Origin of the sequence: Microtetraspora sp. NBRC 16547, from assembly GCF_030268965.1 — a bacterium.
In the GTDB taxonomy this organism is placed as follows: domain Bacteria; phylum Actinomycetota; class Actinomycetes; order Streptosporangiales; family Streptosporangiaceae; genus Microtetraspora.
The window spans coordinates 398,328-513,670 of record NZ_BSSE01000002.1 but is presented as its reverse complement, the minus strand read 5'-3'; the positions used below and the strand labels follow the sequence as shown (position 1 = coordinate 513,670).

The window sequence follows — 115,343 nt, the reverse complement described above, 5'->3', positions numbered from 1 at the left end:
CCCCGCCACCCGCGGCGGGGACGGGCTGCGGCGGCTCGCTGAACCGGGCCCGCAGGCCCAGCGTCTCCAGCGCCCGGCGCAGGGGAGCGGCCCCGAGCCGGTCGGCCGTCTCCAGCGCCCGGGACCACTCGGTCCGGGCCGCCTCGCGGTCGCCCGCGTCGAGCAGCGACTCGGCGAGCCTCCAGCGGGACCGCGCATCCTCGTAGACGAACCCGAACCCGAAGGCGTCCGCGGCCCGCCGCCACAACTCCGGCTCCGCCGTGCCCCGGGTGCGGTGCCATTCGGCCTCGGCCCGCAGCAGCCAGGCGGCGCCCTCGGGGCCCAGCTCCAGGCGGGGCCCGTATGGGCCGTTCGCGGCGGCCCAGCGCGCCCGTTCGATCAGGTCGTCGGCGCGCTCCCGGGCGTCGTGCGGCGACGCGCCCTCCGCCAGCGCCCACAGCCCTGTCGCGCAGATCCGGATGAGTCCCGGATCGAAGGGGTCGCACGTGTCCACCGCCGCTGACACGTGGCAGAGGGCGGTCTTCGGGTCGCCGCGCCAGAGGGCCTGTTCGGCGGCCAGCCCGCGCGCCATGTAGATCACCAGGCTGTCGGCCTGGCCGTCGCGCTCGTCCGCCTTCCAGAACGGCCGGAGCCACGCGAGCCGCTCGTCGGCCGCGTCGCTGCCCCGCCCGACCTCGATGAAGAGCGCGAACGACGACAGGTGCGCCTCGGTGGGCATGCCGACGCGCACGCCGAACCCGGACGCGATCAGCTCGGCCGTGTCCCAGTCGCCGGACGCGTAGTGGATGAGGAACTGGAGGAACCGCAGGTCCGTGCCGTAAGCGCTCCAGGTGAGGCCGGTGCGCGCGGCCAGCTCGATGCCCGCGCCCGCCGTACGTGCGGCGGTGTCCAGCTCTCCGTGCTCGTACCGCACGCGGGCCTGGTGGAAGGTGGCGCGCAGGTCGATGCTGAGGTCGCCCGACCGCGTCGCGGTGGCGAGGTCGAGCAGCTCCTCCACGCGTTCGACCGTGCCCGTCGCCTCCTCCATGATGGCCAGCGTGATCAGGGCGCTCACCTCGGCGTCCCGCGCCCCGACCGTCCGGGCGGCGTCGAGCGCCCGGTTCGCCAGATCCGTCACGGCGGCGCCCGACGTGGTGAACATGGCCCGGGCGTACGTGGCGAGCGCGCGGGCGAGCAACGGGGTCGGCTCGCCGGGCGGCAGCACGTCGACGGCGGTGCGCGCCGCTTCCACCATGCCGACGCCGAGGTCCGAGTCGGTGAGGTGGTAGGCGATCCGCTCGTTGAGCTCGGAGATCAGGAGCGGATCGTCGAGCACCGGAGACAACCGCCGCAGCTGGGCCACCGCGCGGCGGTAGTCCCCGGAGTCCGCGGCCGCCGCCGCGCTGGACAGGGCGATGCGGACGGCGGTCGTGCCGGTGAGCCGCTCCGCGTCGGTCACGTGCTCCCAGATCTCGAGCGCCCGGTCGAAGTGGCGGTGCGCCTCGGCGGGCGCGCCCACATCCGTCGCGATCCGGCCCGCCTCGACCGAGGCCCTCAGCGCTCCCGGCAGGTCGTGGCCGGCGTGGTAGTGGTGGGCCAGTTCGGCCGCGGAGGCGCCGCGCGCGGCGAGCAGCCGGGCGAAGGTCCCGTGCAGCCGGGTCCGCTCGCCGGGAAGCAGGTCGTCGTAGACGGCCTCCTGGAGCAGCGCGTGCCGGAACGCGTACCCGTCCCTGCTCGTGGTCAGCAGACCGCGCGAGACGATCTCGCGCAGCGCGTCCTCGAGGGGGATCTCCCCGAGATCGGTGGCGTCCCCGAGAATGTCGTGATCGACGCTGTGCCCCGCCACCGCGGCCACCCGCATGACGTGGCGCGCCTGGTCGGGCAGCGCCTCCACCCGGGAGAGTAGGAGGTCAGACAGCGTGCCCGGCACCCCGTCGCACATCGCGGCCGCGGCGAGCAGCTCCTCGGCGAAGAAGGGGTTGCCGCCGGCCCGCTCGACCACCCCGCCGATCAGATCGACCCCGCCGCCGATCGCACGGTGGCTTGTGTCGATGGTCGCGAGGTAGTGGGCCAGATCGTCGTTCCCGAGCGGAGGCAGCTCGATCGCGTTCACCAGCGGCAGCCGCTGCAGCTCGGCGAGGACCGGACGCAGCGGATGCCTCCGATGCAGGTCGTCGGTGCGGTAGGTGCCGACGAGGGTGACCCGCTCCCGCTGCAGCATCCGGGTGAGGAAGACCAGCAGGTCACGGGTCGAGCGGTCGGCCCAGTGCAGGTCCTCGAACACGAACAGCACCGGGCGGCTCTCCGCCAGCTCCGCCAGGAGGCCCAGCACCGAGCCGAACAGCTGCTGCTGGGCGAGCGCCCCCGTCGCCGCGCCGGCCGTACCCGGATCCGCGCCGGGCAGCAGCCGCCGCAGTGCCGGCCAGGCGGTCAGCGCGTCGCCGGCCGGTGTGCCGCCCTCCGCTGCCCCGCGCAGCGCGTCCACGAGCGGGAGGTACGGCAGGGCGTCGCCGAGCTCGGCGCACTGTCCGACGAGGACGGTGAACCCGCGCTCCTCGGCCAGGTCCCGGACCTCGTTGACCAGGCGCGTCTTGCCGATCCCCGCGTCGCCGCCCACGAGCGCGACCCCGGCCAGGCCGCCCTCGGCCGCGTCAAGCACGCGCAGCAGAAGATCGAGCTCACCCGACCGGCCGATCAGCGCGGTTCGCGCGGTTTTCGGACGCACGCCGTGAGTATGCCACGCGGCTCGGACATAGCCGCTGTACTCGGGATCTTCCACACAGGCCGGGTATCCCATGCGTCGGGCGGGCGAGGGCGTCGTCCGTCCAGGGTCGTCCCTCGTATCCCGGACCCTCGGCCCCGATCGGCGCGTACGTGTGGAACACAGGCTGACCTGCGGTTACGGGTGGACGGGACGCGAGGACGCGGTTTTGTCGGCGGGGCTGGCTACTGTGCGGCGCGTGATCGAAAGGTGGAGCCGCGATCAGGTGCTGGCACTGGCACCCGACGCGGCGTCGCAGAAGGCCGCCACGGGCGTGAGCTCGCCCGGGAAGTGGTCCGCCCTCGGGGTGACCCCTGAGGTGCTCTGGGGCGAGTGCAAGGGAAGCGGGTCGAAGCCGTACCGCGCCTGCGTCGACCTGTCGGAGCCGGCGTACCGGTGCAGTTGCCCGAGCAGGAAGTTTCCCTGCAAGCACTCGCTCGGCCTGCTGCTGCTCTGGTCGGCCGACGGGGTGCCCGCCGCGGAGGAGCCCGCGGACTGGGTCGCCGAGTGGCTGGACCAGCGCAGGGACCGCGCGCTGAAGCAGGCGTCCCGGCTGACCGCGGCCCAGGAGGCGGCGGTTCGGGAGACCGCGGCCCAGCGGGGGGCGCCTGCCGGGACTGCGGGTCCGGACGGCCGGGCGCACGGCGATGACGGGGACGGCGCGGCCGGATCCGGCGGACCGGGGGGATCGGGCCGGCCGGATCGGCGCGCCCAGCAACGGGAGCAGCGGGTCACCGCGGGGTTGTCCGAGTTGGAGAGGTGGCTGGCCGACCAGATCGCGCAGGGCGTCGCCGGTGCCCGGCAGACCGGCCCGGCCGACTGGGACGCGATCGCCAAGCGCATGGTCGACGCGCAGGCGCCCGGAGTCGCGGGGATGTTCACCCGGCTGTCCGGCGTGCTGCGCGAGGAGGAGTGGCCGGGCCGCCTTCTCGGGGAGTACGCGCTGGTTCACCTGCTCGCCGTCGCGCACCGCCGTACGGCCGAGCTGCCTTCCGCTCTCGGCGACGTGGTCCGATCCCGGATCGGGTTCCCTCTGGCGAGGGAGACGGTTCTCGCGTCGCCCGCGGTCCGGGACCGGTGGGACGTGATCGGCAGCCGGGACGAGGAGCAGGACCGGCTGATCGCCCGCCGGGTCTGGCTGCGCGGCAGGGAGACCGGCCGGGCCGCGCTCGTGCTGTCGTTCGCCCCCGTGGGACAGGCCCTGGACGCGTCCCTGGTCAGCGGAACCACGGTGGACGCCGATCTGGCGTTCTATCCGGGGTCCGCCCCGCTCCGGGCGCTGGTAGCCCGGCGGCACGGTGCCGTCCAGGCGGGACCGCCGCCCGGCCTGAGCGCCGCCCGGATACCCGGCCTGCTGGCGGGCGTGCTGGCCGGTGATCCATGGACCGAGTCATGGCCCGTGGTGCTGTCCGGGGTCGTCCCGGCGAACGACGGCGGCTGGCTCCTCGCGGATCCCGGCCCCCTGGACTCCGGGCCCCTGGACTCCGGGCCCCTGGACTCCGGGCCCGACCTCGTCCCCGAGGTGAGCGGGCTGCGGCTCGATTCGTCGATCGGCACGCCGTGGCGGCTGCTCGCGGTGTCGGGCGGCCACCCGGTCACCGTCGCCTGCGAGTGGACGCCACGCGGATTGCGGCCGCTGACGACATGGGATGAGGAAGGCAAGGTGGTGGTGCTGTGACCACGACCCGTCATGACCGCGACTCCGCGACGGGGACCGCGGAGTGGGAGGACCTGGTGTCCGCCGCGCTGGTCGGCACCGACCGGAGGCCGTTGCCCGGCGGCCCGTCCGTCGCGCCTCCGGTCGATCTTCTGGAGCAGGCGGCCGTGCGGGTGATACGCGCGCGGGCGGGACAGCGGCCGCATAGGGGCCGGCCGCTGCCACCCGCCCCGCCCGAGACCAGGCCTCTCGTGGGCCGCGGTGCGGGCGACCGGCTGGCCCGGATCCTCGCCGGGGAGCAGGGACGCCTGCTGGCGGAGTGGCTGGAGATCGCGGCGGGGAGCGGCGTGCGGGTTCCGGCGCGGCTCGTCCCGAGGCTCCTCGACCTGGGGGCGCGGGACCAGTCGATCCGGGCGCACCTGGGCGTGCTGGCCGGGACGCGCGGCCGGTGGCTCGCCGGGCTCAACCCCGCCTGGTCCTACCTCCAGGAGGAGCCGACCGACGGGCACGCGGGGTCCGCGGACGTGTGGGAGTTCGGCACGAGCGGGGACCGCCGGGCGTTCCTGGCCGCGCTGCGCGCGACCGATCCGGCGGCGGCCAGGGAACTGCTCGTCGCGGGATGGGGCAAGGAGACGCCGGAGGACCGCGCGGCGTTCACGCAGATCCTCGCCGAGGGGCTGACGATGGCCGACGAGCCGTTCCTTGAGGACGCGCTCGACGACCGTCGCCGCGAGGTGCGGCAGGCCGCCGCCGACCTCCTCACCCGGCTGCCGGAGTCGCGGCTCGGGACGCGGATGGCCGGGCGCGCGGCACGGCTGCTCACACGGGACGGCGACCGGCTCCGCGCCACGGCGCCGCAGGCGTGCGACAGCACGATGGAGCGCGACGGGGTCCGGGCCAGGCCGCCCAGCGGGACCGGGAACCGAGGCTGGTGGCTGCAGCAGGTCATCGCCCACACGCCGCTCTCGTTCTGGACCGGGCATCTCGGCCGCTCTCCGGCGGAGATCACCGCCATGGAGGTCGGCGACTGGGCCAGGGAGGTCCGCATGGGCTGGACCCGCGCGGCGATCCTCCAGCGTGACGTCCTCTGGGCGCGGGCGCTGATCGAGGTCGAGCCGCTGACCGACCTGCTCGCGATCCTTCCCCCGGCCGAGCAGTCCCGCATGGCGGCGGAGTTCGTCCGCCGCCACCCCGTCGACGGGCAGATGATCATGATGCTCGGCGGCATTCCCCGGCCGTGGGGCGTGCCGCTGGCCAAGGCCGTACTGGAGAAGATCGCCGCCACCTCGACGGCCCAGCCGTGGAACGCGAGCGAGCTGGCGCGGCTCGCCGGGGAGCGGTTCGATCCCTCGGCGTACGAGCAGGTGGCGCGGCTGCGGGACCTTCCCGAGGTTCACGAGGTGTCCGCCACGCTCCGGTTCCGCTACGACATGGCCAGAGAGCTGGCCGCGGACGGGACCACAGAAACACGCGCGGACACACGCGCGGGCGGGCTCGCGGGTGGATCCGCGGCCGGGCTCGCGGAGAGACGGACAGACGACGGACATGGCACCGCCGCCACGGAGACCGGCGGGCCGCTAGACGAGGAGGACAAGTGACGGTTCTGCGTCCGCACGCGGAAGATCAGTACGCGGACGAGCTGGCGGTCCTGGCCAAGGACGACGACCGGCCGCGGCCGCCCGGCTGGCGGCTCTCACCGTGGGCGGTCACCACGTACCTGCTGGGCGACCCCCACCATCCCGGGGGCGTCATCACGCCGAAGTACATCGGCCCGAGAAGGATCGTCGAGGTCGCGGTCGCCACTTTGGCCACCGACAGGGCGCTGCTGCTGCTCGGGGTCCCCGGCACGGCGAAGACGTGGCTGTCGGAGCACCTCGCCGCCGCGATCAGCGGTGACTCGACCCTCCTGGTGCAGGGCACGGCCGGCACCGCGGAGGAGGCCGTCCGTTACGGCTGGAACTACGCCCGGCTGCTGTCGGAGGGGCCGTCCCGGCAGGCGCTGACCCCGAGCCCCGTCATGCGGGCGATGGCCGAGGGGCGGCTGGCCCGCGTCGAGGAGCTCACCCGCATGCCGTCCGACGTCCAGGACGCGCTGATCACCGTTCTCTCGGAGAAGACGCTCCCGATCCCGGAGTTGAACGAGGAGGTCCAGGCGGCCAAGGGCTTCAACGTCATCGCGACCGCCAACGACCGGGACCGCGGGGTCAACGAGCTGTCCAGCGCCCTGCGCAGGCGCTTCAACACGGTCGTGCTGCCCGTGCCCGCGAGCGCGGAGGAGGAGGTCGACATCGTCTCCCGCCGGGTCGCCCAACTGGGCCGCTCGCTGGAACTGCCCGAGACGCCGGCCGGTCTGGAGGAGATCCGCCGGGTCGTCACGGTGTTCCGCGAGCTGCGCTCCGGAGTGACCTCCGACGGCCGGACCAAGGTCAAGTCGCCGAGCGGCACCCTCAGCACGGCCGAGGCGATCTCGGTGGTGACCAGCGGCATCGCACTCGCCGCGCACTTCGGAGACGGAGTGCTGCGCCCCTCCGACGTGGCGGCGGGGATCGTCGGCGCGGTCGTCCAGGACCCCGTGTCGGACCGGGTGGTCTGGCAGGAATACTTGGAGGCCGTCGTGCGCGAGCGCGAGGACTGGCGCGACTTCTACCGGGCCTGCCGCGATGCGAGCTGATCTCATCCCCGCGGTGGGTGGGGCAGCCGGTGACGTGACCGGACAGCGGGCCGGGGAGAGGGCCGGGCGGAGGGCCGGGCAGTCGGGACGGCGGGTGATCGGGTGACGACCACGATCCTGGGCGTCCGGCACCACGGTCCGGGGTCCGCCCGGGCGGTGCGTTCCACTCTGGAGCGGTTGAAGCCGGACATCGTGCTCATCGAGGGGCCGCCGGAGGCGGACGCGCTGGTGCCGCTCGCCGCGGAACCGGACATGGAGCCGCCCGTCGCACTGCTCGCCCACGTGCCGGGTGATCCGTCCAAGGCCGCGTTCTGGCCGTTCGCCGTGTTCTCGCCCGAGTGGCAGGCGATCCGCTACGCGGCCGATGCCGGCGTCGAGGTGCGGTTCTGCGACCTGCCGGCGGCGCACGCCCTCGCGCTCGGCGGAGGCCGGAGCCGCGAAGCGGAGCCGACCGTCCACGTCGATCCGATCGGCGCGCTGGCGGAGGCGGCGGGTTACGACGACCCGGAGCGGTGGTGGGAGGACGCGGTCGAGCACCGGATCGAGCACGGGACGGACGGCGAGGCCGGGCACGGCTCGGTGTTCGAGGCCATCGCCGAGGCGATGGCCGCCGTCCGCGAGGGGCACACGCCGGACCCGCACGAGGCACGCCGCGAGGCGTACATGCGCAGGACGCTCCGGCAGGCGGTCAAGGACGGCTTCGGGAACATCGCCGTCGTGTGCGGCGCCTGGCACGTTCCCGCGCTCGCGACGCTTCCCAAGGCCGCCGACGACAACCGGCTGCTCAAGGGAATGCCCAAGGTCAAGGTCGAGATGACCTGGGTGCCGTGGACGCACGGGCGGCTCGCCGCGTGGAGCGGATACGGCGCGGGCGTCACCTCTCCGGGGTGGTACCACCATCTCTTCACCGCGCCGGACCGGCCGATCGAGCGATGGCTGGCGCGGGCCGCGGCGGTGCTCCGCCAGGAGGACCTGCCCGTCTCCTCCGCCCACGTCATCGAGGCCGTACGGCTCGCGCACGGCCTCGCCACGCTGCGGGACCGGCCGCTGGCCGGTCTGAGCGAGGTCGGCGAGGCGGTCCGCGCGGTCCTCTGCGAGGGAGACGAACTGCCCGCAGACCTGGTCCACCGCCGCATGGTGGTGGGGGAGCGGCTCGGTCATGTGCCCGATTCGACCCCGATGGTGCCGTTGCAGCGGCACCTGCGGGAGGAGCAGCGGCGCGTGAAGCTCAAGCCCGAGGCGCTCGAGCGGGACCACGACCTCGACCTGCGCAGGACGCTCGACCTCGACCGCAGCAGGTTGCTGCACCGGCTCCGGCTCATCGGGGTCCCGTGGGGCACGCCGCGCGAGACCAGGGGCAAGGGCACGTTCAAGGAGTCCTGGACGCTGGAGTGGCGCCCCGAGTTCGACGTGAGCCTGATCGAGGCCGCGGTCTGGGGGATCACCGTCGAGGCGGCGGCCACCGCCCGGGTGTGCGAGCTGGCCGGGAAGAGCGCCCTGGTTAACGCCTTCGGGGTTCACGGCGCGCCGGACCGAGCGGCCGGTGACGGGACGGCCGGAGATGGGACGGCCGGCGATCGGACCGCGGACCACACGCTCGATCAGGTGGTGGATCAGGCGGACGGCGCCCCGGAGGTGTCGCTCGCGGAGCTGACCACCCTGGTCGAGAAGTGTCTTCTCGCCGACCTGCCGGACGCCCTGCCGTACGTGCTGCGGGCGATCGGGGACCGGGCGGCGCTGGACAGCGACGTCGGGCACCTGATGGCGGCGCTTCCCGCGCTGGTACGGGCCCAGCGGTACGGCGATGTCCGGGGCACGCCCTCGGCCGGGCTGGCCGCGATCGTGGACTCGCTGCTGACCCGTGTCTGCGCCGGCCTCCCGATCGCGGTGACCGGCCTGGACGAGGATCCGGCCCGGCAGCTGGTGGCTCAGATCGACGCGGTCCATTCCGCGGTGGCCCTGCTGCATGACGTGCCGAGAGGAGACGGGCACCGTCACGACGGGCACGAGGCGAGGCATGGTGCTGGACACGAGGCGAGGCAGGGTGCTGGACACGAGGCGGGGCAGGGTGCTGGACACGAGGCGGGGCAGGGTGCTGGACACGAGGCGGGGCACGACGCCGCGCGTGAGGCCGGATACGAGACCGGGCGGGATTCGCCGCGCGACCGCTGGCTCGCGACATTGCGAAGCCTCGCGAACAGGAGCGACCTGCCCGGGGTGATCGAGGGCCGCCTCGTGCGCATCCTGTTCGACGCGCAGTTGGCGGACGATGTCCAGATCCGCATGTCACGGGCGATGTCGCTCGGCCATCCGCCCGCCCGGGCCGCCGCGTGGATCGAGGGCTTCCTGTCTGGGGGAGGGCTGCTGCTGGTCCACGACTCGCGGCTCCTCGCGGCCGTGGACGGCTGGCTGACCGGCCTGTCCCCGGAGGCGTTCGTGGACGTGCTCCCGCTGCTGCGACGCACGTTCGGCGCCTTCGCCGCGCCGGAACGCCGCTCGATCGGCGAGCGGGTGAGAGCCGGTGCGTCCGACGTCCGCGGCTCCGGCGGCCGAACCGGCGACGGAACCGGCGACGGGGCGGATCTCGACGACGAGCGGGCGGCGCCGGCCGTCCGGACCGTGCTGGAAATCCTGGGGAGGCTGTGATGGAGGAGCGGTTGCGCCGCTGGCGGCTGGTTCTCGGCGGTGGCGCCGACGGCACCGGTTGTGCGCTCGGCGGCGCGGACGCCGGCATGGACGCGGCGCTGGGCGCGCTCTACGACGCGGGTCCTGGCACCGGACGCGGTGACGGCGGGCAGCGCGGCGCGGGCCTCGGCGCGTCCGCGCCCAAGGTGGCCCGCTGGCTGGGAGATATCCGCGCCTACTTCCCCTCGACGGTCGTCCAGGTGATGCAGAAGGACGCGATCGAGCGGCTCAACCTGAGCCGGCTCCTGCTGGAGCCCGAGATGCTGGAGGCGATCGAGCCCGACGTCCACCTGGTCGGAACGCTGCTCTCGCTGAACCGGGTCATGCCGGAGAGGGCGCGCGAGTCGGCCCGCGCCGTGGTCCGCAAGGTCGTCGCCGAGCTGGAGGCCAAGCTCGCGCAGCGGACCAGGGCGGCCGTCACCGGGGCGCTCGACCGCTCGGCCAGGACGCACCGGCCGCGGCGGGTCGCCGACATCGACTGGGACCGCACCATCCGGGCGAACCTGAAGAACTACCTGCCCGAGCGGAACACGGTCGTGCCGTCCCGTCTGGTGGGCTACGCCCGTAGGCAGCAGGCCGTCCAGCGGGAGGTCGTGCTGTGCATCGACCAGAGCGGGTCGATGGCGGCGTCGGTCGTCTACTCCAGCGTCTTCGGCGCGGTCCTGGCGTCGATGCGGTCGCTGCGGACCAGCCTCGTGGTGTTCGACACCGCGGTCGTCGATCTCACCGACCAGCTCCACGACCCGGTGGAACTGCTGTTCGGCACCCAGCTCGGCGGCGGCACGGACATCAACCGGGCGATCGCCTACGGCCAGGGGCTGATCACCCGGCCGACGGATTCGATCTTCATCCTGATCAGTGACCTCTACGAGGGCGGCGTCCGCGAGGAGATGCTCCGCCGGGTGGCCGCGATGACGGCCGCCGGGGTGCAGGTGATCGTGCTGCTGGCCCTCTCGGACGAGGGTGCCCCGTCCTACGACCACGACAACGCGGCGGCGCTCGCGGCGCTCGGGGTTCCAGCGTTCGCCTGCACGCCGGACGCGTTCCCCGGCTTGATGGCGGCCGCGATCGAGCGCCGGGACATCACGCAGTGGGTCGAGCGCAACATCTCCGTCGAACGCAATACGACCTAGGTCCAATGGCCGATTACGGACACGATGTGGTGATCTGTAACGTCCGTAGCGTGAATTCGGTAATGACGGCACCGCCGGTTTTCTCGCAGCGTTATCGGGCCTTGGGCGTCGGCATGGTCGCCATCATGGTGCTGATCGCGTTCGAGTACCTCGCGGTCGCCACGGCGATGCCCGTCGTCGCCGAACGGCTCCACGGGATGTCCCTGTACGGCCTCGCCTTCAACGCGAGCCTGGTCGCGAGCGTGATCGCGACCCTGGTGGGCGGGAGGTGGAGCGACACGCGCGGCCCGGTGGCGCCGCTGTGGACCGGCCTCGCCGGCTTCATCGGCGGCCTGCTCCTTGCCGGCACCGCGCACACCATGGACGTCTTCGTCGCGGGGCGGTTCCTCCAGGGGCTCGGTGGCGGCCTTTTCTCGGTCGCGATGTACGTGCTGATCGACAAGGTGTATCCCCCCGAGCTGCATCCGAAGGTGTTCTCGCTGCTCTCGGCGGCGTGGGTGGTCCCCTCGCTGGTCGGACCGGCGATCACCGGCCTGGTGGTGGAGCACGCCGGCTGGCGTTGGGTGTTCCTCGGTGTTCCGCTGCTCGCCACCCCCGCCGCCGCCTTCCTGTGGCGCGGGCTCGCGGATCATCGCCGGTCGGCGCGGCCCGAGGCCTCCGAGTCCGCGTCCGAGAGCCTGCCCACGCCCCCGGCCGCTTCCCGCGGGTTCGCGACGAAGCTGGCGTGGGGTGTCGTGGTGGCCACCGGAGCGGCGCTCATGCAGTACGGCAGCGGGGCCGGGGTCGTCCCGCTGCTGGTCGCCGGGCTGATCGTGCTCGCGATCGCGCTGCCCCGGCTGCTGCCCAAGGGGACGCTGCGGGCCGCCCGCGGCGTCCCGGCCGTCGTCGCCCTCCGCGGCCTGGCCGCGGGCGCGTTCTTCGCGGCCGAGGTTTTCGTGCCGCTCCTGCTGCACAGCGAGCGCGGCCTGAGCCCCTCGCAGGCCGGTCTCGCCCTCACCGGCGGCGCGCTCTTCTGGTCGACCGGATCGTGGATCCAGGGGCGCAGGCCGCACAACCGCGCGCTGATCCTGCGGACGGGCACCTCCCTGATCGCGACGGCGATCCTGCTGACCGCGCTGACGGTGTTCCCGTCCGTTCCGGTGCTCGTCGGGTTCTTCGGGTGGTGCGTGGGCGGGCTGGGCATGGGCCTGACCTACCCGACGCTCTCCGTTCTGATCCTGGAGTTGTCGGCTCCCGCCGAGAAGGGCGCCAACAGCGCCTCGCTCGCCATCGGCGAGTCGATCTACTCCGTCGTCGCCGTCGCGGTCACCGGGGCGATCTCCGCCGCCCTGGCGCGGTCGGCGGCCAGCTATCTGCTGTGCTTCGGCCTGCTCGCCCTTATGGCCGGCACCGCGGCCCTCGTCTCCGGACGTTTTGAGCACCGCCGCGCAGCGGGCACCATGGAGGTCTAACGGAGGAGGGTGTCACTTGCCGCGTGTCCGGGAGCTCGAACTCTTCAGGCTGACCCTGCCCTACGGCAGGCGGCCAGAGAGCGTCCTGGTGAGGATCACCGACTACGGCGGGATGGTCGGCTGGGGCGAGGCCGTCCTGCCACCGGCGGGGCGGCCCGGCGAGCGGCGCGACGAGCAGGAGCACGGGCACGAGAAGCTGTGGGCCTCCCTTGAGGAGTCCCTCCCCGCCGCGTTGCTCGGGGTGGACTGGGAGCACCCCTCCGAGCTGGGGCGGATTCCCGGAGGCTCGGCCGCCGACATGGCGTGCTGGGACCTGTGGGCCCGGATGAAGGGCGTCCCGCTGTCCCACGCCCTCGGCGGCAACCGCACCTCCCTCATGGCGACCGTTCGGCTGGGCGCGGAGCGCTCGCTCGAGAGCATGGTGGCCCGGGTGAACCGGCATGTCTGCGCCGGATACGCGCACGTGACGATGGACGTCCACCCCGGATGGGATGTCGAGCCGCTGCGCGCGGTCCGCGCCGCGTACCCCGGCCTGGCGATCGCCGTGGACGGGCACGGCGCGTACACGGAGATCTCCCAACTCGAAGCCCTTGACGCCTACGGCCTCGTGGCGATCGAGCGGCCGCTCACCGACCTGGTGGTGAGCGCCGAGCTCCAGGATCGGATCTCGGCGGCCGTCGTGGTCGAGGCGCGCTCGATCGAGGCGCTGGACGAAGCCGTCGCCGCGCGCGCGGGCCGGGCGCTGCTGCTGCGTCCCGCGCGGTTCGGCTCGCTGTCCGCCGTACGGCTCGCGCACGACACGGCCGTGGCCGCCGGATGGGACGTCACCTGCGCGGGCGGGCTCGGGGTCGGCCTGGCGCGGGCGGCCACGGTGGCGGTGGCGAGCCTGCCCGGGTGCACCCTGCCGAGCGACGTCGCGGAGCCGCCGCGCAGCGCCCAGATCGTCACGCCGCCGGTCGGCGCGTCCGGGGGGGTCGTCGCGGTGCCGCTCACCCAGCCGGGGCTCGGGCACACGATCGACGAGGAGAAGGTCCGCCGCATGGCCAAGGACACCTTCCGCGTCTGAGGGGTTCGCTTGTTTCGCCCGCACAGTGTGGTGCGGGAGGGGCAGGCCGCCGTCACGAAGCCCAGGGAAGGGAAACGCCCAGGTCGTGTGCCCGCCGTAGCGGGCAGACGCGTCGTAGGCGTGCCGCAGGTAGTGCCCGGGGAAGTTCCGGCCAAGTTGCAAAGAGGCTTTGCAAAGAGCGTTTGCGAGCGATACGGTGCTCTTGTGGATCTCGTCCCAGAGGAGATAACCGATGTCGAAGCGCTGAAGCTCCTGGCGCATCCCATGCGACAGCGGATCGAGCGGCAGTTGCGCAACGGTCCGGCCAATTCCGCGACTCTCGCCCGAGCACTGGGCGAGAGCACCGGCCTGACCAGTTATCACCTGCGCCAGATGGCGAAGCACGGCTTCATCGAAGAGGTGCCCGAGCTGTCGAGGGGACGGGAACGCTGGTGGCGCCAGGTGCCCGCTGATCGCAGGATCCCGCCCTACAGCCGGCAGACGCCGGAGATGCGGGTGGCGGTCGAGGAGATGAACCGGCTCGACTTCGCCGAGGAACTCGAACAGTTCAGCCGCTTCCAGCTCGAACGCGACGACCTCGGGGAATGGGCGGACGCCCTGGCATGGTCGCGCTCGGCGATGCGCCTCACCGTCGACGAACTCAAAGAGTTCCTCGAGGAGTACGTGAAACTGCTCTACCGCTACAAAAGGCCGGACGAGGCGACGCCGCCCGGAGCGCGCGTCGTGCTCGCCCGGATGCTCGCGTTCCCCGCCCCCACATCCGCCGACGACGGCGAATGATCTGGGCCGCCGGGTGGCAGCCCGACGGCCCAGAGACGAAATCCGCATCACCACGCCCCGCGAAGGGCGTGTCTTCACGTGCACAGATTTCCCATAGAAAGGAGAGCACCTCGTGCTGCTCTCACGCAAACGCTGGACGTGGTCGCTGTTGCCCGTCCTGCTCGCGATCGCCTTGTGCGCCGTACCCGTGCCCGCACACGCACACGCCGACGCGCTGGTCACCAGCGATGTCACCTTCACCGGGGACGGCGGCGTGACCTTGCACGGGACGGTCGTGGCGCCGAAGACGGCGAGAGGCCGCAGGCCCGGCATCGTCATGGTGCACGGCGCCGGGCCGGTCACCCGGGAGGAATACCGGGACGAGGCCGAGGCCTACGCCAAGCGGGGCATTGTGACCCTGATATACGACAAGCGCACCGTCGGCTACTCCACGCTGCGGCGGAACTACGAGACGCTCGCAGGTGACGCGCTCGCGGCGGTGCGCACACTGCGGGCCCGCGCCGACGTGAACCCGGCGATGGTCGGCATCTGGGGACTGTCCGAGGGGGCGTGGGTGGCGCCGATCGCGGCCGCCCGATCGTCGGACGTGACCTTCCTCATCGTCGCCGGAGCGGTCGGAACGACGCCCGCCAGGCAGCAGGCATGGGCGTACGGCGAGCGGCTCCGGCACGCGGGCGTGCACGGGTCGCTGACGCTCATGCTGCAGGAGCGCGCCATCAGGTTCGGGATCGGGAGCGGCCTGTTCGGCGAAGAGGACCGCGACCCCATGCGGAGCTGGGAAAACGTCCACCAGCCGGTTCTTGCGCTGTGGGGAACTTTCGACCGGGAAGCGATGCCGGCTGAGAGCTCCCAGATCATCCGGCAGGGCCTGGAACGCGGCGGCAACACCCACTACACCATCCACTTCGTCGCCGGAGCCCGCCACAACCTCAACCGCACGTTCGACGACGGCTTCGACCGTCCCGACAGCCTCGCGGCCGACTATGCCAAATTCGAGGCCGCCTGGATCACGAGCCTGAGCGACGGTCCACCGGAGGCCGTCGCGGATCAGCCGCCGTCCCAGGATCAGCTGAGCCGTCCCGTGGACGGACCGTTCGCCTGGTACGAGTCGCCCTGGCTGCAGCTCGCGGCCTTCACGATCTTGCTGGGCGCCTCCCTCGGCTACGCGCTGGCGGCGATCATCAGGCGGCTGCGGCGACGCCGCGGCGCGCCTCCAGCCTCACGACCGGCTCGCTGGCTCGTCATCGCCATCACGGCCTCCACGCTCGGCTTCCTCGGCTACTTCTGCGTCCTGGTGCTCACCGGCGCCTATCTGATCGGGCCCGTGGTCCTCGGCCGCTCTCTGCCCTGGCTGGTGCTTCAGCTTCTCGCCGTGGCCGTGGTCGCCGCAGCGGCCGCCACGGTCGTCGCCACCTGGCGCCACCGCCGCGAGCTGTCCCCCGGAAACCGGATACGGCTGGGCATGGTCCTGGCCGCGGCCGCGGTGTTCGTGCCGTGGGCGGCCTACTGGGGCGTGCTCCTTCCCTGAGAACCGGTGGGGCCCCTCAAGATCGTGATAGCGGGTTTGCGGACCGCGACGACGCGGCCGCGCGCGATCTGGCCGAGAGACCGGCCCCTGAGACCGAGCCCGAGACGGGCCTGAAGCAGGGCGGTCAGACGGCGGTGCATCCTTGGCCGATCGGGCTCGGCGCGCCCGGAGTGGCCAGCGCGTGCCTGGCACCCCGCCGCTTGGGAGCGGAGGACTTCGCGATCGCGTTCGCGGTGAGGAGCCGGATCTGCGCCCAGTCGGGGACGCTCGTGCTGATCAGCGGCGGCATGAACTGCACGCTGGTGACGCGGGCGTTCTTGGCCTCCACGGCCAGTGGCACGATCTCCTCCAGCATCGACCGCGGGATGTCGGTGCGGAGGATCTTGCGGGTGGCCGCGGCGATCTTGGTGAACCGGGCGAGCACGGTCGCGGGATCCATCTGATTGAGCAGCGCGCTGAACACGCACCGCTGGCGGCGCATCCGGGTGAAGTCGTCGCTGTTGGTGCGGGACCGCGCGAACCACAGCGCGTCGGCTCCGTTCAGCTTGCGGGTGCCCGCCTTGATCAGGCCCTCGTCGTACTTTCCGTACACGATGTCGCTGTCCACCGTGAGGACGAGGCCGCCCAGAGCGTCGACGATCTTGGCGAAGCCCCAGATGTTGACCAGCGTGTACCAGTCGATCCGGATGCCGAGGATGTAGCCGACCGTCTCCTTCAGCGTCTCGGCCCCCATGTGCCGGCGCCCGCCGAAGAGCTCGGGGTGGTCCTCGGCGTACTGCCAGACGCCGAACAGGAGGTCGTCCCGCCAGCCGGGGCGGTACTCCGGGAGCGTGAACCCGGTGGGAAAGCGGCGCGCCATGGGACTGCCCGGCGGGAACGGGACGTGCTCCAGGTTCCTCGGCAGGCCGAGCAGCACCGTGTTGCCGGTGTGGACGTCCACGCTGGCGACGTTCAGGCTGTCGGTCCGCATCCCGGTCCTGTCGTTGCCCCAGTCGCCTCCCAGCAGCAGCACGTTGATCCGGTCCCGGCCGCCCCACGGATCGCTGGCGGCGAGCCGCCCGCCCGGGACCACGGGGGCCAGGGGGCCGGCCGACGCGGCGAACACCTTGTCGATGGTCCGCTCGGACTCCGCCACGTACTGCGCGGCGACCGCGAAGGGGAGCGCGACGGCGACCGACAGCCCACCGGCGATCAGCCCGGTGACCACCTGCGCGGCCCTCGGGAGGCCCTGCGGTCGCAGCACCACGAACGAGTGGATCACCAGCGCGAACCAGAGGACGCCCGCGAGCGCGGTGGCCGTCATGATCAGGCCGAGCCAGTTGAGCGCCCGGCCGGCCAGGTGGGCGTCCGCGTTCAGCGCGACCAGACCCAGGGCGACCAAGATCACCCCGTACGCGCCGAGCAGCGCAAATCCGGTGCGCCGCCATCCGGCGCGGAGATGCGCGGCGCCCGGCAGCACGACGGACAGCGCCGTCCAGCCGATCAGCGCCGCCGCGCCGACGGGCTTTCGCGCGTGTACCGGCTCGCAGTCAGATATCGGACGAGCGAAGGGCACGTACTCACCCCAAGGAACGTATCCGCACAGAACTGAATAGAGTTCGGCTCATGGCTTTCGACGAGATCGAGAACCGCGCGGTCAGGAATGTGGCCGTGATCACACTGGCCCGGAGAGGCCCGTACCGCACCGGTGCCCCCGCGAGCCGTGGCGAGTTGATACTGGTATTTGACCTGGTCAATGCCCATCGCGCCTGTCCAGACCAGGCCCCTTACCGGTCGGGGCAGGTGGGTTTGCGACCCGAGAGGGTCGGCGTCCCATCCCGGCCGGTTCACCCTCTGGAGCTGCCGTGATCGCCGTCCCCGACATCCTCGGAGCCGGCTACGAGGCCGTCGTCCTGCCGATGGGCCGCGACGCCGAGGGCGAGGTCGTCGCCACGCTCGTACGGCGCCGCGTGGCCGGGTCCCGGCGGGCCATCCTCTACATCCACGGCTTCACCGACTACTTCTTCCAGACCCACGTGGCCGACCACTACATCGCCCAGGGCGTCAGCTTCTACGCCCTGGACCTGCGCAAGTACGGCCGGTCCCTGCTGGAGCACCAGACGAGGGGCCTGATCGGCAGCGTCACCGAGCACTTCCCCGAGATCGACGAGGCCGTCCGGATCATCCGTGCGGACCACGACGAGCTCACGATCAGCGCGCACTCGACCGGCGGCCTCATCGCGGCCCTGTGGGCCGACCGCGTGCGTGGCCGGGGGCTCGTGGACGCCCTCGTCCTCAACAGCCCCTTCCTCGACCTCAACGTGCCCGCCCTGGTCAGGGGGGCCGCCGACGTGCTCGGGGGCGTCCTGGCCCGGCTGCCCGCGACGGCCGTCCTGCCCCTCGGCATCGCCACCGCGTACGGCGCGAGCCTGCACCGCGACCACAGCGGGGAGTGGGAGTACGACCTGGAGTGGAAGCCGCTGGCGGGCTTCCCGGTGCACGCGGTGTGGCTGGCGGCGATCCGCCGGGCGCACCGGCGACTGCACGCCGGCCTCCGGGTCGACGTCCCCGTGCTGGTGCTGTGCTCGGACCGCAGCCTGCGGGTGCGGGACTTCGTCCCCGAGGCGCACGCGGCCGACGTGGTCCTCGACGCCGAGCACATCGCCCGGTGGTCGACCAGGATCGGGCCGCACGTGACCTGCGTGCGGATCCCGGGCGGGATGCACGATCTGCTGCTGTCGGCCGAGCCGGTGCGCAAGCAGGTGCTCGCCGAGATCGACCGCTGGCTGGCCTACGTCCGCCCCGATCCGCGGCCGGACCGGGACCCCACCTAGTCGTCCGTTGATCGCTGGGGGGCGGGATCCCCGCCCCCCATACCGTGGCCCGTCGCCGTCAACCGTGCGGCCGACCACGTTCTCAGGCGATACGGCGGCCTTCCTTGATCACCGCGGTGATCCGTGAGGAGTTGATGACGACGTCCAGGTCGGCGCGCGGGTCGGCGGGCAGCAGCAGCAGGTCGGCGTACGCTCCCTCGGCCACTGTGCCGATCTTCGACTCCATGCCGACGAGGCGGGCCGCGACGCTGGTGGCGCTGCGCAGGATGGTGTCGGCGTCGACCCCGACGTCGCGCATGTAGCCCAGCTCGTCGGCGCTGCGCCCGAACGGCGTCATCGGTTCGGCGAAGCAGTCGGAGCCCATCGCGACGCGTACGCCGTGCCGTACGGCGGTGGCGAGGCTCTCCTCGGCCTTCGCCAGCAGCCGCTTGGCGTCGTCACGCTGGTCGGCGGTGATTTCGGGGCCGCTCCACCGGGCGTAGCGCTGCAGCACCGACAGCGTGCTGACCAGCGTGACGTCCCGCTCCCGCATCGCCTCGCATACGTCGTTGTCAAGCTGGAAGCCGTGCTCGATCGCGTCGACACCGGCCTCGACGGCGGCGTACGTCGCGGCCAGAGACTCGCAGTGAGCGCCAACTGGCAGGTCGATGGCGTGCGCCTCCTCCACGATCGCGGCCAGCTCGTCCGGGCCGAAGTGCATGTGCTCGGGGCTGTCGCGTTCGGACAGGACTCCGCCGCTGGCCCAGACCTTCACCCAGCGTCCGCCCTCGCGGGACACGGTCCGTACGGCCTTGCGCAGGTTGTTCGGGCCGTCCACGACCAGCGCCATGAACGGCTGCTCCCGCACCCAGGACACCGGTAGCGTGTGACAGTCGCCGTGCCCGCCGGTGCGAGACAGGCCGAGGTAGGCGGGCACCACACGGGGGCCCTCGATCTCGCCGGCGTCGATGACCTGCCGCAGGCTGGGACCGAGCGGGCCGCCGGCCTCGCGTACGGTGGTGAAGCCGGAACGAAGGATCTTGCCAATGTCGGCGACGGAACGCAGCGCGTTGGGCAGGCGCGGGTCCACCACCCAGTGCACCGGGTGCGGGGTGCGGGCGCCCCACAGGTGGACGTGGGAGTCGATCATGCCGGGCATGACCCAGCCGCCCTGGCCGTCCAGGACGCCGGGAACGTCGGGAGACAGCGGGCCGATCGCGGAGACGCGGCCGCCGAACACGCTGACTCCGGTGTCACGGACAACGTGGCCGTCACCGGTCCAGATATTGACGTTGGCGATGCCGTTGATGGCGCTCATGATTTCGGGGGTTCTCCTTACAGGCTCAGAGTCCGGCGCAGACCGGTGCCGGCCACGGGCACGCCGTCGCGCAGAACCAGGGTGATCTTGTCGGCGCCGACCACGGTGTTCAGGTCGTCCAAGGGGCTGGTGCGGCCGGTGACGATCAGGTCGGCGATCTTGCCGACGGTGACGCTGCCGAGCTGCTTCTCCTTGCCCATCACCTTGGCACCGTTGATCGTGGCCGCCTCCAGGCACGCGACGGCGGGCAGTCCGGCCTCGTGCAGCGCGAGCAGTTCCTCGGCGTTGGCGCCGAACGGGGTGAGCGGTTCGGCGAAACTGTCGGAGCCGATCGCCACCGTCACTCCGCTGCGGTAGGCGAGCAGCGCGCTGGCGTGGACCGACGGCAGGAGCTCGCGGGCCAGGTCGACCTGAGCCTGGGTAATCTCCGGTCCGTCCCAGCGCAGGTAGCGATGGAGCAACGCCATGGTGCTGACGACGGGCACCTGCCGCTTGGCCATCAGCAGGCACGTCTCCTCGTCGAGAATGAATCCATGCTCGATTACGTCGACGCCGGCGAGCACGCACGCCTTGATCGCGCTCGGGAACTCCACGTGCGCGCCGACCGTCATGCCCAGCGCGTGCGCCTCGCGACAGATGACCTCGAGCTCCTCGACGCTGAAGTGCAGGTGCTCGGGGGAGTCGTTGTCCGACAGGGCGATGGCGCCGCTGGCCCAGATCTTCACCCACTCGCCGCCGTCGCGGGCCGCGGCCCGCACCGCGGTACGTACCTCGTCGGCGCCGTCGGCGATCCTGGCCATGTATGGCTGCTCGGTGACCCAGGAGATCGGCAGGCTGTGGCAGTCGCCGTGCCCGCCGGTGCGGGAGATGCCGAGGTGGGCCGGGAAGACGCGAGGACCGGTGATCTCTCCTTCGTTGATCGCGTCGCGCAGGCCAGGCCCGAGCGGGCCGCCGGCCTCGCGGACAGTGGTGAACCCGGCTTCGAGGATCCTGCGCAGGTCGCCCACGGCCCGGAACCACGACAGCGGCGACTGCCCGACCACCCAGTGCACGGGGTTGGAGGAGCGAGCGCCCCACGAGTGCATATGGCTGTCGATCATGCCGGGTATTACCCAGCGGCCGTCGCAGTCGATCACGGTCTCGGCTGCGCCGCCCGTGCCCGCGGGCACGATGTCGGCGATCAGTCCGCCTTCCACCAGGATGTCGGCGCCGTCGAGGGGTTCCGGAAGGTCGGGCGACCACAGGACGGCATTGGTCAGTTTGGTCTGAGCAGTCAAGGATGGCTCCGTTCGGTCGTGGGTGTCTCTTCGGGTACGGCACTGCCATGTCTGGGATTCCAGGTCATCCAGGCGGGCTCGCCGGGGCGCCAGTCGGCGGGGTCGTCCACCGGCTGCGCCACCGCGCCCTCGGCGCCGTCCGGCAGGCGGATGGCGATCCGGCGCGTGTTGCCGAGGTAGGTCACGTCGGTGATCTCGACCGGGACGGCGTTCGCACCGGGGGGCGCGTCACCGTCGCGCCTGGCCAGGGCGAGCGACTCCGGGCGGAGCACCAGAGCGATCCGGTCGTGCGCGCCTGGTGCGGCCTCCTTGGGCATCTCCAGGCGGATCCCGCCGTAGGTGACGCTCCCCTCGCCGCTCGGCACGCATTCGCGCAGGACGGTGGACTCGCCCAGGAAGCGGGCCACGAACAGCGAATTCGGAGTGCGGTACAGCTCCGCGGGCGTGCCCACCTGACGCAGCCGCCCCCCGTCGAAGAGGGCGATGCGGTCGGCCATTGACAGGGCTTCGTCCTGATCGTGCGTCACGCAGACGAAGGTGATGCCGAGCTCCCTGTGCAAGCGCTTGAGTTCGCGCTGCAACCACTCGCGCAACTGCCGGTCCAACGCGCCGAGCGGCTCGTCGAGCAGCAGTACGCGCGGCCGGTAGACCAGCGCTCTGGCCAGGGCGACCCGCTGCTGCTGGCCTCCGGACAGCTCGGCGGGTCTGCGGCCCTCCAGGCCCTCCAGCCGTACCAGTTCCAGGGCCTGCTGGACGAGGCGGTCCGTTTCCGCACGGCCGACTCCACGACGGCGCAGCGGGTAGGCGATGTTCCGCGCCACCGTCATGTGCGGGAACAGGGCGTAGTGCTGGAAAACGAAGCCCAGGTCACGGCGGTTGGCGGGCAAGGCGGCGACGTCGACTCCGTCGACCAGGACGCGGCCCGAGGTGATCGGGGTGAACCCCGCGATCATGTTCAGCGTGGTGGTCTTGCCCGAGCCGCTGGGCCCGAGGAAGGCGACGAACTCGCCCGCCTCCACCTCCAGGGTCACCTCGTCCACGGCGGCGTTCTTCTGGCCGCCGAAGCGTTTGACGAGCCGGTCGAGCCGCAGCGATGCGCCTCGCGCTTCCATTGGGGTCACGGGACACTCACCTTCTTGAGCTTCTTGCTGCGGATCAGCGACGGGAGCAGGAGCACCGCGGTGGTGACCGCGAGGATGAGCGTGGCGGCTGCCGCGATGGTGGGGTCGACGTCGACGGTGATGCTGTCGTACATCTGCACCGGGAGCGTCCGAAGCAGCGGGGTCTGCAGGTACAGGGCGATGACCACGTCGTCCAGCGAGATCACGAACGCGAACACCGCGCCGCTCACGATGCCGCGCGCCAGCAGTGGCAGGGTCACCGTTCGGAACCGGGTCCACGGGCCCGCGCCCAGGCTGGACGCGGCCAGATCGAGTGACCGGTCGTAGTCGCTCAGCGCGGCGCGCACGGTGACCACCACGTACGGCATCGCCAGCATGGTGTGCGCGGCGACGAAGCCGGCCATCGTGCCGTTGAGCTGCCAGCGCAGGTAGACCGCGAGAACCGCGACCGCGGTGACGATCTGCGGCATGATCAACGGGCTGAGCAGCAGTCCGCTGAGCAAGGCGGCCGCCCGGCCGCGCAGCCGGGCCAGACCGTAGGCGGCGGCCGTTCCAAGCGCGGTCGCCGTCACAGTGGTTAGCAGGGCCACCCGCAGCGAGGCCGACAGCGCATCACGCCAGCGGGGGTTGGTGAAGAACTCCTCGTACCAACGCAGCGACCAGCTCTTCGGCGGCATCACGAAGGATGCCTCCCCCGCGAAGCTCAGCGGCACGACCACCAGCGTCGGCGCGAGCAGCAGCAGCGCGGTGGCCGCGGCCCACACCCACAGCCAGGTCGCCGGGCGATTGATGTCACGTTCCATCCGACCGCTCATCGGGCCCCGCCGAACATGTCGCCCAGCCGGACCATCCTGGTCGCCGCCGCGAGCACGACTGCGGTGGCCACCAGCATGAGCACGGCCATCGCCCCGGCCGCGGGGAAGTCACGCAGTTGCTCGACCTTGATTCCGATGAGCTGCGCGATCAGCGCGTTCTGCGGTGAGCCGAGCAGCACCGGGGTGACGTAGAAACCAAGCGCCACGACGAACACCAGCGACAGCCCGGCGACCACGCCCGGCATCGACAGCGGCAGGACGACCGTGCGGAAGGTGGTGGCCGGTCCCGCGCCCAGACTCCTGGCCGCGGTCACCAGCCGTCTGTCGATGCCCTGCATCGTGCTGTAGAGCGGCAGCACCATGAACGGCAGCAGCACCTGGACCATGCCGATCACGACACCGGGGAGGGTGCCGACGAGTGTCACATCGTGCAGCCCGAACTGTTCGAGCAGCCAACTGATCGGACCACCGCGCTGCAACAGGACGACCCAGGCGAAGGTACGGGCCATCAAGCTCAGCCAGAACGGCAGCAACGCGAGCGCCACGAGCACGGCGCGGACCCGCGGTCCGGTCGTGGTCATCAGATACGCGTAGGGGTAGGCGATGATCAGTGTGACGACGCTGACCAGGGCGGACACCCACAGCGTGCGGGCCAGGACGCCGAGCGTGACCCCGTCGCCGAGCAGGTCGCCGTACTGGGCGAGGCCGAGGGAGGGCTCGGTGAAACTACGCCAGATCAGGGAGATCGCCGGATAGAGGAAGAACACGGCGAGCGCCAGCAGCGCTGGCGCGAGCAGCCCGAGCGCCGGATCCGGCCGGAGCCGGTCGGGGAGTCTCATGACGTGGTCCAGGCCGTCCATTGGGTGACCGCCTGCTGCTGATTCTCAGCCCACCACACGGCGTCCTGTGACACCGACTGCTCGGAGATCGTGGGACTGGTGACGTTGTAGGCCGCGTACACCTGGTCGAGCTTGGGGTCGGCGGCGGAGTTGACCGGCGCGTAGGCGATGTTCTCCGCCAGCTTGGCCTGCGTCTCCGGGGTGAGCAGGCTACGGATGGCCGACTGGGCCTCCTTCACGTGCGCGCTGCCTTTGGGGATGACCACCGAGGCCCAGCTGAACAGGTTCTGCTTCCACACGGGGGCGTACGGAGCGCCGTTCTTCACGGCCTCGGCGGCCCGGCCCGACCAGACGAGCGCCATGTCCGCCTGCTTGGCCTCCAACTGCTGCTGGCTGACCGAAGAGGTCTTCCACAGGTTCACCTTGCCCTTGAGCGCGTCCCACTTCTTCAGCGCCCGCGGGATGTCCAGCGGATACAGTGCAGACGGTTCCACACCGTCGGCCAGCAGTCCGACTTCCAGGGGCCCGGCCGTGACGTTGGCGGGGGCCGCGCGGGTGCCGGGGAACTTCGCCAGGTCGAAGAAGTCGGCGAAGGACGTGGGCGGGTTGGCACCGTACTTGTCCTTGTTGTAGGCAAGCAGCAGGGAGTATCCCCATATCGGGAGCGCGCAGTCGCTCACGGTGCCCTTGGGCAGCTTGTCGACGTCGATGCCGGTGTGATCGAGCTTGACCACGGACTTGCCGCATTCCTGGATCGGGTAGAAGGGTTCGGTGTCCACCAGGTCCCAGGTGACCTTCCCGGCTTCGACCATGGTGGCGAGCTTGGCGTAGTCGGTCGGCGAGTCCTGGGAGACCGTGACGCCTTCGGTCTTGCCCCAGGGCTCCAGCCACTGCTTGACCATCACGTCCTGGGTGACGCCGCCGTACGCGACGAACGTCAGCGACTTGCCGTCGCCGGCGGAGTCGGATCCGCACGCGGCCAGGGTCGTCAGGCCGAGAATGCCCGCCACCGCCGCGGCCAGGGATCGATGTGCCCGCATGATGCCTCCAGCTCCGGAACTGCGAAGTTCCGGTCCGTTGCTTGGCCCTTGTTCGGGGATGAGGGTATTCATCCCAATAGATTGCATGCAAGCATGCACGCAATTTTGTTACAGTGTGGAGACAGCCTGGCAAAAGGCAGAATGATCAATGTCCCCGAGCCGTCATGGCACGGCGACACGACCAGCGACACGAGGAGCACTGTGGCCCGCGCGTACTCAATGGATCGTCGTGCCGTCCAGCGTGAGCAGACTCGCAGCAGGCTGATCGGAGCCGTGCACGCGCTGATCATCGAGCGCCGGTCCACGGCGGTGCAGATGGCGGAGATAGCGGAACGTGCGGAGGTCTCCATCCGCACCGCCTACAACCACTTCGCCTCCACAGGGGAGCTACTCGGCGCCGCGATGGCGACCATCACCGAAGAGTTCGCGCAGTTGCAGCCGGACGCCGTCGACACCTCCGACACCCCACCGCGAGAGGCCTTCCGGCGGCTGATCCGCGACTGGTACAACCTGTTCGCCGTCGATGCGGACAAGCTCGACGCGATGCTGGCCATCCACGACTCCGAGGAGCTCGGCGCGTCTCTCATCGAGGCGCGCAACCTGCGGATCGACCGCATCACCGCGATCCTCGACCGGGCGGATGAGCAGGGTCTGTTGCGCGTTCCGCTACGCGATGCGGTCGCACTCACCTACTGCGCCACCGGGTTCGCGTCCTGGTCCGCGCTGGTGCCGCAGTTCGGGCTGGACCAGGACCACGCCATCGACCTGATGATGGAGAGCCTGCTGCGCACGCTGTTCAGTGACGACGCTCGCGGGTGAGCTCCGCGGGGGTGAGCTTCACCGATCCGCAAGCTGCGGCGCACGCGGCCTCCCCGGTACACCGCTGCGCGGCCCGGAGAGCATGGACGCATACGGCGGCTGGCTCGGGACGGCGGTCGACCTGGGCGCTGGCACCAGGCCTAGATCGCTCCCACACCATCTCCCGAACGCGAACTTCATGGCACAATGCGCTTGCCTGATCACTTCCAGTGAGGCAAGCTGGTCACGTCGCGCCCCTGGGAGTGCGGAAGTGAGGCCGGGACTACCGAGGGATATCGGGTGCCCGGCCTTCGCGTTGTCACCTCATTCCAGGCAGATCACCCGGATCTGGTCGGCAAGCACCTCGAAATATCCTGGTTGCCCGTCAAGCCACCAGGTCGTGGCGCCGACCACGGCATCCGCCGTCCACAACAGCGGCTTGTCATAGGGCGATGCCCAGCTCACTTCCATGGTCAGCGATACGCGGAGCGATCGGCGCAGGCTGGTCAGAAGGCTTCTGTCGAGCGGGTCTTCGGTGTAGCGGCTCTCCAGGACCACCTTCGCGATGCCCTTCGCGTCGAGTTCGAAGAGTAGGCGTTCAAGGCACAGCCGTCTTGCTCGCTCATGCCGGATGTTTCGGCCTGACGGCGGGGCGTCAGAGCTGGCGAGTCGCACGATTTTGCCGACGAATTTCAGGCGCAGGACACTAGGACTGCAGCATTCGTCCGGCGGTCACGGGGTCACCAGGGGAATGCGAACAGCCCGAAGTAGGCGGCGGTGAGCAACAGCAGGCCGGTGCCGCCGAGCACGCAGGCCAGCGTGAACGACTGCCAGCGGGTGGGCTCCCACCCGTCGCGCAGGGCGCCGATCACCGCCGCCGTCATGGCGACCTCCTGCGCGAGCATCAGCACCGCCAGCAGCCGTACGACCAGCCACCCGGACTGCACGGCCGGCCAGGCCCCGGCCTGGTTCACCGAGAACAGCACGATCAGGATGATGAACGCGAGGGCCGCGGCCAGCATGCCGAGCCCGGTCCAGGCCATCCGCCTGACCCTGCGCCGGATCCCGGACCACGCCTGCGCGTTGGCCGCGAGCCTCAGGTCGCGGCCGCGGAGCCGGACGACCATCTCGGTGACCGGGGCGGAGACATAGCCGACGGCGGCCAGGCAGATCGTGAGCCACAGGAAGGTGGTGCCGCCGTACCAGGGGGCCGCGGGGACGTCGGTGGCCTGGAACCGCTGGACCGGCGTCGCGCCCGCGATCGGCGGCCCCTGCCCGGCCGTGCCCGGCAGACCCTTGATCCAGTTCGCGAGGGTCGGCAGGTAGTCGGAGACGAACTGCCCGCCGTTGATCCGCATCGCGTGGTCGGCCCCGGCGAGGAACCGGATCGTGTAGTCGCCGTTGCCGCCGGCGGCGAGCGCCGAGGTCAGGGTCCGGGTGCTCTCGACGAACGGGATCGACGGATCCATGGTGCCGTACAGCGCGAGGACGGGCTGGGTGATCTTCGTCAGCGACGGGACGCCGTCGTAGCGCAGGAAGTCGAAGCCCACGCCGCCCATCGCGCGGGTCAGCAGGTCGCGCGCCCCCGTCGGGGCGTGCAGCCGCAGCAGCTGCTCGTTCAGCGCCCAGGCGACCTGCCGGAGGGGCGAGACGTTCGGCGAGGACACCAGCACGACGTACCGCACGTCGGCGCTGCGCGCCGCCGCTATCGGCACCACCCAGCCCCCTTCGCTGACGCCCCACAGGCCGGTACGCGCCGGATCCACGTCGGGCCTGGCCCGCAGGAGCTCGATCATCCGCAGCGCGTCGTCGGCCAGCAGCCCGAAGTCGCGGTCGCGGAAGGAGTACCCCACGGTGCGCTTGTCGTAGGCGACGGTCACGACGCCCCGTTCGGCGAGCCACTTCGCCTGCGAGGTGAACTCGGTACCCGTGCCCGAACCCGAACCCTGCACGAACACCATCGCCGGATGCCGTCCCGGGGAGAGGGGCGCCCGGATCGTGGCCCTCAGATCCTCTCCTCGCGCGTGGACCGTGACCCGCTCGGTCGAGAAGCCGCTCTCGACCGGCACCGTACGGGACTCCGCGGCCGGCTGGGCCGGAAGCGAGTGGAACTCCTCGGACGCGGGCAGTGGAGCCGGGTCGAACGACGGGGGCGAGAGCACGTATCCGACCATGGCGAGCGCGACTGCCACGACGGTGGCCGTTGCGGCCAGCGTGCCTCGGCCGATGTTCATGAGACGGCTCCCCGAGTGACGAATCCTGTACTCCGCCGCGCCCTGCTCTTTACCTTTGCCCACTGATCGGCGGGTTAAGTCATTACGTGAAACTTGAGATGCGGAGGAGGACGCATTTGTCAGGGGGACCTGTTAACTTCCTGCGACATGCGGGTCTTGCACACCTCCGACTGGCACCTGGGCCGTTCGTTCCATCGAGAGAGCCTCTTGGCCGCTCAGGGAGCGTTCGTCGACCATCTCGTGGAGACCGTCCGGGCCGAGCGGGTGGACGTCGTGGTCGTCGCGGGCGACGTCTACGACCGCGCGCTGCCGCCGGTGGACGCGGTCGCGCTCTTCGACGACGCCCTGCGCCGGCTGGCCGCGCTGGGCGCGCACTCCGTGCTGATCAGCGGCAACCACGACTCCGCCGTGCGGCTCGGGTTCGGCGCCGACCTGATGGAGCGGGTGCACCTGCGCACGGACCCGGCCCGCGCTTGGGAGCCGGTCGTGATCGACGACACCGCGTTCTACGGCATCCCGTACCTCGAGCCCGAGTTGGTCAGGGAGCCGTGGGAGCTCCCGGAGCGCAGCCACAGCGCGGCGATCGGCCACGCCATGACCGCGATCAGGACGGACGCCGCGGCGCGCGGCGGGCGCTCCGTCGTGCTGGCCCACGCCTTCGTCACCGGGGGAGAGGCCAGTGACAGCGAGCGCGACATCACCGTCGGCGGGGTCGCGCACGTGCCGCTGAGCGCCTTCGACGGCGTGGACTATGCCGCGCTCGGCCACCTGCACGGGCGGCAGACCATGAGCGAGACCGTCCGCTACTCCGGATCGCCGCTCGCCTATTCGTTCTCGGAGGCCGACCATGTCAAGGGGTGCTGGCTCGTCGATCTCGGCCCGGGGCCCGGCGGCGTACGAGCCGAGTTCGTGCCCGCCCCTGTGCCCCGGAGGCTCGGCCGGCTGCGCGGCCGCATCGACGACCTGCTGACCGCGGAGAGGTACGCCGACCGCGCCGACCACTGGCTGCATGTGACGTTGACCGACCCGGTGCGGCCCAAGGAGGCCATGGAGCGGCTGCGCGGCCGCTTCCCCCACACGCTGGCGCTGGCCTTCGAACCGGACGGTACGGCCGGCGCGCCCGTGGCTCCGCGGCGGATCGCCGGTCGCGCCGAGATCGAGGTCGCGCTCGACTTCGTCCGGGACGTGCGCGGCGAGCCCGCCGACGACGGGGAGAGACGGCTGCTGGAGCGGGCCGTGGAAGAGTGCCGGATCAAGGAGGTCTCATGAGGCTGCACCGGCTGAGGCTGACCGCCTTCGGCTCCTTCCCCGGCACGGAGGAGATCGACTTCGACGCACTCGGCGAGGCCGGGCTGTTCCTCATCCACGGCCCGACCGGCGCGGGCAAGACCACGGTGCTCGACGCCGTCTGCTACGCGCTGTACGGCCGGGTGCCCGGGCAGCGCGACAGCGCCCGCACCCTGCGCTGCGACCACGCCCCCGCCGGGCGGGGCCCCGCGGTGACGCTGGAGGCCACGATCAGGAACCGCCGATTCCGGATCACGAGGTCACCCGCCTGGATGCGGCCCAAGCTCCGCGGCACCGGCCTGGTGGAGGAGAAGGCCAAGGCCCTCGTCGAGGAGCTGGACGCGGCGACCGGCGCGTGGACGGCCCGCAGCACGCGCAGCGACGAGGCTGGCCACCTGATCGGCGAGCTCGTCGGGATGAACGCCGACCAGTTCTGGCAGGTCGCGATGCTCCCCCAAGGGGACTTCGCCCGCTTCCTGCGCGCGGACGGCGACGACCGTCGCAAGCTCCTGGAGCGGCTGTTCTCGGTGAAGGTCTACACCGAGGTCGAGAAGTGGCTCGCCGAGCACCGCACCCGGACCGGCCGCGCGCAGCAGGAGCTGCGCCAGGAGGTCGACTCCGTCGTGAACCGGATGCGCGGCGCCGCCGGTCCCGGCCTGGCGGAGACGCCCCTCGAGCCTGAGACGCCCCTCGAGCCTGAGACGCCCCTCGAGCCCGAGTCGCTCCCCGATCCGGCGGAGGACCCGCTCGGCTGGTCCGCCGCAGTGCTCGCGGCCGCCGCCGACGTGGTCGCGAAGGGCGGCGAGGAGCACGCGACGGCCGCCGCCGCGCTGGCGTCCGCCCGTTCCCGCCTGGACGACGGCCGGGCGCTGGCCGACCGGCGGCGACGCCACGCCTCCGCGCTGGCCCGCCGTGAGGAGCTGGCGCTGGCCGCGGACGAGCGGTCCGATCTGGAGGCCATGCTCGACGAGGCAGCCAGGGCCGACCGTGTGCTGCCGCTGATCCGCCAGGCCGGTCAGCGGGTCGAGACGGCTGCCAAGGCGCGGCGGCTGGCCGTGGACGCCGTGGCCAGGGCGCTGCCGATCATCGGTGCCCCGGTCGACGGGGCCTGGCCCGACGTGGCCGCGCTGCGCGAGCGGGAGCGGGAGCGGCGTGACGAGGTCGCCCGCCTGGAGCAGCTTCGCCCCGAGGAGTCCCGGCTGACACAGGTCAGTGCGGAACTCGGCCTGGCCGGCGAGCGGCTGGCCGAGCTGGCGGGGCTGCGGGCCGATCTCGGCGAGCGTCTCGCCACGCTGCCCGGGGAGCTGGCCCTGGCCGAGGAGCGGCTGGAGGCCGCGCGGCTGGCCGCCGCCGCCGTCGCCGGTCTCCAGGCCGCCTGTGACGGCGCCGACCGCGACCTCGCGGCGGTGCGCCGCCGCGACGCCCTCGCCGCCGAGCTGGCCTCCGCCACGGAGGCGCGGGCCGCCGCCCTCGCGGCGCTGCCCGACACCCCCGACCTCCGGCCGGTACGGCTCACGCCGCCGGACGGCGACACCGGCCGCGTCCTGGCGGAGTTGGAGCGGGCCTGGCGGGACGAGCTGGCCAGGCTGGAGCTGCTGGCGGGGGAGGAGGAGCGGCTGGCCGACGTCACAGACCGGCTGGCCGGGGTGCGCGCCGACATCGTGGAGGCGGCGGAGCGGGAGGCGGCCGCGCTCGCGGGTCTCGCGTCCCTGCCGGCGGCGCTCGAGGAGGCGGACGAGCGGCTGGCGCGGGCCCGTGCCGCCGCCGCGCGGATCCCGGCGCTCGAGGCCGCCGTCGGCGCGGCCCGCGACCGGCGCGCCGCCGCCGCCCAGCGTGACGCGCTGACCGCCGAGCTGGCGGAGGCGGAGCGGGAGCGGCTGGCGGCGGTGGACCACGCGCAGGACGCGCGCGACCGGCTCCAGGGCGTGCGGTCGGCCCGCATCGAGGGCATGGCCGCCGAGCTGGCCCGGTCACTCGTTCCCGGAGAGCCGTGCGCGGTGTGCGGTTCCGCCGAGCATCCGGCACCCGCCGCTCCGTCGTCGGCGGCGCCGACGGCCGACGACGAGCAGGCGGCGCAGGACGCTTTCGAGACCGCCAGGCAGGGCCGGGAGGCCGCGGAGAGCCGGGTCGCCGCGCTGGCCTCCCGGCTGGACGAGGTCACCCGGCGGGCGGAGGACCTCTCCCAGGAGGACGCGGAGGCACGCCTCGCCGCCGCCGAATCCGATCTCGCCGGGGCACGGGACGCCGCGGCCGGGGAGCCAGACGCCGCCGCCGAGGCCGAGCGGCTCACCGCGGAGTCGGAGGCGCTGCGTGACCAGGCCGACGAGGCGGGCCGCGCGCTGGCCGGGCACCGGACGGGTGAGGCCGAGCTCCTGGCCGAGCGCGGCCGCCTCACCGGCCGCCTCGCCGCCGCCCGGGGAGAGGACGCCGACGTCCGGGCCAGACACGCCAGGTTCGCGGCGGGGGCGCGGCTGCTCACCGCCGCCGCCGAGGCCGTCGCCCTGGCCGCCGAGACGCGGGCCGCGTACGACCAGGCGCGGGCCGCCGTCGCGGAGCTGACCGTTCCGACCGAAGCCGAGGCGGCGCCCGGCGATGCCGCGCCGACCCAGGATGCCGCGCCGACCCAGGATGCCGGGCCGACCGGCGATGTCGCGCCGGCCGACGACGCCAGGCCTACCGGGCCGACCGGCGACACGGAACCGACCGAGCACGCGATGGTCGCGGTCCTCGCGGAGGCGGAACGCGCCCTGCGGGAGGCGTGCGATGCGGCGGAGGGCGAGCCCGGCCTCCTGGCGGAGGTGCGAAGACTGGCCGCCGAGCTCGCCGAGGCCGAGGAGCGTTCGCGATCCCTGGAGCTGGACGCCGCCGAGACCCGGACCCGGCGCGCGCAGCTCGCCGGGGAGGAGGGCAGGCTGGCCGTGCTGCTCGACGAGGCGCGCGGCGGCGACGCCTCCCTGGAGGCCAGGCTGGAACGGCTCGCGGCGGACGCCGCGCTGCTCTGCGATGCCGCTGAGGCGGTGCACGCGTCGGAGAGCGCCGAGAGCGAGAGCGCGGCGGCCCGCTCGGCGGCGGCCGGAGCCGCCGCCGAGGCCGGGTTCGCGACGCTGGACGACGCCCGCGCGGCGGTGCGCGCCGAGGCCGAGCGCGAGGAGATGGCCGAGCGGCTGCGGCGGTTCGCCGCCGAGGAGGCCGCCGTGGAGGCGCAGCTCGCCGATCCGGAGCTGGTCGCGGCGGCGGCCGTGCCCGAGCCGGATCTGGCGGCGCTGGAGGCGGAGCACGAGCGGGCGGAGCGGGAGGCCTCGGATCGGACCTCGGCCCGAGACCATGTCAGGAGCCGGCTGGAGCAGCTCACCGGGCTCGCCGCCGAGCTGGAGGACGCGCACGGGCGCTACGGCCCGGCGGCCGAGCGGCACCGCCTCGCCCGCCGGCTGGCCGAACTCGCGGGCGGGACCTCGACGGACAACCCGTTCAGCATCCGGCTCTCGGCCTACGTGCTGGGGGAGCGGCTCCGCCAGGTCGTGGACGCCGCGAACGAGCGGCTCGACCGGATGTCCGGCGGGCGCTACCTGCTCCGGCACGACCAGAAGAAGGCGGCGGGCGACCGGGGCAGATCCGGCGGCGGGCTGGGGCTGCGGGTCCTCGACGGCTGGACCGGCGTGGATCGCGACCCCGCGACCCTCTCCGGCGGCGAGAGCTTCATCACCTCGTTGGCGCTGGCTCTCGGCCTGGCGGACGTGGTCACGGCCGAGGCCGGCGGTCCCGAGATCGGCAGCCTGTTCGTGGACGAGGGGTTCGGCACGCTCGACGAGGACACGCTCGACGACGTCCTGGACATCCTCGACGGTCTGCGCGAGGGAGGCCGGGCCGTCGGCATCGTCAGCCACGTGGCCGAGCTGCGGACCCGCATCCCCGCCCAGATCCGGGTGCGCAAGGGCCGGGGCGGCTCGACGCTCTCCCTGGCCTGACCCGACGTCGCCTGGCAGTGAGGATGTAGGCGAACGTTTCCCGGTGGGGTCTGGCTCATCATCTGACAGCGACCTCGCCTGACCTGGGTCAGCCTGGCCTGGGTCGGCCTGGCCTGGGTCGGCCTGGCCTGGGTCGGCCTGGCCTGGCCCTGAGCTGGCCTGATCTTCGCTGGTCTGACCCGGTGCTCCGGGCGATCAGACGGTGTCGTCGACGTGGAGGGCCTGCAGGGCCAGCCAGGCGATGACCCGGTCCTCGGTGACGGCGACCGACAGCCCGGTGAGCTCCTCGACGCGTCCCATCCGCTGGCGGAGGGTGTGCCGATGGATGCCGAGCTGCGATGACGCCGCCTCCCAGTTGTTGTTCTCGCCGAGGAAGACCCGCAGCGACCGGAGCAGGATCCGGGTGGAGTCGTTCTCCAAGAGCGGCAGCAGCGGCGAGGTGAGCGCGGTGCGCGCGGCGGGGTCGAGATGCTGGAGGATCAGCCGCTGGGTCGGCAGGCCGGCGAACTCGACGACCGGCCGGGCGTCCGCGACCGCCACTTCCAGCGCCTGCTCCGCCTGGCGGCGGCTGAGCAGGGACGCGGACGGCGGCTGGGCCGTACCGACGCCGCATCGGGCCGGAACGCCCTCGCGCTCGACCGCCTCGCACACCCGCGCGGTCCACCGCCCCAGCTCGTCCTCGGGCAGGAGCACCGTGACCATGGAGGACTCGGAGCTGACGAGCGGCGGCACGTCCAGTTCCGCGCACCACTCCAGGACGTTCTCCTCCAGCGGGACGGCACGCGACCGGGAGCGCAGGAGCGCGACGGCGATGTTCCCGGCGAGGAGGTTCCACCGGGCCGAGACCCGCTGGATGAGCGCGGGGTCACCGGACATCAGCGCGTCCACGGCGTCGGCCCGGGCGAGCCCCCAGGTGTCGCCGCCGCTCAGCGGGTTGAGCGCGAGGTCGAGCAGCAGGGCCGCGTGCTGGGCCAGCTCCCTGGTGAGGCTGATCCGGTCCGGGCGGGGAGCCACCACCAGGTGGGCGCGGGGACGCACCGGGTCGCCGACGCCGTACACGGTCAGGCCAGGATGCCGGATGCGGGAGCGCTGGCCGAGCGCGGCGGCACGGGCGTCGTCCAGGTGCACCCGCGCCGCGCCGACCGCCGCGTGCGTCTTCCCGTGCCGGTCCATCAGCACCGCCCAGCTGTCGATCCTGGCGGCGAGGGTGGCGACGATGCCCTCCGGCCCGGCGCTGCGGGCCACCCTGGTCATGCTGGAGACGCCCTCCGCGATCAGCCGCGACTCCGCGGCCCCGGTCCGGAGCAGGTCGCCGTTGAGTTGGTAGGTGATGTCCTGGAAGGCCACGCCGGAGGGGATCTCCAGCACCGCCATGCCGTGCGCGGCGGCTCCGGCCACCAGCGCCTCCGGCACGGACGGGTGCCGGAGCCCGACGCCGAACCCGAGGGCGGCGACCCCGGCCTCGGCCAGTCTCGCGGTGTACGCGGTGAGCGCCTCCGGCGTGGCCATCCGGTCGAGCTGGAGGCCCAGGGTGAGGAGCATCTCACCGCCGCGCAGCCACGGCGTGGGGTCGGCCAGCTCCGAGATGTGCGTCCACCGGATGGGGCGGTCCAGCCCGGCGGATCCGGTCGGGACGCGCAATCGGAACCGCTGCGCGACATCGCCCACTGTCTCCAGCACGGCGCACTCCTTCTCTGCTCCTCTTCGGCTGTTCCGCGAATCGCCTCCGCCGCGCCGCCTGCCGGGCCGCCCGCCGGGACGCAGGCCGGCCGAACCTGCCGGGCCGTACACGGATCAACGCTGGGTCACCGTGACACGAGGCCGGGCGCGGGGGGAAATATCGGATCGGCGTCCTCGGCACAGGTCGATGGACATTTGGCTACATGCGGGAAGAAAGCACGCAAACCTACCCTTAACCCCGTTCCAGTAACACCGGGTGACGGCTGCGCTGTTCCCCGGCCGAGCGGAAGGGGCGGTATGCGCGCCGCGGTTTTCGAGTCACCCGACAAGCCCGTCAGGGTCGAGCAGGTCGAACTGGCTCCGCCGGGACCCGGTGAGGTCCGGGTCAAGATCGCCGCAGCCGGGGTCTGCGGATCCGACCTGCACGTACGCCGCGGGGAGTGGGACGTGCCGCTGCCGCTCGTCATGGGCCACGAGGGCTCGGGTGTCGTCACCGCGCTCGGGCCGGGCGTGACCAGCCTCGCCGAGGGCGACCACGTCGTCCTCTCCTGGGTCGCCCCCTGCGGCCAGTGCCGCTACTGCCGCGCCGGGCACGAGGCCCGCTGCCAGGTCGCCGCCACCGTCGTCGCCCCGGGCGGCGTGCTCCAGGACGGCACCAGCCGGCTCAGCCGGGGCGGCGAGTCGGTGTACCACTACCTGGGCGTGTCGTCGTTCGCGGAAGAGGCCGTGGTGCCCGCCTCCGGCGCGATCAAGATCCGCGAGGACGCGCCGCTCGACACCGTGGCCCTCGTCGGCTGCGCCGTGGCCACCGGGGTCGGCGCGGTGACGAACACCGCCGCCGTCCTGCCCGGCAGCACGGTCGCGGTCATCGGCTGCGGCGGCGTCGGGCTGTCCGTCGTCCAGGGAGCCAAGCTCGCCGGGGCCGAGCGGATCATCGCGATCGACACCCGTCCGGAGAAGACCGCCCTCGCGGTGACGCTCGGCGCCACCGACCAGATCTCCGGCGCCGGGGTCGACGTGACCGAGGCGCTCCGCGACCTGCTGCCCGACGGCGTCGACTACGCCTTCGACGCGGTGGGACACCAGGCCACGCTCGAATCGGCCATCCAGATCCTCGGCCTGGGCGGCGCGGCCGTCGCGGTCGGGCTGCCGCCCCAGGGGACCCTCGCCCGGTTCGATCCCCTCGTTCTCGCCGAGGCCGACCAGCGGATCCTCGGCTCGAACTACGGCAGCGTCCGCCCGGCGATCGACATCCCCGCACTGGTCGACCGCTACATGGACGGCCACCTCCAGCTCGACCAGCTCGTCAGCCGCCGGACCTCCCTCGACGAGGCCGGTCCCGCCCTCGACGCCCTGGCCAGCGGCGAGGCGCTGCGCACCCTACTGATCCCCTAAGGAACTCCCCAATGACCCAGACCAGCGCCCGCCCCTCGTCGGCTGATCACGGGCTACGGCGAGGGGCGATGTCGGGCGGCGAGGTCGTCGCCCAGGCCATCGCCAACATCGCCCCCAGCGCCGTCATCGCGTTCTCCGTGGCCGGGATCTTCGCCAGCGCCGGGAACGCCTCGTGGCTGTCGTTCGCCCTCGCCACGATCGTGATCCTCGCGGTGGGCTACTGCATCTCCCAGTTCGCCAAGCGCCGCGCCTCGGCCGGCTCCCTTTACAATTACGCGGCCCAGGGCCTCGGCCCCCTCGGCGCGTACGTCACCGGCATCACGCTGATCATCGGCTGCTTCGGCATCGCCTCCGGCTCCCTCGGCGGCGCCGTCTACCACTTCAACGCCTTCCTGTCCTCCATCGGGCTGACGATCGAGAACACGGCGTGGAACGTCTTCCTCGCGCTGGTGATCGGCGGGCTGGCCATCCTGTTCACCGTGTGGGGCATCCGGATGTCCGCGCGGATCTCGCTGATCCTCGAGGTCATCTCCATCGCCATCATCACGATCATGCTGGTGATCGTGCTGGTCGCCGGCGACGGCCCCGTCTTCGACGCCGACCAGTTCTCGCTCAGCGGCGCGACCCCGCACGGCATCGCGGTCGGCATGGTGCTGGCCATCCTCGGCTTCGTCGGCTTCTCCAGCTCCGACGCGCTCGGCCGTGAGGCGCGCAACCCGTTCAAGGCGATCCCGCGGGCGATCATGTGGAGCGCGGCCGGCGTCGGCGTGCTGTACATCTTCGCGTCCTACGTCCAGGTGTCCGGCTACCGGGTGCTCGGCGACCTCGGCGCGAGCGGCAACCCCCTCGACGAGCTGGCGGTCGCCGCCGGCATGCCCGGCTGGTTCCGCCCGGTGGTCAGCCTCGGCATCACGGCCTCGTTCTTCGCCGTGGTGGTCGCGCCGGTCAACGTGCTCGGGCGCATCGCCTTCGTGATGGGCAAGGAGGGCGTGCTGCCCGCCTCGCTCGGCCGTACGCACCGGACTCAGCAGACCCCGCACCGCGCCATCCTCGCGATCGCGCCGCTCGCGGTGCTGCTGACCGCGACGCTCTACGCCCTCAATGTGGACGGCATGGAGATCACCGTGCTCGTCGACACGTACGGCACCTTCGGCTACATGGTGGCCTACGCCGTGGTCGCGCTCGCCGCGCCGATCTTCCTGCGCCGCGAGGGTGTGAGGGCCTCGCTGATCTGGCCGTGCGTGGCGATCTCGGTGATCGGCATGGCGTACGTCTTCTACGTCAACGTCGTGCCGTGGCCCGCCTGGCCGCTGAACTTCGTGATCTGCGCGTTCCTGGTCACCTTCGCCGTGGCGCTCGGGTGGTACGGCTATCTCAGGGCGGTGCGGCCCTCGGTGGCGCAGACGATCGGCACCACCGAGACCGACTTCGCGGAAATGTCCTGACGCCTCCGCGGCGGGGCTACGTCCCGGCGGCGACGCCGCCGGGACCCGCCGGTGACGCGGCTCGCGGGCGGGCGACCCAGTCCGCGAGCATGCGCACCCTCTCGGCGTGCCGGTCGTGCCCCACGATGACCGGCGGCTCGTTGTACGGCATGGCGTCCGAGGAGCGGCGCAGCTTCACGTACTGCCCGCAGGCGTCGATGGCGTAGGGCTCCATGTCGTCCTGCAGGGCGCCGATGACCGTGATGCCGTGCATCTCGCCGATCTTGCGGAACAGCGCCACGGCCTCCCTGCGGTGCTCCTTGCCGAGGTTGCGGCCGAGCTCGTCGAGGACCAGCGTCAGGTGGCCGCCTCCCGAGGACGCGATCGCGGCGGCGCAGACGAGCTTGACCGCCTTCTCGTCCATGAGCGCCGTGTTCGCCCGCCGGTTGTAGGGCACGAACCCCTGGCCGTCACCCCGCCGCCACTTGGGCACGACCCGCCACGACCAGCGCTGCTCGGGATCGGCGGGCGCGGCGGGCACCGGGAAGTCCAGCGTCGCGCCGTAGCCGCCGTATCCCACGTCGAGCTTCTCGAACTCCTCGGCGACCCGGGCCAGGCGGGCCCTGATCGCCTCGGTGAGCGCCGCCCGGTGCACGGCCGTGGACTGCGCCGCGTCCTCCGCGCCGCGGTTCGCCGTCTCCAGGTCGCGCCGGCGTGAGGAGAGCTGGGTCTCGATCTGCTGGCGGCGGTGGCGTTCGTACTCCTCCTGGCCGCGGAGATAGGAGCCGAGAGCGGCGCACACCGCGGGGAACGTGGCCAGCTCCTCGGCCGACCGGCCGCTCCGCCGCTCGTTGACGAGGAAGGCCAGCTCCTCCGGCATCTCGTCGCCCGTCTCCGCGGAGTCGCCGAACCCGCCGCGCAGGGCCGCGTCGAGATGCCGCTCGGCGCCGCGCCACCACTCGTCGGCGGTCAGCGGCTCCTCCGCCGCGAGCCACCCGCGCGCCTCCTCGACCGTGCCGCACCACTCCTCGGTGAGTCCGCCGAGGTCGAGTGCCCGCCGCTCGGCGGTCGTCCGGGCGGCCTGCTCCCGGGCCCGGTCGCGATCCGCCTCGAACCGCGCCCGGCGGCCCTCCAACCGCTCGATCTCCATGTCGCGGGTGCGCGCCCTGAAGTCGAGGGCGCTCACGCTCTCCTCCGACGCGTCGAGCGCCGGTGCCAGCTTGTCGGCCGCCGCGTGCAGCCCGGTCAGCAGCTCCCGCTGAGCCTCCAGGCGGGTACGGACGTCCTCCAGGCGGACCGCCGCCCGGGCGCCGTCGGCCCGCCGGACCGCCTCGGCCATCTCGGCCTCCGCCTGCCGCACCACTTCGGCGGCCCGATCCTGCGCGTCGCGGGCCCGGTTCAGGCGCTGCTCGGCGGCCTTGACCCGGGCCTCCCGCCCGGTCACCGCGCTCTCGAAGGCGCCGACGACCGTGACACCCGTGGAGCTGACCAGCACGGATCCCGGCAGGTCGGCGAGCGCCTTCGCCGCCGCGGCCAGGTCGGCGCCGTCCACGATCACCGCGTGCTCGTGCGGCCAGGCCCTGGTCGCGACCAGCTCAGCCGCGGGACCACCGGCGGACGCGTCCCGTGCCTGCTCGGCGACGTCGACCGCGTCCAGCAGGCTGGCGGCGGCGACGCCCCGCCCGGCCAGGGCCGCGAGCTGGGCGGCCGCGGGACCGTTCTCCGCGTCGTCGAGGGCCGCCCGCGCCGTCTCGGCCTCGCTGTCGGCCACACCCAGCGCCTTGAGCGCCTCGTCCACCCGGGCGCGCGCGGCGGCCTTCTCACGCTCGGCGGTGGCCACGTCCCGCCCGTCGGCCTGCCGCCGCAGGTCTTCGAGCGCGGGCGTCTGGGACCGCAGCCCGTCGACGGTGCTCTGGGCCACCGCCCGGTCGGCCTCCAACTTGGCCGCCCGCGCCTGGATCTGAGCCAGCTCGCGCCGGGCGGAGGCGAGGGCGCGGTCGAGCGAGTCGTCCTTCAGGGCGGCGATCTCCTCGCGCAGCGTGGCGATCGCGTCCGACGCCGACTCCGCGGCCTCTTCGCACGTGGCGAGTTCCGCGTCGAGCTCCTCGTCCCGGGCGGCGGCGTCGACCAGCCGCCGGGCCAGCCTCCCGCGCCAGCAGCGCAGCGCGCTCGCGAGCTGGACGCGCGCCTGGTCGCGCCGGTCGAAGGCGGCGAGCAGCGCCTGCGACTCGGTCTCGAACTCGTGCAGCCGGTCGGCCGCCTCCGCCGCCCTGACCCGCTTGGCGTGCTCGTCCCGCCTGGCTTCGCGCTCCTGGTCCAGCTCGGCGTCGAGGCCGGTCAGCGCCGCGATCGCCTCGAAGATCCGCTCGGGGGAGATCTCGTTGAGCGGCTGGGAGAGCAGGTTTGTGGCGACCTTGCTCCGGACCGACGTGGAAAGGAACGACACGCACCGGACGCGGTCGCCGTACAGGACCCGGGTGAGGTCGCGGGCCACGACATCACGGCGCCCGGCGCTGCGCGGGAGCTGGGCCCACACCTCGTCAGACCGGGTGACGCGGTCGGCCTCCGAAGCGCCTCCGGCCAGGCGCACGCCCTCCGTCCACCTGATCTCCAGGTATGGCGCCTCGCGGTTGACCCGCAGCCACACGGTCATCGGCAGGCCGGCCGACGGCACGTCGAACACGCCGACGATGTAGCCATGGTCGGCACTGGCCCACTGCTGGTCGCCGTGCGCGGCGAGCTCGGCGTTGAACAGCAGCTCGGAGACGGCCTTGGCCCCGGACGCGAACCGCCACTGCTCGTCGCCGAGCAGCGCGGTGATCGCCGCGATGAACGACGACTTGCCCGCGCCGTTGGAGTCCTTGGGACCCGCGCCGGCGACCACGATCAGCGTCCCCGGCACGGTCGGCACCGGATGCGTCGACAGCCGGGAGATGTTGATCGCCTGCACGGCGACCAGCACCCGGTCCCCGACGACGTTCTCGGTCTGCGTCAAGCCGCTGCTTCCTTTCCTCGCTCGTCTTTCCCGGGCTCGTCTTTCCCAGGCCCGTCTTTCCCGGTCACGCTCGCCGCGATCTGATCGCGGTGGCGAGCGGCGTCTGCGGTCCGGCCGCCAGGATCAGCTCCTCCTGGAGACGGCGGCGGGCCGCCGCCGTGAGCCGGTGGAACTGCGGGCCGGGAACGTACCCGCCTGGCGCCTCCTCCGAGACGGCCTTGACCTGGGTCAGCAGGCCCACCTGGCGCAGCGTCCGCAGCGCGGACTCCAGCTCGCCGATCGGCAGCAGGGTGCGGCGGCGCAGCTCCTCCACCGCCACGGGGTACGGCGAGAGCCAGGTGTCCTCGGACAGCAACCCATCGGCCCGGGGGATGGCGACCGAGTGGACCAGCACCAGCGTGAGGACCGCCCGCTCGCCCTCCGTCAGCCCCGGCCTCGCGCCCGCCGTCCTTCTGGAGGCGCCGATGAGCCGGGCGGCCACGGCGTCGTCGTACCCGGAGATCCACGTGTCGCGGCGTTGGATCAGGGTCCGACCGCGCCGCGCCAGCATCTCCGCGAGCGTACGGCGCAGCGCGGGATCGCGCAGGGCGGCGAATCTGGCCTCGTGGACCGGCTCGGCCGCGTGCTCGACCGCCATGAGGGCCGCCACCAGCTCGGCCCTTCGGCGTTCGTCATAGGGGGAGAGCAGCCCGTCGAAATCCGGGCTCGTCTCGTCGCGCCCGGCGCTCACCGGCCGGTGGTCGGAAGGCCCTGTGACGGAAGGCGCTGCGACGGAAGACGCTGTGACGGAAGACGCTGTGTCAGAAAGCACCGGGCCGGAAGTCGCTGTCTCAGAAGGTGCCAAGTCGGAAGGCGCCGGGTCGCCGGATCCGGACTCCTCCAACGAAAGCGTCGCGGGGCCGTCCGCGGGCTGCGGGCCGGGCAGGCGGCGCACCAGCTCGCGCAGGACGGCGTGCGACTCCGGCGGCCAGGTCGCGCACCGGGGGCCGAGCCGCACGACGTCGCCGGACCTGATGATCCACCCGGTGTCGGCCAGGCGGCGCAGCGCGCCCACGGCCCAGCTGCGCGTCATGTCGTCGCCCCGCCCGGTCAGCGCGCGATAGCAGGCGAGCACGTCGGAGATCGACGCGGGTGCGCCCGGCCACGGCTCGGCGGCCAGGTCCGTCCAGCACGCCCGCAGGCAGGCCGCGAGCACCCGGCGGGTCTCTCCGGAGCGTTCCACCGGGACGGGTGCCAGGCCGTACTCGTCGAGGACGGACGGTGTCACGCCGTCCGGCCAGACGGGGAGCGCGACCACCGGCGTGCGCGTGGATGCGGCCCCTGGCCCGGCCGCGCCTTCGCCTGCGACCGGCGTGGCGTCGCCGCCGGAGAGCCGGACGAAACCGGGAGGGGCGGGCTCGGCGAGCCGCAGTGCGAGCGGCCCGTGCGCCCGGGCCCGCGCGTGCTCCAGCGCGGCCGCGCCGCCCGGGTCGACCTCGGCACCGGGGTTCTTGGTATTGGGGTTCTCGGTGCCGGGGGTCTCGATGCCGGGGTTCTGGGTGCCGGGGTTCTGGGTGCCGGGAATCTCAGCCATCGGTCGTCACCCGTTCGAGCGTGCCGTCGGACCGCCAGCTCGGATGGCCGCCGGGGTCGGCGCTGAGGGCGTCGGACCAGCACAGCCGGTAGGGCAGCTCTGGACGCAGATCCGCGGACGCGAGGTCGGCGAGCACGCGGCGCATGGAGGCCCAGTCACCGGTCAGCACCTCGGCCAGCGCCACTGCCGCTCGGCCGCCGAGCGCGGACTCCGCCACCGCGGTGAGCCGGTCGAGCCCGGCCACGCCTCCGTCCGCGTAATCGACCGGCCCAGTGTCCGGGAGCGGCGAGCGCGGGGGAGCGGGCCGGACCGGCGCCGGGCGCGGGGCCTCGTCCACCGCCGTGGCGATGGCGGCGGGATCGTGCCAGGGCGCGGGCGCGTCGAAGACGAAGCCGTCGAGCACGGCCGCCAGCCGCTCCTTCGACGCGGTCTGGGCGAATGTGCGCCACGTCTCGGCGGGCAGCAGGGTCAGGTTGCGGGTCGTCCCCGCGGAGTCGGCGAGCCGTCCGGCGGCGCGGCGCGAGGCGTCGCTGTAGGCGTAGATCGCGGCCCGCAGCTCGGTGCAGGTGCGGTCAAGGCCGGGCCACCTGCGCAGGATCGTCCCGTGCAGGCTCTGCGCCCGCCGCGCGATCTCCTCGGTGCCCCAGAGCTTGGGCGCCTGCTCGCGCAGCTCCTCGATCGTCCCGTTGGTCAAGGTGATCAGTTCGAGGGCCCACAGCCGGAACGCGCGGGCGAGGTTCCCCGCGGACTGGCGGGCCTCTTCCATGGTCGTGCTCGGGTCGGCGACGTTGAGATCCTCCAGCGCGAGCAGGCGGTGCATCTCGGACTGGCCGCCGTCGTCCATCATCCGGCGGATGAACATCAGCCCGACGACGCTGGTGAACGACGCCCGGTAACGCAGCTGGTTGGGCTTGGGGAAGACCTCGCGGATCGCGCCGAGTCCCCTCAGCACGCGCAGCCGGTTCTCGAACTGGTCGGTGGGGTGGGTCCGGCAGGCGTGCCGCATCTGCTCATGGGTGAGCCACTCCTCGCCCGCCTCGGCGAACGCGTCGAACAGCGTCTCGGCGATGTCGACCAGGGCGGGATCGTCCACGACCGCGCCGCTGTCCCGCGCGAGCGCGGCGAACATCCGCCGGTACGTCGCGAGCACGGCCTCATCGGTGAGGGCGGCGTCCAGCGTCTCGGGCAACGCCTCCGGGCCGGGATCACGCCGGGTCTCCCGGCGTGCGTCCCGCTGTGAGTCCCGCTGCGGCGCGGGTCGTCTCCCTGGTGAGATCTGCTGAGGCACGCGCTATACCGTACGGCTTGCCGGCGACAATCCCGGCCATGATCCCGTGGCTGGAGCTCAGGCTGAGCCGAAGGCGGCGGGCAGGAGGGCGGGCAGGTCGACCAGCAGCCAGGCTCCTGCGGCCAGCGCGGCGGCGGAGACCAGCAGGAAGAGCACAACCCAGAACGTGCCCGGTATCCGGGTCAGCCGGGCCAACTGGTCGGCGTCTGAGTCGGGCGCCTGGCCGCGCCGGCGCTTGCTCTGCAGTTCGACGATCGGCCGTACGCCGCCGAGCAGGAGGAACCAGACCGCGGCGTAGGCGACGACCGCCTGGACCTCCGGCTTGGTGAAGGACGAGATCGCGAAGACGGCCCCGCCCGTGACGAGCAGCGAGACCGCGCCGAAAATGTTCCGGATCATCAGCAGCATGCAGGCGAGCAGCGCGAGCACGCTCCACAGCAGCAGCGTGATGTGGCCGGCCGAAGTCAGCCAGGCCGCGCCGAACCCGAGCAGCGACGGCGCCACGTAGCCGGAGCCCGCCGTGACGATCATGCCGAGGCCGCGCGGGTTCCCCCTGGTGAGGGTCACCCCCGAGGTGTCGGAGTGCAGCCGGATGCCGTGGAGCCTGCGCCTGGTCAGCACGGCCGCGAGCGCGTGACCGCCCTCGTGCGCGATGGTGATCAGGCCGCGCGCCAGGTGCCACGACGGGGGATAGGCGACGGCGGCGAGCGCGGCGAGCCCGGCCAGGACGATCAGCCACGTCGGCGGCGCGTCCTGCGTCGCGATCAGATGGTTCCAGAGTGCTTTCAGGGGGGCCACCTCCGGGAGACAGCGTACGGCCAGGGAGATCGACGCGATGTAAACCCACCGCGGCCTTGTGATCGCCCGGCCGCCGCCGGAGGCGTCGCGAGGCGTCGCGAGGCGGCCCGGCAGAGCGGGGGCAGACACCTCGGGGTGCCGGCGTGCCGTGAAAAGGTTCTACGGTCTATGTGTGGCTGAGCGTCGAATGCGCGGTTTGCGGGGACTCGTCCGAACGAAGCGGGATGCCGCTCCCGAGGAGTCGATGGACCCGCTGTCCGGTGACGCCTCCACCGCCGCGTGGCCGGCGCGGGGCAGCGTCGTCGACAACGCCATCTACGAGGACGGCAAGCGGGTCGACTCGCCGGTGTCACTGGCCGACGCGATCGCCTCCCTGCGTTCCAGGCCCGGAGCGATGGCGTGGATAGGGCTCTACCGCCCGGGTGAGGAGGAGCTGACCGCCGCCGCCCAGGAGTTCGGGCTGCACGACCTCGCGGTCGAGGACGCCATCGTCGCCCACCAGCGGCCGAAGGCGGACCGCTACGACGACACGCTCTTCGTCGTGCTCCGCGCCGCGCAGTATCTCGACAAGGCGGAGAAGGTCGCCTTCGGCGAGCTGCACGTCTTCGTCGGCCCCGACTTCGTCCTCACCGTACGGCACAGCGAAGCGCCCGACCTGTCGAAGGTGCGCGGCCGGATGGAGTCCGACCCCGACCTGCTCCGCCAGGGGCCACAGGCCGTGCTGTACGCGATCCTCGACGCGGTGGTGGACGGCTACGCGCCCGTCGTCGCGGGGCTGCAGAACGACATCGACGAGATCGAGGTGCAGGTCTTCGGTGGCGACCCGGCGGCGCCCCGGCGAATCTACGCGCTGTCCCGCGAGGTGATCGAGTTCCAGCGGGCGACCAAGCCGCTGGTCGCCATGCTCGACGGTTTCATCGTCCACGCGCCCAAGTACGGCGTGGACGAGGAGCTCCAGCGATACCTGCGCGACGTCGCCGACCACGCCATCACGGTCACCGAGCGCGTCGCCGGGTTCCGCGAGATGCTCCAGGACATCCTCATCGTCAACTCGACCCTGGTCAGCCAGGCCCAGAACGAGGAGATGACCAAGCTCACCGCGGCCAGCATCGCGCAGGGCAACGAGGTCAAGAAGATCTCCTCCTGGGCGGCCATCCTGTTCGCGCCCACGCTGGTCGGCACGATCTACGGCATGAACTTCGACCACATGCCCGAGTTGCACTGGCTGTTCGGTTACCCGTTCGCGGTGGCCCTGATGGCCATGGTCTGCGTCACCCTCTACCTGGTCTTCAAGCGCCGCGACTGGCTCTGAGCCGGGCCGTCCGCCGCCTCCGGAAGCCTTGCTGTGCCGGCCAGGCCGACGATCGGCAGGTGGCCGAGACGAAGCCGAGACGAAGACGCGACGGCCCGGGGCGTCACCGCCCCGGGCCGCCGTGTCATTCCGAATCCCGGATCTTCAGCGCCCGGACGTCAGCGTTAGACGTTCGAGCGCTCGGACGTCAGCGCTTGACCCGGACCCAGTCCCAGGCGCTGGAGGAACCGTCGGCCTTGTTGTTGCCGGCGAAGACGACCTTCCAGTAACCGGACTTCGTCGCCTTGGTCTTGGTCCAGAACTTGCCGGAACCGTTGGTCCAGGTGCTCTTCACGTACTTCCAGGAGCCGTACTTCGTCTTGAACCACACGGTCACCTTCTGGTGGCCGTATCCGGTCCAGCCGCCGTCCCACGCCTGCAGCTTGCCCTTGAAGGAGAGGTACTTGCCGTACTTCACCGGCTCGGGGTAGGCGTCGAACGAGATCACGCGAGTGTCCAGCGAAACCGGGGGCTTCGGCTGCGGCCGGACCACGTCCACGTGGTCGTCCGCGTACGATCCCCGCAGGCCCGCGGCGCCGGCGTACTCCGCGCGCCACCAGCCCGACGCGTTCGCGGTGACGTCGGCGGCGAACCTGCCGTCACGGCCGGTCCAGGCCGAGGTCACGTATCGCCACGAGTAGGAGCCGTCCGCCTTGAACAGCAGGTTGACCTTGGCGTCCTTGACCGGGTCCCAGATGTTCCAGGCGCCCGCCTCGACCTTGCCGCGCAGGCGCAGCGTGCCGCCCGCGTTCACCGGATCGGGGGAGGCGTCGAACGAGACGCGGGAGGTCTGGGCCCGCTGCCTGACGTCGACGCGGTCGCTGTCGCTGACCGTTCCCTCGGTCTGGGTGGAGCCGGCGTACTCGGCCCGCCACCAGCCGGACCTGTCCACGTTCTGCTGGACGCGGAACCGGCCCTGGTCGTCGGTCGTGACCGTCCTGACCGCGCCGTAGGAGCCGTCGACCGGCTTGAAGGAGATCTGCACGGGCTGCCTGCCGTAGCCCTTCCAGCCGCCGTTCTCCTTGTAGGTCAGGGCGCCGCTCAGCCAGACCCGGCCGCCGCTGTCGACGACGTCGGGAGAGGCGGAGAAGTCGAGGTTCGTGATCCGGTGGACCGCGAACCCCTTGGTCGACTCGGCGGTGGCGCCGTCCTTGGTCGCCGTGGCGACCAGCTTCCACGCGCCAGGCTCGTCGGAGAACTTGAACGTGTAGTTCGCGGTGTAGCTGGGGCCGCCGCTCACGGTCAGGGGGACGTTCTTGCCGTTGGGGTCCACGAGCGTGGCCGAGCCCGTGCCTTCGCCGACGCTGAAGCCGAACGTCGCCGTCCTGCCTCCGCCGTCGCTCACGACGACGGGATCGGGGGACGCCTGGAGTGCGGTGGGTGCCGCCGGTGCCGTGGTCGCGCCGGCCGGCGCGGCGACGAACGCCACGCCACCCAGCGCCAACGCCGCGGCGACGGCGCTGATGCGTTTCAACATCTCGGGTGATCCATCCTTCCCCGGTGGAGTCGAACGCGGCTTGAGGGTGCCACGTCTTTCTTTACCAGTAGACGGTCAAACCCTGTCCATGGTTGAGTAATGGAGCGAGTCGTTATCGTTTGGTGTTGTTCGGGGGATTCCGACAACAAGACGTCAACATAGTCACCACTGTTGCGGACGGCGCGGGCATCCTGGCGACATAATCGGCCTGTGGCCCGCGACACTGTTGAGACGCATTTCATCGAGGCTGTGGGCGCCCTGAGCGCCGGACCTTCCAAAGACCCCGCCCTGCCCGTACGGCCGGGCACGACTCTGACGGGCAGACGGTGCAGGGAGCTGTTCGAGATCCAGCTCGGCAGCCGCCTCCTGGACGTCGCCGCGCGGGTCCTGCGCGAGCGAAATGAGGGCTTCTACACGATCGGCTCGTCCGGGCACGAGGGGAACGCGGCCGTCGCCGCGGCGCTCCGCCCGACCGACCCGGCGCTGCTGCACTACCGCTCGGGCGCCTTCTATCTCGAACGCTCCGCCCAGGCGGGACGGCTGACCGAGGAGGGCCTGCGCGACGTGCTCCTCGGGCTCAGCGCCTCCACGGAGGAGCCCATCGCCGGAGGCAGGCACAAGGTCTTCGGCCACCCGGACCTCGCGGTGATCCCGCAGACGTCCACGATCGCGAGCCACCTGCCCCGGGCGGTCGGCGTCGGGTTCGCGATCGACCGCGCACCCGCTCTCGGAGCCCCGTCGAGGTGGCCCGCCGACGCGATCGCCGTCTGCAGCTTCGGCGACGCCACGGTCAACCACGCGTCGGCGCTGAGCGGGCTCAACACCGCCGCCTACGCCAGGTTCCGCGGCCTCCAGCTCCCCGTGCTGTTCGTGTGCGAGGACAACGGCCTGGGGATCAGCGTGCGGACCCCGCAGGGCTGGGTCGAGGCGGCCAAGCACCCCCTGCTGACGTACTTCCAGGCCGACGGGTGCGACCTCGCGGACATCCACGACGTGGCCCGTGCCGCCGCCGACCACGTGCGCTCCACCCGCGCCCCGGCGTTCCTGCACATGCGCACGGTCCGCCTGATGGGTCACGCCGGCTCCGACGTCGAGATCGCCTACCGGACCCGCAAGGAGATCGCCGCCGACCTGGAGCGCGACCCCCTCCTCGGGACGGCGCGGCTGCTCGTGGAGGGCGGTCTCGCTGAGCCGGACGAGTTGATCGCGCGTTACGAGGCGGAGCGCGAGCACGTCCTCAAGCTGGCGATGGAGTGCACCCGGCGGCCCCGCCTCACGTCGGCGCACGAGGTGATGGCCCCGCTCGCCCCCGCCACGCCAAGGCGGGTGGCCGCGGAGGCCGCCAGGGCCGCCGCCTCCGCCGTACGCGAGCGGGTCTTCGGCGCGCTGCCCGAGCAGGAGGGCGGGCTCACGCTCGCCCAGGCGATCAACCGGACGCTCGCCGACGAGATGGCCCTGGACCCCGGCGTCCTGCTGTTCGGCGAGGACGTCGCCAGGAAGGGTGGCGTCTACGGCGTCAGCCGCGGCCTGCTGCGGAAGTTCGGTGCCGAGCGGGTCTTCGACACGCTGCTGGACGAACAGTCCATCCTCGGGCTGGCCCTTGGCTCCGGCGTCTCGGGGCTGCTCCCGGTCCCGGAGATCCAGTACCTCGCCTACCTCCACAACGCGCTGGACCAGATCCGCGGCGAGGCGTCGTCGCTGCAGTTCTTCTCGCGGGGGGCGTTCCGCAACCCGATGGTCGTCCGCGTCCCGGGATACGCCTACCAGAAGGGCTTCGGCGGCCACTTCCACAACGACAACTCGGTCGCCGCGCTGCGCGACATCCCCGGCGTGGTCGTGGCCTCGCCCGCGCGGCCGGACGACGCCGCGTCCATGCTGCGCACCTGCCTCGCCGCCGCGCGGGCCGACGGCCGGGTGTGCGTCTTCCTCGAACCCATCGCGCTCTACCACACCCGCGACCTGTTCGACGAGGGCGACGGCGGCTGGCTCGCGCCGTACGCGCCGCCGACCCGCTGGGCGGAGACGCACGTCCCGATCGGCCGGGCCCGCTCCTACGGCGACGGCCGCGACCTGACCATCGTCACCTTCGGCAACGGCGTGCGGATGAGCCTGCGGGCGGCGGTCAGACTCACCGCCGAGGAGATGAGCTGCCGGGTGCTCGACCTGCGCTGGCTGTCCCCGCTCCCGGTCGATGACCTGCTCCGCGCCGCCGAGCTGACCGGCAAGGTGCTGATCGCCGACGAGACCCGGCGCAGCGGCGGCGTGTCCGAGAGCGTCATCACCGCGCTGATCGAGGGCGGGTTCACCGGGCAGATCGCGCGGGTCACCTCGCAGGACAGCTTCATCCCGCTGGGCGCGGCGGCCGACACGGTGCTGATGTCCGAGAGCGACATCGAGCAGGCCGCCCGCAAGCTCCTCGCCTGACCGGCGTCACCCCAGCACGGCCAGGGAGGCGACGGCCATGCCGCGCAGCAGCGGGGCCATGGCGTCCGGCGGCAGCTCGCCCGCGCTGCGCGGGGTGGAGTTGAGCAGCCCGAAGACAGCGTGGGTGGCGGCGCGCAGCCGGGCCGGAGGGCAGGTGGGGTAGAGCTCGCTGAGCACCGTCACCCACTCCTCGACGTAGAGCCGCTGGAGGCGGCGGATCCGGCGGCGGGCCGACTCGGGCACGTTGTCCAGCTCCCGCTCGTGGACCCGGATGAGCGCCGGATTGGTCAGCGCGAAGTCGATGTGACCGCGGAGCAACGCGTCCAGTGCGGCCGTGGCGTACGCGCTCTCGGGGGGACCGTCTCCGGCGGGGCCGTCCGGTGGAGAGGGGGCGGACGTGGTGACCAGGCGGGCGCCCTGCTCGCGCAGCCGTTCGCTGATGTCGATCAGGATCTCGCTGAGCAGGGCCTCCTTGCCGCTGAAGTGGCGGTAGATCGCGGGGCCCGAGACGCCGACGGCGGAGCCGATGTCCTCGATGGACACCCCGTGGAACCCGCGCGCCGCGAAAAGTTCGGCCGCCGCCCGGAGTATCTCGGCGCGCCTGTTGCGGGTAGGGGTACGGGGAGCCGTCACGAGACGCAATGGTAGACGAGCCGGTTAATGATGACTAACATCCGGGGGTGATGTTAGTGGGCATTAACTCGCCGGAGGTGGTCGGCATGGAGCCGAACCCGTGGCCGGTGCTGCGGAGCGCCTGTGATCCGGGCGGCGAGCCGTACAAGCGCAACGCGGAGGCGGGCGAGCGGCTCGCCGCCGAGTTGCGGCAACGGCTGGCCGTCGCCGCGGAGGGCGGACCGCCGCGCGCCAGGGAGCGACACGTGGCCCGGGGCAAGCTGCTGCCCAGAGACCGGGTGGACGCGCTGCTCGACCCGGGCGGCAGGTTCCTCGAACTGTCGCCGCTCGCGGCCGACGGCCTCTACGACGGGCAGGCGCCCGCCGCGGGCATCATCACCGGCATCGGGCGGGTGTCCGGCCGCGAGGTGGTCGTCGTCGCCAACGACGCGACGGTGAAGGGCGGGACGTACTACCCCGTCACCGTCAAGAAGCACCTGCGGGCCCAGGAGGTCGCCCTCGACAACCACCTGCCGTGCGTCTACCTCGTCGACTCGGGCGGCGCCTTCCTCCCGAAGCAGGACGAGGTGTTCCCCGACCGCGAGCACTTCGGGCGGATCTTCTACAACCAGGCCACCATGTCCGCGCGCGGCATCGCGCAGATCGCGGCCGTCCTCGGGTCCTGCACGGCGGGTGGCGCGTACGTCCCGGCGATGAGCGACGAGGCAGTGATCGTCAGGAACCAGGGCACGATCTTCCTGGGCGGGCCGCCGCTGGTGAAGGCCGCGACCGGTGAGACCGTCACCGCGGAAGAGCTCGGAGGCGGCGAGGTCCACGCCAGGACCAGCGGCGTGACCGACCACCTCGCCGAGGACGACGCCCACGCGCTGCGCATCGTCCGCGACATCGTCGCCACGCTGCCGCCGCGCACGGCCAGGTCCTGGGAGACCGCCCCCGCCGAGCCGCCCGCCTGCGACCCCCGGGAGCTGTACGGCATCGTCCCGCAGGACACGCGGACGCCGTACGACGTGCGGGAGGTCGTCGCGCGGATCGTGGACGGCAGCCGGTTCCTCGAGTTCAAGGCGGAGTACGGCTCCACGCTGGTCACGGGGTTCGCCCGCATCCACGGGCATCCCGTGGGGATCGTCGCGAACAACGGCGTCCTGTTCTCCGAGTCGGCGCTGAAGGGCGCGCACTTCATCGAGCTCTGCGACCGCAGGTCGATCCCGCTCGTGTTCCTGCAGAACATCAGCGGCTTCATGGTCGGCCGGGCGTACGAGGCGGGCGGCATCGCCAAGCACGGCGCGAAGATGGTCACCGCCGTCGCCTGCGCGCGGGTGCCGAAGTTCACCGTGATCATCGGCGGGTCGTTCGGCGCGGGCAACTACGCCATGGCCGGGCGGGCGTACTCGCCGCGCTTCCTGTGGATGTGGCCGAACGCCCGCATCTCTGTCATGGGCGGCGAACAGGCGGCGAACGTGCTCTCGACCGTGGGAGACGCCGACCAGGACGCGATCCGCGCCCAGTACGAGCGCCAGGGGAACCCCTACTACTCCACCGCCAGGCTCTGGGACGACGGGGTGATCGACCCGGTCGACACCCGCACGGTCCTCGGCCTGGCCCTGTCCGCGGCGGCGGGGGCCCCGCTCGACCCCGTCGGCTACGGCGTCTTCCGGATGTGAGCCGCGTGATCGTGAAGAGCTCGGGTGATTCGGGTGATCGTGAAGAGATCGTGAAGAGGAGGTGACGGGGTGTTCGGGTCCGTGCTGATCGCCAACCGCGGTGAGATCGCGGTCAGGATCATCCGCACGCTGAGGGCGATGGGCGTCCGTCCGGTCGCCGTGCACAGCGACGCGGACCGGGCCGCCCGGCACGTGCGTGAGGCCGACCTGGCGGTAAGGCTGCCGGGCGGCTACCTCGACGTCGAGGGGGTGATCGCCGCCGCGCTCCAGACGGGCGCGGAGGCCGTCCACCCGGGGTACGGGTTCCTCGCGGAGAGCGCCGCGTTCGCCCGGCGGTGCGCGGAGGCCGGCCTGGTGTTCATCGGGCCGCCGCCGACCGCGATCGAGGCGATGGGCGACAAGATCCGGGCGAAGGCCACCGTCGCGGCGGCGGGCGTGCCCGTGGTCCCCGGAGGAGCGGAGCCCGCCGACGACCTGGCCGAGGCGGCCCACGCGATCGGTTTCCCCGTGCTGATCAAGCCGTCGGCCGGCGGTGGCGGCAAGGGCATGGTCCTGGTGCGGTCCGCGGCCGAGCTGCCCGAGGCGATCGCGTCGGCCCGTCGTACGGCGCTCGCCGCGTTCGGGGACGGCACGCTGCTCGTCGAGAGGTTCGTCGCGAACCCCCGGCACATCGAGATCCAGATCATGGCCGACGCGCACGGGAACGTCGTCCACCTGGGCGAGCGCGAGTGCAGCCTCCAGCGGCGGCACCAGAAGATCATTGAGGAGGCCCCCTCGCCGCTGCTCGACCCCGTGACCCGGGCGCGGATGGGCGCGGCGGCCGTGGACGCCGCGCGGGCCGTCGGCTACGTCGGCGCGGGCACGGTGGAGTTCATCGTCCAGGGCACGGAGTCCGGGAGCGGCCCGGGTGACACGGGGCTGCCGAACACGGGGCTGCCGAACACGGGGCCGGCGAACGCAGGGCCGGGTGAGGCGGGGCCGCCGTACCACTTCATGGAGATGAACACGCGGCTCCAGGTCGAGCACCCGGTGACCGAGATGGTGACCGGGCTCGACCTCGTCGAGCTGCAGGTCCGGGTCGCCGCGGGAGAGCTCCTGCCGTTCGGCCAGGAGGACGTGCGCCTGGACGGCCACGCCGTCGAGGCCCGCGTGTACGCGGAGGACCCGGCGCGGGGCTTCCTGCCCTCCGGAGGCCGGGTGCTGGCGCTGCGCGAGCCCCGCGAGGGCCGGGCCGTACGCGTGGACTCGGGCCTGGCCGAGGGCATGGTCGTGGGCGGCGACTACGACCCGATGCTGTCGAAGGTCGTCGCCTGGGCGCCCGACCGGCCCGGCGCGCTGCGCGCCCTCGACCACGCGCTGGCGTCCACGGCGATCCTCGGGGTGACGACCAACATCGGCTTCCTCCGGGGGCTGGTCGCCCGGCCCGAGGTCGTCGCCGGGAGGCTGGACACGGGCCTGGTCGAGCGCCTGCTCCAGGACGAGGGGCCCGAGGGCTGCCTGGCCGCCGAGCCCTTGCCGTTGGACGCCCTGGTGGCCGCCGCGCTGGTCTTCCGTTCAGGTCAGGGGTCAGGTCTCGGGGCGGGCGATCCCTGGGACGTCCCGGACGGCTGGCGGATCGGTGAGCGGGCGTGGACCGGCTACCGGCTGGAGTCGCGGGGCGCGGTCGTCGACGTCCGGGTGCGTGGCCTGGCCGATGACGCCGAGGCGGAAGTTAGCGGTCATTCACTTCGGGCCGCGCTGACGCGCCCGGCGGAGGGCGAGATCGCGATCGACCTCGACGGCGTGACCCGGCGGTACGTCACGGCCTGGGACGGCACGGGCCGGGACGGCGGCGTCCTCTGGCTCGGACGCGACGGCATGGCCTGGCCGATCGTCCGGCACGAGCTGGGCGACCCCGGCGACCGCACGCGCGGCGCCGGAGGGGCCGACGGCGTGGTCCGCAGCCCGATGCCCGGCACCGTGCTCGTGGTCAAGGCGGCGGCGGGCGACCGGGTGCGCGCGGGCCAGCCGCTCGTCGTGGTCGAGGCGATGAAGATGGAGCACTCGGTGCCGGCCCCGGTGGACGGCGTCGTCACCGAGCTTTCGGTCAGGATCGGCCAGGCCGTCGAGCTCGACGGCGTCCTGGCTCGGGTGGAACCCGATGGGAGCACGCCATGACGGCGGGATCGGCGCGAAGAGCCCCGGGAAGCGGCGCAGAAAGAGGCGCAGGAAGAGACGCGGCGGGATACGGGACGTACGCCCTGGACGGGCTGCCCGCCCGGGTCGCCGTCCATGAGGTGGGCCCGCGGGACGGGCTGCAGAACGAGGCGACGATCGTCCCGGTCGAGGTCAAGGCGGAGTTCGTCGCCCGGCTCGCCCGTGCGGGCCTGACCAGGATCGAGACCACCAGCTTTGTGCACCCGAAGTGGGTGCCCCAGCTCGCCGACGCGGCGGAGCTGCTGGACCTCCTGGAGCCGGCGCCCGGCGTCCGCTACCCCGTTCTCGTGCCCAACGAGAGGGGGCTGGACCGGGCGCTGGAGCGCGGCGTGACCGAGATAGCGATCTTCGGCAGCGCGACCGAGACGTTCGCCCGGCGGAACCTCAACCAGGGGATGGAGTCGCAGTTCGACATGTTCGCCCCCGTGGTCGAGCGCGCGCTCGACCACGGGCTGCGGGTCAGGGCGTACCTCTCGATGTGCTTCGGCGACCCCTGGGAGGGCGCGGTCCCGGTCGAGCAGGTCGTGCGGGCGGGCGTCCGGCTTCTCGGCCTCGGCTGCTTCGAGCTGTCGCTCGGCGACACGATCGGGGTCGCCACCCCCGGCCACGTCGCGGCGCTGCTCGACGGCTTCGCGGCGGCCGGGGTGGGGCCGGAGCGGCTCGCCGTGCACTTCCACGACACGTACGGCCAGGCGCTGGCGAACACCTTCGCGGCGCTCACCAAGGGGATCACGGTGGTGGACGCCTCGGCGGGCGGCCTGGGCGGCTGCCCGTACGCCGAGAGCGCCACGGGGAACCTCGCCACCGAGGACCTGGTGTGGATGCTGGACGGCCTTGGCGTGGAGACGGGCGTGGATCTCACGTCCCTGGTGGAGACCAGCGTCTGGCTCGCGGGGAGGCTCGGCCGTCCGAGCGCGTCCCGCGTCGTCCAGGCCCTGGGGCCCAGGTAGAAGCGGCGACCGCGATCAGTAGGCGTGAGAAGGAGTGCGAGATGCTCAAGGATGAGTACGCGCAGTTGCGCGAGTCGGTCGGGCAGTTCGCCCGTGAGGTGGTCGCCCCGGTCATCGGCGACTACTACGAACGGTGCGAGTTCCCGTACGACATCGTCGCCAAGATGGGCGCGATGGGGCTGTTCGGGCTGCCGATCCCGGAGGAGTACGGCGGCATGGGCGGCGACTACTTCGCCCTGTGCCTCGCGCTGGAGGAACTGGCGCGGGTGGACTCCTCCGTGGCGATCACGCTGGAGGCCGCGGTGTCGCTGGGAGCGATGCCGATCCTGCGGTTCGGCACGGACGAGCAGAAGGCCCGGTGGCTGCCGAGGCTGGCCACGGGCGAGATGCTGGGCGCGTTCGGCCTCACCGAGCCGGGCGGCGGGTCGGACGTGCCGGGCGGGATGCGCACGACGGCGACGCTGGACGGCGGCGAGTGGGTGATCAACGGGACCAAGGCGTTCATCACGAACTCGGGGACCGACATCACCGGTGTCGTGGGCGTCGCCGCGATCACCGGCCACCGTGAGCGCGGCGGGAAGGTCGTGCCCGAGATCAGCACCATCCTCGTGCCGTCGGGGACGCCCGGGTTCACCGTGTCGAAGAAGTACTCCAAAGTCGGCTGGTCGGCCAGCGACACCCGCGAGCTGTCCTTCAGCGACTGCCGGGTCCCCGAGGAGAACCTCCTGGGAGAGCGCGGCCGGGGCTACGCCCAGTTCCTCCAGACGCTCGACGAGGGCCGGGTGGCCATCGCCGCGCTGTCGGTCGGGCTCGCCCAGGGCTGCGTGGACGAGTCCCTGCGCTACGCCGGGGAGCGGGTCGCGTTCGGCCGGGCCATCAACCGGTACCAGGCCATCCAGTTCAAGATCGCTGACATGGAGGCGCGCACGCACACCGCGCGGCTCGCGTACTATCACGCGGCCGAGCGGATGCTCGCCGGGCAGCCGTTCAAGAAGGAGGCGGCGATCGCGAAGCTGGTCTCCTCGAACGCCGCCATGGACAACGCGCGCGACGCCACCCAGATCTTCGGCGGGTACGGTTTCATGAACGAGTACCCCGTCGGCCGCTTCTACCGGGATGCCAAGATCCTGGAGATCGGCGAGGGCACCAGCGAGGTTCAGCGGATGCTCATCGCCCGCGAGCTGGGCATCCCCGGGTCCTGAGCTCGGCGCGGCGGTGCCGCCGGTTGTCACTCCAGGTGCTTAATAAATTCTTAGAAAAGCCTCCGGGGTGACGGATTTGACCTGGTGGTACTGGTTGGGTGGAGACCCGACCCGAGAAAGGCAGCACCTTGGACAAGAACGTCACTCGCCGTCACGCCCTGAGCGCGGCCGCCCTCGCGGGGGTGGGCGCCGCGGTCGCGGCGTGCTCGTCCTCCGGCACCGATACGGCCTCCGGCGGTGCGCCCGCGGTCGGCGAAAAGGCCGCGGGCGGTGGAAGTGCGGCGACCGGTGGAAGCGCGGCGGCCGGTGAAAAGGCGGCGGGCGCCGGGGAGGCGAACCCGGCGCCGGCCGGTGCGCTGGCCAAGAAGTCAGACATCCCGGTCGGTGGCGGCGTGATCGTCAGCGCCGAGAAGGTCGTGGTCGTCCAGCCCGAGGCCGGGACCTTCAAGGCGTACAGCGCCATCTGCACCCACGAGGGGTGCCCGGTGAAGCGGGTCAGGGACGGCATGATCGTGTGCCCCTGCCACAACTCGAAATTCGCCATCGCGGACGGCTCTCCCAAGAGCGGCCCGGCGAGGAAGGCCCTCACCGAGGTCGCCATCTCCTCCGAGGGCGACACCATCACCCTGGCCTGAGTGCCGTTCCGGCCCGGCCCGTGGTTCTCCGGGCCGGGCCGGGCCGGCGCTCCGGCGAGACCGGATGATCGTCGGGTTTGACTGGGCGATGGACGTATTCGCCCCGGTAAATCTAGAGTCCTACCCATGACGTCTGGTGATCTCCGGCTCCGGAAGGCGGAAGAGAGCGACGCGGACGAGATCTTCGCGCTCGCGCGCGAGTTCGCGCTGTCGTTCCGCCCGGAACGTGCCGCCTTCGACGCGGCGCTGCCGCAGCTGCTCCGGAACGAGGACGCGCTGCTCCTGGTCGCCACCGTGGACGGGACGGTCCGCGGCTATCTCCTCGGCTTCACGCATCTCACGCTCTTCGCCAACGGGCCGGTCGCCTGGGCGGAGGAGGCGATCATCGAACGGAACTACCGCCGCCACGGCATCGGCCGCAGGCTCCTCGAGGAGTTCGAGACCTGGGCCCGCTCGCGCGGGGCCGGATACATGGCGCTCGCCACCCGCCGCGCCGCGGGATTCTTCAGCGCGCTCGGCTTCGACGTCTCGGCCACGTACTACCGGAAGATGCTCACGCCCCCGCGCGGATGATCGCACCTCCTTGCAAACTGGTCATTTCAGTAAAATGATCAAATGCGACGAATGTTAACCACGGTGACACTGGGTGCGGTCATGACGGCCGGTCTCGCCGTCGGAACCGGTGGAGTCGGTGGAGTCGGTGGAGCGGGCGCCGCGGCGGCAGCGGCGGCAGCGGCGGGCCTTCCCAGCGGCTTCCTCCTGTACGAGGCGAAGGCCAAGAAGCCGGCCATGCCGTGGCAGAAATGGGAGATCAGCGACGACCTCAGCGCGCCCCTGGAGCTGAACCCCTGCGCCGGGAAGCCGGGCGCCGCGAACCGCGCCGCGGCCCGGACCATCACCTACTCGATGGAGAACAACTCCCTGTCCGAACAGGTCGTGCTCTACCGCGATGAGAAGTCCGCCCGCGCCGCCATGCGGACGCTGCGCGCCGATCTCAAGCGATGCGCCGCGGGCGGCAAGCACCTCACCGCCTACTCCTACCGGGCGGTGAGCACGAGGATCGGGGACGAGGGGCTCCGCGGGGGCGCCTGGTTCGCCGAGGGCAGTGTCCGTTACGTCGTCGTCAGGAAGGGCGCGGCGCTCGCGACCTACGTCCGGACCGGTGACGCGACCAAACGCCTCCTGCCCTCGCGCTTCCGTCCGCTCGTGAAGGACGCCCGCGCGATGGCGGCGAAGATCTGCCGCCTCCCGGGCGCCTGCGCGCCATCCCGGGCGTGAGGGGCCGCTCAGAACGTCCGGACGGTCGCGGGTGCGAGCGTCGCGGCGGCGAGGCGGGACATCACGACGTGAGCTGGGCGTCCAGGCGGTAGCCGTCCACGGTCACGTAGACCGAGTCCCCCGGCCGCGCGTTCAGCCGCATCAGCACGGGCTGGAGCGAGTCGAAGACCGGCTGCTGGTCGCGCCAGACCAGCACCACGGCGTTGTCGCCGGGGCCGGTGACCGACAGCAGGGTGCCCGGGCGCATGCCGAGCTGGGCGGCGTACCCCTCGGGAACGGCGACGGGCTCGCCGCGCAGGTGGCCGCTCGTCACGTCGATGCGCTGCCAGCGGCGCGGGTCGGAGGACGGGCTGGTGGGCGTGCTGCGCGGGCTCGGCACCAGGTGCGGGCGCGGCGCGGCGGCGCCGGTGAGCGCGTTGAGCGCGGCCAGGGCGGTCGCCGGGTCGGGCCCGTTGCCGGCCTGCGAGGGCACCGGGACCCCGCCCCGCTGGTGGTGGTTCGCGCCGGGAGTGCGGCGGGGGAGCGGCTTGGGCTCGCTCGGCGCGGCGGGCGCGGGCCGCTGCTCAGGACGCGGCTGCTCCTTGGGGAGCGCGTCCAGCCACGCCTTGGCCGAGTGCGGGCGGATGCCGAGCTGGCCGAGCAGCTCGACGACGTCGGTGTCCGCGGTCCTGGCCGCGAGAAGCTGCCGGGTCCTGTCCCGCAGGCCGCCGAGGTCGCCGACGACGAGCCAGCCTTCCTGGAGGCGGCGGTCGGGCATCAGCGTGACCAGCACCCGCCAGAGAGGCGTGCCCAGCGAGGGAACCTCGATGGGGTGGGCGGGGTCCGCGGCGATCAGCTGCTCCTGGGTCGCGGCGGTGCCCAGCCATTCGGTGAGACCGAACATGTGGCCGGTCAGCGCGGCGGAGTCGGGGGAGCGCAGCCACATGAGCACCCGCTCCTCCACGGCCCGCTGGGCCTGGGAGAGGATCTCGCGGTCCACGTTGAGACGGTGGGCGAGCGCTCGGAGGCTGACCGGCTCGGCCGCGAACAGCCGCTCGGCGGCGACGGCCTTGGAGAGCGGGTCCCAGTCCCTGAAGAGCTGCTCCACGAGACCGACCATGGGGTAGTCGCTCGGCGCGGGCGCGGGGGGAGGCGCCGCGGCGGGTTGGGCGGCGGGTTGGGCGGCGGGCGCGGTCGGAGCGCCGGCGGGCGCCCCCTGGGCCCCCGGAGCCTGCCGGGCGGGCAGTGGCAGTGCGGGAGGGGCGGACATCCCGGGGGTGGGCCCGGGAGTCGGCCCAGGAGTTGGCGCGGGCAGGGGACCGGGAAGCGCGGGTGAGGGGCTGGTCTGCGCGGCCCGCTCGGCCGCCGCCGGCGCGGGTGCCCCCGCGTGGCCCGGTGCCGCCTGGCTCGGCGTCGGCTGGCCCGGCGTCGGCTGGCCCGGAGCCGCCGGAGCCGCTGCCGTGGAGGCCGGTGCGGGCACCGATGCGGCCGCCGCGTCCGGCGCCGGTGCGGACGGCGGGACGGGCGCGGCGGTATCGGCGGCGGTCACCGGGAGCTGGAGATGGGTGAAGATCTCGCGGAAGACGACCGCGAGGACGGCCTCGGGAGAGGCGGGCGCCGAGGGACTCTGCAGGTCCCCCGGCGTGAGCCGGCGGAGACGGTGCCAGCCGCCCAACCCGGTGACCGCCGAGCGGGCGGGTTCCTGCCAACCGGGGAGGGTGGGATCGACGGAGTGGACCTGGATCGCGGGAAGCAAGTCGGTCAGCGCGAGATGATCCCAGCGGCTCGCGGCGAGCCGGGCCAGCCGCTCGCAGAGCCAGTCCACTCCGGTCACGCCGAGGGCTCGGCCGAGCGCGACGGAGCCCCACCAGCCCGCGGGCAGGCGAGGGTCGGCCAGAACTTCGGCGACCTGCTGGGCACGGGTCCAGCGAAGGGCGGGAACCAGATCACTCAGGCAGATCGTTGACTCGGCGTCCATCGGTATGACCGCACCCTCCCGAGAGTGACGCATGTTGCTAATGGTGCAGCTTACGCCGCAAGCTATCAATCGGCGTCAATAGGGTAAAGCTCCTGGGCGATACCGGTCGCCCGGCCGGTCCCTTCCGCGACCGGGGGACGGCCGCCGACCTGCGCGACCGCCGCGGCACCAGCCCGGCAACCATTTTCCAGCGCCGTCTCGGGGGCGAGCCCGGACAGCAGCGCGGCGAGGAATCCGGCGGCGAACGCGTCGCCCGCGCCCGTCGAGTCGACCGCCTCGGCCCGGATCGCGGGGGCCCTCGCGACGATCTCGCCGTTCCTGGCGAGGAGGGCTCCCTTCGCCCCCAGCTTCACCACGGCGGTGCCGTACGCGGTGCTGAGGGCCGTGGCCGCCCGCTCCGGGACGGTCTCACCGGTGAGCAGCAGCGCCTCGTCGAGGTTCGGGATGATGATCCGCGCGGTGGCGGTCTCCCGGATGAAGCGGTCCGGCCCGAAGTCGCGCAGGAAACCGGTCGACGCGGCGTCGATGCTGACGGCCACGCCGCGCCCGGCGGCCTCGCGCATGGCGAGCCCGGCGAGTTCGAGGCCCGGCCGCTCGAACAGCGTGTACCCCGACAGGTGCAGGTGCGTGACACCCTCGAGGAGGGCCGGCGACCAGTCCGCGGGGCCGATGTGTCGGCCCGCGCCCCGGTTGGTGAGCATGGAGCGCTCGCCGCTCAGGTCGACCATGGCGATGACCACGGCGGTCGGCCGCTCCGGGTCGATCCGGAGATGCGGCCGCACCCCCGCCTTGACCAGCTCGGCGCGGTGCCATTCGCCGGTGTCGTATCCGGCCCGGGCCAGCAGCCGCGTGTCCGCGCCCAGACGGGCGGCCCAGCAGGCCGTGTTGGCCCCGGAGCCGCCCGGACGCAGCACGATGTCGGCCGCGGTGTCGGTGCCGGTGGCGACCGGCTGCCCGTGCAGTGCCACGACGTCGGTGACGACGTCGCCGATCACCAGTAGGCCTCCCACGTCAGTCCTCCCGGGACCAGGATGCCGCGATCTCGCCGGCGAGACGGGCGTTTCCGCGCACAGCGGCCAGATTCGCCTCCAGGGAGGCGCCCTCGGTCCCGTTGACCAGGTACTCCAGCAGGAACGGCGTGATGGCCTGTCCGGTGACGTCCTGCCCGTCGGCGGCCCGGAGCGCCTCGGCGAGCACGCGGTCGTGCAGCGCGGGGTCGAGCTGGTCGGCGACCGGCACCGGGTTCGCCACGATCAGCGCCGTCTCCGGGCCGCCGAGCAGGTCCTGCGCCCGCATGATGCCGGCGGCCTCGGCGGCGGTCTCGATCCGCCAGTCGACGGGCTCGCCCGAGGTGTGCAGGTAGAAGCCGGGGAACTCGTCGGTCCGGTATCCGACGACCGTGACCTGCCGGGTCTCCAGCCGCTGCAGCGTGGCCGGCACGTCCAGGATGGACTTCACGCCCGCGCAGACGACCGTGATCCTGGTACGGCTCAGCGTGTCGAGGTCGGCCGACTCGTCCTGGACGGTGGTCCAGCCGCGGTGGACGCCGCCGAGCCCGCCGGTCGCGAACACACGGATGCCCGCCCTGGCGGCCAGGAACGAGGTCCCGGACACGGTCGTGGCGCCGCTGACCTTCAGCGTGGCGGCCGGGGCGAGGTCGCGGAAGCCGAGCTTGCGCAGGCCGGGCTCGGTCGCGATCCGCTCCAGGCCCGCACGGTCCAGCCCGGCGCGCGGCACACCGTCGAGAACCGCGACCGTCGCCGGAACGGCCCCCGTGCCCCGCACGATCTCCTCGAGCTCGAGCGCGACCTCCAGGTTGCGGGGCTGCGGCAGCCCGTGGGAGATGATCGTCGACTCCAGCGCAACGACGGGCCTTCCGTCTGCCAGGGCTTCGGCGACTTCCTCCGACGGCACGACCTTGAGCATGACTCTCCCGAGTAGTTTCTTGAAAAGGTTACAAATGGACAAACCTATACGTATCACTCATGGTCGTCCACCGCATGATCAGCCAACGAAACCGCGGGAAAGTGGGCACGGGCGACGTGGCCGCGGTGGCCTCTCCCGGATAGTGTGCCCCTCACGTGCGGCCACGCGGCGAGCAGGTGTCCCGCCATCCGCCGCGTCCGGCACCCCACCGGCTCCGGCCGGCGGCCGATACCTGGAGAACGATGGCTCACTCGCGCTATGACGTGGTCGTCGCCGGCGGCGGGCACAACGGCCTGGTCGCCGCAGCCTATCTGGCCCGGGCGGGACGCCGCGTCCTCGTCCTCGAACGCCTCGACCACGTCGGCGGTCTCGCGATCTCCACCGTGGCCTTCCCCGGCGTGGACGCCCGGCTGTCGCGCTACTCCTACCTGGTCAGCCTGCTGCCCGGAAAGATCGTCAAGGAGCTCGGCGTCCGGGTGGAGCTCCGGCGGCGCCGCTTCGCCTCGTACACCCCGGCCGGGGACACCGGGCTCCTCGTCGACGGCGAGGACGCGGGCCGCACCGCGGCGTCGTTCGCCGCCGTCACCGGCGGGACGAAGGACCACGACGCGTGGCGCCGCTTCTACGCGATGACCGCCCACGTCGCCCGGCGCGTCGCGCCCACCCTCCTCGACCCCCTCCCGGGCCGTACGGCGCTGCGTGACATCGTCGGCGACGAGGAAGCGTGGCGGGACCTGTTCGAACGCCCCATCGGCGAGGTGGTCGGCGAGCGCTTCGACGACGACACGGTGCGCGGGGTGGTCCTCACCGACGCCCTGATCGGCACCTTCGCCGACCCGGCCACGGACCTGCTGGCCAACCGGTGCTTCCTGTATCACGTCATCGGCGACGGGACCGGCGACTGGAACGTCCCGGTCGGCGGCATGGGAGCCGTCACGGACGCCCTCGCGGACGCCGCCAGGAGCGCCGGAGCCGAGATCCGGTGCGGCGCCGAGGTGCTCGCGATCGACCCTTCGGGCGAGGTGACCTTCCGCGACCCCGACGGCGCCGAGCACACGGTCACCGGCGGGCGCGTCCTGGCCGCGCTGCCGCCCGCCGTGCTGGCCCGGCTGCTGGGCGAGACCCCGGAGCACCCGGAGGGCTCCCAACTGAAGATCAACATGGTGCTGTCCCGGCTGCCCCGGCTCAGGGACGCCTCCGTGGATCCGGCGGAGGCGTTCAGCGGCACCTTCCACGTCAACGAGGGGGCTGGGCAACTCGCCGCCGCCCGCGCGCAGGCCGCGGCGGGCCGGATCCCCGACCTGCCGCCGGCCGAGACGTACTGCCACTCGCTGACGGACCCGTCGATCCTCGGGCCGGAGCTACGGGAGTCCGGCGCGCACACGATGACGCTGTTCGGCCTGCACATGCCGGCCAGGCTGTTCACCGGGGCGGACGACGGAGCCCGGAACGCCGCGCGTGAGGAGGCGTTGCGCCGTACGCTCGCGTCAGTCGACGCGGTGCTCGCCGAGCCGCTCGAGGAGTGCCTGCTCCGGACCCCGTCGGGCGAGCCGTGCCTGGAGGTGCGGACCCCGCTCGACCTGGAGGGCGATGCCGGGCTTCCCGGCGGGCACATCTTCCACCGCGACCTGTCGTGGCCGTTCGCCGAGTCCCCGCAGGACGGGCCGTGGGGCGTGGAGACGCGGCACGAGCGGATCCTCCTGTGCGGCGCGGGCGCCCGGCGCGGCGGAGGCGTCAGCGGGATCCCCGGTCACAACGCCGCGATGGCCGTCCTGTTCTCATCGACCTCTCATCAGGCGCGGATATCGTGAAACGGTGATGGGAGCCGAGGGTGAGGCGGCGCGGCACCTGGTCGAGCTGGCCACCGAGCTGCGGCAGGTACTGCCGGCCGAGCCTGATCAAGCCTTGTAGTACTCGCGCATGAGATGGGTGGCCCAGGCCGGCTGCCGGACCGGGTCGGTGGGCGCGAACTCGACCAGATAGGGCTTGATGTCCAGCACAGGGGTGCCGTCCAGCGCGTCCAGGTCGGCCACATGCAGGTCGCGGCCATCGACGGCCAGCAGCCGGCACACCGAGACGCCGAGCCGGTTGGGCCGGTACGGCCCGCGGTGCGCGAAGACGCCCACGAGCGGGCCGTCGGGGTTCTTGCGCGGCGGCCGGGGGCGGCTCTGCACCGCCGCCTCGTCGATCCGGTCGAATTGGAAGACGATCTCCAGGTGGGAGAACTCCTGTAAGCCCTGCAGGGCCGACGGCTCGAAGCGGTCCTCCAGTCGGATGACGGCCTTGACGTCGTACCAGTTGTCCTCGTACATCTCAGGCCGCCCTCCGAGGACGCGGGCGACGGGGCTCAGGATGGCGCCGTCCATCATGCGTCACCTCGCATGGAGCAGAGCTGGACACGGAGGGTCTCGCCGGCCCATCGCTCCCAGCGCTCGCGCGTCCACCCGCGCTCGCGGACGAACAGCAGGTACAGCTCGGGGCTGAGCAGGCCGTACAGCAGGTCGGCGGCCTCCTCCATGGGCACCTCGGCTCGCACGCCGGGTTTGCCGGCAAGCGCCTTGGCCGCGCCCTGCTGGACGACGTACCGGGGATCGACGTCGTGGGCCCACAGCGCGGCGACCTCGGGGTCGCTCGCGACCGCCCCGGCCAGCACCTTGCTGATCGGCGCGACCCGTTCCAGGACCGAGGTTGTGCCCGCGACATAAGCGCGCAGCATGTCCTGGGCGGTGCCGGCGGCCAGCGCGTCGACGTACCACGGCCGGTCCATCGTGGCCACCGGCTCGTCATCTCCGGCGATCGTGACGTCGACCAGTTCCTTGAGCAGGGCGCGCTTGTTGCCGAAGACGAAGTAGATCGTCTGCACCGCCACCCCGGCCTTGTCCGCGACGTCCTGCAGGTTCGTCGCGCCGTATCCGTCCTGCACGAACAGTTCCAGCGCCGCCGCGAGGATGCGCCGGCGCGTCTCCCCGGCTTTCTGCGCTCGTTTGTTCGGCCGCTTGACATCGCTCATGGCTAGAGTCTATCTCTAGATTCATTCGATAGAAGTCAACTCTAGAGAGAAGGTCCAGCTAATGCCGATCATCAGCGTCACCCGCTTCCAGGCCGATCCCGCCGACGCCGAGCAGGTTCAGGCCCGGCACGCCGCTTTGGTCTCCGCGATCAGATCCGTGCACCCCGGACTCACCGAGGCGCGCCTCGGCCGGCTCGACGACGAGACGTGGGTCGGCGTCTGGCGCTGGGATTCCGCCGCCAGCCTCCAGGCGGCACGCCAGGCCGCGCCCGGCACCCCCGCGGCCGTCGCGGCGTTCGCGTTGGCCCGCGACGTCACGGCGGAAGACATCGAGGTCCTGGCCGAGATCTGACCGCCTGCCCCGGCCCGTACGGCTTCTGACCATCTGTCCCGCTCGAGGTCGTGAACGCCTCGGGCGGGTCGCCACCGCAGGTGCATCGACGTGGACGACCTTGCCGGGGGGATCGCTCACCCTTACGACTGAGGCTCCACGCGACGGCTGGTAACGCGGGCCCGAATCCCAGCGGGGACCCGTGGGCCGCTGTCAGGCGGGGAGGGCGGCCAGGAGGTAGGCGAGCCGGGCGGCGGCGGACTCGACGCACTCCACCGTGCCAAGCCGGTATCCCCACGAAGTGAGGAACGCGCCGTCGTCGGAGCAGGTCACGGTCTCGCGGAGCGTCTCGCTGAACCGGTTGCGCGCCTGGACCCGGGGAGGCATGTCGCCGACCACCCGGACCGAGAGGTCGATGTGCGCGCGAGCCGCGGACGCGAACTCCTGGATGCGCGAAACCGTGTCGACCAACGCGCTTCACCTCCCGTTCAGGTGGAAAGGATTGCACGCGCTGGGAGCCGGATACAAGCAATTGCGCCGATTCTTCCGGCGAGGACGGGCCGCGCGGGACGGGGGCGGACGCGGCGAGTGAGCGGCGCCGGCCGGGACTCGCTCCTTAAAGTACTCGGCATGGCGAGATACGTGCTGGAGATGGCGTTCAAGAACGAGACCAGGCGGCTGGAGGTGCGACCGGAGCACCGCCGGCATCTTCAGAGGTTGCTCGACGAGGGGCGGCTGATCACGGCGGGGCCGTGGGCCGACGACACCGGAGCGCTGCACATCTACGAGGTGGCGGACGAGGCGGAGCTCCGCGAGATCCTTAAAGCGGACCCCTACACCGCGGTCGACGCGTACGAGATCGCGTCACTGCGGGAGTGGACGCCCATCCTGCCGTGACGATCGGGGTCCGGCCCGCTCCTGGCGGGCCGGACTCCGGCGTTCACCCGATCGAGAGGGAGATCGCGGCACGGGCGCGTCGCTCCACCTCGTCCAGTTCCTCGGGCGTCCGGGCGTCGCACAGGGAAGTGACGGCCCGGTCGTCAGACTCGCGGAGCGCGCCGAGCACGCTGCCGGACTCCTTCAGCACGAGCACGCTCCGAAGCGCGGGCCCGTCGTCCGCGCCGCCGGGGCGTGGAGTCGGCCAGAAGTCGCCTTCGGGGGTCCACTCGGCGGTGACACCGGGCCAGTTCACGTTGACGTCCTTCAGGACGCCGGGCGGGTGGTCGAGGGTTTCTTGAGTGATGGCGAGGCGGCGAGGTATGGGCGGTTCTGCGGGGCGCCGTCGCGAGCTGAGCTGGAGAAGGTGTTCTTCCTCGATGACGCGGATCGCAGGCTGGTGAAGAGGTGCAGGGGTCCGCACAACCGGCTCGCCGGAGCCAAGCGTGGATGGTCTGAGCCGACTCGGGGGTCAGGTCGCTGTCGTGCGCGTCGGCCGGGTCGATCCAGACGATGGTGGCGGGCCGTCGGCCTTCGACTCCGCGGGAACATTTGTCCAAGACTGACGCTCGGCCGCCCGTGCATAGTCTCCGCATGAGTGAATACGACATTGAGCACTCGCATGGGATGCACGTGGTCCATGACGGCCCGCGGCAGGCGCCGCCGTTGTTGCTCATCCACGGGTCGGGGGCCTCGGGCGGCTTCTGGGGCCCGGTGGTCCCGGCGCTGGCCGGCCACCATCACGTCATCCGCGTTGACCTGCCGGGTTGCGGTCAGTCCCCGCCCGCGCCGTCGTATGACGTGCCCGCGCAGGCGGGCCAGGTGGCGGCGCTGCTGGATGACCTCGGGCTTCGTCACGTCGCCGCGGCCGGGCACTCCAGCGGCGGCTATGTCGCCACCGCGCTTGCCGAGCAACGTCCCGACCTCGTGGGTTCGCTTGCGTTGATCAGTAGCGGCCCGAGTCTGGATGCTCTCCTCCGGCAGCCGTTCACCCTCCGGGTGCTGCTGGCCCCGCCGTTGGGCCCGCTCCTGTGGTCGAGGCGTTCGGATGCGATGATCCGCAAGGGGATCAGGGCGACGGTCGTTCGTCCGGCCACGCTGGCGCGCAACCGGACCCGGGTCGTGCCGACCCTGACGGTCTACCAGGTGCTGGACCGGCCGGACGAGGTGCTGGACGACGGGCGGCTCAAGTACGTGCCTGCCGCCGTGGCCGAAGGCTGGCGGTGGGCGCTGGCCAACATCATCAAGGCGGGCCGTACGCCCGAGGTCACCGCCCAGCGATACGCGCTGTTCGAGCGCCGCAAGGCGTTCGTGAACGAGCTGGAGGAGGCCGGAGTGCCGGTGGTCGCGGGGACGGACGGCGGCGACGTGCCGTTCGTCGTACCCGGCTTCAGCCTGCACGACGAGCTGGTCAACCTCGTGCGCTCCGGCCTGTCGCCGCTGCGCGCGCTGCGGGCCGCCACCCTGGAACCGGCACGGCTGCTCGGACTGGACGACTCGATCGGCACCGTCGCGCCCGGCAAGGCCGCCGATCTGGTGGTCCTGGACGCCGACCCGCTGGCCGACATCCGCAACACCACCCGCATCCACACCGTGGTGACCCGTGGCCGCGTCATCTCCATGGAGCAGCGGGCCCGGATGCTCGCCGAGATCGAGAGCGCTGCCGCCGCATGAGAGCCCCGGACATGGTGATCCGCCTCGTCACCGCACTCTGTCTGCTGTCCACCGGCCTGCTCGCGGGCGCCTTCGGCTACGGCGCCGTCAACGTCGCGACCACCTTCAACGCGGTGCCGCTCGACGTGCGGCTGACCTTCCACTCCGCCCTCATGCGCATGAACGGCCCCGTCATGCAGACCATCATGGCGCTGGCCGCCCTGAGCTCGCTGGCCCTGGCCCTGCTTGCTCGGCGCTATCTGGCCGGGGTGGCGAGCGTGCTGGCCGTGCTGTCGTTCCTGATCACCCGGTTCGGCAACGTGCCGATCAACGGCCAGATCAAGGTGTGGGCCGTCGGCACGCCCCCGGCCGACTACGCCGAGATCCTCCAGCGGTGGGAGATGTTCAACATCATCCGCACGCTTACGGCCTTCCTCGCCTTCGTCCTGATCATCACCCTCACCGTTCGAGCTCAACGAGGAGATCGCTAGTGCGTTTCGTCAGGATCCTCGTGGCGCTGGTCCTCGCCACGACACTGGGCGCCCAGCAGCCCGCCTCGGCAGAGCCGGGGCTCGGCTGGAAAGCCGCCTGGTCGGCCGCGCCCCAGCGCCCGGGCGCCAACTTCACCCCCAACTGGTCCGAGCAGGGCTTCGCGGGCCAGACCCTCCGGCAGGTGGTGCGGACCACCGTCCCCGGCGCCGCCATCCGGATCCGACTGACCAACGCGTACGGCACCGCCCCACTGACGGTCAGCGCCGCCACCGTGGCCCGCAGCTTCGCCGGCGGCGCCGTGAAGACGGGATCGCTCCGGCGCCTGACGTCCGGACGCGCGGCGAGTTTCACCATCCCGGCCGGCGCGGAGCTAGTCAGCGACCCGGTGGCCCTGCCGGTCTCGGCACTGGAACGGCTCACGGTCACGCTGCACTTCGCCAAGCCGACCGGGCCGGCGACCTACCACGCCCAGGCGATGGCCGCGAGCTTCCGCGCCGAGGGGAACCACGTGGCCGACCAGGGCTCAGCGGCCTTCACCGAATCCAGCGTGTCCTGGTACTACCTGTCCGGCGTCGACGTTCTGGGCGCCTCACGGGGCCGCGACGGCGTAGCGCTGTTCGGGGACTCGCTCACCGACGGCTACGGCTCCACTCCCGGTGCCGACAACCGCTACCCCGACGAGCTCGCAGAACGGCTGGTGGCTGCCCGCCGGCCGCGTGCCGTACTGAATCAGGGCATCGGCGGCAACCGCCTGACCGTCGACTCCGCCTGGCTCGGTGACAAGGCCACCACCCGGTTTGACCGTGATGTCCTCGGCACCGGCGTGAGCACGGTGATCGTCCTGCTGGGCGTCAACGACATCGGCATGAGCGTGGCGCGTCAGCCCATGGCCGCACCGCACACCGAGGTCTCGGCCGCCGAGATCATCGCCGCACACCGCGAGCTGATCCGCCGGGCACATGCCAAGGGCCTGCGCGTCATCGGCGGGACGATCCCGCCCATGAAGGGCTCGCGGTACTACACACCGCTCAGCGAGGCCAAGCGCGACGAGGTCAACACCTGGATCCGCAGAAACGGCGAGTACGACGCGGTGGCCGACTTCGACCGCGCACTAGCCTCGCCCGCCGACGAGGATCAGCTCGACCCCGCCTACGACAGCGGCGACCATCTGCACCCCAGCGATGCGGGATACCGTGCGATGGCCGATGCCGTGGATCTCGCACATCTGCGATGAGCCATCAACCCGCGGGCGGCGCCGGTCACAGCGGCGCCCGCGGGTTCGTCATAGCAAGAGGAGGACCCGTGACGGGGATTCTCTCGTGACCGCCTACGTCATAGCTCACTGCTGCAGGATGCCGCTCCGCACCCGAAGATCCAGGCCGCCCAGTCCGGCTGCGTCCAGCACGCACCACACGTTCGTGGCGAGGTCCTTGCCCGCCGGGGTGGAGAATCCACGCCGGCCACGGTAGCTGCACATCCGCACTGCGACATAGAATTTGGATTACCTGTCACACTGACCTCGCGGGCCGGACGAACGCCCAGCTCGCCGGCCGCCGGGGCGGACCCGACTCGGCAACGTTATGTGTCACATCGGCAAGGGAGGCCCCGAGTGTCGATCCTCGAGTTCCCCGCCCCGCCCGCCGAACCGGGCCGCAGTGCCGTCGGCGGCGAGAGCGTCGCAGCCGCCGTTGACCGCTACCTCGACTCCATCCAGACCAAGACCACCCGTGACAGCTACGCCGAGACCCTCGCACGCCTCACGGCGCTCGCCGGGAACGAGCCCGCCGCCGTGCTGACGGCCGAGGACTACGCCGCGGTGATGGACCGGTGGGACGGTGCGGCGGCCGCGACCTGGAACCGGCACCTGTCGGCACTGACGTCGTTCACCGCCTGGGCCGGGCGACAGGAGATCCTCGCCACCAACCCCGCCCGCCGCCTGGAGCGCCGTAAGCCCGTCCGCCGTGGTGACCGCTCGATCCCGCGCGCCCGGCTGGACAAGCTGTTCACCGACGACCGGCACGGCCTGCGCGAGCGGGTGCTGTGGCGGATGCTGTACGAGACCGCCGCCCGCGCCGAGGAACTCCTGTCCCTCGACATCGAGGACCTGGACCTGGAGTTCCGGCGCGGCCGTGTTCGCTCCAAGGGCGGCGCGATCGAGTACGTCCACTGGGCCACCGGCACCGCCCGTCTCCTGCCCCGGCTGCTGCGCGGCCGCACCTGCGGACCGCTTTTCCTCGCCGATCGGCGTGCCCCCGCCTCCGGGCCGCGAGCCCCGGCGGCTGCCGACATCTGCGGCGAGACCGGTCGCGGCCGGCTGTCCTACCCGCGGGCCGAGTACCTGTTCAAGACGGCGACCGCCGCCCTCGATCCGCACAAGAACGGCTGGACGCTCCACCAACTGCGGCACAGCGCGCTCCAGCATCTGGCCGCCGACGGTCGCACCGCCCCCGAGCTCCAAGCCAAATCCCGCCACCAGCACCTCGCCAGCCTCGGCCGCTACGTCCAACTCGGCGAACAGACCTCCGCCCAGGTCACCGCCGACGCCGACCCCGCCGCACGCCGCAAACCTCGCTGACCTCTCGCTCCCTCATTCGTCCTCCTGGTCGTCTGTCAGGTCAGGGTCGCGCAGGGGGCGGCGCCCGCCGGCCAAGTCGTGCTTGTAGAAGGAGTAGCGGCCGTGGACGTTGATGTGCTTGCAGATGAACGGGGATAGCCGGGCGACGTCCTCGTCCTTCACCGGGTAGCCCTGCTCGCGCAGCTGGGTCAGAGCGTCGTCGATATAGGTCGTATTCCACAGAACGAGGCAGTTATGCCGAGAGCTCCCAGCTGATCTTCGAGGCCCTCGTAGTAGCGGTGGAACAGCTGGCCCTTGCGGCCGTGGAAGACCCGCTCGGCCAGGGCGTGGCGGCCTTCCTGCAGGTTGCGGATGCCCTTGATGTCTCTCCTGAGTTCCTCGTCATCGATCAGGGCCAGGACGTGGAGGGACTTGAAGATGCGGCCGTAGGTGTTGATGGCCTCACCGAGCGCGGTGGGGTGCCCGTCGCGCTGCAGCATCCGGACCACGTCGTACGGGCTGACCGCGCTGGTGTAAATCGAGGCCACCAGCCGGATGATGTCCGGCCAGTGCTTGCGGACCTTGCGCAGATCCAGCACCCCGCGGGCCAGGGAGTTCAGCGCCCCGTAGTCGACGTCGGAGTAGGTCTTCCACAGCTTCTGGTCCGGTAGGTCCGCCAGCGCCGGCCGGTATTCACGGTCCAGCAGATGCGCCAGCCCGAAAACAAGATCGCTGTATGAGCCGGTGTCGGTCACGATGACGTCCGCGCGGCGGCCCTCGCCGGAGGAGAAGATGACGTCCAGGGCGTGCAGGCAGTCCCGGTCGGTGCCGGACACGACCTTCGCCGCGATCCCGAACGCCTGATCGTTGATCATGTTCAGCCAGGTGACGCCGCGTTTCGGGCCGAAGTACTTGCGGTTGGGCCGGGCGTAGGCCGACGGGACCGGGACTACGAACCGCATCCCGTCGATCGCGGCGACCAGCCCGCCACCCAAGGCCTTGGCGAAGCCGATCTTCTCCTGCTTGGCGACCAGAAAGGGGTTGGCGGCGGCGTAGTTCTCCGCGCGCAGGTAGGTGTGGTCGACATGGCCGAGCCGGTGTCGCTCCAGCGCCGGCACCCCCTTGACCGCGATCGGTGTGTAGGTGATGTTCAGGGCCTGCGCGGTCAGGCAGGCCGCCACCGACACGTCGACGTCGGCCAAGTGCGAGTGACCGCCCGCCAGAGAGGTCAGCGAGGTCAGGAACTTCGGGCACCACTGCAGGACCTCCAGGATCGCCTCGGAGACGTCCACCCGCGGCATCATCGCCTCGATGCGCTTGCGCAGGTCCACCAGGCTGGGTGGTTCCTCGATCGCCTTCACACTCGCGACATGGATCTTCCCGGCGTCGTCGATGGTCACCGAATCGTTGGCGGCCAGCCCCGCGCGCACCACCCGGTAGGTCTGGTCCAGGACGTCCTCAAGTTCGGTCAGATGGTCGGCGGGATCGTCCGGCAGGCCCAGGTCGGTGAGCACGCTGTCCTTGACCGCCTCCCACCGATCGCCCTCCAGCAGCTGGGCGGTGGGGTCCCGCCAGCGGGAAGAGCCCGGCGCGTAGATCTCACGGCGCTTCAGCCTGCGGTGGAACTGTTCCAGCACACAGAAGACGTAGGCGTTGCGGTCGGCCAGGCCGTCTTTGCGGGCCGGGTGCCCGAACACCAGGCGCTTCCACACGCCCGTCACCACTTCGGCGTCGACGAAGCGCATGGACAGCAGCATTGCTGAATGATCTTTCGGCTTGTGAGCCAGCGCCTTCGGCAGCGCTGTCATCGCGGCCAGGACGCGTCCGCCCTCGGGGTTGGCGCCGAACTCGATCACCTCGGTCAGCACCTTCACGAACCCCGACACCGTCGCATACCGCGAGGCCATCTCCGCCCGCCATCCGCCGTCATCGTCGGCGTCCGGCGGCGGCACCAGCTCGTTCACGGTCTCCACCGCGTCCCGCAGCTCCCTGCGCGGGATCTGGGTTTCGATCATCTCCCACACCTCGAACAGCCGGACTTCGTCCCCGATCTCGGCCGCCTCCAGCAGCACCTCGACCGCCAGTGCCAACCGGGCCGAGGCCTTGGCCAGCTTCGGATGCCGCCTCACCTTCTGCTTGTCGGCCTCCCGCTGCGCCTTGCCCAGCAGTTCGGTCACCATCAGCAGATCCAGCAGCTCCAGCGCGTCGTCGATCGTCTTGGTCTCCAACCGCCGCACCGATGCCACCAGCGTGGCGATACGCCGCTGATGCGGGTGCCGCTTCATCTGTGCCGACCGGGCGCCCAGCCCGTACCTGGCCAGGTCCACCAGCCGCCGCTGCGGCACCGACGGATCCAGCTCCAATCGGCCCAGCCCCGAGGCGAGGATCTCCTCCACCAGCGCCAACGCCTTCACCAGACCGGGCCCGGACGCCTTGGACGGGCCGGTCCGCCACCGCTCTCACTCCGACACCTTCTTGCCCGGCGGAACCTCCAACAGGCTTTCCATGCCGCGGACCTGCTCGTCCGTCGGCCCCGTGGCGAGGATGTCGTACAGGCGCTGCGTCGCCGCGTCACGTTCCCGTGCCACCAACCGCGTCAACGTCGTGACCCCCGGCAACAGCACATCGTTCTCCCGCAGCCAGCGCACCGACCACTGGAACAGCGCCGTCGGCCCGTCCCCGGAGTTCCACGCGTGCGCCGCCAACGACGCCACGAACTCTCCCTCGCAGTCCGCGAAGTCCTTCAACCCGAAGATCTTTTGGATCTGGCCGGCGTGCTCGCGGTGCGCCTCCTCCCGCTGCGCGTACTTCTTCAGGCAGGACGCGTCCTGGATCCCCAGCTGCTCGGCCAGGCAGTCGATCACCTCGGTCGGCACCCCGTCCAACGGATCCGTCAGGAACCTGCCGACATAACGGACCGTCGTGAGTTGAACGGCATAGCCGAGCCGGTTGTGCGGACCCCTGCACCTCTTCACCAGCCTGCGATCCGCGTCATCGAGGAAGAACACCTTCTCCACCCGTCGAGAGGTGGTAGAGGGCCAGCAGGCCGTCGCCGGGAGTCCGAGCGGCGATCTCCATCAGGAAGACCCGGCTGAGGACGAGTGCAGCGCGGACAAGCTCGCCGATCCGGCTAGGGGCTGAGCGTGGTGTGCTGCAGGGCCGTCCAGCGTTCGGTGAGGAGGGCGAAGCCGCGTTCGCCGAGGCTGCGTAGCGCTCGTTGTAGGGCGTTGCGGTCGCGGTTGTCGACGCTGAGCATGGTGCCATCGGCGGGTTGCTTGAACGGCACGACGATGCCGTGACCTGCACCTTGATAGCCGGGGTCGGCCAGTACGGGCATGGCCTTGGCGTACGGGTAGACGGCAGGAAGCACGTGACGGCGAGCGGCTTCGATGTCGACGACACCGCCGGGTTCGACGTCGCTGGTCCAGATGGGGAAGCCGTCGGGTTCGCACAGGGCTTGGACATTGCCGCCGAAGTCGCCGGTCTTGCCGGAGAACCAAGGCGTCGATGGTTTCGCCTTTCACGCTGGTGGTCTTCATGCGGCAGCGGTCGGTGTCGAAGATTTTGCCGTCGAGGATGAGGTGGGGGACGCGGTCGGCGGCGTGTTCCAAGGCTTCGTGCAGGTCGGGGGCTTGATCGGCCAGGACGTCGATGGCCTCGTGTAGGTAGCGGTAGGCGGTGGCCTGGGACAGTCCGAACGCGATGCCGTGCAGGCGGAGGTTGGGCTTGGAGCGGAACCAGGCCAGGGCGAACAGTGCCTGGGAGAAGCAGGTCAGGCGCCGAGACCTCTTGGGCGTTCCGCGGTGGCGGCGTTCGGTGTGTAGCAGGCGGCCGACGTAGCGGATCAGTTCACGGGAGACGTCGAGCATGGCAGGATAGGCGATCACGTGGAGCTTTCTCGGTGTGAGGATCTTGTGGTGAGACCCCTTCTACCGGCGGCTCCACGTTCTTTTTGGGGTTCCTGATATTCATCCGTGTATCTGCACGAGCGTGCCTGTTCCTGCCGGGGAAAGCCCTGATGTCCGAGTCGATCTCGGTGAGAAAACGTCAGTACAACGATTACGGATACTCCATGCGGGCCGCCGCTCACACCAAGCGCTACAAGTGCGTCCGATACCCCAGCAACACCTGGCACTGGAAGCCCGTCAGCGGCTGAGTCGAAAATATATTCGCCAGGCCTCTTAAGAGCGCCAGAAGTCCCGGCTGAATTTCTCCTTAAGATACATCTCGTAGGCGAGTAAGGACACTCGCAGACCATCACGCATCCGATGCCGCTGCGTCCGTCAAACCCGAGGACGATCTACGGATGTAGTACCTTCTCATCGGATTCCCGCTTATTCCGATCTGCCCGCTCCCGAAACTCCCGCTCACTCTGATCCACCTGCTCCTGGGCATTCCCCGGCTCATGTCCGGCTCACCCTGAGTATTACTGGAAATTGGAACTCGCGAAAAAGACGACGAACAGGATCGCCACGAGGGCGACGACAACGAGGAAGACCATCAGGCACCCTAGGCACCCTTTTGAAGACGGGACCATTATGGCCGCGCCCGTCGTCATGTTCTCCACCCGATCCGTGTGGAGCGTGCCATTCTTCCATCGACCGGTGACCCTGACCTCGTCCCCCTCGCAGAGCGATCCATCGAACCAGGTCGCCCGCAGTTGCACGGGCACCGGCCGAAGCCGGTTTCCAGAATTGTCGTACCGCTCAACCCTGAACGCCAGGACGGTTTTCCCGCCATCCCCATACCTCTCACTACGCTGCTGAATGCCGCGCGCCTGACCCACGACAGTGGCGTGCCCGGGCTGTGAAGAGCCCCGGTCGGCGAACTGCCGCCTCACAGGCGGAGGCCGCTTCGCGCGGCAGGACGTGAAGCTGCGGGCGCCTGTGCCGGATGCATGGTGGACGATTGTGACATCGTCCACCAGCCAGTCGAACTCGGCTGATGCCGCTGACAGGTCCTGGGGAAACCGCGGTGGTGCGCGATGACCAGCCCGGTTGCGCAACGACACCGGTGAATCGATGTTCGCTCCGCGAACCATGAATACGATCCGGTTCCCGCCGGCCGCTATCTCGTCCTCAGGCCGGAGAAAGAACTGGGTGGTGACCCTTTGCCCGTTGACGAAGGTGCCATTGGACGATCCCGTGTCGCGGAGGCACCACCCGTGGTCGAGTCGCTCAAGGAGGGCGTGTTCCCTCGAGGCCGTCGCATCTGACGGAAACGACACTCCATCGGTCCTCGCGCGACCTATGGTGAGCAGGTTGCCGTCGAGCTCTACCAATATAGGGTCGTCATCACGGTAAACCTCGAGATAGGCCCGTTCCATGCAGACCTCCCCATGACCGCTTCAGAGTCGCCACACCTCAGCCGCTGTTGCGGCAGGCACTCCTCGTCGTGGAGCGCTCTTTCGACTTTACGTCTAAAGAACGCTCAACGGGAGATCGTTCGGGACTGCACGGTCTTCGGTGTAACTCCTGATCAAGGAGAAGACACTCGATGGCTACTGTGATCCAGGCATCACAAGCGACGGATGGCCTGGAGGACGCCGCGGTGGCGCATAAAGAGCCGCAGGCCTCGGATCGGGAACTGGTGGCCAAGCTTGTCGAGCAATGCGTCGCCGAGGTTAATTGCGGCGAGCCGGTCCGCCTCTTTTTGAAAGAGCTCTTTCTCCGGCAACGCCAAACCGAGCCGGACTCCTCGCGAAACCGAGTCTGAAAAGGCTGGTGGAGTTAATCCTGGCGGCGCACCATGGAAAGGGGCCGAAGGCACCAGAGGAGACGACATGGCAAGGTCATCAAAGGATCCCCGACTCGTCGTCATCCACCCGTCACAGCTCGCGGGGACAGTGCTTCCTGTACGCCCCGGACGCCGATCCCTCGGCCGAGGGCACACCGCCGATCTACGACTCCACGACCCTCACCTCAGTTCCATCCACGCCGCGCTGAGCCAGGCGCGCGGCCAGACCAGCGTCGAGGACCTGGGATCGCGCAACGGCACGTTGGTCAATGGCGAACCGGTGCGGCGACCGCGAGTGCTGCACGATGGCGACGTGGTCCAGTTCGGCATGGTCCGCGCGCGGTACGAGGTGCCTGGGAGCGCCGGCATGATGCCGCCCGCCCGACGCAGGCAGAAGCGCCCGGTCCGCTTCGACATCGACCGGCAGACAGGCGAACTCCAACTCAGCTATGACAGGCACGGCAATCGCCTCTGCGCCATCGGCGACGCCAGGATCACGTACGACCGGTGGGGTAGCAGGCCCCGCACGCTCGGGCGGTGGCTGCTGGAGTACGACTGGTTCGGCAGCCGGTTGCGGAAGATCGGTGACATCGAGATCGCGTATAAGCGGTGGAGCAGCCGGCCGAAGATGCTCGGAACGTGGGAGGTGGAGTACCACCGCTGGTCAGGGCAGCCACGACGCATCGGCCCGTACAAGGTGGGCCACTACAAGCTCGGCGACAGAGTACGTACGATCGGGCCGCTGCCCATCTCCTATGACAGGCGCGGCAGCCGCCCCCGGCATGTCCGGCTCCCGGACGGGTACCAGGCTCTCCCAGACGGTCTTCTTCTTGCTCTCTTCCTCGTCCTATATCTGCAGACGGAGAGGGAGAACGACCGGCGGCGGCGACGCTTGGCCGAGCGCGCCTGGCCGTCATAGAGATGCGGCGTAAATGCGGACAGGGAGGCCCGACCGGGGACGCGTCGCGCTCGAAGGGGAGGCCGATGTTCTCGGCGACACGCTGCGATGGCTGGTTGTCTGGTCGGACCCGCGTTGGCCAGCTCCCCGCCGTCGACCAACTACGGCAGGGACGAGCCCGCCCACGGCGAGAAGACCATAAACGTCCCAGGTCAAACCATCCCTGCAATCGAGCTACACCCGTTCAGAAATGCGTCGCTGCAGGTCGTAGGTGGTCTGGTGGTGCTCAGGTCCCGTCCGATCCGGGCTCATCAATTGAGGGGGATGCTCGCCCTCATGTCGCTGGTTTGATCACGTGATGTGTGCACGCCAACCGTACGCGGGCGGCGCTGGTTGTCGAGGTTGTGGAAGCCGAACGCCACGCGGGTGGTGTTCTTGATGAGCCGATTCGCCCCTTCGGTACGGGCGTTGGTGACGCCCGTGGTGATGAACGCGAGTGTCTCGGTCCACCACTCGGAGATGGTCTCCGCCAGCCTGGACAGCTCGGGGATGTCGGAGTTCGCACACCAGGAGTAGAAGCAGAACAGCCGGTGGGAGATCGCCGAGCGCGGAGCCTGCTGACGGGCACACACCAGCAGCGAGCGGAGCTCCTCCTTGGCGATTCAGGTGGTGAGGATCTGCCCGGTCGGCTCGTGGTCGATCAGGTCGTTCCACATTTAAAACTGCGGTCGGACAGGAGTTCGCGGGCGAGGAGCAGCCGGCGGCGGTTGGCCCATCCGTGGACCCCAACCGATCAACCCTCGTCAGTTATGCGACAGACCCGTTTATCTTCAATCCCGCCTGCAGGGCGGCGAGAGCCGCCCCGGAGGCGGTTCTGGGGGAGGATGGCAGCGCGCGGGGGATCGTCCTCCTGCCTGGCTCAGCCCGTGAGCATGCGCATGATGGGAGCTCCGAGCGCCCCCAGCCAGCCCGCCAGAGCCATCAGCGGCCCGCGCAAGGACTCTCCCGCCGCGGCGATCGCCCCCGCCGAACTCAGTACCTCGGTCAGCCGGGTCAGGCGGGTGGCGATGCTCTGGCGATCGGGTCGCGCGCGGTTCAGTTCGGTCTGTACGGCCTCTGCCTCGGCCGCTTCGGACGGCAGGCTGAGAGCATGGAGCCGGGTCACCAGCGACGCGGCCCACTCACTGGGCTCCCCGCCGAGGAACGTGCCCTGCTGGCCGCCCTGGATAGTCTGGTCGCCGCCCACGTTGTTGATGTTGACGGCTTGCTGGTTGCCGATGTTGAACGTCAATCCCATCCTCCAACTCGTCCGCGGTGGACCGGGGCGTTCCAGCCGTGGCGGGGGTCGCTGTCCACTTTCTTGCCGCGCGCGGCGGTGACGATGTGCATGATCAACGCGATCCAGAGGAGCACGCTGCCCGCCACGCCGACGGCCAGCGAAGTCATCAAGACTGGGCTGAAGGGGCTCTCGAACGGCTCGCCTTCGGCCGCTCTCTTGAGAGTGTTGGAGAAATCCCAGGCAGCGACGAGGCCCCCGCCAAACGACATGACCACGCTCAGCCAGATCAAGTGGCGCGCCCGGGTGCGAGCCGCCGCGACCTCCCGCAGGAAGCTCTCCCGCTGCTGGGAGTAGTGGTTGTACTGGTCGCGGCCCACATTGTTGATCTGGCCGCCTGTCTGCCGGTCGACGTCGAAGCGGATCGGGCGCTCCTGCGCGGGCCGGGCGGGCGGCATCATGCCGGTGCTACCAGGCACCTCGTACCGCGCGCGGACCATGCCGAACTGGACCACGTCGCCATCGTGCAGCACCCGCGGTCGCCGCACCGGTTCGCCGTTGACCAACGTGCCGTTGCGCGATCCCAGGTCCTCCACGCTGGTCTGACCACCCGCCTGGCTCAGCGCGGCGTGGATGGAACTGAGGTGAGGGTCGTCGAGTCGTAGATCGGCGGCATGCCCTCGGCCGAGCGACCGGCGTCCGGGGCCCACAGAAAGCACCGTCCCCGCAAGCTGTGACGGATACATGACGACCAGTCGGGGATCATCTGATGACATTGCCATGCCGTCTCCTCTGGCACCCGCAGGGCCCCTGTTCATGGTGCGCCGTCAGGATTAACTCCGCCAGCCTTTTCAGGCTCGATTTCGCGACAAGTCCGGCTCGGTTTGGCGTTGCCGGAGAAAGAGTTCTTCCGAAAATAGGCGGACCGGCTGTCGCAAATTACCTCGGCGGCGGATCGGGAAACGATTTTCGTGATATCGAGGGGAGACCGGCCTGCAGTGTCTGGTTCCTTGGGTGGTGCCGAACGCGGCCTCTCGGCGCCCGGCCATGCATGCGACCCACTCGGCGACTGTCAAGACCCGCGGTATGCGCACCGCGGCGGGTTGTCGGCTCTCTTCGGCCGATTACGGCAGACCTGCAGGCATGTGACGTGTAGATTCGCCATCTTCGATAAGGCGATTGGAATGCGACGATCTGTTGACGTCGCCGTCGAGATAATCGGCGAATGAATTGGGGAGCCGAGCTCCGCCAACCCGTGCAGATTATTATCAGGTTGACTTTTGGTGTCAATAGCTTGCGTTAATGAGTCGGGTCGTGGCTCTGATCGGCGTTCGGGCCGCCTGTGGTGTGGACGGTCGTTTTCGATTTGGCGCCGCGACCGGCGGCTTCGATTCGGTCGCCCGAAACTCGTATCTCCTTGTGTGCGGACCAAGTATGGCGGGCTGCTCAAATATTTCCCATATTGCATGTAGGGATAACCGTTGAATTGCCGGACGCCGGGCGAGCCTTGACACCGTTCTTGGCAAAATGGCATTCTCGACGCGTTCGGAGTGGTTCGAATGATGGTTTGTGAAGTCGGGGGCTTTCTCGTGGATCCCTCATTCGCCGATCCGTTGGGCGGGGTGTCGGCACATTCGTGGGACTCGATGACCGTCAATCATTTCTATTCGTCGCGTCACTGGCTGGATTTCTGTGCGGCCATGTCGCCGGTCCCTGTCGGCGCGCTCACCGCCGCACTGCCCAGCGGCGGGCTGGTCGCCCTGCCGGTCTCCGAGGTCGACGGCGTCACCAACTCCTTCTACGACTGGACCGCGATCCTCACGGCACGGGGCCTGCCCGCGCCCGCCCCCGCCGGGTTGCTGGCCGGGCCGCAGTGTGGCTACCAGGCGCATCTGCTCCGCACCCCCGGCGCCGGCGCACGGGACGCCGCGGCGTGCCTGCGCGCGGCCCTGGACGAGATCGCCCTCCCCGTTGTGGCGATGTACCTGGGCGGCGACGATGTGGCGGCGCTGAAGGATGACGGTGTGCGGGCCCTGCCCGTGCTGCTCAACGTCGACGCCTGTATGCGCGTCCCCGAGGAGGGGTGGGAGGCCTGGCTGAGCTCGCTCGGCGGCCGCCGCAGGGAGATGGTTCGCAGGGAGATGAGAAGGTTCGCGGCGGCCGGCGCCCGCTGGGTGCACGCTGGGATCGAGTCGACGGAGGCGAAGGCGCTCCGCGGGGCGGAGCTTCGGCCACTCTGGCTGCTCGACCTCTCCCGGGACAGCCCGCTCACCGATCAGGCCGAGGTCGTCCGCGCCGCGAACTCCAGGATCCTCGCGTCGATCTCCACTACGCCCTTCCTCCGGCAGGCCTGGAACCTGGGCGAGGACGCTCTCGACTGGTTCGGGCCCCGCTGAGGCGACTGTGCGGCCCGGCCGTTCGCGCGGTCAGTCCGGCGGCTGCCGGCCGTAGTCGTCGATCACCTGGACGATCAGCCGGCGGGCGTCCTCCCCGAACGCGGCGACCGCGAAGAGCTCCTCGAACTCGCGGGCGTAGAACGCGATGTCCTCGGAGTCGCGCAGCAGGATCTCCTTGGTCTTGGTGGCGACCCCGACCAGGGAGTCGTTGTAGATCCAGAACGGGTTCACCAGGGTCGTGGGCAGCAGCGCCCCGGTCGGGATGACGCCGAACTCGACGTTCGGCAGGGTGGTGACGGCAAGCAGCCGGTCCATCTGCCCGCGCATCACGTCGAGCGGCGCGAACCGGTAGCGCAGCACCGCCTCCGGCAGGACGAACCGGAACGAGCGGGTGGGGTCGTAGAGGATCTCCTGGCGCTGCATCCGGACCCGGATCGCCGCGTCGATGTCGTCGGTCGCCTCGTACAGGCGGCGCACTCGGGTGAAGATGTTGCGGGCGTATTCGGAGGTCTGCAGCAGGCCGATCACGATGCCGGGTTCGAACGCCCGGATGGTCCGGGTCCGCGATTCCAGGTCGCGCATGTCCTCCTGGAGCGCGGCCAGGCCGCTCCTGTGCCGCTGCCGCCACGAGTCCTGCCGCTCGACGAGGCCGCGCGCCCGCTGGATCAGGCCGTCCACCGTGTCGGGGTCGGCGTGCACGGCCTGCCCCCAGGTGACCACGTCGTCCTCGGTGGCGGTCTGCCTGGCGTTCTCGATGCGCGAGACCTTGGACGCCTGCCAGCCGAGGCGCTCGGCCAGCTCCTTGCCGGACAGGTGGGCGCCGTCGCGCAGCCGCCGCAGCTCGGCGCCCAGATCCATGCGGGACTGCTGGAAGCCGCTCACCCGAGCTCCGTCCCGCGCGCCGCCGCCGGGATCCCCCCTTCGGCACACGATCGGACGGTCGCCGTACGGGTGCTTCGGTCGGTCACGTGCTACCTCCGCCTGTGGTGCGCTCAAAGGTAGACCCGCCGGGGCGATCCGGCCATAGGAGTGTGCCTAATCGTGATCAGCCGAGCACGCGTCCGGCGATCCCGGTCAGCCGCAATTGCGCGCAATCGCCGGAGGCTTTGATCTCGCCGGAATCACGTGCGATCAAGGGGGATCAATCCGGCAGAAGTCGCTCCGGGATTGGCACGACGACCGCGCGCAGCCGTTCCCCGAGCGCCTTGGCCTGCGGGTCGAGCCGGGGGCTGGCCGCCACGCCCCGGCCGAGCAGCCCGTGCACGACGAAGTTGAGCGCCAGCAGGTTGGGCAGCTCGAACCGCTCGACGGTGAGATCCCGCGTCTCCGGGAGCAGCTCCTTCAGCCGGTCGGCGGTGAGCTCGGCGGCCAGCCAGGCGTACTGCCCGGCCGTCCGGACCCAGACCCCCAGGTTCGCGTCGCCTCCCTTATCGCCCGAGCGCGCCCCGGCGACGGCCCCGAGCGGCGCTCGCCTTACCGGGCCGGCGGGCGGCTCCGGAACGGGCGTGGGGGCGGGGGCGACGTCCCGGCGGCCGCCGGACAGGTCCGTGCGCGCGGACGGCGGCACGGTGATCCTGCGCCCGTCGATCGTGACGACGGCGGGCACCTCCCGCGCGTCCACCAGCGCGGGCGAGTAGACGCCGTACGGCGAGGCGTCGCCGGGGGGAGTGAGCGCGTAGAACCCGGGATAGCTCGCCAGCCCGGTCTCGACCACGGCCGAGGAGAACCGCCGCCCGGCCTTGTCCTTGTCGGGGTCCATGACGGTGATCCGCAGCAGCGCGGTCGCCGGTTCGCCCTCGGCCGCGCCCTCCGGGAGGCCGCCGGACAGCGGGGTGAGCTCGACGTGGACCCGCTCGAAGGACTCCCTGGGGACCCGTGCCCAGACCGCCTCCTCCGCGACCCGCGCCTTGGCCTCGATGTCGAGGCCGGTGAGCACGAGCGTCATGGTGTTGCGGTGGCCGCCGAGGTGGTTGAGCGCGACCTTGAGCGTGTCCGGCGGGGGCTCGCCGCGCACTCCGGTGATCCGGACCCGGTCCGGGCCCTCCTGCTCCAGACGGATCGTGTCGAAGCGGGCCGTGACGTCGGGCCCGAGATAGCGCGGTGCGGCGATCTCGTAGAGGAGCTGGGCGGTGACCGTGCCGACGGAGACGAGGCCGCCGGTCCCCGGGTGCTTCGTGATCACGCTCGACCCGTCCGCGTGGAGCTCCGCGATCGGGAAACCGCAGTGCGCCAGGTCCGGCACCTCCTCGAAGAAGGCGTAGTTCCCCCCGGTCGCCTGGCAGCCGCACTCGATGACGTGCCCGGCCACCACCGATCCGGCGAGCGCGTCGAGGTCGCCGGGCCGCCACCCGAACCGCCACATGCCCGGACCGGTCACCAGGGCGGCGTCCGTGACCCGCCCGGTGACGACCACGTCGGCGCCCTGCTCCAGCGCGACGGCGATCGGCCGTCCGCCGAGGTACGCGTTGGCGGTGACGGGCCGGCCGGCGAGCGGCCCGCCGGTGTCCATGTCGACCAGCGCGCGCGGCGGGAGCGGCGAGAGGGAGCCCGGCGACAGCCGGGGCAGGAGGTCGTCCCCGGTCACGTGGGCGACCCGGACGCGGCGGCGGGCGACGCGGACCCGGCCCTCGATCGGATCGACGGCGGGCGTGTGGCCGACGGTGACGGACAGGCCGAGCCGGTCCGCCAGATCGGACACCGCCTCCGCGCATCCGGCCGGATCCAGCCCCCCGGCGTTCGTGACGATCTTGATGCCGCGGTCCAGGCAGGTGCCGAGGACCTGCTCCATCTGGGTGAGGAACGTCCTGGCGTAGCCGGGGCGGCCCTTCAGCCGGTTCCCGGCGAGGATCAGCATGGTCAGCTCGGCCAGCCAGTCGCCGGTGAGCACGTCGATCGGGCCGCCCTCGACCATCTCGCGCGCCGCCGACAGCCGGTCGCCGTAGAACCCGCTGCAGTTGGCGACGCGGAGCGGCGCGGTCACCGCGGCGCCTCCCCATGGGCCGGCTCGGTGGCCTGCTGGGGGGTCGGCTGGGTAGCCGGCTGGGTGGTCGGCTCGGGGACCCAGGCGGCGGGCCGCTTCTCCATGAAGGCGCGGATGCCCTCCTGACCCTCGTCGGAGGTGAACCGCTCGGCCGACAGCTCGGCCATCCGGCGCATGCCCTCGGCGACCGGCATCGCGGGCACCTCGCGCACCAGCCGCTTGGTGATGGCGAGCGCCTCCGGGCCGCCGCGCAGCAGCATCCCCGCATAATGCGCCACCGTCGCGTCCAGCTCCTCGTCGGGCACCGCCCTGGTGAGGAGGCCGATCTCCGCGGCACGGGCGGCGGAGAACGGCTCGCCGGTGAGGAAGTACTCGGCCGCCGCGCGCGGCTCCATCCGCCGCAGGCAGGTCACCGCGATCATCGCGGGCGCGACGCCGAGCCGCACCTCGCTGAACGCGAACGTCGCGGACAGCGGAGCGATGGCGAAGTCGCACGCGGCCACCAGGCCGAGGCCGCCCGCCCGCGCCGTGCCGTTCAGCCGGCAGACCACCGGCTTGGGGCTGTCCCAGATGAGGGAGAGGATCTCGGGGAACGCCCCGGTCACCGGCGCGGCCCCCGGCTCGCCCTCCCGCTGCGCGCGCTGCTCCTTCAGGTCCGCGCCGGAGCAGAACACCGGCCCGGCGCCGGTCAGCACGATCACCCGCACATCGGGGTCGGCCAGCGCGCCGTCCAGGGCCTCCCGCAGCTCGCCGAGCAGCCGGACCGACAGCGCGTTCCGGTTGGACGGGGAGTCGAGGGTCAGCGTGCGCACGCCCCCGGCGGTCTCACGGTGTACCAGCGATGTCATTCGGCGTGCTCCTCGATCACGGCGAGTACGGCTCCCGCCTCGACCTGGCGGCCGGCGGCGGCGTCGAGCGCGGTGACGACCCCCGCGCTAGGGGAGACGATCTGGTGTTCCATCTTCATCGCCTCAAGGACGATCACCGGCTGGCCCGCGGTGACCCGGTCCCCGGGCTCGACGTCGACACGGAGGACCGTACCCGGCATGGGCGCGAGCAACGATCCCGGCTCCACCCGTTCCGCCGGTTCCGGCAGCCGTTCGAGCGGCGTCAGCCGTACCGGGCCGAGGACGGAGTCGACGTGCGTGACGCCGGGACAGGCGTGGACCGCGAACGCGCGGCGCACCCCGGACACCGACAGCACGACCTCGCCGGGCGTCGCCGACACCAGCTCCACGCCGCCGAAGCCGTCGGCGGCCAGGCCGTCGCGGGTGATCCGGTAGGCGATCTCGATCCGTGTCGCGGGGTCCGCGCCCTCCCCGGTGGGCGAGGCAGCGGAGGGGAGCGCGGACGGGAACGCGGCCAGGAACGCGGCCCGCTGGGGCTGCGAGACGACGTTGCGCCAGCCGCTGGGCAGCCCGCCGAGCACCCCGCCGACCCCCCTGGCCGCCGCCCGGTTCGCCGCCGCCCGGGCGAGCGCCGCGGCCAGCGCCGACACGCGTACGGCGTCCGTGTCCGCGAGCGGCGGCGACACGGCGAGGGCGTGCCGCTCGAGGAAGCCCGTGTCGGTCTCGCCGGCCAGGAACGCGGGATGCCGCAGGACGTTGACGAGCAGGTCGCGGTTGGTCACCGGGCCGTGGAGACGGGCCCCGGCGAGCGCGGTCGCCAGCCGCCGCGCCGCGCCCGCGCGGGTGCGCGCGTAGGCGACGACCTTGGCCAGCATCGGGTCGTAGTGCGGGCTGATCTCCGAACCGTCCACCACGCCGGAGTCGAGGCGCAGCCCGCCGGCGGGACGGAACTCGGCGTCCACGCCGGGCACCTCGAAACGGTGCAGCACGCCGGCCTGCGGCCGCCAGTCGCTCGCGGGGTCCTCGGCGCACAGGCGGGCCTCGATCGCGTGGCCGACCGGGCTCGGAGCGAGCCCGGGGAGCGGGGTGCCCTCGGCGATCTCCAGCTGGAGCCGGACCAGGTCAACGCCGTAGACGTACTCGGTCACCGGGTGTTCGACCTGGAGGCGAGTGTTCATCTCAAGGAAGGCGACGGCGTCGTCCTTGACGAGGAACTCGACCGTGCCCGCGCCGACGTAACCGATGGCCTGGGCGGCCTTCACCGCGGCGTCGGACAGCTCCCGGCGCAGCTCCGGGGAGACGGCGGGGGAGGGCGCCTCCTCGATGATCTTCTGGTGGCGGCGCTGGATGGAGCACTCGCGCTCGCCGAGGGCCCAGATCGTGCCGTGGGAGTCCGCCAGGATCTGCACCTCGATGTGCCGGGCGTGCTCCAGCAGGGGCTCGGCGAAGACGGTGCCGTCGCCGAAGGCCGCCAGTGCCTCGCGCCGCGCCGACTCGACCGTCCCGGCCAGCTCCGCCGCGTCGCGTACGATCCGCATCCCGCGCCCGCCCCCGCCCGCCGACGCCTTCACGAGCAGCGGGACGTCCGGCGGGGCGTCGCCGTCGAGCGCGTGGGTCGGGAGCACCGGCACCCCGGCGGCGGCCATCAGCGCCTTCGCCTCGATCTTGGCGCCCATCGCGGCGATCGCCTCCGGCGGCGGGCCGACCCAGATCAGGCCCGCGTCGAGCACGGCCCGCGCGAACTCGGCGTTCTCGGAAAGGAAGCCGTACCCGGGATGCACGGCGTCCGCGCCGGACGCCCGTGCCGCCGAGACGATGCCCGCCGCGTCCAGATAGGAACGGGGGCCGCCGAGCCGTACGGCCTGGTCGGCCTCGGCCACGTGCGGCGCGTCCGCGTCGGCGTCGGAGAAGACGGCGACCGTCTCGATGCCGAGGTCCCGGCAGGTGCGGAACACCCGACGGGCGATCTCCCCGCGGTTCGCGACCAGCAGCCGGTGGATCACCCCCATCACACCCTCACATCCGGAAGACGCCGTAGCCCGCGGGCTCGGCGGCCGGCGCGTTCCCGATCGCGGACAGGCACAGGCCGAGGACGGTGCGCGTGTCCCTGGGGTCGATCACCCCGTCGTCGTACAGCCTCCCGGAGAGGAAGAACGGAAGCGACTCGGCCTCGATCTGGGCCTCGACCATCTGCCGCATGGCGGCGTCCGCCCCCTCGTCGTAGACCTGGCCCCTGGCCTCCGCGGCGGCTCGCCCGACGATGGACAGCACGCCCGCGAGCTGCGCCGGCCCCATCACGGCCGACTTGGCGCTCGGCCAGGAGAACAGGAACCGGGGGTCGTACGCCCGGCCGCACATGCCGTAGTTGCCCGCGCCGTAGGAGGCGCCCATGACGATCGTGATGTGCGGGACCGTCGAGTTGGACACCGCGTTGATCATCATCGCGCCGTGCTTGATGATGCCGTCCTGCTCGTACTCCCGGCCCACCATGTAGCCCGTCGTGTTCTGCAGGAAGACCAGCGGCGTGCGCGACTGGTCGGCGAGCTGGATGAACTGCGCCGCCTTGCGCGACTCCTCGCCGAACAGCACGCCGCGGGCGTTGGCCAGGATGCCGATCGGGTGGCCGTGCAGGGCGGCCCACCCGGTGAACAGGCTCGGCCCGTACAGCGGTTTGAACTCGTCGAAGTCGCTGCCGTCGACGACCCGCGCGATGACCTCGCGCGGGTCGAACGGGATCTTCAGGTCCTCCGGGACGATCCCCAGCAGCTCGTCCTCGTCGTAGCGGGGCGGCGGCGCGGCGGCGGCCGGAGCGGGCCCCTCCTTGCGCCAGTTGAGCCTCCTGACGATCCGGCGGCCGATCCGGAGGGCGTCGTGCTCGTCGGCGGCGAGGTAGTCGGCCAGCCCGGAGACGCGGGCGTGCATGTCGGCGCCGCCGAGTGACTCGTCGTCGGCCTCCTCGCCGGTCGCCATCTTGACCAGGGGAGGCCCGCCGAGGAACACCTTCGCCCGGTCCTTCACCATGACGACGTAGTCGCTCATGCCGGGCACGTATGCCCCTCCGGCGGTCGAGTTGCCGAAGACCAGCGCGATCGTCGGGACGCCCGCGGCCGACAGGCGGGTCAGGTCGCGGAACACCTGCCCGCCGGGGATGAAGATCTCCTTCTGCGCGGGCAGGTCCGCGCCGCCCGACTCGACGAGGTTGACGAGCGGGAGCCGGTTGCGCAGGGCGATGTCGGCGGCGCGGAGAGACTTGCGCAGCGTCCACGGGTTGGACGCGCCGCCGCGCACCGTCGGGTCGCTCGCGTTGATCACGCACTCGACGCCCTCGATCACCCCGATGCCGGTGACCACGCTGGCGCCCACGGGGTAGTCGGTGCCCCAGGCCGCCAGCGGGGAGAGTTCGAGGAACGGGGAGTCGGGGTCGATCAGCAGCTCGACCCGCTCGCGGGCGAGCAGCTTGCCGCGCGCCCGGTGCCGGTCGACGTACTTCGCGCCGCCGCCGCCCACGGCCTTGGCGTGCTCGGCCGACAGCTCCGCGAGCTTGGCGAGCATGGCGTCACGGCGCGCGCCGAACTCCTGGCTGGAGGTGTCCAGCCGGCTCGTGAAGATCGTCATGGAGCCACCGAACCATGTTCTGCCATGGAGGAGATCCTGCTCGGAAAGCGTCGCACACGTCAACGCCGGTCAGCCGCAGTGCTCCCAGCCGCTGGTCCACGTGGCCGCGCCGTACCCGCCTCCCCAGCTCACGCAGGTGGCCTTCGCGGAGAGCCTGAGCGGCCCCGCGTACGTCGTGTACGAGCCCCAGTCGCTGGCGGAGGCGCCGTTCTTGACCTTCAGGACCGCGCCCATCTTGATCTTCCCGGGGACCACGTACTTCGACATCGTGATCACGCAGTTCTTGCCCGTGGACGCGTTGTAGAGCAGATAGGTCGTCGCTTTGCCGCCCCACGAGTGCGAGGCCACGACACCGAAGCCCGCCCCGCAGACGCCCGTCGCGGTGTACGGGTTCGGCTTCGGGGGCGGCGCGGCGGTCTTGGTCGGCGCGGGGGCCTGGGTGGCGCTCTTGGTGGGCGCGGGCGCGGCCGTCTTGGTGGCGGCGGGCGACGAGGCGGACTCCGATTCCGGCGGGATCACCACGGCGCTCGGCGTCGGGTTCGACGGCGGGCTCAGTGACGCCGACGGCGCCGGCGTCGCGGTGCGGCCGCCCACCGGGCTTCGCGCCGGGTCGGGCAGCCCGGTGGGCAGCGCGGTACGGCGGTGCGTGGGCTGGGCCGTGAGAGAGCCGGACGGAGAGGTTGCGGGGGAGGTCGTGGGGGAGGAGGGCGGCGCCGTGCGCGGCCTGGCCGGAGGGGGGATGACCTGATGGGCGGGGCCGGCCGGCGTGGAGCCGCTCGCCTGAGCCGCGGGCGTTCCCGGCTGCTCGCTCGACATGTTCTCGGTGGTCCGGTTGGTCACCACGGTCGCTCCGACGATCGCCGCCACCGCGACCGCGCCTCCCACACCCGCCAGGATCGGCAGGCTCGGCCGCCGCCGTCCCGCCTTGCGCGCGGGGCGGCTCGGCGCCGATGCAGGTCCAGGTGCCGGTGCCGGTGCCGCCTGACGGGGCGAGGCGGCGGACGGCGGCGCGGCCGGTCCGGCCTGTGTGGTCGCGGCGGTGGGCCCGGCCTGTACGGGCGCGGCGGTCGGGCGGCCGGTGAGCGCGGCGACCACGTCGTCCGCGGAGGGACGGAGCGCCGGGTTCTTCGACAGGCAGGCGGCGACGAGGTCGTGCAGGGGCGGGCCGAGCGTGCTGAGATCGGGCTCGATGTTCAGGATGCGGGTGATCACGGAGGGGATCGAGTCGGCGCCGAACGCGGGCGTTCCGGTCGCCGCGAACACCATGGTCACGCCCCACGCGAAGACGTCGGCGGCCCCGGTCGCCTCACCGCCCGAGAGCAGCTCGGGCGCGAGGTAGGACGGGGTTCCCATGGTGGCGCCGGTCGCGGTCGCCTGCGGCGAGTCCAGCGCCCGCGCCACGCCGAAGTCGATCACGACCGGCCCCTCGGGGCCCATCAGGACGTTGGCGGGCTTGAAGTCGCGGTGCGTGATCCCCGCCCGGTGGATGGCGGCCAGGGCGGTCGCCGTGCTGATGGCCAGGCGTTCGAGCGCGGCGCCCCTGCGCGGCCCCTCCCTGTCCACCAGTTGCCGGAGCGACGGCCCGGGAACGTACTCGCTGACGATGTAGGGCTGGTTCCCCACGAGATCGGCGTACAGGACGGGCGCCGTGCAGAAACGGGCCACCCGCTGGGCCAGCGCGACCTCACGGAGGAACCGGTGCCGAGCCTCCTGGTCCGCCGCGAAGCGGGTGTGCAGCAGCTTGACCGCGACCTGCTCGCCCGCCGGGCCACGGCCGAGGTAGACGATCCCCTGGCCGCCCTCGCCCAGCCGGTCGACGAGCTCGTACGGGCCCAGCCTCGACGGATCGCCTTCCCCCAGCGCCATCTTGACCCCGTTTTCCAGAACTAGCGTGACAAGAGAGGAAAACGCTACCAGTGAATCAAGGAGTGACGTTTAAATAGCCTTGCCGGGATTGAGGATATTCAGCGGGTCGAACACCTGCTTGATCCCGTGCTGGATCTCGGTCACCAGCGGGCCGGACTCCAGGGCGAGCCAGCGGCGCTTGAGCAGGCCCACGCCGTGCTCGCCGGTGAGCGTCCCGCCCAGCGCGAGAGCCTCGCGGAACACCTCGTCAGCCGCCGCCCACACCGCGGGCGGGGGCTCCTCCAGCCCGCGTTCGAAGATGAACACCGGGTGCAGGTTGCCGTCCCCGGCGTGCGCCACCGTCGCGATCATCACGTCGTGCCTGGCCGCGGCGGCCTCCACCGCGGTGATCATGTCGGGCAGCACCGACCTCGGCACGCAGACGTCCTCGACCAGGCACTGCCCGAGGCGCTCCTTGGCCTGGTAGGCGAGGCGTCGTACCCCGACCAGTTCCGCCGCCTCCTCCGGTGAGCCGGACAACGCGGTGAAGGACGCGCCGTTCGCGTCGCACAGCTCGGCCATCCGGGCGGCGGCCTCCTGGCTGTCGGAGGCGTCGGACTGCGCGATCAGCATCGCCTTCGTGCCCGCTTCGAGGCCGATGTTCTTCCAGTCGTCGATCGCCTTGAGGGTCGTGCGGTCCATCAGTTCGAGCAGCGACGGCTGGCACCCGGCCGCGATGATCGCCGAGACGGCCGCCGCCGCGTCCCGCAGCGAGGTGAACTCCGCAGCGACCGTCGCCACCTCGGCCGGGGCCCGCCGCAGCCGCACGGTCGCCTTCGTGATCACGCCGAGCGTGCCCTCGGAGCCGACGAACAGTCCGGTCAGGTCGTAGCCGGTGACGCCCTTCACGGTCCGGCGGCCCGTGTTGAGGACGCGCCCGTCGGCGAGCACGACCTCCAGGCCGAGCGCCGAGTCGCGGGTCACGCCGTACTTCACGCAGCGCAGCCCGCCCGCGTTGGTGGCCAGGTTGCCGCCGATCGTCGAGATCTCGTACGACGACGGGTCGGGCGCGTACATCAGGCCGTGCTCCCGGGCCGCGTGGTCTAGGTCGGCGGTGATCACACCGGGCTCGACGACCGCGATCTCGTCGTCGGGCGACAGTTCGAGGATCGACGTCATCCGGTGCAGCGACAGGATGACGCTCCCGTCCACCGCCGTCGCCGCGCCGGCGAGGCCGGAGCCCGCCCCGCGCGGCACCACCGGCACCCGGTGCTCGGTGGCCCACCGCATCGTGGTGACCACGTCGTCCCGCGTCTGGGCGAGGACCACGCCCAGCGCCTTGCCGGGCCGCAGGAAGGTCCGGTCCCTGGCGTAGGACTCCGTGACATCGGGATCGGTCAGCACCCGCCCCTCGGGCAATGCGGCGATGAGCTCTCTCACAAAAGGGACTTTACGGCCCACCACGCCCTCCTGGCGAAAAGGGCCGCAGGTGGGGACCCCGGAGGCGGCCCGCGGCGTGGTCGGACGTGATCAAAACGGTGTCCGCGCAGGTCGGGCGGCGAATCGGTCCCAGAGAGATCACGGTTTGAGAAAGTTCGATCTCGCCTCTTTACGATTCCTTTACTTCCTTCTTATCGTCCGCTTGCGGATCTAGGGCGGCTTCGCCGCGGGATCCAGGGGCCAGGCGCGTGATCATCCCGGCGCGCCTCGTGATGCGCCCGGCGACCCCGGGCGGGGAAGGGATCTTGTTGTCCAGGAGACTCAGGCGTCTTGTCGCGGTCGTGCCCGCCCTCGGGCTGGCGGCGGCGGGACTGGCCACCGCGGGTGCGGCCACGGCCACCCCCCAGGCGAACTACCAGCCTTCGGCGAGCGACCACTACATCAACTACGAGTCGCCGCGTGTGCAGAGCGACGTCACCGAAACGCCGGAACAGGTCCTCACGAAGGGGGCCCAGCGCACCGCCGCGCTCGCGAAGGAGATCGACCACAAGTTCGCCAGCGGCAACCCCGTCGCCGCGCGCGAGCTCGCCAAGAACGAGAAGCGTGCGATCAGGACCGGTCAGAACCCCTTCGACTTCATCTACAAGAAGTCGAAGACCACCAAGACCGCCAAGCTGCTCACGCTGCTCGTCGAGTTCAACGACCAGGCGAACGACGACTTCTCCGGCTGGTCGCACCCCAAGACGATCGACAACGTCGACGACTGCGTGACCGAGCCGCCCGGCACCAAGCTGAACGGCCCGCTGCACAACACCATCCCCAACCCGGCCAACGCGGCGGGGGGTGGCAAGGACAACAACTCGATGTGGGTGTCGGACTTCAACAACGCCCACTACAACAAGATGCTCTACTCCTCGGAGGGCATCACCACCCGCGTCCGCCCCGACCTGACCGACCCCAGGGACGGCAAGAAGGGCATCGACATCTCCCGCTCCACCATGAAGAACATGTACGAGGAGCTCTCGAAGGGCGCGTACACGGTCTCCGGTGAGGCGGTCGGCTGGATCAAGGTCCCGCACTCCGAGGCGTGGTACGGCGCCGGCAAGTGCGGCGCCACCATGCAGGACATGAGCGGCCACCCGGACAACCCGCGCGGCGCGGCGCAGCTCGCGATCGACGCGGTGAACGCCCTCGCCGCGCAGAACCCGAACTTCCCGTGGGCCGACTACGACAGGGAAGACGTCTCCGACGCGAACGGCAACGGCGACTACGACGAGCCGGACGGCGTGATCGACCACCTGGTCCTGATCCACGCCGGTGAGGACAAGTCCGGCGGCGGCGGCGCCGAGGGCACCTTCGCCCTGTGGGCGCACTCCAGCGACGTGACCGGCGGCTACACGATCCCCGGCACCAATGTGAGGATCTCCAACTACATCCTCCAGCCGGAGGACTCCGGGGTGGGCGTGTTCGCCCACGAGTACGGCCACGACCTCGGCCTGCCGGACCTCTACGACGCCACCGGCGGCGGCGACTCCGACGTGGATTTCTGGGACCTCATGGCCAGCGGCTCCCACTCCGGGCCGATCTTCCAGTCGCTGCCGACGCACATGGGCCTGTGGGACAAGTGGGTGCTCGGCTGGGCCAACCCCAAGAACCTCAACCCCGGTGACGGCACCAAGGTGCTGACCGTCGGCCAGTCGTCGCGCACGCCCAAGGGCACCGAGGACGGCGTGCGGATCAACCTGCCGGACAAGCACGTCGTCATGACCACCCCGCACAGCGGCTCCAAGGTCTGGTGGTCCAACAGCGACCAGAACTGGGGCGACTCCAAGCTGACCAGGACGCTCGACGTCCCGGCCGGCGCCGACGAGAAGTTCTGGTGGTGGAGCGACTACAGCATCGAGGAGAACTGGGACTTCGGGTTCTTCGAGGTCTCCGCCGACGGCGGCGCCACCTGGACCGAGCAGAAGGTCTACAAGGAGGACGGCACCCTCGCCAGCACCGACGACGGCTACGCCGACCCCAATGGCCGCCTGCGCGACTACGGCAACAAGAAGTACGGCATCACCGGTGAGACCGACGGCTGGGCCCACCTCTACGCCGACCTGACGCCGTTCGCCGGCAAGACCGTCCAAGTCCGCCTGCGGTACGCCACGGACGCGGCGTCCGTCAACACCGGCTGGTTCCTCGACGACTTCTCGCTCACCGACGGCGGCACGTCCGTCTGGAGCGACGACGTCGAGAACGGCGCGGGCGGCTGGACCGCCACGACCGGCACCTTCACCAACACCGCCGGAGCCGGCTGGGTGATGCACGCCGGCGAGATGCAGTCCGCGCAGTACTACCTGGCGGAGTGGCGTAACTTCGACGGCTTCGACAAGGGCCTCGAGTACACCTACGACACGACCTGGAACCGCGACGGCGCCTGGAAGGTCGAGAAGGTCAAGTACAACGCGCCCGGCCTGCTGGTCTGGTACCGCGACACCTCACGCGCCGCGAACAACGTCGCGGACAGCAACTTCGACCTGCCCTCGGTGGGACCGAAGGGCCAGCTCCTCCTCGTCGACTCGCACTTCGAACCGCTGCGCCGTACGGGCGAGGCGGCGACCAAGGACCCGTCGACGCTGAAGAACCTCCCGTCCCGCCCGCAGTCCTCCAACGCGGCGTTCAACTTCGTCGGCACCTACCCGTTCAAGGAGTGCATCGAGGGCGAGCCGTTCACCGCGTACTGCACGTCGTTCCCCAAGCAGGCCGCGGTGCAGGAGTTCACCGACGCCAAGGGCTGGTACCCCGGCTTCGAGATCCGCGACGGCCGCCTGTTCTACCGGCACCGTGACGGCTCCACGGTCGTCCCGTCCAAGGACAACCAGCAGTACACCACCCGGATCGTCCACCCCGACGGCACCCCGGCGACCGAGCTGTACGGCACGGACATCGGCGGCGCCATCCTCGGCACCGGCAACCCCGGCGACGAGAACAAGCAGCTCGGCGTGAAGATCAGGCTGCTCACGCCGATGCCGCTCAACCTCGGAGCGGTCGTCCAGTTCACGGTGCCCAAGAAGTAGTCCAAGAAGTAGTCACATCCCGTGATCCCGGGGTGTAGTGGCCCCACAAGGGCGTAACGCGACGGTCAGGGCCCGGCGGCGAAATCAGCCGCCGGGCCCGCCTACGATGTGATCATGCGGAGCAAAGCCGACCACACGGAGGCGATCCACGCACGCCGACGTGCCGCCGTCGTCGTGAACACGCGATCACGGCGGGGACGGCGGCACTACCCCGAAGTCCTGCGGCTCCTCCGAGCCGGCCGGTTCGAGCTGGTCGGCGTCCACCAGGTCACCGACCCGACCCGGCTCAGGGACACCATCGAACGGGCCCTCGATCCCGCCCCCGACCTGCTCATCGTGGGCGGCGGCGACGGCACCCTCAGCAGCTCCATCAACCACATCGCGCACCGCGACGTCGCCCTGGGCGTCCTGCCGCTCGGCACCACCAACAACTTCGCGCGCAGCCTCGGCCTGCCGCTCGACCTCGCCGGCGCCGTACGGGTCCTCACCGAGGGCAAGGTCGCCGACATCGACCTCGGCCTCTGCGGGGACCGCCCCTTCGCCAACCTGGCCAGCTTCGGCGTGTCCGTCGAGGTCGCCGGCACCGTGCGGCCGTGGGTCAAGCGGCTCCTCGGCCGCGCCGCCTACCCGCTGACCGCGATCCGGCTGCTTCCCCGCCACCAGCCGTTCCGGGCGTACATCACCGTGGACGGCAGGCGGCACGAGGTGCTCACCCACCAGCTCAACATCGCCAACGGCCGGTTCCACGGCGGATGGCAGATCGCCAGGGACATCAGCATCGACAACCGGACACTGGTCGCCTACCAGCTCGGCTCGGGCAAGCGGCTCAGACTGCTCGCCGAGACCCTGGTGCGGGCCACGACCGGTCGCTGGCAGAGCCTCGCGGGCGGTCCGTTCGTCTCCGGGACCGAGATGCTGCTGGAGACCGACCCCCCGATGGCCGCCGACATCGACGGCGAGGTCCGGCTGCGCACCCCGCTCGTGCTCAAGACCATCCCGAACGGCGTACGCGTTATGGTCCCGCCGGGCTTCGTCGACACCTGATCCCGGTGGGGTCCGGAGTCAGCCGCCGTCCTCCTCCGCGAGCGTCCGGTAGGCCGGCCGGAGCAGGTCCAGGATCGGGATGTGCCGCGCCTTGACCGCGGGCGGTTCCAGGGCGCGCAGCAGCAGGTCGGGCGGAGTCGAGGGCAGGCCGCTCCGGTCCCGCAGCCGGGCCGGTGAGACGGCCGGCTCGTAGAACGCGTCCATCCGGTCGGCGAACGGCGGATCGGTCACGTCGAGGAGCGACGCGGGCCCGCTCTTGGGCCCCTCGGGTCCCTCGGGCCTCTCGTGCCCGGATGGCCCCGTGGACGGCACCGTGGACGACTCCGCCGGTCCCGCCGCGCGCAGCGCGTCGAGGAGGGCGTCCTTGGCCATGCCGCGCCAGGCGAGCACCAGGAACGGATCGTCGTCGAACGACTCGGCCAGCACGTACAGCACCGCGGACAGGTGCTTGCACGGGAAGCCCCAGTCGGGGCACGAGCAGGCCATGTCCAGCCCGCGCTCGCCGGGGAAGAGCGGCAGCCCCGCCTCCCCGAAGACCTCCTCGATCTCCGGAGGCATCTCCCCGGCCAGCAGCTTGGCGCGGTAGAGCGCCCGCGCCGCCAGCCTGCCGGTGAGGGCCCGCCACTGCTCCGAGTCGTACGCCGTGATCCCGATCGTGACGTCGTACGGCTCGGGCCTCGACCCCTGGACCCGCGCCGTTACCAGCCCCGGGGCGATGTCGACGTGCATGACCTGCCCCGATCGCGCGTACGCGCGACCTCGGCTGAGCCTGCCCTTGTCACAGACACGCTCCAGCACGTCGATGAACCGGCGGGACCACCACCGCTCGCCGATCGAGCCGCGGCGGCTGCGCACGTGGATGCCGCCCTCCACCCGGATCGGCCGGGCCGGCTCGAAGAACCAGCCCTTCGCGTCGCGCTCGCTCATGGTCCTTCCTCCCGCGTCGCACGATTCCTGGCGCCTCCTGGTCTGGCCGGCCCCGTCACGACACGGCCTCCGGTCCCAGGCGGAACAGCTCGCGCAGCCGCTCGGTGGACAGGCCGGTGATCCAGTCCTCGCCGGTGCCGACGACGCTCTCGGCGAGCGCCGTCTTGCGTTCGATCATCTCGTCGATCCGCTCCTCCAGGGTGCCCACGCAGATGAACTTCCTGACCTGGACGTTCCTGGTCTGCCCGATGCGGAACGCCCGGTCGGTCGCCTGGTTCTCCACCGCAGGGTTCCACCACCGGTCCACGTGGATCACGTGGTTGGCCGCCGTCAGGTTGAGGCCCGTGCCCGCGGCCTTGAGTGACAGCAGGAACAGCATCGGCTCGTCGTCGGTCTGGAAGCGTTCGACCAGCGCGTCCCGCTGCTTCTTCGGCAGCCCGCCGTGGAGCCACAGCACCGGCCGATCGAGGTGCGCCGACAGGTACGGCTGGAGCAACGTCCCGAACTCGGCGTACTGCGTGAACACGAGGGCCTTGTCCCCCTCGGCGACGATCTCCTCGGCCAGCTCCTCCAGCCGGGCCAGCTTCCCCGACCTGCCGGGCAGCCGGGAGCCGTCCTTGAGGAGGTGCGCCGGATGGTTGCAGACCTGCTTGAGCTTCGTCATCGTGGCCAGCACGTTGCCGCGCCGTTCGATGCCCTCGCTGTCCTCGATGCGCGCCATCATGTCCTCGACGACCGCCTGGTACAGCGTGGCCTGCTCAGGCGTGAGGTTGCACCAGACCTTCATCTCCATCTTGTCCGGGAGATCGGAGATGATCGTCTTGTCGGTCTTGAGGCGACGGAGCAGGAACGGGCCGGTCGCCCGCTTGAGCGCCGCGGTCGCCACCTCGTCGCCGTGCCGTTCGATCGGCTCCTGGTAACGCCCCCGGAACTCCTTCGCCGGGCCGAGCAGGCCGGGATTGCAGAACTCCATGATCGACCAGAGCTCGGCCAGGTGGTTCTCCACCGGCGTGCCCGTCAGCGCCAGCCTGGTCCGTGCGGGCAGGGCCCGTACGGCCTGCGCCTGCCTGGCCGCGCTGTTCTTGATGGCCTGCGCCTCGTCGCAGACCACCCGCGCCCAGTCGAACCGGGCGAGGACCTCCCTGTCCCGCAGGGCCGTGCCGTACGTGGTGAGGACCACGTCCGCCTCACCCACCCGCTCGGCCAGTTCGTCGTCCCGCGCCCGGCCGGCGCCGTGATGGAGGTAGACGTCCAGCGACGGGGCGAACCTGGCGGCCTCCTTCTGCCAGTTGCTGAGCAGGGACATCGGGCACACCAGCAACGTCGGCCCAGGCCGTTCTCGTCGCTCGTCCCGTTCGCCCTGTTCGCGCTCGTTCAGAAGAAGTGAAAGCGTTTGGGCGGTGTTGTGGCACAGGATGCCCCCGGCCACGAAGTTGTGATGCTCCGCCACTTCGAAGTCGTACACGTACCCGTCGTGCTCGATCTCCTCTACCGAGACGACCCGGGCGTAGAAGACCTCGCGTTCGGCGCGCTTGGAGAGCTCGTCGCGGATGGCGTTCAGAGCGTCGCGGTCCAGCGCGCGGTAGGAGGCGCTGACACTTTCCGTCCGCTGGGTGACCGGCCGCGTCAGATGGTCGCGCTCCGCCGCGCCGGAGAGCATGCGGTCCATGGCGGTCACCGCCAGGGCGGCCGTTTCCCGGGAAAGCTCCTGGGTGCCGGTGAAATATGCGGTGCCGATGCCGAAATGGCGCATCGGAAGGCCGGTGGAGGCGCGCGCGAACGCCGGCAGATCACTGCCGGGTACACCCTCGACATTGGAATCGGTGGACTTCGTGCAGAGAGCCTCCAGCTTGGCCTGTTTCGCCGGGTCGGAGAAGCCGATGAGCTCGTGGAACAGACGGAGCCCGGCACCGCCGATCAAACCGCTCTGGTAAGGCCGGCTGATTCCGGAGCCGTTGGTGGCCGCCGTCATCTTCTCCGTCGTACGCAGCCAGATGCCGAAACGGCGCAGCATGGCGGACAGCTGGCACATGAGCCAGCGCGAGGCGGACGCTATCTCGATCATGCGCACGCCCGGGAGGACACTGCCTTCGGCGGTGAAGAACTCTCTGAGGAAGAGCCGGAGGGTCTCGTCATCGGCGGCCATGATGAAGTCCGGGATCCTTTTCCCGGCCGAGAGGTGGCCCCATTCGTAACCGTGGCAGGCGAGGAAGGCCGCGTAGTCGATGCTGCGCATGCGCAGCTCGTGGATGTTCCGGGAAGCCCGTACGGTGGGGTGGTCCATGACCAGGCCGAAGCGGGAACCGACCCGGGCGATCCGCTCGCTGAGCATGTCCAGGACGGAGCGGTCCTTCTGAGAGATGCGCAGGTCCCCCCTGCGGCTTTCGTTTCCCTCACTGATCTGCCAGGCCAGAAGGACGGTTAGGTCGGGATCGACCGGCGATCCCTGCCAGCGGAGGAAGCGGGGGACGCAGATCCGATCTCCGGGCCGGATCTCCCGGGTCCAGCCGTTGACGCCGAGCAGACGGTGCCGAGCGGTGATCGTGACCTCGTTGCCGTCGTCCAGCCGGACCCGCCGGAGCCGTTCCCGCACGTGCTGCCGGAACAGGCGGGTGAAAGGGGCCTCCACGATCCGGCCTTCGGCGTCGATGGAGCTGGTGGAGAGCGGTGAGGTCGGGGTCGCCCATTCTCCGCCGTCACCGGCGACGGTGTCTCCGGCGTGGTCACGCCAAATGTCGGCGGCGGTGGCCAGGACGCCGTTGACAAAGACCGGCGAATCGGGCATCAGGCACTTACCGAGTCCCATATCGTCTGCGAGGATTCCGCCGAGCCCGATCCGGGACATGAAGGCCAGCCAGGACAGGCCGCGCTCCTGGTACGGCCGCAGCACGCCCTGGAAGCCCTCCGGAGTCGCGACCGGCTCCAGCCGGCGGTCGGCCTCGCCGGAGAGCAGATCCCCGAGCAGGCCGTCGGCGTCCACCTCGACCAGTGGCAGCTCCTCGTCGCCGCCGTGCACGACCTCCTGGATCAGCTCGCCGACCGTCATCTCGCCCGCCCGGCGCCGCGCGACCGCCTTCAGCGCGGCCCCGAGCTGCCGGTCGTCCAGCTCGACCCAGCGTCCCCTGACCCGCACCAGCGGCACCTTGAGCCTGGCCAGCTCGGCCAGCTCCTCCTCGCTGATCGTCTCGTCGCCGATCGCCAGGTCCGCGCGGAAATCCACGAGCTGGTGCAGACCGAACCCCTGGTCGGCCGCCGCGCCCGGTCCGGCCTTCTGCTGTGAGCGGGCGGTGATCTTTAGCCCCAGGCGGGTACGGCCCGCCCACGCGGGCAGCTGCACCCCGAACCCGGCGGCCTGCAGCAACGGCGCGGCATGGCGGAGGAAGCCGAACGCTCCCGCCGTGTCGAGGGCCAGCGCCGAGGGCCGGGCCTCGCGCAACGCCTCCTCGACCTTCGGATACAGGCGCACGGCCCGCCCGAGACCAGCGAGCAGCGTCTCGTCCGGCCGGTTCGGGAAGCCCGGCGCGCTCTCGCCCGCCCAGATCAGCTCCGCCGGCAGGTAGAGGCTCGGATCGTCGGCGGCCTGCAGGGCCAACTCCACCAGCCAGGTATCGCTTTCCGGCGAATCTCGCCCGTCGCGTTCCGGCCTGTTCTCACCGGGCTCACCGGGCTCACCGGGCTCACCGGGCTCGCCGGGCTCACCGGGCTCACCGGGCTCCTCGGGCTCCTCGGCTTCCGAGACGGACGGTTCGGGTTGGGGCGGTTCAGTCAGCCGGAAGCACACCCGGACGGGACCGTCGAACTGGTGCGCCGAGTCGAACCATTCCCGGAGCGGCTGGGCCAGCTTCTCGGCTTCGGCCTGCTTCACGCCCGGAAGCGCCGCCTCTCCCGTGAGGGCCACCGTCCAGCGGTCGGCGAGAGGACTGCGCAACCCCGGCCGGTGCCCGCCGAGCAGCCGCTCGGGGAGCGCCTGCCGTACGGCGGCGTCGGCCAGGGACGCGAGGGTGTCGAGCAGCACGGGCGTCGACCGCCGCTCCTCTTCCACGGCCCGGCAGACCGGCGGCATCGCGGCGGCGAGCTCCCGGAACCGGGCGGCATAGGAGCCGGTCAGCACCGGACGCCATCGGGCCGCGTAGCCGCCGTCCTCGGCGACGAGCTGGGGCAGCACCCGCCCACGGCGGACCAGGTCACGCGCGTAGGCGGCGACCACGGCGAGATAGCGCAGCGACGGTCCCGGAACCGCCGCCCGGGGGTCGCCGTCCGGAAACTCGCCCGGTTCGTACGCTTCCGCAGGGAGGTGGGCCATCTCGTCGACGCAGGTGAGCAGATCCAGAGCCGCGTCGGGCGCGACCGCCAGCGCGGGAACCCGCCACGCACTGATCCTCGGCTGTCGCGCGGTGATGTCGAGGCCCGCTTCGGGCGAGGGCAGGGGACTCCGCCCCGAACTGGGCAGGAGCAGGACGAGTTCCCCCGCCTCGGCCTTGCCTGCTGACGTCTCGGCGACGTCTCCCCAGAACGAGAGGTCGTGGGCGATCGCGGCGGCCGGAGCCGCGTACGGATGCGGGCGGACCTTCGCCCGTGAAATGCCGGCTTTCTCGCCGGTCGCCGTGCCGTCGGAGGTGTCCTCTGCCCAGAGCCTGAGGCGGTCCCCGGCCCAGGCACCGTGGATCACGAGCACGTGCCGTACCCCCTTCTCGCCTCCTGTGCCGGGACACAGTAGCAGCGGCCGCGCACTGCTTTGATCAGCCCGCGATCCCGTGTACTCACCGGGACGCCAGTGGCCGATGGCGCTGCGGTGAACGTCTGACCTGGCCAGACGAGGACACGTGGACCGCTGCGCTGGGCCTAGTCGGCGCGGCCGGTAACGGCAACGGTCACTCCGAGCCCGATCATGGCCATGCCGCCGATGCCGCCCACGAGCGACATTCTCCGCGGGGACCCTCACCATCGAAGACAGCCCCCGCAGCGCACGGTTCGTGCTGCGCGTGCCCGGCCGGGTCGTGCCTGGCGTAGATCACGCGCACCGGCCGGGAGGGAGGTGAGGATGCGGCTCTCGTCGCCTTCGGTCTCGTGTCGAGCTCCTTCAAGCCGTCTCTAGACGAGAGACTCGCTTCCGCCGGCTCATCCTGATTCGCTCTCGGGATAGCGGAAGCGGCCCCGCCGGTGATGGAACACACCGGCGGGGCGATCTCGTGTTGGTCTGTGGCTGCCGCTCGGACTGCGGAGCCGAGCAAGTCGGCTGAGTGGGCTGGGTTGCCGAAGCCGGGGTAGCACGGAAGCATGGCCTTGCGAAGGCATCCTGCAGCCCGCAGCCGGTCATGGCGCGAGGCTCGTGGCCTGGTGGCCGTTCCGCTCGCACTGATCGTCGTGATCACCGCCGTCAACCTGGCCACACCCAGTCACCTGCACCTCGGACCGCTCCTGGTGGCCGCACCGGCGCTCGCCGCGGTGGCCCTGGAGCGGAGGCTGACTGCGTTGACCGGCGTACTGGCCCTGGCCGGCCAGGTGGCCATCGGCGTTATTCTCAGGGACCTCCCCTCGATGGACCGCATAGCGCAGATGGCCTCCGTGGTGCTGGTCTCCGTCTTCTCGGTGTTCCTTTCCGCTCTGCGCGAGCGGCAGGTGAGGGAGCTGACGCAGGTGCGCCAGGTTTCCGAGATCGCCCAGAGCCTGGTCCTACGCCCGCTACCCCCACGGATCGGACCACTGCGTGTGGCCGCGGTGTACCTGGCGGCGGAGACCGAGATGCAGATCGGGGGTGACCTGTACGCGGCGGCCCGGACCGCCTCCGGCACCCGGCTGATCGTCGGCGACGTCCGCGGCAAGGGCCTCACCGCCGTGGGCGACGCCGCGCTGTTGCTGGGCGCCTTCCGAGCGGCCGCGTATCAGCAAGTCGGCCTGGCGGAACTCACCGCCTACCTGGACGCGGGCGTTTGCTGGAACCTGACCGAGTCCGGTGAGCACGAGCAGGCGGAGGAATGCTTCATCACCGCGGTACTGATCGATATTCCCGACGACACGCCCACGATCCAGATGGTCCACTGTGGCCACCCTCCACCGCTCCTGCTGCGGCGCAAGCAGATCACCGCACTCCGCGCCCGCCAGCCGGGCCCCCCTCTCGGCATGCAACTGGGAGTACCCCGCCACCGGGTCGACACCTTCGATTTCAAGGTCGGCGACCTTCTCCTGCTGTGCACCGACGGAGTCATCGAAGCTCGCAACTCTCAGGGCGACTTCTACCCACTCGCCGAGCGCGTCACCGCCTGGACCGGGAAACGCCCGCAAGTCCTCCTTGATCGGCTCCGCACCGATCTACTCGCATACGTCGGCGGATATCTTGGCGACGACGCCGCCATGATCGCCATCGAACGCTCAAGTCCCGTCTCAAATCCGCAGACAACACCCAGAGATCGTTCTCGTTGAGGCACTGGGCTTGTTCCATCTTGAAATCCCAGGTGGAGGGCCTTGTGTGAGTTCGGTTGGGGGTGCTCTTCCTGGCAGGAGGCCGTAATCATGGCGGAAGATCATCCGTCAGCGGGTGACCTCGTGGGTGGTCAGCACGAGCAGGGCGCGCAGCAGCTTGGTGGCCTGGGCGGCGTTCAGGCGGAGCTTGGTGAGAATGCGCCAGCCCTTCAAGTCGGCGAAGCCGTGCTCGATGGGTGCGCGTTCGACGCTGATCAGCCGGTTGACCTGCTTCTGTGCGGGGGTGAGGGGCTTGTTGCGGGCGGCTTTCCTGCCAGTGATGATCGCGGGCTGGTCGGGGTCGTCGTCCAGGCCGACGAAGCCGAGGTCGGCTGGTCACACGCCGCCAAGCCCCGCCGGGGGCACCCCCGCGAGGCACGAGACAGTGTCAGAGGACCCTGGCCAGGGATCGTCCAGGCGAATCGTTCAGGCGATCGCGGTGAAGGCGCCGGTCGCGGTGCGGCGTAGCCAGCCCCGCTCCTCCAGCCGCTTGAGCTTGGCCCGCGCCCCTTCCACCTGCCCCGGCTCGGTGCCCAGCCCGGCCCGCTCGCAGGCCTGCTTGCATAGCAGTGGCCCATCGGCGGCCCGGACGATTGCCAGCAGCGCCTGGTAGTCGGCGGGCAACGCGTGTACCCCGCCTACCTCATGCCGATACGGGATCAACCGGCCCCCGGGCAGCAACACGGTGGCCCGCTCGCGGGTCAGCGCCACCGAGTAGACGGGCTCGACCTCGTCGGCGGACACCTCGACCCACCGGCTCCACCGGTAGCGGTGGCGCCGTCGGCACCAGTCCAGAGCCTGCCACTGTCACTACCGATGGCAGTATGCCTACAACCGTGAAGATCACGATCTCGGTTGAGAATGCCAGCGCTTGGTTGTGCAACGTTCCCGGCGCCGTACGTAAGCTGTCGCTGCGCTGCGGCGGGTGGTTGTTCCGGCGCGCCGTGATAGTTGCATCCTGGTGATGCCGCTGTCGCGGCCATCGCGGGCGCGGTGGTTGCTGGCACGGTCTCACGCGCGCCTCCACAACCACCCACCTCCGCTCCGTTCCCCGACGCCCTCGCCTCGGCTCCGCGCTCCTCCATATCGGGCGGCTTTACCGCCGTTCTCGCCTGCGGCCATTTCTGCCAGGGCCATCCGGTCACCCCGCCGTCTGCGGTCACGCCCATGGTCGGCGGTGTACTGGTCGCGAACTCCGGCGCGGACCGTCTCCGGCACCCCGCTGCCTCGCACGCGCAGGATGCTGCGTCCAATAGTTATTGGCGCACGGAAAATGTGATTCCAGGTGAATTCTTTCCGGACCTTTATCGAGGTCGTCTGGGAGGCGTTTTGTCGGTGGGGGTTGTTAGCGTTCGGGTGTGATTATCGAACGGCAGCCGATACCCGCCGGCCTGGAGTTGATGGCCCCCGGCGTGGAGCTGGCCGCCGTGCTGGATGGGATCGATATCGCCAGGCTGGACGGCTTCGACGCCGTGATCGTGATGCAGGCATATGCCCGCCTCGAAGCGCACGTGCAAGCCCGGAAAGCCACCGTGATGGCCGAGGTCGGCCTGTATGAGATTTCCGTCTCCGGCATGGAGAAAATGGCGGAGCCGGACAAGAACTCGCCCGATGAGGTTAGGTCGGCGTTGGGGCTCACCCGCCGGGCTGCCGAGCGGGAATACGGTTTCGCCTACGACCTGAAAGTCCGCCTGCCGCGGGTGCGGGACGCTCTGTCGGCGGGTTTGATCGACAAGGCGCGGGCGGTGGTGTTCTGCGACTGGCTGGAAGACGTTCCCGTCGAGCTCGCCCGCGCTGTCGCCGATCATCTGCTGCCTAAGGCGGGTAAGTGGACGACGAGTGAGCTGCGGGAGAAGATCAAGAAGTTGTTGATCGCCGCGGATCCGGCCTGGGCGCGCCGTAAGTATGAGCGGGCTGTTCACCAGCGGCGGGTGATCGGGGTGCGGCATGCCGATGGTTCGGCGAGTATCACTGGCGAGCAGTTGCCGGTGGATCAGGCGGCCGCTGCGATCGCGCGGGTGGATGCGATCGCGGTGCGGGCGAAGAAGAGTGGTTTGCACGCCCCGATTGATCATGTGCGGGCGGATGTGTTTCTCGGCTTGCTGGAGGGGAGCATGTCGGGCCTGGATGACGACGCGATCATCGCTGTCCTGTTCGCCAACGCCGCCTGCAAGGCGGCCGGTGAGGAGGACGACTACGATGACCAGCTCTCCGACGCCCCTTTCGACGACCCTGACCCCCAGGGCGCGGACCCCGACCCCTGCGGCTGGGACGGCCCCGGCCCCCAAGGCGGGGACCCCGACCCCCAAAGCTGGGACGACCCCGACTCCCGCGGCGGGGACGACCCCGACCACACCGGCGACGACTTCGACGGCGACGACGACGGTGGCCGTGGTGACAGCGATGACGGCTGTGGCGATAGCCACGGGGGCGACCCCGATGACGGTGACGGCGGCGGCGGTGGCCCTGGCGGTTGTGGCGATGGCCGCGCGGATGCCCCCAATGATGGCGACGACGGCGATGACGGCTGTGGCGATAGCCACGCGGACGCCCCCGATGACGGCGACGGCGACAGCGGCCATGGTGGGAGTGGCGACGGCGACGGTAGCGAGGACGACGGCGGCCGGGACGGTAGCGAGGACGATGGCGATGGAGTCAGCGGCCATGGTGGCCACAGCCGTAGCCGTAGCCGTGGTGACGGTGGTGCTGGGAGTGCTCAGGGCAGCTGCGTGAAGTCGAGCGCGGGCGGGGTGGAGCCGGTGGGGTTCGCGGCGGGTGAGCTGCGGGTTCGGGTGTCCACGCTCATGTACTTGGACGACCTGCCCTCAGAGCTTGCCGGGTGGGGGCCGATTCACGCTCATCTGGCCCGCAGGCTTGCCAAACGACAGATCGGTGGCGAGTGGCGGTTCGCCATCTGTGATGAGGACGGGCACCTCCTCTACGCCGGGATCACTCGCCGCCGTCCCGCGGGGTGGCCCCGCCGCCCGGCCCCTCCAATACCGTCACCTCCCGCATCCCGCCCGGCGGCCGGTCGCGAACGGGACTCCGGCCCCGTGGGTGGCCTTGGTTCCCCGGCGGCGCTTGGTCCGGTTTCGGCAGCGCCGTACGCGTCCGATTCCTGTGAGGTGCCCGGCCCCGGCCGCGTGCCTGGCATCTCATCCACGCTCTGTTCCGGGGCTGATACCGCTTCCGCAGACGTCGGCGGGACAAGGGCGAAGCCTGCTCACGAGTCGGACCAGGAGCCAGAAGGGGATCCCCGCGCGAGGGCTGTGTCGGTCCGCCGTCGTGGGATCGTCGAGTTGCAGTTCCCGCTGTCGCTGCTGCGGGCGCTGTACGCCGACATCTACGCCCAGGGTGGCTGGGCCGGTGTGATCGCTGACGTCATGCGCCAATACGACCAGGCCGTCGAACAGAGCTCTTCGACCGACGATGACGGCCACGGGCACAGTGCGGGTGACGATTCGGCGGGTGACGGTTCGGTAGGTGATGGTTCGGCAGGTGACGGTGCTATTGGTGGCGCTTCTGCGGGGGACGAAGCTGCGGGGGACGGCGCTGCGGCAGGCGGGCCTGTACGGAGGCGTGCTGTGGAGAACGACGCTGCCCGAGGGTCTGTGGTCGGCTGTGGGGCGGCTGGTGGGGATGAGCGGCGGCGGTTCCCCACAGCGGGACTACGGCGGCGGATCGAGATCCGGGACAGGGTGTGCTCCCATCCCGGCTGTCGTGCTCCGGCCACCCGGTCGGAGCTGGATCACACCCGCCAGTACGCGCATGGCGGTCTCACCACCGAGGACAACCTGGCTGCCGCGTGCGCGCATGACCATGACCTGCGCGACAACGGCTGGCGGGTCATCCAGACCGCGCCAGGGCATGTGACGTGGATCAGCCGGACCGGCCACCGCTATCCGGTCCAGCCGTCGCCGATCATCGAATCCCTGCCGGAGCCCTTCGCCCCCGGAGGCTGGGCCATGCCCGGTCGGTCGGGAACGGGCGGGGAAAGGCGGGCTCGCGGCTGTCGGGTATGGCGCGGGCAGCATGACCGATCCCGCCAACGACGAACTCCCGTTCCTGCCGACCTGGACTTACGAACCCGCATGGTGGGAAGAACCCATCCCCGCACCGAGCCCGGCGCAAGAGACCGGACCCGAGACCACGTCCTGCCCGCCGCCCGACCCGGCCGACGACATCCCGCCCTTCTGACCCGGATCTTCCACACGCCATCCCGTTTCAGCGGAAGCGGCAGCGTGCGGGCCGATACGCGCCCGTTCATGGCGGCGGGGCTTCGTGACGACGGCGTATCGGGCGACGGCGAGTTGGGGGCGGCGGGGAGCGGAGCGGAGGTGGGTGGTTGCGGAGGCGCGCGTAGGACCGTGCCAGCAACCACCGCGCCCGCGATGGCCGCGACAGCGGCATCACCGGGACGCAACTATCACGGCGCGCCGGAGCAGCCACCCACCGCAGTGCAGCGGCTCACAGTCATGGCGCCGGAGCGGCCACCCGCCGCAGTGCAGCGGCTCACAGTCATGGCGCCGGAGCGGCCACCCACCGCAGTGCAGCGGCTCACAGTCATGGCGCCGGAGCGGCCACCCACCGCAGTGCAGCGGAATGCCCTGTTGCACGCCGCTCGCCGTCCCCCGGTCCCCGCGCCGGTGAGGCACCCGCGCAGGCTGGGACTTTTGCCTGCGGGCCCCGTACGGCGCCCGCGGGCGGTGGGTGAAAGTTTCACCTTTTCGGTGAGATGTCGTGGCATGTCCGGGCGGTGGTTTGGACTCGTCCCCCCGGGTAGGCGCATACGCGTTCCCGACATGGGAGGCAGCCATGGTTCACACCAGGGAAGCCCGGGAAACCAAGGAAACCCGGTCCACCGGCGAGCTGGTCCGGCAGATGTCGGAGCAGGTGTCCCGGCTCGTCCGGGACGAACTGCGGCTCGCCAGGATCGAACTCACGGAGAAGGGCAGGCGCGCCGGGCTCGGCGCCGGACTCGTCGGCGGAGCCGGGGCGATCGCGCTGCTCGGCGGGGGAGCGCTCACCGCCGCGGCGATCCTGGCGCTGGCGCTCGTGCTGCCCGGCTGGGCGGCCGCGCTCATCATCGGCGGCGCCCTGCTCTTCCTGGCCATGGTGCTCGGTGTGGTGGGCAAGCAGCAGGTGACCGCCGCCGCGCCGACAGCTCGCCGGACGATGCAGAGCGTCAAGACCGACATCGGCGTGCTGCGGGAAGGCGTGCGCAGATGAGCGAGACCGACCCGGAGACGAACCGCCACAGCGCCGGAGAGGTGGGGGTGCACAGCCAGCTCGTCGAGGGCGGCCCGGTCAGCGAGGCCGGCGACACCCTGAACGAGTCGTTGCAGCGCGTCGTCGTCGTGTGGCGGCCGGCCGAGATCGAGGAGGCGTCGGTGCGCGCAGCCATCGAGCGCGACCGAGAGGAGCTCGCCCGCACGGTGGGCGCCCTCGCGGACCGGCTGGCCGTCGGGCGTCGTGCCAGGGAGAGAGCCCGCCGGATGGCGGGGAGGGTGCCGCAGATCGTGGCCGTCGCCGCCGCGTGTCTGGTGGCGACCGTGCTTCTCCGCCGACTGATGGGGCGAGACCGCCGTCGGTGGAGCGGGACCGGCGACTGACGGAGCGAGACCGGCGGCGTTCGTCCTGATCCGGTCCCGACCGGGCGCCTTCGCGGTGGTCCTCCGGTGGGACGATGTCCGGAGGATCACGAGAAGGAGCGCGCGTGGACGAATGCGTGTTCTGCGCCATCGTGGCGGGCCGCATACCGGCCGCGACGGTGCTGTCGGACGAGGTGGCCGTGGGCTTCCTCGACGCCCGGCCGGTGTTCAAGGGGCATGTTCTCGTCGTGCCGCGGACCCATGTCGAGACCCTGTCCGACCTGCCCGCCGCGGATGTCGGGCCGTACTTCCAGCGCGTACGGGAGGTGTCCCGGGCGGTCGAGGAGGGGCTCGGCGCGGCAGGGACCTTCGTCGCGCTGAACAACCGGGTCAGCCAGAGCGTCCCCCACCTGCACACCCACGTCGTGCCGCGCAACCGCAAGGACGGGCTGCGCGGCTTCTTCTGGCCCCGGGTGAAGTACGCCGACGACGGCGAGGTCAGAGAGTACGCGGAGCGGATCCAGGCCGCAGTCGAGAAATCTACAACGTAAAGGACACGGCGTGGAACCCGTTGTGGCGGTCCTGGTGGTGGCGGGGCTCATCGGCGTGCCCTCGATCGTCCTGTGGCGCGTGCTGCGCGGCCGGCGCGAGCTGGGCAGCAGCCCGGCGGAGCGCGCGACGTTCGAGACCCTGCACACGGCGTCGCTCGCCGCGCCGCCCCTACGCGCGGGGCTCACCCAGGCCGGCGCGCTCAAGGCGTCGCGCCATCTGCGCGAGCTCCTCGGCTCACCGGCGATCGCCATCACGAACGGCGAGGAGCTGCTCGTCTACGACGGCGTGGGCGACCACCACGCCAAGGAGGCGTTCGGGCACGCCGCCAGGACGCTGCAGGACGGCAGGACCCAGGTGCTCGCGCTGGACTGCGGATTGCTGGAGTGCCCGATCAGGCACGCCGTGGTCGTGCCCCTCACCACCGAGGACCGGGTGGTCGGCACGCTCGCCGCGTACGGCGACCACGCCTCGGCGGGGCTGGTCCGGGCCGCGCAGGAGGTGGCCCGCTGGGTGGACTCCCAGCTTGAGCTGGCCGAGCTCGACCGCTCCCGCACGATGCTCATGGAGGCCGAGGTCCGGGCGCTGCGCGCGCAGATCTCTCCGCACTTCATCTACAACTCGCTGACCACGATCGCGTCGTTCGTCCGTACCGACCCGGAGCGGGCCAGGGAGCTGCTGCTGGAGTTCGCCGACTTCACCCGCTACTCGTTCCGGCGGCACGGCGACTTCACCACCCTCGCCGAGGAGCTGCACTCCATCGAGCGCTACCTCACCCTCGAACGGGCCAGGTTCGGCGACCAGCTCCAGGTCACGCTGCGCATCGCGCCCGAGGTGCTCGCCGTCGCCGTGCCGTTCCTCTGCCTCCAGCCGCTGGTCGAGAACGCCGTACGGCACGGCCTGGAGAGCAAGCCGGGGGCGGGCCGGATCTCGATCCTCGCCGAGGACGCGGGAGCGGAGTGCGGCATCAGCGTCGAGGACGACGGCATCGGCATGGACCCGGAGCGGCTGCGCCGCATCCTGTCCGGTGAGGACCGGGCCACCGGCGTCGGCCTGGCCAATGTGGACGAGCGCCTCCGTCAGGTGTACGGCGACGAGTACGGCCTGGTGGTCGAGACCGCCAGAGGCGCCGGGACCAAGGTCAGCGTCCGCCTCCCCAAATACCACCCGGGGGTGTCGGCTTGACGGCCGTTCGCGGCCGGCCCTGAGGCCGGTGGCGTGAATCGCCGCTTGAATCGCGGTGATCCTTCCGTGGCCGGGCGTTGACTTCGGCTGTCCTGATTCATCACTCTCTATGGGATTCGGTGGTGAAGGAGGACGCCCGTGACCGGCCTGCGGGTCCTGGCGGTGGACGACGAGCAGCCCGCCCTCGAGGACGTGGCCTACCTGCTCAGGGCGGATCCGCGCATCGGCGAGGTGCTGACCGCGCGCGACGGCGCGGCGGCCCTGAAGCTGCTGGACCGGGCGATGGCTGAGGGCCGGCCCGTGGACGCGGTCTTCCTCGACATCCGGATGCGCGGGCTGGACGGCGTGGTGCTCGGCCGGCTCCTCGCCCAGTTCACCCGGCCGCCGAAGATCGTGTTCGTGACCGCCTATGAGGACCACGCGGTGGACGCGTTCGAGCTGAAGGCCGAGGACTACCTCCTCAAGCCGGTCCGGCCCGAGCGGCTGGCGGAGGCGATCAGGCGGGTGTGCGGGAGCCGTACCGCGCCGGAGATCGGGCCGCAGGCGGACACGATCCCGGTCGAGCTGGGTGGAGTGACCCGGTTCGTCACCAGCACCGAGGTCAGGTACGTCGAGGCGCGCGGCGACTACGCCCGGCTGCACACCGCGACGGGAAGCCACCTGGTGCGCATTCCTCTCGCCGCGCTGGAGGAGCGCTGGGCGTCCGCCGGATTCGTCCGCGTCCACCGCAGCTACCTGGTCGCGCTCCGGCACATCGACGAGCTGCACATCGACTCCGGCCGGTGCGTCGTGCGGATCGGCGACACGGAGATCCCCGTCAGCCGGCGGCACACCCGCGAGCTGCGCGACCTGCTGGTGCGCCGGGCGCGGAAGGCCGGGCCGCGATGACGGAGAAGCGGATCTCGGACCTGCTGCGGGTGAACCGGTCCGCCGCCGACGCCGACCGCCCGCGCCGCGTCGTCGTCACCAGCCCGCGCACGTCCGCCGCCCGCCGTCCCCGCCGTCCGCTGACCACGGAGATCGACGAGCAGACACGGCTCGGCGAGGTCTACATGGCGTCGCTGGTCCGGACGCAGTTCCGGCTCGGGCTGTTCGTCTGCACGGTGCTCGCCTGCGTGGTCGGCGGGCTGCCGCTGCTGTTCCTGCTGGTCCCGGAGCTGCGCTCGGCCGACGTGCTCGGCCTGCCGCTGCCGTGGGTGGTGCTCGCCGGTCTCATCTATCCCGCGTTCGTCGTCGGCGCCTGGCTCTACGTACGGCAGGCGGAGCGGAACGAGCGTCACTTCGCCGAGCTGATGGACCGGGAGTGAGGCCGTGAGCCCCGCCTACGGCGTGACCGCGGTCGTGCTGGTGCTGCTCGCGGCGGTCCTGATCGGCGCCTTCGGGATCCGGGTGTCCCGGACCACCTCGGACTTCTATGTCGCGTCGCGTACGGTGTCGCCGCTGTGGAACGCCTCGGCGATCGGCGGGGAGTACCTCTCGGCGGCGTCGTTCCTCGGCGTCGCCGGGCTGATCCTCACCTACGGCGCGGACATGCTGTGGCTCCCGGTCGGCTGGACCGGCGGCTACCTGGTGCTGCTCGTGCTCGTGTCGGCTCCGCTGCGCAGGTCCGGGGCGTACACGCTGCCCGACTTCGCCGAGGCGCGGCTGGAGTCGATGGTGGTGCGGCGCACGTCGAGCGTGCTGGTGGTGCTGATCGGGTGGCTCTACCTCATGCCGCAGTTCCAGAGCGCCGGGCTGGTCTTCCGTACGGTCACGGGCGCGCCCACCTGGGCGGGCGGCCTGCTCGTCGCGGTGGTGGTCGCACTCAACGTGCTGTCCGGCGGCATGCGGTCGATCACGTTCGTCCAGGCGTTCCAGTACTGGATCAAGCTGACCGCGCTGGCCGTGCCGCTGGCGTTCATGCTGATCGCCTGGCGCTCCGACGGGTCGCCCGGTCTGCCGCCCGGCGACCCGTGGGCGCTGCCGCTGCACGGCCGCGAGCACCCGGTGTACGCGACGTACTCGCTGATCGTGGCCACGTTCCTCGGCACGATGGGCCTGCCGCACGTGCTGGTCCGGTTCTACACCAACCCCGACGGCCGGGCGGCCCGCCGGACCACGCTGCTGGTGCTCACGCTGCTCGGCGCCTTCTATCTGATGCCCGCGGTGTACGGGTACCTCGGCCGGGTGTACGGACTGCCCGCGACGGACGCCGTCGTGCTCACCCTGCCGGGGCGGCTGATCGGCGGGACGGCGGGGGAGCTGCTGACCGCGCTGGTGACGGCGGGGGCGTTCGCCGCGTTCCTCTCGACGTCGTCCGGGCTGGCGGTGTCGGTCGCGGGGGTGATCGCCCAGGACCTCATGGGCGGCGGGGTGCGGCCGTTCCGGCTGGCCACGGTCCTCGCGGTGACCGTGCCGTTCGCGCTGGCGGGCATGGCGCGGACGCTGCCGGTGGCCGACGTGGTCGGGCTGGCCTTCGCGGTCGCCGCATCGTCGTTCTGCCCGCTGCTCGTGCTCGGCATCTGGTGGCGGCGGCTCACGACGGTCGGCGCGCTGGCCGGACTCCTCACAGGGGGTGGGCTGGCCTGCGCCGCGGTCGCGGCGACCATCATCGGCGGGCCGTACTCGGGCTGGCCGGAGGCCCTGCTGGCCCAGCCGGCGGCGTGGAGCGTGCCCATCTCCTTCACCGTCATGATCGTCGTCTCGCTGCTGACGCCGTCCCGGGTGCCCAGGAACGTGGCCAGGACGATGGTCCGGCTGCACACCCCGGAGACGCTCGACGTGGACCGCGGTGACTGGCGGCCGCGCTCGGCCTGACCCCGGTCTCCTCGCCGGTCCGTCCTGACCGCTGGGCGCATTGATAGGACCATTCGCCGCACGCCGTACCTGCTTGACCGCCGTGTGGCGGCGGCTCACCGAAGAAACGGCACGGGCGTCTCGTCGCGGGGTACGGTCCGCTCCTACGCTCTGCGTGATCCAGATCACAGCCGTGGGAGGTCGTGTGACGACTCAGCAACATGACGCGTCCGTCTATGAGGAGATACAGGCGAGTGAGCGGTTCCGCGAGCTGCGGAGCCGGTTCCGGCGCTGGGTCTTCCCGATGACCGTCGCGTTCCTCGTGTGGTACGTGCTTTATGTCATCATGTCCGGCTTCGCGCGTGGCTTCATGGGCACGAAGCTGTTCGGCAACATCAACGTCGCCCTTGTCTTCGGCATGCTGCAGTTCGTCTCGACGTTCCTGATCGCCTGGGCGTACTCGCGGCACGCCGCGACGAAGCTGGACCCGCTGGCCGACGAGCTCCGTCACGAGGTCGAGGAGAAGACGTCCGCATGAAGCACGAGACCCTGTCGACGATCCTGTTCGTTCTCTTCGTCGCCGGCACGCTCGGCATCACGTTCTGGGCCAGCCGCAACACGAAGACCGCCGCGGACTACTACGCGGGCGGCCGCTCGTTCAGCGGTCTGCAGAACGGCCTGGCGATCGGCGGCGACTACATGTCGGCCGCGTCGTTCCTCGGCATCGCCGGCATCATCGCGCTGTCGGGGTACGACGGGTTCCTCTACTCGATCGGCTTCCTCGTCGCCTGGCTGGTGGCCCTGCTGCTGGTCGCCGAGCTGATGCGGAACTCCGGCAAGTTCACGATGGCCGACGTGCTCGCCTTCCGGATGAGCCCGCGCCCGGTGCGCACCGCGGCCGGCGTGTCCACGATCGTGGTCAGCATCTTCTACTTGCTCGCCCAGATGGTCGGCGCGGGCGCGCTCGTCGGCCTGCTGCTCGGCGTCCACTCCGAGGCCGGGAAGATCTGGACGATCATCGCGGTCGGCCTGCTGATGATCGTGTACGTGGTCTTCGGCGGCATGAAGGGCACCACCTGGGTGCAGATCGTCAAGGCCGTCCTGCTGATGACCGGCGCCACGCTGATCACGCTGCTCGTGCTCGGCAAGTTCGGCTTCAACCTCTCCAGCCTGCTCGGTGAGGCGGCCGCGAAGAGCGGCAAGGGCGACGCGCTCCTCGAACCCGGTCTGAAGTACGGCACCGAGGCGCAGGGCATCGCCGGGAAGATCGACCTGATCAGCCTCGGCCTGGCCCTCGTCCTGGGCACCGCCGGCCTGCCGCACATCCTGATCCGCTTCTACACCGTGCCCACCGCCAAGGACGCCCGCAAGTCCGTCCAGTGGGGCATCGGGATCATCGGCGTGTTCTACCTGCTCACCCTGGTGCTCGGCTTCGGCGCGGCGGCGCTGGTCGGCGGCGAGGCGATCAAGGCGCAGGACAAGGCGGGCAACACGGCCGCGCCGCAGCTCGCCGAGGCGGTCGGGCGGGAGATCTTCGGCGAGGTGGGCGGCACCATCCTGCTCGCGGTCATCGCGGCGGTCGCGTTCGCCACGATCCTGGCGGTGGTCGCCGGCCTGACCCTGGCCTCCTCGTCCAGCTTCGCGCACGACCTGTACGCCCACGTGTTCAAGCGGGGCAACGCCACCGAGCGGCAGGAG

At 71.3% G+C, this 115,343-nt stretch carries 92 protein-coding genes and 5 pseudogenes (2 of these 97 cut by a window edge); 51 read left to right on the top strand and 46 right to left on the bottom strand.

The window, feature by feature from the left end; translation table 11 throughout:
• Window positions 1-2,704, bottom strand: partial view of a helix-turn-helix transcriptional regulator gene (locus QSK17_RS04965; protein WP_285703184.1) — the 5' portion only. 218 nt of this gene lie to the left of the window's left edge; the window shows 2,704 of its 2,922 coding nt (coding positions 1-2,704); it begins with the start codon at window positions 2,702-2,704; its stop codon lies beyond the left edge, outside the window.
• A 235-nt stretch (window positions 2,705-2,939) separates the two neighbouring features.
• Between QSK17_RS04965 and QSK17_RS04960 the strand changes: the two genes are divergently transcribed.
• From QSK17_RS04960 to QSK17_RS04920, 9 genes are all read left to right on the top strand, one after another.
• Window positions 2,940-4,418 (top strand): SWIM zinc finger family protein, encoded by a 1,479-nt coding sequence (locus tag QSK17_RS04960; RefSeq protein ID WP_285703183.1) that lies wholly within the window; start codon window positions 2,940-2,942, stop codon window positions 4,416-4,418.
• The gene (locus QSK17_RS04955; protein ID WP_285703182.1) at window positions 4,415-5,995 is read left to right on the top strand and encodes a DUF5691 domain-containing protein; all 1,581 of its coding nucleotides are present in this window, start codon (window positions 4,415-4,417) and stop codon (window positions 5,993-5,995) included. Before QSK17_RS04960 ends, QSK17_RS04955 begins: the two co-directional genes overlap by 4 nt.
• A complete protein-coding gene (locus QSK17_RS04950) occupies window positions 5,992-7,068 on the top strand; it encodes an ATP-binding protein (protein WP_285703181.1) in 1,077 nt (358 codons plus the stop codon). Before QSK17_RS04955 ends, QSK17_RS04950 begins: the two co-directional genes overlap by 4 nt.
• A gap of 102 nt (window positions 7,069-7,170) precedes the next feature.
• Entirely contained in the window at window positions 7,171-9,714 is a 2,544-nt protein-coding gene (locus QSK17_RS04945) for a DUF5682 family protein (protein ID WP_285703180.1), read from the top strand.
• On the top strand, window positions 9,714-10,886 hold the full coding sequence (locus QSK17_RS04940) for a VWA domain-containing protein (protein WP_285703179.1): 1,173 nt from the start codon (window positions 9,714-9,716) through the stop codon (window positions 10,884-10,886). Before QSK17_RS04945 ends, QSK17_RS04940 begins: the two co-directional genes overlap by 1 nt.
• A 50-nt stretch (window positions 10,887-10,936) precedes the next feature.
• Window positions 10,937-12,337 carry an MFS transporter gene (locus QSK17_RS04935; RefSeq protein WP_285703178.1) on the top strand — a complete coding sequence of 467 codons (1,401 nt, stop codon included), beginning with the start codon at window positions 10,937-10,939 and terminating at the stop codon, window positions 12,335-12,337.
• Window positions 12,338-12,353: 16 nt separating this feature from the next.
• Window positions 12,354-13,403: an enolase C-terminal domain-like protein gene (locus tag QSK17_RS04930; protein ID WP_285703177.1), complete on the top strand. Its 1,050-nt coding sequence runs from the start codon at window positions 12,354-12,356 to the stop codon at window positions 13,401-13,403.
• Window positions 13,404-13,607: 204 nt separating this feature from the next.
• Window positions 13,608-14,183 carry a helix-turn-helix domain-containing protein gene (locus tag QSK17_RS04925; RefSeq protein ID WP_285703176.1) on the top strand — a complete coding sequence of 192 codons (576 nt, stop codon included), beginning with the start codon at window positions 13,608-13,610 and terminating at the stop codon, window positions 14,181-14,183.
• Between the two features lie 112 nt (window positions 14,184-14,295).
• A complete protein-coding gene (locus QSK17_RS04920) occupies window positions 14,296-15,711 on the top strand; it encodes an alpha/beta hydrolase family protein (RefSeq protein ID WP_285703175.1) in 1,416 nt (471 codons plus the stop codon).
• Between the two features lie 124 nt (window positions 15,712-15,835).
• Here QSK17_RS04920 and QSK17_RS04915 read toward each other — a convergent pair whose 3' ends face one another.
• The gene (locus QSK17_RS04915) at window positions 15,836-17,266 is read right to left on the bottom strand and encodes an LCP family protein (RefSeq protein WP_285703174.1); all 1,431 of its coding nucleotides are present in this window, start codon (window positions 17,264-17,266) and stop codon (window positions 15,836-15,838) included.
• Window positions 17,267-17,555: 289 nt separating this feature from the next.
• On the opposite strand from QSK17_RS04915, the gene QSK17_RS04910 reads away from it, so the two are divergent.
• Complete coding sequence (locus QSK17_RS04910; RefSeq protein ID WP_285703173.1) at window positions 17,556-18,524, top strand: alpha/beta hydrolase; 969 nt, start codon at window positions 17,556-17,558, stop codon at window positions 18,522-18,524.
• 82 nt (window positions 18,525-18,606) lie between these two features.
• Here QSK17_RS04910 and QSK17_RS04905 read toward each other — a convergent pair whose 3' ends face one another.
• From QSK17_RS04905 to QSK17_RS04880, 6 genes are read right to left on the bottom strand one after another with little or no spacing between them, the layout of a single operon-like run.
• Entirely contained in the window at window positions 18,607-19,821 is a 1,215-nt protein-coding gene (locus tag QSK17_RS04905; protein ID WP_285703172.1) for a metal-dependent hydrolase family protein, read from the bottom strand.
• A gap of 17 nt (window positions 19,822-19,838) precedes the next feature.
• On the bottom strand, window positions 19,839-21,098 hold the full coding sequence (locus QSK17_RS04900) for a metal-dependent hydrolase family protein (protein WP_285703170.1): 1,260 nt from the start codon (window positions 21,096-21,098) through the stop codon (window positions 19,839-19,841).
• Entirely contained in the window at window positions 21,095-22,210 is a 1,116-nt protein-coding gene (locus QSK17_RS04895) for an ABC transporter ATP-binding protein (protein ID WP_285703261.1), read from the bottom strand. Before QSK17_RS04895 ends, QSK17_RS04900 begins: the two co-directional genes overlap by 4 nt.
• A gap of 5 nt (window positions 22,211-22,215) precedes the next feature.
• Window positions 22,216-23,022 (bottom strand): ABC transporter permease, encoded by an 807-nt coding sequence (locus QSK17_RS04890; protein ID WP_285703169.1) that lies wholly within the window; start codon window positions 23,020-23,022, stop codon window positions 22,216-22,218.
• 8 nt (window positions 23,023-23,030) lie between these two features.
• Complete coding sequence (locus QSK17_RS04885; RefSeq protein ID WP_285703168.1) at window positions 23,031-23,873, bottom strand: ABC transporter permease; 843 nt, start codon at window positions 23,871-23,873, stop codon at window positions 23,031-23,033.
• Window positions 23,870-24,913, bottom strand: coding sequence for an extracellular solute-binding protein (locus QSK17_RS04880; protein WP_285703167.1), 1,044 nt, complete (start codon window positions 24,911-24,913; stop codon window positions 23,870-23,872). Before QSK17_RS04880 ends, QSK17_RS04885 begins: the two co-directional genes overlap by 4 nt.
• Before the next feature lie 201 nt (window positions 24,914-25,114).
• On the opposite strand from QSK17_RS04880, the gene QSK17_RS04875 reads away from it, so the two are divergent.
• On the top strand, window positions 25,115-25,732 hold the full coding sequence (locus QSK17_RS04875; RefSeq protein ID WP_285703166.1) for a TetR/AcrR family transcriptional regulator: 618 nt from the start codon (window positions 25,115-25,117) through the stop codon (window positions 25,730-25,732).
• Between the two features lie 303 nt (window positions 25,733-26,035).
• Here QSK17_RS04875 and QSK17_RS04870 read toward each other — a convergent pair whose 3' ends face one another.
• Together QSK17_RS04870 and QSK17_RS04865 are read right to left on the bottom strand one after the other, a co-directional pair.
• Entirely contained in the window at window positions 26,036-26,386 is a 351-nt protein-coding gene (locus QSK17_RS04870) for a hypothetical protein (protein ID WP_285703165.1), read from the bottom strand.
• 65 nt (window positions 26,387-26,451) lie between these two features.
• A complete protein-coding gene (locus QSK17_RS04865) occupies window positions 26,452-27,945 on the bottom strand; it encodes an alpha/beta hydrolase family protein (protein WP_285703164.1) in 1,494 nt (497 codons plus the stop codon).
• 147 nt (window positions 27,946-28,092) lie between these two features.
• Between QSK17_RS04865 and QSK17_RS04860 the strand changes: the two genes are divergently transcribed.
• Window positions 28,093-29,214: an exonuclease SbcCD subunit D gene (locus QSK17_RS04860; RefSeq protein WP_285703163.1), complete on the top strand. Its 1,122-nt coding sequence runs from the start codon at window positions 28,093-28,095 to the stop codon at window positions 29,212-29,214.
• A complete protein-coding gene (locus tag QSK17_RS04855; protein WP_285703162.1) occupies window positions 29,211-33,197 on the top strand; it encodes an AAA family ATPase in 3,987 nt (1,328 codons plus the stop codon). Before QSK17_RS04860 ends, QSK17_RS04855 begins: the two co-directional genes overlap by 4 nt.
• 195 nt (window positions 33,198-33,392) lie before the next feature.
• Here the strand turns inward: QSK17_RS04855 and QSK17_RS04850 are convergent, their stop codons facing one another.
• Window positions 33,393-34,877, bottom strand: a complete 1,485-nt coding sequence (locus tag QSK17_RS04850) for a PucR family transcriptional regulator (protein ID WP_285703161.1) — start codon at window positions 34,875-34,877, stop codon at window positions 33,393-33,395.
• A 297-nt stretch (window positions 34,878-35,174) separates the two neighbouring features.
• On the opposite strand from QSK17_RS04850, the gene QSK17_RS04845 reads away from it, so the two are divergent.
• Both QSK17_RS04845 and QSK17_RS04840 read left to right on the top strand, forming a co-directional pair.
• Window positions 35,175-36,272 (top strand): alcohol dehydrogenase catalytic domain-containing protein, encoded by a 1,098-nt coding sequence (locus tag QSK17_RS04845; protein ID WP_285703160.1) that lies wholly within the window; start codon window positions 35,175-35,177, stop codon window positions 36,270-36,272.
• Between the two features lie 11 nt (window positions 36,273-36,283).
• A complete protein-coding gene (locus tag QSK17_RS04840) occupies window positions 36,284-37,717 on the top strand; it encodes an APC family permease (protein ID WP_285703159.1) in 1,434 nt (477 codons plus the stop codon).
• A 16-nt stretch (window positions 37,718-37,733) separates the two neighbouring features.
• Here the strand turns inward: QSK17_RS04840 and QSK17_RS04835 are convergent, their stop codons facing one another.
• The 4 genes from QSK17_RS04835 to QSK17_RS04820 all read right to left on the bottom strand — a co-directional run bounded on the left by QSK17_RS04835 (window position 37,734) and on the right by QSK17_RS04820 (window position 44,341).
• Window positions 37,734-40,691 carry a coiled-coil domain-containing protein gene (locus QSK17_RS04835; RefSeq protein WP_285703158.1) on the bottom strand — a complete coding sequence of 986 codons (2,958 nt, stop codon included), beginning with the start codon at window positions 40,689-40,691 and terminating at the stop codon, window positions 37,734-37,736.
• A 64-nt stretch (window positions 40,692-40,755) separates the two neighbouring features.
• Complete coding sequence (locus QSK17_RS04830) at window positions 40,756-42,264, bottom strand: hypothetical protein (RefSeq protein ID WP_285703157.1); 1,509 nt, start codon at window positions 42,262-42,264, stop codon at window positions 40,756-40,758.
• A complete protein-coding gene (locus tag QSK17_RS04825) occupies window positions 42,257-43,552 on the bottom strand; it encodes a hypothetical protein (RefSeq protein ID WP_285703156.1) in 1,296 nt (431 codons plus the stop codon). The genes QSK17_RS04830 and QSK17_RS04825 overlap by 8 nt, the downstream gene beginning before the upstream one ends.
• A 57-nt stretch (window positions 43,553-43,609) precedes the next feature.
• Window positions 43,610-44,341, bottom strand: coding sequence for a M50 family metallopeptidase (locus QSK17_RS04820; RefSeq protein ID WP_285703260.1), 732 nt, complete (start codon window positions 44,339-44,341; stop codon window positions 43,610-43,612).
• A gap of 181 nt (window positions 44,342-44,522) precedes the next feature.
• On the opposite strand from QSK17_RS04820, the gene QSK17_RS04815 reads away from it, so the two are divergent.
• Window positions 44,523-45,662, top strand: a complete 1,140-nt coding sequence (locus QSK17_RS04815; protein ID WP_285703155.1) for a magnesium and cobalt transport protein CorA — start codon at window positions 44,523-44,525, stop codon at window positions 45,660-45,662.
• A gap of 187 nt (window positions 45,663-45,849) precedes the next feature.
• Here QSK17_RS04815 and QSK17_RS04810 read toward each other — a convergent pair whose 3' ends face one another.
• Window positions 45,850-47,178 carry a hypothetical protein gene (locus QSK17_RS04810; RefSeq protein ID WP_285703154.1) on the bottom strand — a complete coding sequence of 443 codons (1,329 nt, stop codon included), beginning with the start codon at window positions 47,176-47,178 and terminating at the stop codon, window positions 45,850-45,852.
• 210 nt (window positions 47,179-47,388) lie between these two features.
• Between QSK17_RS04810 and QSK17_RS04805 the strand changes: the two genes are divergently transcribed.
• Window positions 47,389-49,602 (top strand): thiamine pyrophosphate-dependent enzyme, encoded by a 2,214-nt coding sequence (locus QSK17_RS04805; protein ID WP_285703153.1) that lies wholly within the window; start codon window positions 47,389-47,391, stop codon window positions 49,600-49,602.
• A gap of 6 nt (window positions 49,603-49,608) precedes the next feature.
• On the opposite strand, the gene QSK17_RS04800 is transcribed toward QSK17_RS04805, so the two are convergent.
• Complete coding sequence (locus QSK17_RS04800) at window positions 49,609-50,244, bottom strand: TetR/AcrR family transcriptional regulator (RefSeq protein WP_502889128.1); 636 nt, start codon at window positions 50,242-50,244, stop codon at window positions 49,609-49,611.
• A gap of 41 nt (window positions 50,245-50,285) precedes the next feature.
• On the opposite strand from QSK17_RS04800, the gene QSK17_RS04795 reads away from it, so the two are divergent.
• The 7 genes from QSK17_RS04795 to QSK17_RS04765 all read left to right on the top strand — a co-directional run bounded on the left by QSK17_RS04795 (window position 50,286) and on the right by QSK17_RS04765 (window position 58,157).
• The gene (locus QSK17_RS04795; RefSeq protein ID WP_502889134.1) at window positions 50,286-51,896 is read left to right on the top strand and encodes a carboxyl transferase domain-containing protein; all 1,611 of its coding nucleotides are present in this window, start codon (window positions 50,286-50,288) and stop codon (window positions 51,894-51,896) included.
• Between the two features lie 69 nt (window positions 51,897-51,965).
• Window positions 51,966-54,053, top strand: coding sequence for an acetyl/propionyl/methylcrotonyl-CoA carboxylase subunit alpha (locus tag QSK17_RS04790; RefSeq protein ID WP_285703151.1), 2,088 nt, complete (start codon window positions 51,966-51,968; stop codon window positions 54,051-54,053).
• Window positions 54,050-55,042, top strand: coding sequence for a hydroxymethylglutaryl-CoA lyase (locus QSK17_RS04785; RefSeq protein WP_285703150.1), 993 nt, complete (start codon window positions 54,050-54,052; stop codon window positions 55,040-55,042). Before QSK17_RS04790 ends, QSK17_RS04785 begins: the two co-directional genes overlap by 4 nt.
• Before the next feature lie 41 nt (window positions 55,043-55,083).
• A complete protein-coding gene (locus QSK17_RS04780) occupies window positions 55,084-56,244 on the top strand; it encodes an acyl-CoA dehydrogenase family protein (RefSeq protein WP_285703149.1) in 1,161 nt (386 codons plus the stop codon).
• Window positions 56,245-56,372: 128 nt separating this feature from the next.
• The gene (locus QSK17_RS04775; protein ID WP_285703148.1) at window positions 56,373-56,879 is read left to right on the top strand and encodes a Rieske (2Fe-2S) protein; all 507 of its coding nucleotides are present in this window, start codon (window positions 56,373-56,375) and stop codon (window positions 56,877-56,879) included.
• A gap of 126 nt (window positions 56,880-57,005) precedes the next feature.
• Entirely contained in the window at window positions 57,006-57,452 is a 447-nt protein-coding gene (locus QSK17_RS04770) for a GNAT family N-acetyltransferase (protein ID WP_285703147.1), read from the top strand.
• Window positions 57,453-57,494: 42 nt separating this feature from the next.
• Window positions 57,495-58,157, top strand: a complete 663-nt coding sequence (locus QSK17_RS04765) for a hypothetical protein (RefSeq protein WP_285703146.1) — start codon at window positions 57,495-57,497, stop codon at window positions 58,155-58,157.
• 61 nt (window positions 58,158-58,218) lie between these two features.
• On the opposite strand, the gene QSK17_RS04760 is transcribed toward QSK17_RS04765, so the two are convergent.
• The 3 genes from QSK17_RS04760 to QSK17_RS04750 form a co-directional block, all read right to left on the bottom strand.
• Window positions 58,219-60,114: a hypothetical protein gene (locus QSK17_RS04760; RefSeq protein ID WP_285703145.1), complete on the bottom strand. Its 1,896-nt coding sequence runs from the start codon at window positions 60,112-60,114 to the stop codon at window positions 58,219-58,221.
• 65 nt (window positions 60,115-60,179) lie between these two features.
• Window positions 60,180-61,124, bottom strand: coding sequence for a carbohydrate kinase family protein (locus tag QSK17_RS04755; RefSeq protein ID WP_285703144.1), 945 nt, complete (start codon window positions 61,122-61,124; stop codon window positions 60,180-60,182).
• 1 nt (window position 61,125) lies between these two features.
• Window positions 61,126-62,040 (bottom strand): pseudouridine-5'-phosphate glycosidase, encoded by a 915-nt coding sequence (locus QSK17_RS04750; RefSeq protein WP_285703143.1) that lies wholly within the window; start codon window positions 62,038-62,040, stop codon window positions 61,126-61,128.
• Window positions 62,041-62,282: 242 nt separating this feature from the next.
• Here QSK17_RS04750 and QSK17_RS04745 point away from each other — a divergent pair, with 242 nt between their 5' ends.
• The gene (locus QSK17_RS04745; protein WP_285703142.1) at window positions 62,283-63,851 is read left to right on the top strand and encodes a phytoene desaturase family protein; all 1,569 of its coding nucleotides are present in this window, start codon (window positions 62,283-62,285) and stop codon (window positions 63,849-63,851) included.
• Between the two features lie 87 nt (window positions 63,852-63,938).
• On the opposite strand, the gene tsaA is transcribed toward QSK17_RS04745, so the two are convergent.
• Together tsaA and QSK17_RS04735 are read right to left on the bottom strand one after the other, a co-directional pair.
• Window positions 63,939-64,406 carry a tRNA (N6-threonylcarbamoyladenosine(37)-N6)-methyltransferase TrmO gene (gene tsaA / locus QSK17_RS04740; protein WP_285703141.1) on the bottom strand — a complete coding sequence of 156 codons (468 nt, stop codon included), beginning with the start codon at window positions 64,404-64,406 and terminating at the stop codon, window positions 63,939-63,941.
• Window positions 64,406-65,050, bottom strand: coding sequence for a TetR/AcrR family transcriptional regulator (locus QSK17_RS04735; protein ID WP_285703140.1), 645 nt, complete (start codon window positions 65,048-65,050; stop codon window positions 64,406-64,408). The genes tsaA and QSK17_RS04735 overlap by 1 nt, the downstream gene beginning before the upstream one ends.
• A gap of 61 nt (window positions 65,051-65,111) precedes the next feature.
• On the opposite strand from QSK17_RS04735, the gene QSK17_RS04730 reads away from it, so the two are divergent.
• The gene (locus tag QSK17_RS04730; RefSeq protein ID WP_285703139.1) at window positions 65,112-65,402 is read left to right on the top strand and encodes an antibiotic biosynthesis monooxygenase; all 291 of its coding nucleotides are present in this window, start codon (window positions 65,112-65,114) and stop codon (window positions 65,400-65,402) included.
• A gap of 192 nt (window positions 65,403-65,594) precedes the next feature.
• On the opposite strand, the gene QSK17_RS04725 is transcribed toward QSK17_RS04730, so the two are convergent.
• Window positions 65,595-65,852 carry a hypothetical protein gene (locus tag QSK17_RS04725; protein WP_285703138.1) on the bottom strand — a complete coding sequence of 86 codons (258 nt, stop codon included), beginning with the start codon at window positions 65,850-65,852 and terminating at the stop codon, window positions 65,595-65,597.
• Between the two features lie 159 nt (window positions 65,853-66,011).
• Here QSK17_RS04725 and QSK17_RS04720 point away from each other — a divergent pair, with 159 nt between their 5' ends.
• A complete protein-coding gene (locus tag QSK17_RS04720) occupies window positions 66,012-66,278 on the top strand; it encodes a YciI family protein (protein ID WP_285703137.1) in 267 nt (88 codons plus the stop codon).
• A 43-nt stretch (window positions 66,279-66,321) separates the two neighbouring features.
• On the opposite strand, the gene QSK17_RS04715 is transcribed toward QSK17_RS04720, so the two are convergent.
• Window positions 66,322-66,573: a hypothetical protein gene (locus QSK17_RS04715; RefSeq protein WP_285703136.1), complete on the bottom strand. Its 252-nt coding sequence runs from the start codon at window positions 66,571-66,573 to the stop codon at window positions 66,322-66,324.
• 27 nt (window positions 66,574-66,600) lie between these two features.
• On the opposite strand from QSK17_RS04715, the gene QSK17_RS36060 reads away from it, so the two are divergent.
• From QSK17_RS36060 to QSK17_RS04700, 4 genes are read left to right on the top strand one after another with little or no spacing between them, the layout of a single operon-like run.
• Entirely contained in the window at window positions 66,601-66,915 is a 315-nt protein-coding gene (locus tag QSK17_RS36060; RefSeq protein WP_352231761.1) for a DUF4158 domain-containing protein, read from the top strand.
• Entirely contained in the window at window positions 66,912-67,991 is a 1,080-nt protein-coding gene (locus QSK17_RS04710; RefSeq protein WP_285703135.1) for an alpha/beta fold hydrolase, read from the top strand. Before QSK17_RS36060 ends, QSK17_RS04710 begins: the two co-directional genes overlap by 4 nt.
• On the top strand, window positions 67,988-68,461 hold the full coding sequence (locus tag QSK17_RS04705) for an anthrone oxygenase family protein (RefSeq protein ID WP_285703134.1): 474 nt from the start codon (window positions 67,988-67,990) through the stop codon (window positions 68,459-68,461). Before QSK17_RS04710 ends, QSK17_RS04705 begins: the two co-directional genes overlap by 4 nt.
• A complete protein-coding gene (locus tag QSK17_RS04700) occupies window positions 68,461-69,696 on the top strand; it encodes an SGNH/GDSL hydrolase family protein (RefSeq protein ID WP_285703133.1) in 1,236 nt (411 codons plus the stop codon). The genes QSK17_RS04705 and QSK17_RS04700 overlap by 1 nt, the downstream gene beginning before the upstream one ends.
• 105 nt (window positions 69,697-69,801) lie before the next feature.
• Here the strand turns inward: QSK17_RS04700 and QSK17_RS04695 are convergent, their stop codons facing one another.
• Window positions 69,802-69,939, bottom strand: a complete 138-nt coding sequence (locus tag QSK17_RS04695; RefSeq protein ID WP_285703132.1) for a hypothetical protein — start codon at window positions 69,937-69,939, stop codon at window positions 69,802-69,804.
• Window positions 69,940-70,071: 132 nt separating this feature from the next.
• On the opposite strand from QSK17_RS04695, the gene QSK17_RS04690 reads away from it, so the two are divergent.
• The gene (locus tag QSK17_RS04690) at window positions 70,072-71,037 is read left to right on the top strand and encodes a tyrosine-type recombinase/integrase (protein WP_285703131.1); all 966 of its coding nucleotides are present in this window, start codon (window positions 70,072-70,074) and stop codon (window positions 71,035-71,037) included.
• 12 nt (window positions 71,038-71,049) lie between these two features.
• On the opposite strand, the pseudogene QSK17_RS04685 reads toward QSK17_RS04690, so the two are convergent.
• The 3 genes and pseudogenes from QSK17_RS04685 to QSK17_RS04675 all read right to left on the bottom strand — a co-directional run.
• Window positions 71,050-73,454: pseudogene (locus QSK17_RS04685) on the bottom strand (Tn3 family transposase); the annotation flags it as partial.
• A 21-nt stretch (window positions 73,455-73,475) separates the two neighbouring features.
• A pseudogene (locus QSK17_RS04680) lies at window positions 73,476-74,042 on the bottom strand (DUF4158 domain-containing protein); the annotation flags it as partial.
• Window positions 74,043-74,146: 104 nt separating this feature from the next.
• Window positions 74,147-74,470 carry a transposase family protein gene (locus tag QSK17_RS04675; RefSeq protein WP_285703257.1) on the bottom strand — a complete coding sequence of 108 codons (324 nt, stop codon included), beginning with the start codon at window positions 74,468-74,470 and terminating at the stop codon, window positions 74,147-74,149.
• Here QSK17_RS04675 and QSK17_RS04670 point away from each other — a divergent pair.
• On the top strand, window positions 74,406-74,681 hold the full coding sequence (locus tag QSK17_RS04670; protein ID WP_285703264.1) for a hypothetical protein: 276 nt from the start codon (window positions 74,406-74,408) through the stop codon (window positions 74,679-74,681). The genes QSK17_RS04675 and QSK17_RS04670 overlap by 65 nt on opposite strands.
• Window positions 74,682-74,702: 21 nt before the next feature.
• Here the strand turns inward: QSK17_RS04670 and QSK17_RS04665 are convergent.
• Window positions 74,703-74,885: pseudogene (locus QSK17_RS04665) on the bottom strand (hypothetical protein); the annotation flags it as partial.
• Between the two features lie 149 nt (window positions 74,886-75,034).
• Here QSK17_RS04665 and QSK17_RS04660 point away from each other — a divergent pair.
• Entirely contained in the window at window positions 75,035-75,172 is a 138-nt protein-coding gene (locus QSK17_RS04660) for a hypothetical protein (RefSeq protein WP_285703130.1), read from the top strand.
• 270 nt (window positions 75,173-75,442) lie between these two features.
• On the opposite strand, the gene QSK17_RS04655 is transcribed toward QSK17_RS04660, so the two are convergent.
• Entirely contained in the window at window positions 75,443-76,342 is a 900-nt protein-coding gene (locus QSK17_RS04655) for an FHA domain-containing protein (RefSeq protein ID WP_285703129.1), read from the bottom strand.
• 170 nt (window positions 76,343-76,512) lie between these two features.
• On the opposite strand from QSK17_RS04655, the gene QSK17_RS04650 reads away from it, so the two are divergent.
• Window positions 76,513-76,731 carry a hypothetical protein gene (locus tag QSK17_RS04650; RefSeq protein ID WP_285703128.1) on the top strand — a complete coding sequence of 73 codons (219 nt, stop codon included), beginning with the start codon at window positions 76,513-76,515 and terminating at the stop codon, window positions 76,729-76,731.
• Window positions 76,732-76,798: 67 nt separating this feature from the next.
• Window positions 76,799-77,671 carry an FHA domain-containing protein gene (locus QSK17_RS04645; RefSeq protein WP_285703127.1) on the top strand — a complete coding sequence of 291 codons (873 nt, stop codon included), beginning with the start codon at window positions 76,799-76,801 and terminating at the stop codon, window positions 77,669-77,671.
• A gap of 290 nt (window positions 77,672-77,961) precedes the next feature.
• On the opposite strand, the gene QSK17_RS04640 is transcribed toward QSK17_RS04645, so the two are convergent.
• From QSK17_RS04640 to QSK17_RS04630, 3 genes are all read right to left on the bottom strand, one after another.
• Complete coding sequence (locus tag QSK17_RS04640) at window positions 77,962-78,312, bottom strand: transposase (protein WP_502889133.1); 351 nt, start codon at window positions 78,310-78,312, stop codon at window positions 77,962-77,964.
• Between the two features lie 257 nt (window positions 78,313-78,569).
• Window positions 78,570-78,941: a hypothetical protein gene (locus QSK17_RS04635; protein WP_285703124.1), complete on the bottom strand. Its 372-nt coding sequence runs from the start codon at window positions 78,939-78,941 to the stop codon at window positions 78,570-78,572.
• Window positions 78,938-79,672, bottom strand: coding sequence for an FHA domain-containing protein (locus tag QSK17_RS04630; RefSeq protein WP_285703256.1), 735 nt, complete (start codon window positions 79,670-79,672; stop codon window positions 78,938-78,940). Before QSK17_RS04630 ends, QSK17_RS04635 begins: the two co-directional genes overlap by 4 nt.
• A 954-nt stretch (window positions 79,673-80,626) precedes the next feature.
• On the opposite strand from QSK17_RS04630, the gene QSK17_RS04625 reads away from it, so the two are divergent.
• Window positions 80,627-81,322, top strand: a complete 696-nt coding sequence (locus QSK17_RS04625; RefSeq protein ID WP_285703123.1) for a hypothetical protein — start codon at window positions 80,627-80,629, stop codon at window positions 81,320-81,322.
• A 30-nt stretch (window positions 81,323-81,352) separates the two neighbouring features.
• On the opposite strand, the gene QSK17_RS04620 is transcribed toward QSK17_RS04625, so the two are convergent.
• From QSK17_RS04620 to QSK17_RS04590, 7 genes are all read right to left on the bottom strand, one after another.
• Window positions 81,353-82,204, bottom strand: a complete 852-nt coding sequence (locus QSK17_RS04620) for a helix-turn-helix domain-containing protein (RefSeq protein ID WP_285703122.1) — start codon at window positions 82,202-82,204, stop codon at window positions 81,353-81,355.
• A 259-nt stretch (window positions 82,205-82,463) separates the two neighbouring features.
• On the bottom strand, window positions 82,464-84,302 hold the full coding sequence (locus QSK17_RS04615) for an acyclic terpene utilization AtuA family protein (protein ID WP_285703121.1): 1,839 nt from the start codon (window positions 84,300-84,302) through the stop codon (window positions 82,464-82,466).
• Window positions 84,299-85,150 carry an enoyl-CoA hydratase/isomerase family protein gene (locus QSK17_RS04610; protein ID WP_285703120.1) on the bottom strand — a complete coding sequence of 284 codons (852 nt, stop codon included), beginning with the start codon at window positions 85,148-85,150 and terminating at the stop codon, window positions 84,299-84,301. Before QSK17_RS04610 ends, QSK17_RS04615 begins: the two co-directional genes overlap by 4 nt.
• Complete coding sequence (locus tag QSK17_RS04605; RefSeq protein ID WP_352231766.1) at window positions 85,147-87,153, bottom strand: acetyl/propionyl/methylcrotonyl-CoA carboxylase subunit alpha; 2,007 nt, start codon at window positions 87,151-87,153, stop codon at window positions 85,147-85,149. The genes QSK17_RS04610 and QSK17_RS04605 overlap by 4 nt, the downstream gene beginning before the upstream one ends.
• A gap of 13 nt (window positions 87,154-87,166) precedes the next feature.
• Window positions 87,167-88,765: an acyl-CoA carboxylase subunit beta gene (locus tag QSK17_RS04600; RefSeq protein WP_285703118.1), complete on the bottom strand. Its 1,599-nt coding sequence runs from the start codon at window positions 88,763-88,765 to the stop codon at window positions 87,167-87,169.
• A 69-nt stretch (window positions 88,766-88,834) separates the two neighbouring features.
• Window positions 88,835-90,631 carry a serine/threonine-protein kinase gene (locus QSK17_RS04595; protein WP_285703117.1) on the bottom strand — a complete coding sequence of 599 codons (1,797 nt, stop codon included), beginning with the start codon at window positions 90,629-90,631 and terminating at the stop codon, window positions 88,835-88,837.
• 69 nt (window positions 90,632-90,700) lie between these two features.
• The gene (locus QSK17_RS04590) at window positions 90,701-92,050 is read right to left on the bottom strand and encodes an FAD-binding oxidoreductase (protein ID WP_285703116.1); all 1,350 of its coding nucleotides are present in this window, start codon (window positions 92,048-92,050) and stop codon (window positions 90,701-90,703) included.
• A 248-nt stretch (window positions 92,051-92,298) separates the two neighbouring features.
• Here QSK17_RS04590 and QSK17_RS04585 point away from each other — a divergent pair, with 248 nt between their 5' ends.
• Both QSK17_RS04585 and QSK17_RS04580 read left to right on the top strand, forming a co-directional pair.
• A complete protein-coding gene (locus tag QSK17_RS04585) occupies window positions 92,299-95,115 on the top strand; it encodes an immune inhibitor A domain-containing protein (protein WP_285703114.1) in 2,817 nt (938 codons plus the stop codon).
• A 114-nt stretch (window positions 95,116-95,229) separates the two neighbouring features.
• Window positions 95,230-96,159: a diacylglycerol/lipid kinase family protein gene (locus QSK17_RS04580; protein ID WP_285703113.1), complete on the top strand. Its 930-nt coding sequence runs from the start codon at window positions 95,230-95,232 to the stop codon at window positions 96,157-96,159.
• Window positions 96,160-96,177: 18 nt separating this feature from the next.
• Here the strand turns inward: QSK17_RS04580 and QSK17_RS04575 are convergent, their stop codons facing one another.
• The 3 genes and pseudogenes from QSK17_RS04575 to QSK17_RS04565 form a co-directional block, all read right to left on the bottom strand.
• Window positions 96,178-97,086 (bottom strand): SWIM zinc finger family protein, encoded by a 909-nt coding sequence (locus QSK17_RS04575; protein ID WP_285703112.1) that lies wholly within the window; start codon window positions 97,084-97,086, stop codon window positions 96,178-96,180.
• Between the two features lie 55 nt (window positions 97,087-97,141).
• Complete coding sequence (locus tag QSK17_RS04570; protein WP_285703255.1) at window positions 97,142-99,871, bottom strand: SNF2-related protein; 2,730 nt, start codon at window positions 99,869-99,871, stop codon at window positions 97,142-97,144.
• 249 nt (window positions 99,872-100,120) lie between these two features.
• Window positions 100,121-101,149, bottom strand: a pseudogene (locus QSK17_RS04565) (SNF2 helicase-associated domain-containing protein); the annotation flags it as partial.
• A gap of 1,274 nt (window positions 101,150-102,423) precedes the next feature.
• Between QSK17_RS04565 and QSK17_RS04560 the strand changes: the two are divergent.
• The gene (locus tag QSK17_RS04560) at window positions 102,424-103,506 is read left to right on the top strand and encodes a PP2C family protein-serine/threonine phosphatase (protein ID WP_285703111.1); all 1,083 of its coding nucleotides are present in this window, start codon (window positions 102,424-102,426) and stop codon (window positions 103,504-103,506) included.
• A 108-nt stretch (window positions 103,507-103,614) separates the two neighbouring features.
• On the opposite strand, the gene QSK17_RS04555 is transcribed toward QSK17_RS04560, so the two are convergent.
• From QSK17_RS04555 to QSK17_RS04545, 3 genes are all read right to left on the bottom strand, one after another.
• On the bottom strand, window positions 103,615-103,827 hold the full coding sequence (locus QSK17_RS04555; RefSeq protein ID WP_285703254.1) for a transposase family protein: 213 nt from the start codon (window positions 103,825-103,827) through the stop codon (window positions 103,615-103,617).
• 144 nt (window positions 103,828-103,971) lie between these two features.
• Window positions 103,972-104,289 carry a hypothetical protein gene (locus QSK17_RS04550; RefSeq protein ID WP_285703110.1) on the bottom strand — a complete coding sequence of 106 codons (318 nt, stop codon included), beginning with the start codon at window positions 104,287-104,289 and terminating at the stop codon, window positions 103,972-103,974.
• A 560-nt stretch (window positions 104,290-104,849) separates the two neighbouring features.
• Window positions 104,850-106,220 carry a hypothetical protein gene (locus tag QSK17_RS04545; RefSeq protein ID WP_285703109.1) on the bottom strand — a complete coding sequence of 457 codons (1,371 nt, stop codon included), beginning with the start codon at window positions 106,218-106,220 and terminating at the stop codon, window positions 104,850-104,852.
• A gap of 129 nt (window positions 106,221-106,349) precedes the next feature.
• Here QSK17_RS04545 and QSK17_RS36055 point away from each other — a divergent pair.
• From QSK17_RS36055 to QSK17_RS04495, 11 genes and pseudogenes are all read left to right on the top strand, one after another.
• A pseudogene (locus tag QSK17_RS36055) lies at window positions 106,350-107,363 on the top strand (HNH endonuclease signature motif containing protein); the annotation flags it as partial.
• A 214-nt stretch (window positions 107,364-107,577) separates the two neighbouring features.
• A complete protein-coding gene (locus tag QSK17_RS04540) occupies window positions 107,578-107,742 on the top strand; it encodes a hypothetical protein (protein ID WP_285703108.1) in 165 nt (54 codons plus the stop codon).
• A gap of 618 nt (window positions 107,743-108,360) precedes the next feature.
• The gene (locus QSK17_RS04535; protein ID WP_285703107.1) at window positions 108,361-108,774 is read left to right on the top strand and encodes a phage holin family protein; all 414 of its coding nucleotides are present in this window, start codon (window positions 108,361-108,363) and stop codon (window positions 108,772-108,774) included.
• Window positions 108,771-109,157, top strand: a complete 387-nt coding sequence (locus tag QSK17_RS04530; protein WP_285703106.1) for a DUF3618 domain-containing protein — start codon at window positions 108,771-108,773, stop codon at window positions 109,155-109,157. Before QSK17_RS04535 ends, QSK17_RS04530 begins: the two co-directional genes overlap by 4 nt.
• Window positions 109,158-109,261: 104 nt before the next feature.
• Window positions 109,262-109,687, top strand: coding sequence for an HIT family protein (locus tag QSK17_RS04525; protein ID WP_285703105.1), 426 nt, complete (start codon window positions 109,262-109,264; stop codon window positions 109,685-109,687).
• A 10-nt stretch (window positions 109,688-109,697) separates the two neighbouring features.
• Window positions 109,698-110,870 carry a sensor histidine kinase gene (locus QSK17_RS04520; protein WP_285703104.1) on the top strand — a complete coding sequence of 391 codons (1,173 nt, stop codon included), beginning with the start codon at window positions 109,698-109,700 and terminating at the stop codon, window positions 110,868-110,870.
• A 138-nt stretch (window positions 110,871-111,008) separates the two neighbouring features.
• Window positions 111,009-111,758 carry a LytR/AlgR family response regulator transcription factor gene (locus QSK17_RS04515; RefSeq protein ID WP_285703103.1) on the top strand — a complete coding sequence of 250 codons (750 nt, stop codon included), beginning with the start codon at window positions 111,009-111,011 and terminating at the stop codon, window positions 111,756-111,758.
• The gene (locus tag QSK17_RS04510; protein WP_285703102.1) at window positions 111,755-112,177 is read left to right on the top strand and encodes a hypothetical protein; all 423 of its coding nucleotides are present in this window, start codon (window positions 111,755-111,757) and stop codon (window positions 112,175-112,177) included. The genes QSK17_RS04515 and QSK17_RS04510 overlap by 4 nt, the downstream gene beginning before the upstream one ends.
• Window positions 112,178-112,181: 4 nt before the next feature.
• Complete coding sequence (locus QSK17_RS04505) at window positions 112,182-113,666, top strand: sodium/solute symporter (RefSeq protein WP_285703101.1); 1,485 nt, start codon at window positions 112,182-112,184, stop codon at window positions 113,664-113,666.
• A gap of 184 nt (window positions 113,667-113,850) precedes the next feature.
• The gene (locus QSK17_RS04500) at window positions 113,851-114,183 is read left to right on the top strand and encodes a DUF485 domain-containing protein (protein ID WP_285703100.1); all 333 of its coding nucleotides are present in this window, start codon (window positions 113,851-113,853) and stop codon (window positions 114,181-114,183) included.
• A protein-coding gene (locus tag QSK17_RS04495) for a monocarboxylic acid transporter (RefSeq protein WP_285703099.1) crosses the window boundary here: on the top strand, window positions 114,180-115,343 show its 5' portion. Its footprint extends 447 nt past the window's final position; the window shows 1,164 of its 1,611 coding nt (coding positions 1-1,164); it begins with the start codon at window positions 114,180-114,182; its stop codon lies off the right edge, out of view. Before QSK17_RS04500 ends, QSK17_RS04495 begins: the two co-directional genes overlap by 4 nt.

Coding starts and splice junctions, on each gene's coding strand:
- QSK17_RS04940 (WP_285703179.1), top strand. CDS start 9,714: ATGGAGGAGCGGTTGCGCCGCTGGCGGCTGGTTCTCGGCGGTGGCGCC.
- QSK17_RS04905 (WP_285703172.1), bottom strand. CDS start 19,821: ATGAGCGCCATCAACGGCATCGCCAACGTCAATATCTGGACCGGTGAC.
- QSK17_RS04895 (WP_285703261.1), bottom strand. CDS start 22,210: ATGGAAGCGCGAGGCGCATCGCTGCGGCTCGACCGGCTCGTCAAACGC.
- QSK17_RS04890 (WP_285703169.1), bottom strand. CDS start 23,022: ATGGAACGTGACATCAATCGCCCGGCGACCTGGCTGTGGGTGTGGGCC.
- QSK17_RS04885 (WP_285703168.1), bottom strand. CDS start 23,873: ATGAGACTCCCCGACCGGCTCCGGCCGGATCCGGCGCTCGGGCTGCTC.
- QSK17_RS04880 (WP_285703167.1), bottom strand. CDS start 24,913: ATGCGGGCACATCGATCCCTGGCCGCGGCGGTGGCGGGCATTCTCGGC.
- QSK17_RS04865 (WP_285703164.1), bottom strand. CDS start 27,945: ATGAACATCGGCCGAGGCACGCTGGCCGCAACGGCCACCGTCGTGGCA.
- QSK17_RS04860 (WP_285703163.1), top strand. CDS start 28,093: ATGCGGGTCTTGCACACCTCCGACTGGCACCTGGGCCGTTCGTTCCAT.
- QSK17_RS04855 (WP_285703162.1), top strand. CDS start 29,211: ATGAGGCTGCACCGGCTGAGGCTGACCGCCTTCGGCTCCTTCCCCGGC.
- QSK17_RS04845 (WP_285703160.1), top strand. CDS start 35,175: ATGCGCGCCGCGGTTTTCGAGTCACCCGACAAGCCCGTCAGGGTCGAG.
- QSK17_RS04840 (WP_285703159.1), top strand. CDS start 36,284: ATGACCCAGACCAGCGCCCGCCCCTCGTCGGCTGATCACGGGCTACGG.
- QSK17_RS04830 (WP_285703157.1), bottom strand. CDS start 42,264: ATGGCTGAGATTCCCGGCACCCAGAACCCCGGCACCCAGAACCCCGGC.
- QSK17_RS04810 (WP_285703154.1), bottom strand. CDS start 47,178: ATGTTGAAACGCATCAGCGCCGTCGCCGCGGCGTTGGCGCTGGGTGGC.
- QSK17_RS04795 (WP_502889134.1), top strand. CDS start 50,286: ATGTTAGTGGGCATTAACTCGCCGGAGGTGGTCGGCATGGAGCCGAAC.
- QSK17_RS04785 (WP_285703150.1), top strand. CDS start 54,050: ATGACGGCGGGATCGGCGCGAAGAGCCCCGGGAAGCGGCGCAGAAAGA.
- QSK17_RS04780 (WP_285703149.1), top strand. CDS start 55,084: ATGCTCAAGGATGAGTACGCGCAGTTGCGCGAGTCGGTCGGGCAGTTC.
- QSK17_RS04770 (WP_285703147.1), top strand. CDS start 57,006: ATGACGTCTGGTGATCTCCGGCTCCGGAAGGCGGAAGAGAGCGACGCG.
- QSK17_RS04765 (WP_285703146.1), top strand. CDS start 57,495: ATGCGACGAATGTTAACCACGGTGACACTGGGTGCGGTCATGACGGCC.
- QSK17_RS04760 (WP_285703145.1), bottom strand. CDS start 60,114: ATGGACGCCGAGTCAACGATCTGCCTGAGTGATCTGGTTCCCGCCCTT.
- QSK17_RS04750 (WP_285703143.1), bottom strand. CDS start 62,040: ATGCTCAAGGTCGTGCCGTCGGAGGAAGTCGCCGAAGCCCTGGCAGAC.
- QSK17_RS04745 (WP_285703142.1), top strand. CDS start 62,283: ATGGCTCACTCGCGCTATGACGTGGTCGTCGCCGGCGGCGGGCACAAC.
- tsaA (WP_285703141.1), bottom strand. CDS start 64,406: ATGGACGGCGCCATCCTGAGCCCCGTCGCCCGCGTCCTCGGAGGGCGG.
- QSK17_RS04735 (WP_285703140.1), bottom strand. CDS start 65,050: ATGAGCGATGTCAAGCGGCCGAACAAACGAGCGCAGAAAGCCGGGGAG.
- QSK17_RS04730 (WP_285703139.1), top strand. CDS start 65,112: ATGCCGATCATCAGCGTCACCCGCTTCCAGGCCGATCCCGCCGACGCC.
- QSK17_RS04720 (WP_285703137.1), top strand. CDS start 66,012: ATGGCGAGATACGTGCTGGAGATGGCGTTCAAGAACGAGACCAGGCGG.
- QSK17_RS04710 (WP_285703135.1), top strand. CDS start 66,912: ATGAGTGAATACGACATTGAGCACTCGCATGGGATGCACGTGGTCCAT.
- QSK17_RS04705 (WP_285703134.1), top strand. CDS start 67,988: ATGAGAGCCCCGGACATGGTGATCCGCCTCGTCACCGCACTCTGTCTG.
- QSK17_RS04695 (WP_285703132.1), bottom strand. CDS start 69,939: ATGTGCAGCTACCGTGGCCGGCGTGGATTCTCCACCCCGGCGGGCAAG.
- QSK17_RS04670 (WP_285703264.1), top strand. CDS start 74,406: ATGTCGACGACACCGCCGGGTTCGACGTCGCTGGTCCAGATGGGGAAG.
- QSK17_RS04660 (WP_285703130.1), top strand. CDS start 75,035: ATGTCCGAGTCGATCTCGGTGAGAAAACGTCAGTACAACGATTACGGA.
- QSK17_RS04655 (WP_285703129.1), bottom strand. CDS start 76,342: ATGGAACGGGCCTATCTCGAGGTTTACCGTGATGACGACCCTATATTG.
- QSK17_RS04650 (WP_285703128.1), top strand. CDS start 76,513: ATGGCTACTGTGATCCAGGCATCACAAGCGACGGATGGCCTGGAGGAC.
- QSK17_RS04645 (WP_285703127.1), top strand. CDS start 76,799: ATGGCAAGGTCATCAAAGGATCCCCGACTCGTCGTCATCCACCCGTCA.
- QSK17_RS04630 (WP_285703256.1), bottom strand. CDS start 79,672: ATGTATCCGTCACAGCTTGCGGGGACGGTGCTTTCTGTGGGCCCCGGA.
- QSK17_RS04625 (WP_285703123.1), top strand. CDS start 80,627: ATGTCGCCGGTCCCTGTCGGCGCGCTCACCGCCGCACTGCCCAGCGGC.
- QSK17_RS04610 (WP_285703120.1), bottom strand. CDS start 85,150: ATGACATCGCTGGTACACCGTGAGACCGCCGGGGGCGTGCGCACGCTG.
- QSK17_RS04600 (WP_285703118.1), bottom strand. CDS start 88,765: ATGACGATCTTCACGAGCCGGCTGGACACCTCCAGCCAGGAGTTCGGC.
- QSK17_RS04595 (WP_285703117.1), bottom strand. CDS start 90,631: ATGGCGCTGGGGGAAGGCGATCCGTCGAGGCTGGGCCCGTACGAGCTC.
- QSK17_RS04580 (WP_285703113.1), top strand. CDS start 95,230: ATGCGGAGCAAAGCCGACCACACGGAGGCGATCCACGCACGCCGACGT.
- QSK17_RS04575 (WP_285703112.1), bottom strand. CDS start 97,086: ATGAGCGAGCGCGACGCGAAGGGCTGGTTCTTCGAGCCGGCCCGGCCG.
- QSK17_RS04570 (WP_285703255.1), bottom strand. CDS start 99,871: ATGCCCGATTCGCCGGTCTTTGTCAACGGCGTCCTGGCCACCGCCGCC.
- QSK17_RS04540 (WP_285703108.1), top strand. CDS start 107,578: ATGACCGATCCCGCCAACGACGAACTCCCGTTCCTGCCGACCTGGACT.
- QSK17_RS04535 (WP_285703107.1), top strand. CDS start 108,361: ATGGTTCACACCAGGGAAGCCCGGGAAACCAAGGAAACCCGGTCCACC.
- QSK17_RS04530 (WP_285703106.1), top strand. CDS start 108,771: ATGAGCGAGACCGACCCGGAGACGAACCGCCACAGCGCCGGAGAGGTG.
- QSK17_RS04510 (WP_285703102.1), top strand. CDS start 111,755: ATGACGGAGAAGCGGATCTCGGACCTGCTGCGGGTGAACCGGTCCGCC.